Here is a 115343-nt window from a genome sequence, read left to right as displayed (position 1 = left end):
TGCATCCTGTGCGAGTGCAACTGCGGCATCGTGGTCCAGACCGAAGGACGCACACTGGCCCGCATCCGGGGCGACAAGGCGCATCCTGCGTCGCAGGGATACACCTGCAACAAGGCGCTGCGGCTGGATCGCTATCAGAACGGCCGCGGCCGGCTGACCGCACCGCTGCGCCGGCGCGCCGACGGTACCTACCAGGAAATCGACTGGGACACCGCGATTGTCGAGATCGCCGAGGGCTTCAAGCGCGTCCGCGACACGTACGGGGGCGACAAGATCTTCTACTACGGCGGTGGCGGACAGGGCAACCATCTCGGTGGCGCCTACAGCGGCGCGTTCCTCAAGGCGCTGGGCTCCAAATACCGCTCGAATGCGTTGGCGCAGGAGAAGACCGGCGAGGCGTGGGTCGACGCGCAACTCTACGGTGGTCACACCCGCGGCGAATTCGAGCATGCCGAGGTATCGGTGTTCGTCGGCAAGAACCCATGGATGTCACAGAGTTTCCCCCGGGCGAGGGTGGTGCTCAACGAGATCGCCAAGGACCCGCTGCGCTCGATGATCGTGATCGATCCCGTCGTCACCGATACGGCCAAGATGGCCGACTTCCATCTGAGGGTGCGTCCCGGGACCGACGCCTGGTGCCTGGCGGCGCTGGCCGCTGTGCTGGTGCAGGAAAACCTCTGCGACGAAGCGTTTCTCGCCGAACATTTGCAGGGTGTGGATGCGGTTCGTGCGGTGCTGGGTGAGGTCCCGGTCGCCGAGTACGCGGGGCGGTGCGGAGTGGACGAGGAGTTGCTGCGCGCCGCGGCGCGGCGTATCGGGACCGCGGGCAGTGTCGCGTTGTTCGAGGACCTCGGCGTGCAGCAGGCGCCGAACAGCACGGTGTGCTCTTACCTGGACAAAATGCTGTGGATCCTTACCGGCAACTTCGCGAAAAAGGGTGCCCAACATCTACATTCGTCGTTCGCGCCGCTGTTCAGCACCGTCTCCGGGCGCACGCCGGTCACTGGCGCACCCATCATCGCCGGGTTGGTGCCGGGCAACGTGGTGCCCGAGGAGATCCTCACCGATCACCCGGACCGGTTCCGGGCGATGATCGTCGAGAGCAGCAATCCGGCACACTCACTGGCCGATTCGGCCGCGTGCCGCGCGGCTTTCTCGTCGCTGGAGCTGCTGGTGGTCGTCGACATCGCCATGACCGAAACAGCCCGCCTGGCGCACTACGTGCTGCCCGCGGCGTCGCAGTTCGAGAAGCCGGAGTGCACATTCTTCAATTTGGAATTCCCGCGCAACGCAATGCAGCTGCGCCATCCGCTGTTCCCGCCGTTGCCCGGGACGCTCCCCGAGCCCGAGATCTGGGCGCGACTGGTGCGGGCGCTGGGTGTCGTCTCGGATGAGGACCTGCGGCCGTTGCACGAAGCGGCGGCGCGCGGTCGCCAGGCCTACACTGAGGCGTTTTTCGCTGCGGTGGCGGGCAATCCGTCGTTGGCGCGGGTGCTGCCCTATGTGCTTTACGAGACTCTGGGCCCGACGTTGCCCGAAGGTCTGGCCGGCGCGGCCGCGCTGTGGGGGCAGGCGCAGAAGACGGCGATGACCTACCCCGACGCGGTCCGGCGCGCCGGGCACGCTGACGGCAACGCGCTTTTCGACGCCATCCTGCAGGGGCGCTCCGGGATTACGTTCACCGTGCACAACTACCAGGACGACTTCGCGCTGATCGGTCACAGCGATCACAAGATCGCTCTGGAAATACCCGAAATGCTCAGTGAGATAAGGGCTTTGGCGAACGAGCCGGAGCGGCTGACCAGCGACGAGCTGCCGATCGTGCTGTCGGTGGGGGAGCGGCGCGCCTACACCGCCAACGACATCTTCCGCGACCCGTCCTGGCGTAAACGCGACGCTGACGGGGCGCTGCGGGTCAGTGTCGAAGACGCCCAGGCACTCGGCCTGCACGACGGTGGCCGGGCGCGCATCACCACCTCGGCCGGCAGCGCGGAAGCCACCGTCGAGATCACCGAGACCATGCTGCCCGGGCATGCCGCGCTGCCCAACGGTTTCGGGTTGGACTACGTCGACGAGAACGGTCGTACCGTCATCCCCGGCGTTGCTCCCAACGCCCTGACGTCCACCAAGTGGCGCGACCCCTATGCCGGCACGCCGTGGCACAAGCACGTGCCGGCCCGGATCGAAGCCTGCGCCACCCCTTGACGAACAGACGCGAAATCGCACGTTTAGCAATGGATTTATGCGAGTTGATGTCTGCTCGCGGCGAAGGGTGACGGGCCGCCTAGTTCCAGATCCTGACCCGGCGCTGCGGGTCCAGGAACAGCTCGTCGGACTCCGACACGTCGAACGCTTCGTAGAACGCGTCCACGTTGCGGATGACGCCGTTGCAGCGGAATTCCGGCGGCGAGTGCGGGTCCACCGCGAGTCGCCGGATCGCTTCGGCGTGACGCGATTTCGTGCGCCACACTTGGGCCCACCCGAAGAACACCCGCTGCACGCCGGTCAGTCCGTCGATCACCGGCGCGGGCTCACCATTGAGCGACAGTTGGTAGGCCAGCAACGCGATCGACAGACCACCCAGGTCGCCGATGTTCTCGCCGACGGTGAAGGCGCCGTTCACATGGTGATCGCCGTCCAGGGAGCGCGGCGTGTAGGCCTCGTACTGTTCGATCAGCGCCTCGGTGCGGGTCGCGAACTCGGTGCGGTCGTCGTCGGTCCACCAGTCGACCAGATTGCCGTCGCCGTCGTACTTGGCGCCCTGGTCGTCGAAGCCGTGCCCGATCTCGTGCCCGATCACCGCCCCGATACCGCCGTAGTTGGCCGCGTCGTCGGCGTCGGCATCGAAGAAAGGCGGCTGCAATATGGCTGCGGGAAAAACAATTTCGTTCATACCCGGGTTGTAGTAGGCGTTGACGGTCTGCGGCGTCATGAACCACTCGTCGCGGTCGACTGGTCCGCCGAGCTTGGCCAATTCCCGGTCATGATTGACGGCGTAGCCGCGCTGGAAGTTGCCGTACAGGTCCTCGCGGTCGATGACCAGCGCGGAGTAATCCCGCCACTTGACCGGATAGCCGACCTTGGCGGTGAACTTCTCCAGCTTGGTCAGCGCGCGTTCCCGGGTCTGCGGCGTCATCCAGTCCAGGTCGCTGATGCTGATCCGGTACGCCTCCCGCAGGTTGGCCACCAACTCGTCGATGCGGGCCTTGGCGCCCGGCGGGAAATGCTTTGCCACGTAGAGCTTTCCGACGGCATCACCCATCAGCGTCTCGACCAGCGCGACCGCGCGCTTCCAGCGGTCCCGAATCTGTTCGGTACCGGTGAGCAGACGGCCGTAGAACTCGAAGTCCGCCTCGACCACCTCGCGCGTCAGCCAGGGGGAACGGGCGCGAATCAATCGCCACCGGGCCCAACTCTTCCAGTCCTCGAAGTCTTCGCTGCTCCAGAGTCCGGCGAAGGCGGCGAGGTAATCGGGCTGGCGCACAACCAGTTCCGACACCGCCTCGGGTGTGGTGCCCAGCCCGGTGACCCAGCCGGCCCAGTCGAAGCCCGATGTGTCCTGCACGTCGGTGAACGTGCGCAGGTTGTAGGTGAGCTCGGCGTCGCGACGCTTGACCACGTCCCAATGCGCGGCGGCGAGTTTACGTTCCAATTCCACGATCCGGGCCGCGGTGTCGGCATGCTCGTCCGCGCCGCCACCGAACACCAGGCCGAACATAGTGGCGATGTGGCCGGGGTAGGCGGCGAGCACGGCGGCATGCTGTTCGTTGCGGAAGTAGGACTCGTCGGGCAATCCGATACCGGACTGGGCCAAATGCACCAGGTAACGGCTGGAGTTCTTGGAGTCGGTGTCGACGTAGAGCCCGACGCCGCCACCTACCCCGGTGCGTTGCAGTGCCCCGATGACAGCGGACAGCGCGTCCCGATCGGCGGCACCGTCGATGACGGTCAGTTCGGCGTGCAGCGGTTGCAGGCCGCGCTGTTGCACGGTGTCCTCATCCAGGAAACTGGCGTACAGATCTCCGATGCGCTGTTCGTCGGTGCCCGTCGCCGCCCGGCTCCGGCTGGCTTCGGCGATCAGGTCGCGGACCTGCTCTTCGGCCCGGTCGAACAGTGTCCGGAAGGCGCCATCGGTGGCACGGTCGGCGGGGATGTCGTACTCGGTCAACCACCGCCCGTTCACGTGACCGAAAAGATCGTCCTGGGGGCGGGCGGTTGGGTCGAGATAGCTCAGGTCGATTCCCGAGCGGATGGCCTCTACTGTCACCCCGCCATCCTTCCATCTCTTTTCGGGTGCGACGATCGGGCCATGCCTGACCAGGACACAGAAGACACCGAGGACCCGCAGGACACCGATGACGAGGACGCCTCCGAATCCGGAATGTTTTCCGCCTACGGCATCGCCTCCGGCGTGCTGGGTCTGGTTTCGGTCGCGGCGCTGGTGCTGGGCGCGCTGATCTGGTTCGGGCATCGCGACGACTCCGGCGAGCGGATCTATCTGTCCCGGGTGATGGCTGCCGCGGCCGACTGGACGGAAATCCTGATCAACATGAACGTCGGCAACATCGACGCCAGCCTGCAGCGGCTGCATGACGGCACGGTCGGCCAGCTCAACACCGACTTCGAGGCCGCCATCATGGACTACCGCAAAGTCGTGGAAAAGCTGCAGGCCAAGAGTGCGGGCCAGATCGAAGCGGTGGCGATCGACACCGTGCATCGCGACCTGGACACCGTCCCCGGCTCCCCGCGACCGGTGGTGACGACGAAGCTGCCGCCGTTCGCCACCCGAACCGACTCGGTGATGGTGGTCGCGACCTCGATCAGCGAGAACGCCGGCGCCAAGCCACAGGTGGTGCACTGGAACCTGCGCCTGGACGTATCCAACGTCGACAACAAGATGATGATCTCCAAGCTGGAGTCGATCCGATGAGAAACGCGTGGCGGCTGGCGGTGTTCGACGTGCTGGCGCCGCTGGCCGCGCTGGTCGCGTTGTTCGGGATCGGCGCGGTGCTGGCCTGGCCGCGGTGGTGGGTGGCGGTGGCCGCGGCCTTGGCGCTGCTGGTCGTCGAGGCTGTGGCGATCAACTTCTGGCTGTTGCGCCGGGACTCGGTCACCGTCGGAACCGACGACGACGCACCGGGACTGCGTCTGGCGGTTGCCTTTCTTGCAGCAGCCGCCCTGTGCGCCGCGGTGCTGACCGGATACACCCACTGGACGACCAAGGACGACGACTTCAAACGGGACTCGGTCACGGTGGTCCAGGTCGCCACCGGAGTCGCCGAGGCGGTCGCGTCGTTCTCGCCGACGGCGCCGGGAGCCTCCATCGACCGGGCCGCGTCGATGATGGTTCCGGACAAGGCGGGCAAATTCAAAGAGGAATACACCAAGACCAGCGCGGACCTGCTGCAGCGCAAGGTTACCGCGCAGGCCTCCACCCTGGCGGCCGGCGTCGAAGCGATCGGTCCCTCGGCGGCCAGCGTCGCGGTGATCATGCGGGTCACCCAGAACGCGCCCGGTCAGCCCACCAGTCAGGCCGCCCCGGCGGTCCGGGTCACGTTGACCAAGAAGGGTAACGACTGGCTGGTGCAGGACATCGTCCCGATCAACTCGCGCTGAGTGTCAGTCGGAGTCGGCCGCCCGCTCGTTCTTGACCCGGACGAAACGGTCGGACAACCGGCGCATCCGGATCATCAACGAGGCCGACGGGCTGACGCTGCCGTCCAGGTAAGAGGCGAGGTCTTCGACGGCCACCCCGATGCGCGAGGCGAACTCCTGTTGCACCAGGCCGGACCGGTCCATCAGGAGCTTCACGTGGCGCGCCACTTCGGCTCGTTCGTTGGCCTCCAGGTGGGTGCGGGCCCGGTCGAGCACCTCATGCAGCGCTTTGGCGATGCCGACCGGACGCGACCCGCGCAGAATCTCTTCGACCTGGCGGGCGGTGCGGCCGAAGGGGTCGCGCTTGAGGGCAGCCGCGATCCGCTTCCAGACGGCGATGTCGCCGCTCTGCAGCGCGGAGTGGATGGCGGCGGTAGACCAGAACTCCACCGGTTGATCGTGGTCGGGCCGCCGCACAGGCCGAGTCGGCGCAGGATTCCGCTGGTCGGCAGCCAACGTCACCTCGCCTCCTCCAGCATTGCCACGGCTACGGACAGGCATCGCTGCTTGACCGCCTCCCAGTCTGCCCGCGCATTGGAATCAGGCCAATCGTCGTCGAGGTCGGACGGGTCAGGATCCGCGAGCCGGCGAACCAACTGGGTGGCCATCCACTGCGATCGTGACGACGAGCCGGGAGGTTGACAACAGTAATACCTGTCCATGCTCGCCAGCACCACCGCGACGGTCTCCGGGTCCATTGCGTCGACCATGTCAGCAAAATCGGCGTAATCGCGCCTGCTGTTACGGCTCATGATCAGGTAGCACTTGAGCCGCAGTGTTTCGGCCCCGGTCGGGATCAGCAGCCGGTCACCGGTTGGTAGCTGGACGTTGGTGGTCTCCACGGGACTGCTCCGGCGGTAACCGTTCTTCGTACCCCTGCGCTCCAGCGCGTCGAGCGCGACGGCGAGGCGTCCGCGCCACAAGGTGACCGGGTGGATCGGGCGATCCGCCCATGACATGGCCCTGGCGATGCCGGAGCGGTACGCGAGGTTGACCTTTCCGACGGGGCCGGTGGCCAGCGCGACCGTGTCGGCGTCCGCCGAGTCCGGCTCGTCTCGCCGTGCACACCCGGTGAACGCCAGCGGATCAGCCACGCGAACGGCATCGGGCGCAAGGTGTTTGAGTCTGGCCGCGGACTTGATCACCATCCGAAGGTCCGCGCTGGGGGCGATCGCTGAAGTGATGTCCTCGGGGATGACGACGACGCCGGCCAGGTCGACGTCGGGCAGTGGCCGGTCGAAGTCGACCGAGGGCAGGATCCGGCCCAGCCAGCCCGGCAGCCACCAATTCCACTTGGCGAACATCGCCATCAGGGCCGGCACCAGGACCAGCCGCACCACCGTGGCGTCCACGGCGATCGCGACAGCGCACGCCACGCCGATCTCGGCGACCAACGGCATGCCCGCGAAGGCGAATCCGCAGAACACCGCGATCATGATCAGCGCCGCGCTGGTGATGGTGCGGGCGCTGGTGCTCACGCCGTAGGCGACCGCATCGCGGGTGTGCCCGGTCTGCAGGAAACGTTCGCGGATGCGGGTGAGCAGGAAGATCTCGTAGTCCATGGACAACCCGAACGTCATCGCCAGCACCAGCGGCGGCACTGTGCTGTCGATGGACGTCAGCTGCGGGAAGCCCAGTTTTTCCCCCCAGCCCCACTGGAACACCATCACCAGGCTGCCGTAGGCGGCGGCCACCGACAGCAGCGTCATCAGCACGCCCTTGAGCGCGAGCAGTACCGAGTGCACCGAGAGCAGCAGCATGATGAAGGCGATCAGGGCGACGAAGCCCAGCACCGCGGGCTGGGTTTGCGCGACCCGGTCGTCGAAGTCCTTGATCAGCGCTGTCGAGCCGCCGACCGCCACGTGCGCGTCCCCCCCGATCCTTGGCAGCTGGCTGCGCATCCAGTCGACGGTGTGCCGCGCGCGCAGGTCCTCGGGGTCGACCGTCAGCACCGCGCTGAGCACGGCGCTCTTGTTGTCGTCGGCGAATCGCGGCGGCCCCACCGAGGCGACATTCGGCGCCAGCGCCATTTCCCGGCGCAGTGCGTCGGCCTTCTGGGCGTGGACGGGAATGGCGTCTTGTCCCTGTGGCCAGTCGGGGAAGGTCACCAGGACCTGTACGGGTCCCAGTGCTCCGGGGCCGAGCGCCTGCGACGCCGCGGCCACCCCGGCCCGGGCTTCGTGGGAGGAGTCGAACTGTCGCAGCAGGCTGTTGCCGAGCACCATCGACAGCGCCGGAGTGGCCATCAGCAGGAGCAGGGCAGCGGCCGCCAGCGCGGAGATCCACGGACGGCGCATCACCCAGCTGACCCAGCGCGTCCAGAACCGCGACACCGTGCTTTCCGGCCGGCGCGACCAGTGCAGCAGCGGCGACCGCTTGGCCGCCGCCCGGGAGAACGTCGCCAGCAACGCCGGCGTCAGGGTCGCCGAGGTCAGCATGGCGACCGCGACGGCCAGGATGGCTCCGGTGGCCATCGATCGCAGCGCCGGGGTGTTGATCAGGTAGATGCCGGTGAGTGAAGCGATGACGGTCATCCCGGACAGCACCACCGCGAGTCCGGAGGTGGCCATCGCGGCGTCCACGGCGTCCTGTGGCTGACGGCCGGTGCGCAGTTCCTCGCGGAACCGCATCAGGATGAACAGCGAATAGTCCACGGCCAGCGCAATGCCGAACATGGACACCGTCGAGGTGACGAACACCGACATGGGCGTGTGCATGGACAGCGCGTAGACCAGGCCCATGGTCACCACGACCGTGCAGACGCCCAGCGCAAGCGGTATGGCAGCGGCGGCCAGCGAACCGAACACTGCGAGCAGCACCATGAGAATGATGGGCAGGTTCCATTCCTCGGCCTTGGCGATGTCGTGCTTGGTGTTCGCCGCAGCGGCGGCGCTCAGTGCGCCCTGACCGATCACGTAGAGCCGGACCCGACCATTGGCGGTCTGCCCGGACTGGTCATCCTTGACGCCGACCCGTTCCCGCAGCTTCTTGGCGACATCGCTGGTGCCGGGGTTGCGGGCGTCCAGACGCAATGTCACCACGTATGGCCGGTCGGGTTGGGGCGGGCGCTGGGTGGGGTTGGGCGCTTCGGTGACCCCGGGCAGCTCGCCCGCGATCCGTCGGAGTTCGGCGACGGCATCGTCGATGTCCTGGTAGGTGGCGTCGGCGCGGGGCGCTGCCACCAGCGCCAACGGCGAGGCGCCCAGGTCGGGGTATTGCGCGACCAGCTGGTCGTGGACAGCCAGCGACTGGGAACCGGCAACCTCGAACCCGCCGCCGGTGAGGTTGCCCGACTGCGTCATCGCCAGATATACCGCCGGTACCAGTGCGAGCAACCAGCCGGCGAAGACGAACCAGCGGAATCTGCGCAGGTTACGGCTGAGCCGCATCATGAACTGCTGGATTTCTCTAACTCCCCGTGTTTCTTGCGCAGCACGTGCCCGCGAGCCTACCCGAGAGCTCTGGGTCCAGACTTTGCTTATCGGTTCCTGAGCTGCGGCGACACCGATTCGGCGGGATCGTTGTTAAGTCGTGATCGGCGGTGGCGACGGGTGCGTGAATTGGCCGCGGCGCCCGGCGGGATGGCAGGATGTTCCAAGGCCGCCGGTCGGGGGACTTCGGGCGGCGAAGCGTGAGGAGTTCTCCATGATGCCAAGTAAGCCGTTGCTGCGCCGCGGGCTTTTCGCCGTCGTGGCCGCGAGCGGATTGTCCTGTGCCGGTAGCGCCTTCATCGCGGCCCCGGCGGCGACGGGTTCGACGGACCCCTGCGCGGCCAGCGAGGTGGCGCGCACCATCGGATCGGTAGCCAAGTCGACGGGCGATTACCTGGACTCGCACCCGGAGACCAACCAGGTGATGACCAGCGCCCTGCAGCAGCAGGCCGGTCCGCAGTCGATGGGTTCGATCAAGACCTATTTCGAGGCGAATCCCAAGGTGGCGCTCGATATGCAGGGCCTTGCCAACCCGCTGAACAAGCTGGGCACGCAGTGCAAGCTGCCGATCTCCCTGCCGCAGGCGCTCTCCATGGTCCAGGCGGCCCAGGGCGGCGGCGTCCCCGGTCTGCCGGGTCCCGCACCGGCGGGCCGCACGCCTCCGGTGCCGGGCGCACCCGCCGTCGCGTCGCCGACCAGTGCGGTGAAGCCCTCGCCCGCACCGAAGCCGGGCGGCTAGGTAGGCGGGTCCACCGGCGGCAACGGTCCCTGTAGGGCCGAGTCCGCCGGATCACCGAACGCCTGCAGATTCGGCATCCGCAGTTCGGGATCGGTGGGCGGGTCGTCGTCGGTGTCCGCGGCGAGCTTCTCGGTGCGGAACATGAAGAAGAACACCACCCAGCCGACCGCGGCGATGAACAGCCAACTTATCAGCCGATAGATCAGCATCGCCGAGATCGCGTTGGGCAGACCCATGCCGCTGGAGACCAGGCCGGGGACCAGCACGGCCTCCACGACCAGCAGGCCCCCCGGCATCAGCGGAATCGTCCCGACGGCGCGGGCCGCCGCGTAGGCGACCGTCAACCCCGCAACCGAGGCATGGTCGCCGGCGGCGTAGGCCGCGAAGCCAAGGCACGCGACGTCGGCGATCCAGTTGAACAGCGACCAGCTGAACGCCACCCCCAGCTCGCGTCGGGTCAGGCTGACCGACTCGAGCTGCATCAGGATTTCGCGCCACTTTTCCAAACCGCTGTCGACGGGTTTGCCACGGATCGAATTGACCCAGGACAAGACCTTGCTGCCGATTCCTTCGATCAGCTCCGGGCGCGACGCCACCGCCTGCGCCAGCAGCAGCAGCGCGATGAAGCCACCCAGGGTGAACAGCAGCGAGAACGGATTGTTCTTGGCGCCCAGGAAGAATGCACCGCCCAGCCCGAGTACGGCCAGCCCCACCGCCTGTAGCGCACCCGACATCACCAGCTGCCAGGACGCGACCACCGTCGAGGCGCCCCAGATGCGCTGCTGACGCAACAGGAACGTCGCCGAGATCACCGGACCGCCGGGCAGCGTGGTGCTCAGCGAGTTGGCCGCGTAGAAGGCCGCTTCCGAGCGCAGTTGTCTGACGTGCACGCCGGCCGAACGCAACAGTGTGCGCTGAATCTGGGCGAAGCTGTGCATCGACGCCGCGGCGGCCGCCATCGCGGCGACCAGCCACCACCAGTTGGCTTCGAACAAACTCGTCCACGCCTTGGCGAGCTGGTCGCGCACCAGAATCACCTCCACGCCGAGCACGATCGCGACGACGGACAACACCGCCCAGCGCAGCCACCAGTGCTTGCCGCGCGCCGCCTTCTCGCCTCGGTTGAGACGTACGCCCGCAAACTTGCGGGCGCCGGCGCTGGACGACATCGCATTAGGGTAGCCGTGCCGGTGGCCGGCGCATCGTTGCACGTCGCTGACGTGTCGGCGTTGTTCCAGGGTCGTAACCGGATCGTGGCGACGGGGTTTGCGGGAGATCCCGGCTAGGCTGGCCGAATGTCGGCAGGAGTGGACGACGAGGCGGTAAGCCCACTGGTTCGCAAGACCGCGGCGTGGTCGTGGCGGCTACTTGTGATCCTTGCTGCCGGCGTCGCATTGCTGTGGGTGGTCGCCAAGCTCGAGATCATTGTCGTTCCGGTATTGCTGGCGCTGATGATCAGCGCTTTGCTGGTGCCCGCCGTCGACTGGCTGGATGAGCACGGGTTGCCGCGCGCCGCGGCGGTGACAGTGGTGCTGTTGAGTGGGTTCGCGATTCTGGGTGGCATCCTGGCCTTCGTCATCAGCCAGTTCATCGAGGGTGTGCCCGACCTCGTCAAACAGGTGGAGCACAGCATCGACAGCAGCCGCAGATGGCTGATCGAGGGGCCGGCACATGTGCGCCGCGAGCAGATCGACAACGCGGGCAACGCCGCCATCGAGGCTCTGCGAAACAATCAGGCGAAGCTGACCAGCGGGGCGCTGTCGACCGCGGCGACCATCACCGAACTGGTCACCGCGGCCGTGCTGGTGCTGTTCACGCTGATCTTCTTCCTATACGGCGGCCGCAACATCTGGCGGTACGTGCAGAAGATCTTCCCGGCCCACGTCCGCGACCGCGTGCACGCGGCCGGTCATGCCGGCTACGGCGCCCTGACCGGATATATCCGGGCCACCTTCCTGGTCGCGTTGACCGACGCGGTCGGGGTCGGGGCGGGGCTGGCGGTCATGGGTGTGCCGCTTGCGCTGCCACTGGCGTCCATCGTCTTCCTGGGTGCCTTCGTGCCGCTGATCGGTGCCCTGGTGTCGGGCCTGCTGGCCGTGGTGGTGGCATTGCTGGCCAAAGGAATGCTCTACGCGCTGCTCACGCTGGGTTTGCTGATCGTGGTGAACCAGCTCGAGGCGCACGTGCTGCAACCGCTGGTGATGGGCCGTGCGGTGTCGATTCACCCGCTGGCGGTGGTGCTGGCAATCTCGACCGGCGGGGTGCTGGCCGGCATCGTGGGGGCGCTGCTGGCCATCCCGACTGTCGCCTTCTTGAACAACGCGATGCAGGTGCTGCTGGCCAGCGATCCCGAGGCCGAAGCCGAGAGTCAGAAGGACGACGACGAGGTCTCGGCGATCGTGCGGGCGAAACCGGACCGGCCGGACGACTAAGGCACGAGATCCCATCCCTGTTCGACTCCGGCGCCGCAGTAGCGGGTGGAGACCCACGTGCCGGGATTCGGACCGCCCAGGACGGTGAGGCAGTAGCCGAAACCGCCCGTGATATGGCCGTCGGGCTGGGCGGTCCAGCCCTGAAAACAGGGCCCGAGATGCACCGTCGCCCTGTCGTCGCCCGGCATAGCCAAGCAGTTGCCGGGAAAGGCCACGCTTTCTAACTGCTGGCCGGGGGTGAAATTCCAGCGCTGGAAGTCCGTCCCATTACAGGGGTTGACTACCACGATGGTCATCCAACTTCCGCTCGGGGCGTCCAGACACACATCGCCGAGTCGGCTCTTTACTTGAACCGGGCCATCGGCGCTCGCTGTGCCGGCGCTCAGGGCCGCGACGCTCACTGCCGTGCCGACCGTCGCGAGTGCCCAGCGCACGCCAGTGATCCACCGCAAGCTATGCATGACCGTGGATTCTGGCCCAGCCACCGGCAAAGCGCCAGACTGCGCGTCGCCGTCACGCTGCGGTGGGCGCTCGACCGGCTGGCACGCGGGTTACCACGGCTGTGCTCCTGCGCGGTATTGGTGGCCGATGTTGACCCTGATGCCGCGCTGATCTGTGCTTGGCGGTGGAAGGAGGTATCGGTGGCTCCGACCTTGAAAGTTGACCTGCCGAATGTACGAGCGGGTGCGAACAAGATCGATGACGCGAAGGTCGATGTGGGACAAATCTCCGTGCCCGCACCGGGCGCTGCGGCGGTCGGGTTGTCCGGATTTGCGACCGCAGGGGCTTTGTTTGCCGCCTCCGACGCGATCGCGAAGTCGCTCAAGGTGGTGGCGGGCCGCTACGAAGAGATGGCGCAAGTGATTCGCCACGCTGCCGACGCTCATGAGCGGGCGGACAACGCCACCGCGGCTAGCCCGTCACTGAGTACGGTTTCACGATCAATAGATCTTCAGGGTTCAGGCCCCAACTACACCCGAATCGTGAAGAGCTGGTGTGCGCGTGGTTGTGTGGCGCTGGTGCTGCTGGCGGCGGGCTGTGGGCATACAGCTCCACCGGGTGCGAGCACCAACACGCCTTCAACGGCGTCGGGGTATGAATTGCCCGCCACTATCCACTACTCCAATCACTGGATCGGGACTCCGGCGGTGGATCTGATGAGCGCTGACGGCACCTTTATCCGCGCCTTCGCCGAGGGCATCGATGTCCGTCTGTTCAACATCAATGCCGGCGAAGGCTCTTATCCGGGCTTCGTCCACGCCAACCAAACGCACCGGAGCAACTTCGGCAGTAAGCGCGATGCAACCGGGTATGTCAGCCGCTGGGTGTTGTCTTTCGCCGTTCAACCCGATGATTCTGTGGTCGCAGACGTGTGTAACTCTGGGTCGATCACGCTGGACGGTAGCGACGCTCCCGACGTTGCTCTCGCCGAATTGAGGTATGTGCGGGTCGGGAAAGCGCCGCCGGTGAATCAGCAGGGGCCTGCCCCGGCGCCGGCGGTGTCGGTGTTCGGTGACTGGTATGCGACCTTCTACCTATACCCGGGGGATCGGTATGACCCGAGCCCGTGTTTTCCGAGCCAGCCTCCGCTGGATAAGAGTCCGGTGTCCACCCCTGGCTGGCCGTCGAAGGAAAGTCTGTAGTTGTGGCCGACATCTCCCATTTGGGTCCTGAGGTGGTTCGTGCCCTGCGGACGGGAGAGTTGCCGCCAGGGGCGAAGCGGCTGGTAGAGCAGGCCAACGACACCGCCTCGGAACCCGACGATGCGCATTTCGACGATGAAGAGCGGTTTCGCGCCTTGTACCGCCAGATGGTGGAGGAGCGGGTCGCTGACTGGTACGACACCCATCCGTCTTACCTCCACGGTCTGCCGCCAAGCGAGCTGCAACGAATCAGGTCCGATTGTGAGAACTACGTCCAGCGCCGATGGGCTGCACATCTGAACAGGTTCCGCAATCGCGAGGACGAGCACGAGCACTTCTGAGCGCGCCCGATGGGCGCGCGTGTAGGCCCCGCAGTCCCGTACTCAGGCGGCGCCTATTAAGGTCGGTGACCATCCCCGCCGAAGCTCGCGCTCTTGAGCTTCAACCCGCGAGGGCGCGCAAATGTACGCCTGACGCGGCGTGTCGCAGTGCAAACGCGCGCGCTCGCCAGCCGAAATCTCGATGCGTCCCGGGCCATCGGCGCTCGCCGTGCCGGCGCTCAGGGCCGCGACGCTCACTGCCGTGCCGACCGTCACGAGTGCCTAGCGCACGCCGGTGATCCACCGCAAGCTATGCATGACCGTGGATTCTGGCCCAGCCACCGGCAAAGCGCCAGGGTGCGGGTCGCCGTCGCCCGCGAGAGCGCGCAAATGCACGCCTGATGCGGCGTGTCGCCGTACAAACGCGCGCGCTCGCCGGGACGAACTCTACAGCCGACCCTCGCGGCGCAGCAGGTCCTGCGCGGAAACTCCGCCGCCGCCGGTGCGGCGCCGCCGTCCGGTGTCCACCGTGCTGTCTTCCTGGATGTCGCGGGCGTTCAACTTCTCGGTGGCCGTCTCGGAGTCGTCGCCCTCGGCCCGCTGGACCGGCAAGGCAGTAGTCTTCTCGGCCGGGTCAGGTTCGGGTGCCGGTTCCGCCCGGTTGCCTGCGACGGGCATCTTGTTGGTCTCCCCGGCCGACGGCGGCGGCGCGGCTTTCTTGGGCGCGGGCCCTCGGCTTGGCGGGCTTGGGACTGGGCCGTTGCGAGTGGCGCCGGGCGCCGACAGACGGGCCGTGGGCGGCTCGCTGGCCGGACCGTTGCGCACCGGAACCTGCGGCGCAGCAGGCCCATTCTGCGCAGGACTCAGCTCTGGGCGCGTCGCCCGCGTCATAGCGGCCGGATGGGTCGGGTCGTGCGGCTTGCGTGGGGCTCCGCCGGTGCTGGTGGCGACCAGGCCGGCCGTCACCGGCGGACGAACCTTGCCGGCCGGCCGCTTGCGCTCGTCGGGCAGCTGGATCTCGCCGAGTCCGATGCGGGTCTGCAGGCGCCGCATCCAGCGCGGTGCCCACCAGCAGTCGTCGCCCAGCAACTTCATCACCGAGGGCACCAGGAACATCCGGACCACGGTCGCGTCCAGCAGCAACGCCGCCATCAGGCCGAAGGCCAGGTACTTCATCATCACCAGGTCGGAGAACACGAACGATCCCGCGACCACGGCCAGGACCAGCGCGGCCGCCGTGATGAGGCGTCCGGTAGTCGCCGTACCAATCCGGATGGCTTCCTGGGTGGACATTCCGTTTTCCCGCGCCTCCACCATGCGGGAAACCAGGAACACCTCATAGTCGGTGGCCAGGCCGTAGCCGACCGCCACCACCAGTGCGATGACCGGCGCGGTCAGTGGCGTCGCGGTGAAGTTCAGCACTCCCGAGCCGTGTCCGTCGACGAATATCCAGGTCAGGATGCCCATGGTGGATCCAAGCGTCAGCGCGCTCATCACCGCCGCCTTGATCGGCAACACCACCGACCCGAAGGCCAGGAACATCAGCAGCGTGGTCGTGGTCAGCAGGATCACCAGCATCGCCGGCATGTTGTCGAACAGGCTGTGAATCGAGTCCTGTTCCAGGGCGGGCGTGCCGCCCACGTATATCTCGATGCCCTTGGGCGGGGTGATGGCACGCAGCTCTTCCAGCTTCTTCGACGAGTCACCGGGATTGATCAGCCCGTTCTGCAACACCCGGACCGACGGGTCCTTCGAGGCTCCCGGGGCTTGCGCGCGTTCCTGCCACATGTCGCTGGGATTGTTTTCGGGAACGATGAACCCGGTGATCGCCATCGCCTTGCTGCGAACGTCGGCGACCTGCTGGTCGGTGAGGGGCTGATGGTTGGTCGACTGGATCACCAGCGTCAACGGGTTGGTGCGGTAGCCGGGGAAGAGCTTGTCGAAGTGCTCCTGGGACTGGCGCACCGCGTTGTTCGGCGGCAGATACTTCTCACTCATGCCGCCCAGCGACAGGTTGAACAACGGCAGCACCAGTGCGAACATGCCGACGACGATCGGAATGGCGAACAGCAGCGGGCGCTTCATCACGAAGTTGGTGAGCTTGCCCCAGAACCCGGCCTCGACCTCTTCGCGGGTTTTGGTCTTCTGCAGCCGGTCGGCCAGCCAGTTCAGGTAGGCGCGCGACACCTTCCAGTTCCGCAGGAACGGCACCCGGAACGCGGTGCGGACACCGAGCGCGTCGACGTGCTTGCCGAGAACCGCCAGGCAGGCCGGTAGCAGGGTGATGGACAGGATCGCTGCCAGACCGACCGCGGCGAGCAGCGCGTAGGTCAGTGATTTCACGAAGCCCTGGGGCAACATCAGCAGGCTGGCGCCGGAGGCCATGATCAGCACCGCGGAGAAGGCGACCGTGCGCCCGGCCGTCATCACGGTGCGTCGCACCGCCGTCTCGGTGTCGTATCCCTCGGCGATCTCTTCGCGGAACCGGCTCACCACGAACAGCCCGTAGTCCACCGCGATACCCAGACCGATCAACGAGACGACGGGCTGGGCGAAGAAGTGCACCGGCCCGAATACGGCGATCAGCCGCAGGATGCCCAGGGCGCCGGCGATACTCAGGCCGCCGACCATGACCGGGAGGCAGGCCGCGACCGCGCCGCCGAACACCAGGAACAGCACCACGGCAACCAGCGGTAGTGCCAGTACCTCCATGCGGCGCTGGTCGGTGGCGATGGTGCCGGTCAGCGCGCTGGCGACCGGTTGCAGGCCGGCGAGCTGGACGGTGCCGCCGTCCAGCTTCTGCAGCGCAGGTTCGATGTTCTTGTAGTTGGTCAGGATGGTGTCGTCGTCATCGCCCTTGAGGGGGATCGACACGAACGTGTACTTCTTGTCGTCGGTGGCCATGCCCTTGATCACCGGGCTGGTGCTGTCGGGGGCCCGCAGGTAGCCGGCCCAGCCGAGCACCTCTTTGGGATGGTCGGCGACGAACTGGTTCAGCTCGTCGTTGATCTTCTTGGACCAGGCCGGATCGGTGACGGTCTTGCCGTCGGGTGCTTTGAAGATGGCCACGATGTGGCCGGTGCGGTCGCGACCGTAGACCTGGTCGCCGAGGATCGACGCCTTGACCGACTGGCTGCCCTCGTCGTAGAAACCGCTCTGCGTGACGTGCTTGCCGAGGCTGAGACCGAAGATGCCGCCAACCAGACACAGAGCAACTGTGACCCCGATTACGATGTACCGAAGTCGGTACACAGTTCGACCCCACCAGGCGAACACGTAAGCTCCTTACTGGATCTTCAAGACCTTTTAAAGACCCGCGTCTTGGTTTTAGGTTGTTACACGCGAGGTCAACAGCGAGGACAGCGGCCGGAACGGCTGCAGCCACGCCCCCTGCTCAGGTAGCGAATCGAGGCCGATTCGCGGCAGTGGCTCCCGGAAAACACCTGCAATGTCTTCCAGGTCGACGAACTCCAAGGTATCCGACGCTAGCGCCCAACTGGCGTGTTCACGAAATCCGAGCACCTGAACTGGGATTCCCGCGCCTGCAACCGCCTCCAGGGGCAGCCGGAATGCCTGACCGTCGGCGGATGCCACCACCAGTCCCGCCAGACCCTGATGTAAGCGTTGGTCGATGTGCTCGAGCATGTCCCGGTCGACGTCGCTGTCCTCGTCGATCTTCGGTTTGGCGAAGACGGCGAAGCCCACGTTGCGCAACGCGTCGACCCAGGGCCGGACCACTTCGGCGCTGCCCGGCGCGATATTGGTGAATACGGTGGCCTCGGGCTCGATCCGCACGTCCTGGGTTCCCGGCGTCCCCGCCGCGACCTCGGCGGTACGTGCCAGCAGCCAGCGGCCCAACGCGTCGAACCGCGGTCGTTCCACCCCCGTCGGTCGCCGGCCAAGGATCGAGCCCAGCCCCATGTCGAGGTTCGGTGCGTCCCATACCAGCAGGAAACGCTTGACGGGTTTGGCCAGGCCGGCCAGTCCGTCCTTCGGCAGCTCCGGGGCCGGCCCCAGGGATTCGGGCGCTTCGGTGGCCACTTCTTCGGTGATGCTCATGTGCTCAAATCCGCTTCCATACGAACTCGCAGACGCTGCTGCCCGCTTCTTGAGCCTTCGTCTCGTACTTGGTGGTGGGACGACTGACGGAGATCGGTAGTGATTCGGAGGCGGGGTCGGCGCGGACGAGTCGCGGCTCGGCATCGCCCACTGCGGAGATGTGCTCGGCGTAGCCGGGATGGTCGGTCGCGGCATGCAGCACACCCCCGGGAAGTAGCCGATCGGCGATCAGGCAAACCGAGCCCGGTTGCAGCAACCGGCGCTTGTGGTGGCGCGCCTTGGGCCAGGGATCGGGGAAGAAGACCCGAACACCGGTCAGCGACTGCGGGGCGATCAGGTCCTTGAGCACATCGACGCCGTTGCCCCGGATCAGCCGGATGTTGTTCACCTGCGCGGCGTCCACGGCGCACAGCAGTTGCGCCAGACCCCGGCGGTAGATCTCGACCGCGATCACGTCGATGCCGGGCTCGGCCTGCGCCATCGCCAGCGTGGAGGTTCCGCTGCCGCAACCGATCTCCAGCACCAGCGGGGCGCTGCGGCCGAACCAGGCGCGGGTATCGAGATGCGGGTCCCCGGGCGGGGCGTCAACCTGCCGGCCGAGGGCGGGCCACAGCCGCTCCCAGGTCTGCTGCTGTTTGCCGGACAGCGCAGAGTGGCGCGACCGGAAGCTGGTGGCAGGCAGATAGCCCCAGGGTGCGTCGGGCCGTAACCCCACCCCGGGTTGCGCATGCATCCGTCCATGGTGGCCCATGAAGGCCGGGTGTAGCCGCCTCTGGTCCAGATTGATACCCAACAGTTGCCTTCGGCTGGTAGCGGGTGAGCACCTGGCTCGCGCGACGCCGATACAGATGCCACCATTCGGTGCGAGTTGATATCGAAGGAACGGGGGCAGCGGATTTTCGTCGATGAGCTGATGCGATTCGCTCAGCGCGCCGCTGACCAGCGGTTTGTGGGCATTGCCGAGCGTGCCTGCGCGCCGCTGCGGGTCTCGGTCCACGGACGGCCGGGGGTGGGTCGCGGCACGGTAGCGCGCGTACTGCGCCGCTGGTTCTGCGTGGTCGAAAGCGGGGCGGACCTCGATGTTCATGTCCTGGCGGAAGTCGTCAAACCCGAGGATGCCGGGGCCTCGGGTGCAGCGGTGGTGGTCCTGAACAAGTCAGACCTCACAACAATGCGCGGCGAGGGCCCGATGGCCGCCGCAGGCACCCGCTGTTCAGAGTTCTCCGAGCTCCTCGGTGTGCCCGTGCTGCCGATGAGCGGGTTGCTCGCGGTGGCCGCGCTCGACGGCCTCGAGCCGGCGTCCTGGGCGATGTTGCGTGCGCTGGCCGCTGAGCCGGCGCCCGCGGCGATACCGCGGGAGCTGTTGGCCGGCGTGGATCTGTTCGGTATCGCCCTGGCGATCACCGCGCTGCGGCAGGGTGATGGTCCCGCGCGGGTCCGGGCGCTGTGGCGTCGCGTAAGTGGCGTCGACGAGGTGGTCGGCCGGCTCGTCGCGGCCGGCGCACCGGCACGTTATCGCCAGGTGCTCGACGCCGTGGCCGAACTCGAAGCTCTGGCGGTGTCGGACCCGTCGGTCGCCGCCTTCCTGGTGTCCGACGACACCGTCATCGCCAGGATGACGGCGGCGCTGGACGCGGTGCGGGCCTGCGGGCTGCAACCCGGGCCCAGCGCCCCGCTGCGGCGGGCGCAGCACTGGCAGCGCTACCGCCGCTCGGCGTCGAGCAGCCTGCACCGAGCCTGTGGTGCGGACATCGCGCGGGGAGCGTTGCGTCTGTGGTCCGCGGGACAGGTGCCCAGATGAGCCGCGAGGACCCGGTCGCCAAGGTGGACGCCATGGTCGCGGCCCTCGGGCCGAACCTGGGCCCGCCGGCCATCACTCGGCGCGATGTGGTGTTGGTGACGGGGCCGTGGCTGGCCGGCGTCAGCAGCGTGGCCGCCGCGTTGCGGCAACGGCTTCCGCAGCGCAGGTTCGTGGAGTCGGGAGAGCTGGGTGCCGGCGATGCCCCGACGGGCGTGGTGTTCGTGGTGTCGGCGGCGACGCCGATGACCGAGTCGGACTGCGTGCTGCTGGACGCCGCCGCGGAGAACACCGACGTCGTGGTCGCCGTGGTGGCCAAGATCGATGTGCATCTGAGCTGGCGGGACGTGCTCAGCGTCAACCGCGACAAGCTGGCCGGGCACGCTCCGCGCTACGCCAAGGTCCCGTGGGTGGGCGTGGCCGCCGCGCCGGAGGTGGGCGCCGCGCGAGTCGAGGACCTGATCACCACCGTTGAGGTGCAGCTCGCCGATTCCGATCTCGTTCGCCGCAACCGGCTGCGCGCCTGGGATTCGCGCCTGCAGACGATGGCGCAGCGGTTCGAGCGGGAGGCTGACGGTGCCGGCCGGCGGGCCCGGGTGGACGCCCTGCGCGACGAGCGCGGCGCGGCCCTGCGGCAACGGCGGCAATCGCGGTCGGAGCGCACCATCACCCTGCGCGGTCAGGTTCAGCAGTCACGGGTCCAGTTGTCCTACGCCGCGCGCAGTCGCGCCGCCGCGCTGCGCAACGAGCTGCAGGAGGAGATCGCGGCACTGTCCCGGCGGGGGGTGCCCGGGTTCGCGGTGTCCGCCCAGAACCGGTTCGGCGAGGTGGCCGCGGAGATCGCCACCACCACCGACGCCCATCTGACCGAAATCGCACAGGCCATGGGAGCGCCGCTGGATCTGCCGGCGCTGCGCACGCCGGAACTTCCGTCGTCGCTGCCCCCGCTCAAATCCCGCCGGCTCGAGATGCGACTCATGATGGTGTTCGGCGCGGTGTTCGGGCTCGGCGTGGCGCTCACGCTGAGCCGGTTGATCGCCGGTTTGACTCCGGGCCTGCACCCGGGACTGTCCGCGGGCGCAATCGCGGTGTGCGTGGCATTGGGGTTGGCGACGACGGCATGGGTGGTCTCCGTCCGCAGTCTGCTCAGCGACCGGGCCGTGCTGGAGCGCTGGGCGGGCGAGGCGACATCGTCGCTGGCTTCGGCTGCGGAGCAGATGGTGGCCGGCCGGGTGCTGGCCGCCGGATCGCTGCTGAGCACCGCGGTTGCGGCGCACGACGAAGCCGAGAACGTCCGGGTCACCCAACAGGTCAGCGCGATCGATGCGGAACTGCGCGAGCATGCCCTCGCGGCGGCGCGGGCCGCGGCCGTGCGTGATCGGGAGATGCCGACGATCGAGGCCGCGCTCGAGGTGGTACGTGCAGAACTCGGCGAACCGGGTATATCCACCCCCGACCAGGGAATCGTGCGGACCAGGACCTCGGGGGTTTACGAAAACAATGCTTTCTGAATCGGTCTTGTGAGCAGGCTTATACCCTCCTGGGACTTACGCGACAAGTTAAGCGCGATAATCTGTATAAGAAAGCGTTAAGTGTGCTGAACACGCATCCCACTGGAACCGACGATTACCCGAGCAGCAGAATTCAGGAGAGTTCGATGACCTCAGCGACCATCCCCGGGCTGGACACCGCACCCACCAACCATCAGGGGCTGCTGTCCTGGGTGCAGGAGGTCGCCGAACTCACCCAGCCCGAGCGGGTGGTCTTCACCGATGGCTCCGAGGAAGAGTTCCAGCGGCTGGCCGACCAGCTCGTCGAGGCCGGCACGTTCAAGCGGCTCAACCCGGAGAAGCACCACAACTCCTACCTCGCGCTGTCCGACCCGTCCGACGTCGCCCGCGTGGAGTCCCGCACCTTCATCTGCTCCGAGCGCGAGATCGACGCCGGTCCGACCAACAACTGGAAAGACCCGGCCGAGATGCGCTCGTTGATGACCGAGCTGTACCGCGGTTGCATGCGCGGCCGAACCATGTACGTGGTGCCGTTCTGCATGGGCCCGCTGGGCGCCGAGGACCCCAAGCTCGGCGTCGAGATCACCGATTCGGAGTACGTCGTGGTCTCGATGCGCACCATGACCCGGATGGGCAAGGCGGCGCTGGAGAAGATCGGTGACGACGGGTTCTTCGTGAAGGCGCTGCACTCGGTCGGCGCCCCCCTGGAGGACGAATCGGGCCTTAAAAAAGAAGACGTCCCCTGGCCGTGCAACGACACCAAGTACATCACCCACTTCCCGGAGACCCGCGAGATCTGGAGCTACGGGTCCGGCTACGGCGGCAACGCGCTGCTGGGCAAGAAGTGCTACTCGCTGCGGATCGCCTCGGCGATGGCCCACGATGAGGGCTGGCTGGCCGAGCACATGCTGATCCTCAAACTGATCTCGCCGGAGAACAAGGCGTACTACTTCGCGGCGGCGTTCCCCTCGGCCTGCGGCAAGACCAACCTGGCGATGCTGCAGCCCACCATCCCGGGCTGGCGCGCCGAAACCCTGGGCGACGACATCGCCTGGATGCGGTTCGGCAAGGACGGCCGCCTCTATGCAGTCAACCCAGAGTTCGGCTTCTTCGGCGTGGCGCCGGGCACCAACTGGAAGTCCAACCCGAACGCCATGCGCACCATCGCCGGCGGCAACACCGTGTTCACCAACGTCGCGCTGACCGATGACGGCGACGTGTGGTGGGAGGGCCTGGAAGGCGACCCGCAGCACCTGATCGACTGGAAGGGCAACGACTGGTACTTCCGCGAGACGGAGACCAACGCCGCACACCCCAACTCCCGCTACTGCACCCCGATGTCGCAGTGCCCGATCCTGGCTCCCGAGTGGGACGACCCGCAGGGTGTGCCGATCTCCGGCATCCTGTTCGGCGGTCGCCGCAAGACCACGGTTCCGCTGGTCACCGAGGCCCGCGACTGGCAGCACGGTGTGTTCATCGGCGCCACTCTGGGCAGCGAGCAGACCGCGGCCGCCGAGGGCAAGGTCGGCAATGTGCGCCGCGACCCGATGGCCATGCTTCCGTTCCTGGGCTACAACGTGGGCGACTATTTCCAGCACTGGATCAATCTGGGTAAGAACGCCGACGAGTCCAAGCTGCCGAAGGTGTTCTTCGTCAACTGGTTCCGCCGCGGCCACGACGGCCACTTCCTGTGGCCCGGATTCGGCGAGAACAGCCGGGTGCTCAAGTGGATAGTCGACCGCATCGAGCATAAGGCCGGCGGCGTGACCACCCCGATCGGCACCGTTCCCGCCGTCGAGGATCTGGACCTGGATGGCTTGGATGTCGACGCGGCCGACGTGGCCGAGGCGCTGAAAGTCAACACCGAAGAGTGGCGCGCGGAACTGCCGCTGATCGAGGAGTGGCTCGAATTCGTCGGCGAGAAGCTGCCGACCGGCATCCGGGACGAGTTCGACGCGCTCAAAGAACGGTTGCGCGACGCCGAATAGCGCGGCCAAATTAGCGGGCTATGTGTTGCCGGCGCAGCGATTTCGGTAGATAAACCGCTCCCGGTCCGGCGACCGCTGCCGAGTCGCCCGGATTGGAAATGGCGCACCGCTGCAACGACAGGCACCCGCAGCCGATGCACGAGTCCAGGCTGTCGCGTAGTGCCACGAGTCCGGCAATCTGGTCGTCGAGCCGGGCCCGCCAGTCCTTGGACAGCTTGGTCCAGTCGGCCCGGGTGGGATTGCGGCCGTGAGGCAGTTTGGCCAGCGCGGCCGCGACCTCGTCCAGGCTCAGTCCGACGTTGCGGGCGGCCCGGATGAAGGCCAATCGGCGCAGCATCTGCCGTTCGAAGCGGCGCTGCCCGCCGGACGTCCGGGATGCGTGGATGAGACCAGTGCTCTCGTAGAACCTGATCGCAGACGGCGCAAAGCCACTGCGCCGGGCCAATTCGCCGACGGTGAACAGATCATTCATGGTGAACCTCAGACCGGAGTTGACTTAAAGTTGACTTCAACTACCAGTATGGCGGTATGACGCTCATCGAAAATCCTGTTGCCATCGTGACCGGCGCCTCACGCGGGTTTGGCCGTGCGCTTACCGCGGGTCTGCTTGGCCGCGGCTGGACGGTCGTCGGCGACGCCCGGCGCGGCACGGAACTGGAATCCACTGCGCGAGAGCTTAATTCAGCGCGATTTAGCACAGTGGTCGGCGACGTGAACGACGCGTCGCATCGGGCGGCGCTGGTGGCCGCCGCGACCCGAGCAGGGCCGCTTCGCCTACTGGTCAACAACGCCAGCCGGCTCGGGCCCAGTCCGCAACCCGTACTGGCCGACTATCCGGCGAGCGAGCTGCGCGCCGTCTATGACACCAATGTGCTTGCCCCGCTCGCCCTGATCCAGGCGGCGCTGCCCGCGTTGACCGGCAACGCGGGAATGATCATCAACCTCAGCTCCGACGCCGCCGTAGAGCCGTACCACGGCTGGGGCGGGTATGGCTCCTCGAAGGCGGCGCTGGACCAGCTGTCCGCGATCCTGGCGGCCGAGCTGACCACCGTGCCGGTATACGCCTTCGATCCGGGCGACATGCGCACCGAGATGCATCAGGCCGCATTCCCCGGACAGGACATCTCCGATCGCGCCGATCCGGAATCCGTCGTACCGGCGCTGCTGCGCCTCCTGGACACCAGACCGGTCGCCGGTCGGTACCGGGCAACGGAGCTGGCGGGGGTGCCGTCGTGATCGGCGCGCTCACCCGCTTCCGGCGGCCGCCCGACTCCGATGCGGCCGAACCACCGGAAGCCCGCGGCGTCGCGCGCGAGCGGGTCAAGCTGCTGGTCGCGCGCCCGTCCGGGGTCAGCCACGTCCGATTTGCCGACGTTGGCGACCACCTGCACCCCGGTGACCTGCTGGTGGTCAACAACTCCGCGACGCTGCCGGCCGCGATCGACGGCCGCCGCGACGGCCACCCGATCACCGTTCACTTCGCCACGGCGCGGGCCCGCAAACTGTGGGTGGTCGAGCTGCGCCCGGCCGGCAATGCGACCGGATACCTGACCGACATCCGGGTGGGTGAACGCATCGAGATGCCGGGCGGCGCCGCGATCGTCACCACGTCGTCATATCCGGAACGCGGCGGCGAGGGCGGCCGGCTGTGGTTAACGCGGGTAGTGGTCGAAGGTGACGTGACTTCCTATCTGGCCAGGTACGGCCGACCGATCCGCTACGCCTACGTGCCGCGGCAATGGCCGCTGACGTACTACCAAACAGTATTCGCGCGATTGTCGGGCAGTGCCGAAATGCCAAGCGCTGCACGTCCGTTCAGCGCGGAGCTGGTATCCGCGCTGGTGGCCGACGGCATTGCGATCGCCCCGGTGACCCTGCACGCCGGGGTGTCGTCGGCGGAGGCCGGGGAGGCGCCGGCGCCCGAGCCGTTCGCCGTGCCGCCCGCCACCGCGCGGCTGGTGAACGTTACCCGCGCGGCCGGGGGACGGGTGGTGGCCGTGGGGACCACGGTGACGCGGGCGCTGGAGTCGGCCGCCGGCGTCGACGGCGTCGTACACCCGGTTGTCGGCTGGACGGATCTGGTGCTCGGTCCCGATCGTGGGTGCCGGGTGGTCGACGGGCTGATCACCGGATGGCACGACGCCGGCGCCTCCCACCTGCTGCTGTTGGAGGCCGTCGCCGGCCCCGAGCTGGTCGCCCTGGCATATCGGGAAGCCGTCGCACACGGATACCTGTGGCACGAGTTCGGCGACAGCGCCCTGTTGCTGCCGGAAGGGGCCGATCGCTGACGAATGGGGTTTGCCGAATCCATTTATTCGTACGTGCGAAACTATATTTCCAGGGCATTGAGCGGCAACTATCGGTTGCGGACACTTCGAAACTCGTAGCTTCGCTAAGTTGCCAGACGTCGCGAAGCGGGTTAGCCTCGCGGTAGCGAAGGGGAGTAGTTCCAGATCGTCCGGCTCTGCGCCGGCGACTGCGGGTGATCGACATGCTGGCGATTTCGGTCGCCCGGTCATCCACCGGGGAGATTCCGGCGAGCGAGACCTTCGGCCGACAGACAGTCGGTCCGAAGTCTCGCCGTCACCGACGGGGCCCGGATCGCAGGAACCGAAGGACGCCAGATGGCCGTGATCGCCGAACGCCGTCGGACCCGGACCCCCGCGGACGCGCTGCTGCGCTCGCTGCTCACCACTCTGGTCTTCATCGCACCCGCGCTGGTCATTCGTTGCGCGGGTCTGCACCCCACACCGGTGCTCTCGCTGGTGGCATACGGCGCGGCCGTCGTGGCGGCGAGCTTTCTGCTCGCCTGGGCGGCGGAGGCGGCACAACTCGACGTGTCCGGCGGTCTGGCGATCGCTATTCTCGCCCTGATCGCGGTGCTGCCGGAATACGCCGTCGACCTCTACTACGCCTACCGGTCCGGTTCCCACGCCGAGTACACCCAATACGCCGCGGCGAACATGACCGGCTCCAACCGGTTGTTGATGGGCCTGGGCTGGCCGGTGGTGGTGCTGGTGGCGCTATGGGTGGCCCGCAAGACCGGCGGCCGTACGGCTGCGCTGAAGCTCGAGCGCGGCAACCGGGTGGAGCTGGGGTTCCTGCTGATCGCGGGGTGTGTCGCCGTTGTGGTGCCGGTGACGGGACGCATCCACCTGACCCTGGGCGTCGCGTTGCTGGCATGGTTCGGCTGCTACCTGTACAAACTCAGCCGCGGCGGTGTTGAGGAGCCGGAGTTGACAGGTACCGCCGCGGTGCTGGGCTCGCTGCCGGTCCGTGCCCGTCGCGCTGCCGTCATCGCGCTGTTCACCGCCGCCGCCGTGGTGGTGCTGGCCTGCGCAAAACCTTTCGCCGAGAGTTTGATCGGCGCCGGCACCGAGTTGGATGTCGATCGGTTCCTGCTGGTCCAGTGGCTGGCACCGCTGGCATCCGAAGCTCCCGAGTTCGTGATCGCGATCATCTTCGCCAGCAGGGGCAAAGGCACCGCTGCCATCGCGACGCTGATCTCGTCGAAGGTCAACCAGTGGACCCTGCTCATGGGGTCGCTGCCGGTCGCCCACCTGGCCGGCGGTGGCGGAACTCAGCTGATGCTGGATGGCAGGCAGATCGAGGAGATGCTGCTGACCGCCACGCAGACCCTGATGGGGGTGGCGCTGATTCTGGCGCTGCGCTTCCACCGCGCCACGGCGTGGGCGCTGCTGGTGCTGTTTCTGGTGCAGTTCCCGATCGCCTCGACGCACGCCCGCTTGGTGCTCAGCGCGGTCTATGCCGTGATGGCCGCCGGCGCGCTGATGGTGAACCGCCGGCATGTGCTGGCGACGCTGCGCGCGCCGTTCGTTGACTGACGGCGCGGAGTTAGCGCCGGGACGTCCCGGTTGACCCCGGGTACCGCGGCGACGATGGTCAAGTCATCGACTCCGGCACGATGCGCCGGCCGGCACCCTGCCCGCCGTTGCAGCGGCTCGGCCGGCAAGGACATCGCCCCACTCACCGAGCCGCGAGAGCAGATGCGACTCAGCCTCGTCGAAGGTCGGGCGCACCGGTCCGTCGATATGGGCCACGGTCTCGGCGTATGTGCGCGTGGCCTCCGGATCGACGAATTCCCATTCACCGAGCGGCCACTCCGAGGTCAGATATCCCGCCGCCGAATACTCTTCGTACAAAGGCGTTCCCGGGTACGGAACGATCCGGCTCATCAACTTACGTGCGAGTCCGTATTTCGTCACGCGAAGCAGGCGTGCCGTCTCGCGCAGCTCGTCGGGCTGCACCGTCGGGTGGAACATGATGGACCCGGGGATGATCTCGATTCCGACGTCCTGCAGGGCGCCCATGGTTTCCACCGGATCCGCTCCGCGGGTCATGGTCTGCTTGCGGTAAGCGCGCAACTGTTCGTAGGAGCCCGTCTCCAAGCCGATGAACACGCGCCGCAGGCCTGCCCGGTGCAGGTGCTTGAACAATCCGAGGTCGACGACCGAGTCCAGCCGGGCGTCGAGCATGAAATCGATCTTGATGCCACGAGCGAGGATCGCGCTGGCGAAATCCGCCGCACGTTGCTGCGAACCGGGGTGCTTGGTCACGAACAGGTCGTCGGTGATGCACACGAAACCGATGCCGAAATCCGACACCAGATATTCGATCTCGTCGACAACAGAGTCGATCGACTTGGTCCGGTAGCTGTCCTTGCCGAACATCGCCGACACCGCCCCGGTTCCACAGAACGAACAGCGATACGGACAGCCGCGCGTCGTGAAGACCGCGGCGGCGAATCCGTTTCCGAGCACGGTAGGCAACGAGTCGCGGGCCGGCCAAGGCAACGTGTCGAGGTCGACCAGGCGGGAGGGCGAGTACACGATCCTTCCCGTGTCGTCGCGGCGTGCCAGCCCGGGTATGTCACCGACAGCAGCATCATTGGCTACCGCCATCGCCAAATCGGTGAAGGCTACTTCACCGTCGCCGACGATGACGAAGTCGAAGCAGTCGTGCTGGCGCAGGATGCGCTCGTGGTTCAGTGTCGCCATCACGTTGCCGATGACGACCGGTACACCCGCCCAGGCTTGCTTCGCGCGCTGCGCCAGCCACAGCACCTCACCGAAGTTATCGATGCACGAGAAACCGACCAGCTGCGGTCTACCCGACGACGCGACGGAACGCTGCATGGCCAGCCAGGTCTCTTCCTGCGACGAGTGGCCGTCGGCCAAACCGTCGACAGTGGTGATGTGAAGCCCCTGTGCCGCGGCGTGAGCCTTGATCGACATGATTCCCAGGTGCTCCATGGGCAGGGAGCAGTATTGCCGCGGGTCTCCGAGCTTTACGGCATTGACGAACGACCGTCCTCCTTGACGGGCGCCGGGAGGGTTGACAAGAAGAGTCGTCACGTCAGAACTCCGCGAAAAATGTTCAGGTTTCGATGATCAGGTTTGCTATCGGTCTCCACGGCTCGAAACCAGGAAACGGACAGGGGCTATGTTAGCGTGCCGAACGTCCGTAACAGCGATTATCAGCTACATCCCAGCAAACTTTGCTGAGCGGGCAGGATCGAGCGCCGGCCGCCGCGGTTCTGGCGACGATCCCCGCCGCAGTCGGGGCGGGCCCGCGACGTACAGTCGGCCCATGCAGATTCGCCCGCACGCGCAGGCCCACCCCGACAAGCCCGCCGTGATCCTCTACCCGTCCGGCACCGTGGTGACTTTCGGTGAACTCGAGGCGCGCGCCAACAGGCTGGCGCACTACTTCCGGCAGGCCGGCCTGCGGGAGGCTGACGTCGTCGCCATCCTGATGGAGAACAACGAGCACATGCACGCCGTCATGTGGGCGGGGCGGCGCAGCGGGCTGTACTACGTGCCGATCAACAGCCATCTGACAGCGGCCGAGGCGGCTTACATCATCGACAACAGCAACGCCAAGGCCATCGTCGGCTCGGGGGCGCTGCGTGAGGTCTGCGCGGCGCTCGGCGAGCAGCTGCCCAACGGTTTGCCGGATGTTCTGCTTCTCGCCGACGGTGATCTCGAGGGCTGGCAGCGCTACCCGGAATGTGTTGCGGATCAGCCGGATACCCCGATTCCCGATGAGATCGAGGGTGACCTGCTGCAGTATTCGTCGGGTACCACCGGCCGGCCCAAGGGCATCAAACGCGAATTGCCGCATGTGCCACCGGAAGAGGCGCCGGGCATGATGTCGGGGCTGGTCGGGTTCTGGATGGATCCCGACACCGTGTACCTGAGCCCGGCGCCGTTGTATCACACCGCGCCGTCGGTGTGGTCGTTGACGGTGCAGGCCGCAGGTCTGACGACCGTGGTCATGGAGAAGTTCGATCCGGAGGGGACGTTGGACGCGATCCAGCGCTACCGGGTGACGCACGGCCAGTTCGTCCCGGCAATGTTCGTTCGGATGCTGAAACTTCCTGAGAACGTGCGCAATTCGTATGACCTATCCAGCCTCAAACGCGTGATGCACGCAGCCGCGCCGTGTCCGGTTTTGATCAAGAAGCAGATGATGGAGTGGTGGGGACCGATCGTCGACGAGTATTACGCGTCCTCGGAGGCGATCGGTTCGACGCTGATCACCGCCGAGGAGTGGCTGACGCATCCGGGTTCGGTGGGCAAACCGATGATGGGCGCGGTACACATCCTGGATCAGCACGGCAATGAGTTGCCGCCAGGACACCCCGGCGAGATCTACTTCGAAGGGGGGTATTCGTTCGAATACCTCAACGACCCGTCGAAGACCGCCGCCTCCCGCGACACGCACGGCTGGATGACGGTCGGGGACATCGGCTTTCTCGACGACGAGGGCTACCTGTATCTGACCGACCGTCGCCACCACATGATCATCTCCGGCGGGGTGAACATCTACCCGCAGGAGACCGAGAACCTGCTCGTGACCCACCCGAAGGTGTTGGATGCGGCCGTCTTCGGTGTCCCCGACGACGAGATGGGCCAGCGGGTGATGGCCGCCGTGCAGACCGTCGACCCGGCCGACGCCACCGAGGCGTTCGCCGGGGAGTTGTCGGGGTGGCTGCGAGAACGACTGTCGCACTTCAAGTGTCCGCGTGCGATCGTGTTCGAGGCGCAGTTGCCGCGCACCGACACCGGCAAGCTGTACAAGAACGAGCTGATCGAGAAGTATTCGGTGTGACCCTGCGGACGGTCGATTTGTCCAGCGCGCCGGAGCCCGCTGCGGCGGCGCCGCCCGGCGTGATCGTCGCATATGGGTCGCCGCGCAGCGAATACTGGCTGGAGATCGCGACTTTCACGTTGTCCGAGCAACCTTCCGACGATCGGCGGGTGGTCGCGGTGGATTCGGTGCCGCGGGTGTTGGCCGAGCTGCAGCGGCGTTGCGAACACTGGCCGATCGCCAGTGCGGTCTGTGACGACGTGTTGCGTTGCTTTGATCCCTCCGGTGCCACCTCGGCCGGCGTGATCACCGAGTCGCTGGCCTATTCGACTCTGCAGGCCGGCCCGGAATTCGCCCGCTGGCTGGCGCAGCGCGGACCCGCCCGGATGCCCGACAGCGCCGATCCCGTTGCCGTGCAACGCGACGGCGATATCCTGCGGGTCAGGTTCAACCGGCCCGGACGGCACAACGCGTTCTGCACCGGTACCCGCGCGGCGTTGCTGGAGGCGCTGGCGGTGGCCCAACTGGATCCGTCCGTGCGCGGAATCGTGTTGGGCGGCAACGGCCCTTCCTTCTGCAGTGGTGGAGACCTGGCCGAATTCGGCACCTTCGCCGACCCGGCCAGCGCTCACCTGGCCCGCACCCGGCACAGCCCGGCCCTGGTGCTCGACGAACTCACCGCGCGGCTCGGCCAGGCCTGCCGCGCGCAGGTGCACGGCCAGGTGCTGGGCAGCGGACTGGAGATGGCCGCGTTCTGCGGCTGGGTGGAGACGGCTGAGGACGCCGTGTTCGGCCTCCCCGAACTGGGCCTGGGGCTTATCCCGGGCGCGGGCGGCACCGTCAGTGTCACGCGGCGCATCGGCCGCTGGCGTACCGCCTACCTCGTGCTGTCCGGTCACACCGTCGATGCCCGGACGGCGCTGGCCTGGGGACTGGTGGACGCGATCGGGTTTGCTCAGTAGCCGGAATAGGTGGTGTACGTGGTGGACGGCGTGTTCGAGACGGCCACCGCGATCACGATGATGTAGAGAATGATCGACACCACGATCACCACGGCGCCCACGATGGCGCTGATGATGGCCCACTTCTTCGCGTTGCGCGAAGCCTGCTGCGCCTCGCCGTAGCGCCCCTGCGCCCACAGTCCGGACACCTTGGTGGAGTAGACGATCGACACGATTCCCGCCGGCAGACAGCAGAGCACCGTGCTCAGGATCGCCCACACCAGGTAGTTGTCCGGCTCCGGCCCGGCCCCGTAGGCGGGCGGTCCTCCGTAGCCGGGTGGCGGCTGGCCCTGCCAGCCCGGGTTGGCGCCGTAGGGGTCCGACGGATAACTCATGGCCGCTGCCTTCCCTTGGGTCGCCACTTTGCTGGCGGCAGGACAAGTCAGGCAAATATACAGCAACCAAGCTCGCGCGGGCAGCGCGAATCGGGCCGCGCCGTCATATCCCCCCGCGGGACACCAGTTGCGCGGCGATGACGTTGCGCTGGATCTCGTTGGTGCCTTCGCCGACGATCATCAGTGGTGCGTCCCGGAAGTAGCGTTCGACGTCGTATTCGGTGGAGTAACCGTAGCCGCCGTGAATCCGCACCGCGTTCAACGCGATCTCCATGGCCACCTCGGATGCGAACAGCTTGGCCATGCCCGCTTCCATGTCGCACCGCTCGCCGCTGTCATATCGTTGCGCGGCGTAGCGGGTGAGTTGGCGGGCGGCGGTGAGTTTTGTTGCCATATCGGCCAAGTAGTTCCCGACCGCCTGGTGCTTCCAGATCGGCTTGCCGAAACTCTCGCGCTGCCGGGCATAGTCCAGCGCATCCTCCAACGCGGCGGTGGCCACCCCCAGTGCTCGCGCGGCGACCTGGATCCGGCCAGTCTCCAGGCCCTTCATCATCTGCGAAAAGCCTTGCCCCATCACGCCGCCCAGCACCGCGGACATCGGAACCCGGAAGTCGTCGAAGGAAAGCTCGCACGACTCGACACCTTTGTAGCCCAGCTTGGGCAGGTCGCGGGACACCGTCAGGCCCGGCCCGTGCTCGACCAGCAGCACCGAAATACCCCGGTGTCGTGGTCTGGCATTCGGGTCGGTCTTGACCAGCAGCGCGATCAGCCCGGAGCGCCGCGCGTTGCTGATCCAGGTCTTGGAACCGTTGACCACCAACATATCCGGGCCATCGCGCAGTGCCGTGGTGGTGATGCTCTGCAAGTCGGAGCCACCGCCCGCTTCGGTCAGTGCCATGGTGGCGCGCAGTTCACCAGTGGCCATGAGCGGCAGATACTTTCGCTTCTGCTCCGCGGTGCCGAACAACGTCAGCAGCTTGGCGACCACGGTGTGCCCGCCCATCGCGCCGGCCAGGCTCATCCAGCCGCGCGCGAGTTCCTGGGTCACCTGGACATAGCACGGCATCGACACCGGCGAACCCCCGTACTCCTCCTCGATGGCCAGCCCATAGATGCCGATGCGCTTCATCTGCTCGATCCACGCTTCGGGGTAGGCGTTGGCGTGCTCGACCTCGCGCACGGTAGGCCGCACGTCGCGGTCGATGAACGCCCGGACCGTCGCGACCAGCATTGCTTCGTCGTCGTCGAGTTCAGTGCTCATCCTCAGCGCCTCCCTGTTGACCCCCGGTGCACCAGCCTTTCAGAGCCTGCCAGCATTGGCGTGGTGACTCACGGCTATCGGGACGTTCGTGCCGGCGGTCCCTACTTCGACGACCTCGCCGTGGGCCAGGTGTTCGACTGGGCGCCGGCGGCCACATTGTCGACGGGCCTGGCCGCCGCCCACCAGGCGATCATCGGCGACCGGCTGCGCCTGGCGCTGGATGCCGATCTGTGCACCGCAGTGACGGGCGCGCCTGCCGCCCTGGCGCACCCGGGGCTGGTCTGCGACGTGGCGATCGGGCAGTCGACGCCGGCGACACAGCGGGTCAAGGCCAACCTGTTCTACCGCGGACTGACGTTCCACCGGTTCCCGGTGATCGGCGACACACTCTGCACCCGAACCGAAGTCGTGGGCCTGCGCGCCAACGAGGCCAGGCCGGGCCGCGCGCCTACCGGCATGGCGGCGCTGCGCATGACGACCATCGACCAGGCCGATCGGTTGGTGCTGGACTTCTATCGCTGCGCGATGCTGCCGGCCGGCCCGGACTGGGCGCCGGGATCCGATCGCGGCGACGATTTGTCCGCCGTCGGAGCCGACGCGGCACCGGCCGCCGTGGATCCGTGGCGCGGGTGGGACGCCGAGGCGTTCCGCCGCAAGGTGCCGGGTCCGCACTTCGACGCCGGCCTGGCCGGTGCGGTGCTGCACAGCACCGGCGATGTGGTCAGCAGTGCGCCCGAACTCGCTCGCCTCACCCTGAATATCGCTGCGACTCATCATGATTCGCGCGTGGGCGGGCAGCGGCTGGTGTACGGAGGGCACACCATCGGGCTGGCGTTCGCGCAGGCAAACCGGCTGCTGCCGAATTTGGTCACCGTGCTGGGCTGGGAGTCCTGCGATCACACCGGTCCGGTGCACGAGGGCGACACCGTCTACAGCGAGCTGCATATCGAGTCGGCTGACGCGGGAGTCCTGGGGCTGCGTTCGCTGGTCTACGCGGTGGGCGATGACCCGGGCGGGCCGGACCGGCAGGTGCTGGACTGGCGCTTCCGCGCGCTGCTGTTCTGACCTGCCGGGCCGGCGCCGTTCAGCTGCCGGCTTTGCCGGTGACTCCGGGCGCGCCGGCGAGGCCATTGCTGCCGGTGCCTTGGCCCAGGCCGCCGGCACCACCGTCACCCTTGCTGCCGCCGCTGCCACCCGCACCGGCGATACCGTTGCTGCCGCCGGAGCCGCCGGAGCCGGCCGCACCGCCGGTACCCGGAGCGCCGCCGTCGCCGCCGTCGCCGCCGCTGGGGCCCTTGCCGCCGTTGCCGCCGTTGCCGTTGCTGCCGGCGAACGCGTTACCGCCGACACCACCGGTTTGCAGCGCGAGGGCGCTGCCGCCGTCGCCGCCCTTGCCGCCGTTGCTGCCGTTGCCGCCGTTGCCGCCGGTGCCACCGTTGCCGCCCGAGCCGCCGGCGCCGCCGTTGCCGCCCTTGCCGCCGGTGCCGCTGTCACCGCCTGCGCCGCCGTCGGGGTGGACGGCCGTGCCGGGTGCTCCGTTGCCGCCGGTGCCGGGCGCTCCGCCGGTGCCGCCGTTGCCCGCGGTGCCTGCCGATCCACCGCTGCCGGCACCCAGGGCGTTGCCGCCGGAGCCCGCGGCGCCACCGGAGCCTCCGGCCGCCCCGTCGCCGCCCTTACCACCGGCACCCAGGTTAATGACGGGGTCGCCGGCCGCACCCTTGCCGCCGGCGCCACCGACGCCACCCTGGCCCCCGTTGCCGCCGTTGCCGCCGTTGCCGGAGGTCGCCCCGCCGAGGCCACCACTACCGCCCTTGCCGCCATTGCTGCCGGCCGTGCCGATGCTCCCGTCGTCGCCGGGGTTCAGGCCGTTCTTCCCCGCGGTGCCGTTCATGCCGTTGCCGCCGTTACCGCCGTTACCGCCGTTGCCGATCGCGCCGCCGTTACCGCCGTTGCCGCCGTCACCGCCGCCGATGCCGACCGTGGTGGAGCTCCAGCCGTTGCCGCCGTTGCCGCCGTTGCCGGCGGGAGCGAGAACGGCGAGACCGTCAGCACCCTTGGTGCCGGTCCCCGGGCCGCCGGTGCCCGCTGGACCGCCCAGGCCCGCGGTGCCGGCGTTTCCGCCGTTACCGCCGTTGCCGCCGTTGGGGTTGGCAATGCTGGTGGCGTCCGCCCCCTTCCCGCCATTGCCGGGTGTTCCGGCGTTGCCGCCGTTGCCGCCCGACCCGCCGGCGCCGTCGACTCCCTTGGTACCGCTGCTCACCGAGCCTGCGACTCCGCCGTTGCCGCCGGCCCCGCCGGCCGCACCGTTGCCGCCGGACCCGCCGTCCTGGGCGTTGTTGTTGCCGGTGCCCCACGGGTTGCTGTTGGTGACGCCGTTGCCGCCGTCCACGCCGTTGCCACCCCGGCCACCGTTGCCGCCCTTGCCGCCGGCGCCGCCGCTGCCGCTGTCGCCGGAGCTGGTGCCGCCGTTGCCGCCCGTGCCGCCGGCGCCACCCTTACCGCCGGGTGTGCCGCTGCTGCCCGAGGCGCCGGAGCCCTTGCCGTCGGTGCCGTCGGTGCCGTTGGCGCCGTTGCCACCGGCGCCGCCATCGCCGCCCTTGCCGTAGGTGCCGCCGCTACCGCCGCTGCCGCCGGCGCCGCCGTCGGCGCCCGCGACGGTGCCGGTGGACGCGTCGTAGCCGGCGCCGCCCTTGCCGCCGTTGCCCACCGTGCCCAGGGGTGCGCCGTTGTTGCCGGCCGCGCCGTTGGGGGCGGGGTTGGCGCCATTGCCGTCGAGGCCGCCCGTGCCGAACGCGCCGGCCTTGCCGATGTAAGCCGTGCCGCCGTTGCCGCCGTTGCCGCCGTCGGGGTTCTTCACGGTGCCGTTGGCGCCGTTGCCGCCGTTTCCGGGTGTGCCGCCGTTGCCGCCGTTTCCGGCGTTGCCGCCCTTGCCGCCGGCGCCGACGGTGCCGTTCGGTGACGCGCCGCCCGCGCCGCCGTTGCCGCCGCTGCCGCCGTCGCCGCCGGCGCCGCCGTTGCCGCCGTTCTGGCCGCTGCCGATGCCGGTGCCGTAGGGGTTGGCATCGGTGACGCCGTCCTTGCCGCTCACGCCGTTGCCGCCGTTGGTGCCGTTGCCGCCGTTGCCGCCGGCGCCGCCGGCCCCGCCGTCACCGGAGACCGATCCACCCGAGCCGCCGGCGCCGCCGCTGCCACCCGAGCCGCCGGAGCGGCCGTCGGTGCCGGAGTCGCCGGCGCCGGTGCCGTTCGTGCCGTTGATGACGGCCGAGACGCCGTTGCCGCCGGCCCCGCCGTTGCCGCCGTTGCCGATCTTGCCGCCGTTGCCGCCGTTGCCGCCGTTGCCGCCGCTGGCGCCCGCGGCGAGGGCGTTGTAACCGGCCCCGCCCTGGCCGCCGTTGCCGGCCGGCCCGGTGACGTCGGTCCCGTTGACGCCGGGGGCGCCGCTCGTCGATCCGAGGCCCTTGGCTCCGGCGATGCCCGCGGTTCCGGGATCGCCGCCGTTGCCGCCGTTGCCGCCGTCCCGGAACAGGGCGGTGCCGGCCGCGCCTGCGCCGCCGTTACCCGGTGCGCCCGCGTTGCCGCCGTTGCCGGCGTTACCGCCGGCGCCCTGCGTGCCGGCCTTGCCCGAGCCGTTCTGCAGCACACCCGCCGCGCCGCCGTTGCCGCCGTTGCCGCCGCCGCCACCATTGCCGCCGTTGCCGCCGGCCTGGCCGCCGCCGGGCCCGTTGCCGTACGGGTTGGCACCCGCGGTGCCGTACTTGCCGATGACACCCTTGCCGCCGTTGCCGCCGTCGGCGCCGTTGCCGCCGTTGCCGCCGCTGCCGGCGCTGCCGGCGCTGGTGCCGCTGTTGCCGCCGGCACCGCCCTTGCCGCCGCTGCCGCCGGCCTGACCCGGGTCGCCGCTGGCCCCGAAGGTGGTGCCGTTGGCGCCGGACTTGCCGGCCACGCCGTTGCCGCCGTTGCCGCCGTTGCCACCGTTGCCGTACTGCCCGCCGGCGCCGCCGTTGCCGCCGTCTCCGCCGCTGTCGCCGGCCGCGGTGGCGGTGAAACCGTTGCCGCCGTTGCCGCCGTTGCCCGACACCGTGGTGGGCAGACTGCCGTTGGCGCCCTTGCTGCCGCCGCCGGTGCCGATAGCGCCGCCGTTACCGCCGGGGCCGACCGTGCCGGGGTTGCCGCCGCTGCCGCCGTTGCCGCCGTTGTGGTGGGCCGTGGTACCGGCAGCGCCGTCACCGCCGTTGCCGCCGAGGCCGGCGTTGCCACCGGCGCCGCCGTTGCCCTTGAGGCCCAGGGTGCCGGCGCCGCCGACCGCTCCGGCGTTGCCGCCGGTGCCGCCGGTGCCGCCGCCCCCGCCGTTGCCGCCGTTGCCGCCGTCGAAGTGGGTGGTGTCACCGGCCGCGCCGTCGCCGCCGACCCCGCCGTTGCCGCCCTTGCCGCCGACACCGCCGGCGCCGCTGGTACCGGCCGCCGAGCCGCCCTGACCGCCGGTGCCACCCTGTCCGCCGGTGCCGCCAATGCCGCCGGTGCCGCCGTCGTAGCTGGGGGCCGCCCCCTTGGTGCCGGCTTTGCCGGTCGCACCATCGCCGCCGGCGCCGCCGGCGCCGCCGTCGCCGTACTTGCCGCCGGTGCCGCCGGTACCGCCGGTGCCCCCGCCGGCGCCCGGGTCGGTGACGGCGTCGGGGCTGTAGCCCTTGCCGCCGGCGCCGCCGTGGCCGGCGTTGGTGGTGGAGATGACGCCGTCGATCCCCTTGGCGCCGGGAAGGGAACCGGTGCCACCCGCGCTGCCCTTGCCCGGGGTGGTGCCCGGGTCTCCGCCGTTACCGCCCTTGCCGCCGGTGGGGTTGGCCTTGGTGCCCTCCGCGCCGGCGCCGCCGTTGCCGCCGACACCGGTGTTGCCGCCGTCGCCACCCTGGCCGCCGACGCCCTTGGCGCCCGACGTGACGTTTCCGGCGTTGCCCGCTACGCCGCCGTCGCCGCCCGCACCGCCGTTGCCGCCGTTGCCGCCGTCGACGTGGCCGGGCCCGCCGACCGCACCGGTGCCGCCGGTGCCGCCCTGGCCGCCCCTGCCGGCGTTGCCGCCGTTGCCGGAGTTGCCCTTGATGGTGCCGCCGTTGCCGCCGTTTCCGCCGCTGCCGCCCTGTCCGCCCTTGCCGCCGGTACCGCCGTTACCGCCGAACGGGGTTCCGTCGGTGCCGGTGACGCCCTGGCCGCCGGTGAAGCCGTTGCCGCCGTTGCCGCCGTTGCCGTACTCGCCGGCGTTGCCGCCGTTGCCGCCGCTGTATCCGGTCTGGCCGGCGCCCGGGACGCCGAAGGCGTTGCCGCCGTTGCCCCCGTTTCCGGTAGCGGTGGTCGGCTTGAGACCCGGCGTGCCGTTGTTTCCGATGAGCTTGCCGGCGCCGCCGACGCCGTTGGAACCGCCGGCTCCGTTATTGCCGCCCTTGCCGCCGTTGCCGCCGCCGAGGAAGCCGTCGCCGCCGGCGCCGCCCTTGCCGGCGACACCGCCGTTGCCGCCGTTGCCGCCGTTGCCGCCCTTGCCCGTGGGGTTGGCGGCGCCGTTGCCGCCGTTTCCGCCGGCCGCGCCATTACCTGCGTCGCCGCCCTTGCCGCCGAGGCCGTTGAACTGGCCGCTCTTGCCGCCGGCCCCGCCGTCGCCGCCGTTGCCGCCGGTCAGTCCATTGGTCCCGTTGGCGCCTGGGCTGGCTCCGTTAACGCCGTTCTGGCCGGCGGCGCCGTTGCCGCCGCGGCCGGCGTCGCCGCCGTTGCCGTACAGGCCGCCGTTACCGCCGGCGCCACCCTTTCCGCCGTTGGTGCCGGGCACGGTGGCGTCATAGCCGTCGCCGCCACGGCCACCGTTACCGGCGACCCCGGTGGGTGTGCTGCCGCCGACACCGTTGGCGCCCTTGGTGCCGTTGACCGAACCCGTGCCACCGGCGCCGCCGACGCCGCCGGCTTTGCCGAGGCCGGGGTTGCCGCCCTTGCCGCCGTCACCGCCGTTGGGGTTGTTCAGCGTGCCGGCCGCACCGTTGCCGCCTTCGCCCGGGAGGCCGCCGTTGCCGCCCTTGCCGCCGCGACCGCCGTCGCCGCCTGCGCCGACGATGCCCTTGGTGACCGTCCCACCGTTGCCGCCCGCACCACCGGCACCGCCCTGGCCGGCATCGCCGCCGTTGCCGCCGTTCTGGGCACCGTTGATCTGTCCGGTCTGATACGGGTCGGCGTTCTGGACACCGTTGCCGCCGGTCACGCCCTTGCCGCCATTGCCGCCGTCGCCGCCGAAGCCGCCCTTGCCGCCCTTGCCGCCGTTGCCGGAAGTCGAGCCGCCGGCACCGCCGTCGCCGCCCTTGCCGCCCTTGCCGCCCGCCTGGCCGGGATCACCGTTTCCGCCGGTGCCGACGCCGTCATTGCCGGACTTGCCGTTGGCGCCGTTGCCGCCGTCGCCACCGTCACCGCCGTTGCCGATCGCACCACCGGCACCGCCCCTGCCGCCGTCGCCACCGTCGGCACCGGTGGTGGTGGCGGTGTAGCCGGCACCACCCTTACCGCCGTTTCCGGCGGGACCGGCCAGCGCCGCGCCCTTGGTGCCGTTGGCGCCGTCGCTGCCGTCGATGAAGCCGGAGCCGTGCTTGCCGCCGGTGCCGCCGATGCCGACGTTGCCGGGGTCGCCGCCCTTGCCGCCGGCGCCACCGTTGATGCTGCCGGAGATGCCGGCCGCGCCGTTGCCGCCGTTGCCAGGTGTTCCAGCGCCGCCGCCGTTACCGGCCTTGCCGCCGTCGCCGCCGTTACCGTCCTTGCCGTAGATCCCGGCGGTTCCGCCGTCGCCGCCGGCGCCACCGTTGCCACCCTTGCCGCCGTCGCCGCCCTTGCCGCCGTTCTGAGCGCCGCCGACACCGTTGTTGTAGGCGTCGGAGCCGGACACGCCGTCGTTGCCGTTACGGCCGGCCCCGCCCGTGCCGCCATCGGCCCCCGCGCCGCCCTTACCGCCGGCGCCGCCGTCGCCCGACGTCGAACCGCCGGCCCCGCCTTTACCGCCCTTGCCGCCGGAACCGCCGTCCTGACCCTTGATACCCGGGTCACCGGGGTTGGTGCCCGGATCGCCGTTGGCGCCGGCCACGCCGTTGCCGCCGTCGCCGCCCCGGCCGCCATTGCCGACCGCGCCGCCGGCGCCACCCTGGCCGCCGTCGCCTCCGTTGGCACCCGGCGCGGTGGAGGTGAACCCGACTCCGCCGTTGCCGCCGTTACCGCCGCTGGTGACCGATTGACCGTCCTTGCCGGGGGCGCCGTTGCCGTTGCCTGTGCCGAAGGAGCCGGCGGCTCCCGCGGTGCCGGGGTCACCACCCTTGCCACCGGCACCGCCGGTGGTGTGGGTGGCGGTGCCTGCCGCCCCCGCGCCGCCGTTGGCCGGTGTGCCGGCATCGCCGCCGTTGCCGGCGTTGCCGCCGGCGCCGCTGACACCCTTGGTGCCGTGGAAGGACAGGCCGCCGGTACCGCCGTTGCCGCCGTTGCCGCCGCTGGCGCCGTTGCCGCCCTTGCCGCCGTTCTGGCCGCCACCGAAGCCGTTGTTGTAAGCGTCCTGATCGGCGAGGCCGTCGTGGCCGTCGACACCGGCGCCGCCCTTGCCGCCGTTGCCACCGCTGCCGCCCTTGCCGCCGGCACCGCCGTTGCCGGAGTCGGTGCCGCCACGACCACCGTCGCCGCCGCGACCGCCGCTGCCGCCCGGATTGCCGTTGCCGCCGTTCTGTCCGGGGTTGACACCGTCGGTGCCGTCGGTCCCGGCCATGCCGTTGCCGCCGTCGCCGCCTCTGCCGCCGTTGCCGATGTTGCCGCCGTTACCGCCGGCTCCGCCGTCACCGCCGGCGCCGCCGTCGAGGGTGGCGGAGTAGCCGCGTCCGCCGTTACCACCGTTTCCGGCCGGTCCGGTGACCGAGAGTCCCTTGCTGCCGCTGGTGCCGGGGGTGGCGCCGGAGCCGGCGGTGCCGCCGGTCCCGCCCGCGCCGGCGATGCCGGCGTCGCCGCCGTTGCCGCCCTTGCCGCCGTTGATGTTTGCGGAGGTGCCGTCGGCGCCGTTTCCGCCGTCGCCCGGACGTCCGGCGTCGCCGCCGTTGCTGGCGTTGCCGCCGTTGCCGTTGGCGCCGTTGCTGGCGACGTTGCTGCCGTTGGTTCCGGCGGCTCCGCCCGTACCACCGTTGCCGCCGTTGCCGCCGGTGCCGCCGTTGCCGCCCCTGCCGCCGTCATACCCCGCGCCGTTGTTGGTGTTGGAGTTGCCGTCGTGCCCGATGGCGCCGGCCCCGCCGTTACCCGCGGTTCCCGCGTTGCCGCCGTTGCCGGCCGCGCCGCCGTTGCCGGCGAGGCCCTTGGTGGCGCCGCCGGTGACACCGCCCGCGTTGCCGCCGGTGCCGCCGTTGCCGCCCTTACCGCCGTTGCCTGCGTTGCCGCCATTCTGTCCGGGGTTACCCGCGCCGGTGGTTTCGGTTCCGTTGTCGCCGTTGAGGCCGGACCCGCCGGCGCCGCCGTCGCCGCCCCTGCCGCCGGTGCCGCCGTTGCCGGCCAGTGAACCCACACCGCGGCCTATGCCGCCGCTGCCGCCGTTGCCGCCTCGACCGCCGTCGGTGCCGTTCTTGCCGCTGTCGCCGAGGTTGACACCGTCCTTGCCGGGCGTGCCGGCGGCACCGTTGCCGCCGTTGCCGCCGTTGCCGGCGTTGGCCACCGCGCCGCTGGCACCCTTGCTGGCGCCGGTCCCACCGCTGCCGGCATTTCCGGCGTTGCCGCCGTTGCCGCCGTTGCCGCCGTCGGGGTTGTTGGTGGTGCCGCCGGCGCCGTCCCCGCCGCTGCCGCCCGCGCCGGCGTTGCCGCCCTTGCCGCCGATGCCTGCCGTGGCGCCGGCGCCGTTGGTACCCGTGCCGGCTGTGCCGCCGGTGCCCTTGCCGCCTGCGGTGCCTGCGGCGCCGCCGGCGCCGCCGGTACCGCCGTCCCCGCCGTCCCCGCCGTTCTGTCCGCCGCCGAAGCCGGTGCCGTACTTGTTGGCGTCGGCGACGCCGTTGGCACCGGTGATGCCGATGCCACCATGACCGCCGGCACCGCCGGTGCCGCCGTTGCTGGCGTGACCGCCGTTGCCGTTGGCGCCCGTGCCACCGCCGCTGCCGCCGATGCCCGAGGCTCCGCCGCCGCCGCCGTTGCCGCCGTTGCCGCCCTTGCCGCCGCTGCCGCCGGTGCCGCCGGCGTAGCCCGCGCCGTTGTTGGTGCCGGAGATGCCGTCGTGGCCGTTGCCGCCGGCTCCGCCGTTGCCGGCCGTACCGGCGTTGCCGCCGTTGCCGCCGGTGCCGCCGGTGCCGTTGGTGCCCGCGGTTGCGCCGTCGGTCGCCCCGCCGGCGTTGCCGCCCTTGCCTCCGGCGCCGCCGTTGCCGCCGCTGCCCGCGTTACCACCGTTCTGCCCGTTGCCGCCGGCGCCGGAACCCGTCGTGCCCACGGCACCCGTCACACCGTTGCCGCCGTCGCCACCGTTGCCACCGATACCGCCGTTACCGCCGGCGCCGCCCTTGAAGGTGGCTCCGCGCCCGATACCGCCGCCGCCGCCGTCACCACCTACACCACCGGGCGAGCCGTTCAGCCCGTTGTCGCCGAGGTTGGTGCCGCTCTTGCCGCTCGTACCCAGGGCGCCGTTACCGCCGTCGCCGCCCCTGCCGCCGTTGGCCCCGGTGCCGCTGCCGGCGGTCCCGATGCCGTTGCCGTTGGCGCCGCCGGCACCGATGTTGCCGGCGTTGCCGCCGGCGCCGCCCTTGCCGCCGTCGATGAAGGAGGTGCCGCTGATGCCGTCGGCGCCGCGGCCGCCGTCACCGGCTGCACCCGCGTTGCCGCCTACACCGCCGGCTCCGCCGGAGCCGTTGGTGCCCGCCTTGGCGGTGCCACCGAACACCTGACCGCCGGTGCCACCCGTGCCGCCGGCGCCGCCCTTGCCGCCGTCGCCGCCGTTGCCGCCGTTCTGACCGCCACCGGTCCCGTTGCCGTACTGACTGGATCCGGTCACCCCGTTGGCGCCGTTGACCCCGGCGCCACCGGCGCCGGCGGCGCCGCCCGCTCCGCCGCTGCTGGCGTTGCCGCCGTTGCCGTAGGACCCGGTGCTGCCGCCGCTGCCGGTGCCCGGCGCGCCGCCGACGCCGCCGTTACCGCCGTTGGCGCCATTGCCGCCGTTGCCGCCGTTGCCGCCGTTCTGGCCGCCACCGACGCCGGTGCTGTAGGCGTTGGCCCCGGGCGTACCGGGTGCGCCGTTGGCGCCGAGCCCGCCCTTGCCGGCCTTGCCCGCGTCGCCGCCGTTGCCGGCGTTGCCGCCGTTGCCGGCGTTGCCGGCGACGCCACCACCGGTGCCGCCACTGCCGGCGTCACCGCCGCGGCCGCCGTCGCCACCGGCGCCGCCGGCGCCGGCGTTGCCGCCGTTCTGTCCACTGCCGCCCGGACCGCTGATCGCCGCGCCGTTGGCGCCGTCGAGCCCGCTGCCACCCCTGCCGCCTACGCCGCCCTTGCCGCCCGTGCCGCCGTTACCACCGTGCGTCGCGACCCCGGCAGGAGTCTTGCTGCCACTGGCCGCGCCGCCGGCGCCGCCGGCGCCGCCTTTACCGCCGGGACTGCCCGGAGTGCCGCTGTCGCCGGGGTTGACGCCGTCGGTTCCGGCCACGCCGTCCGCGCCGTTGCCACCGCCGCCGCCGTTCCCGCCGTTGGCGCCGAAACCATCAGCGCCCTTGGTTCCGGTGCCGCCCGGACCGGTGCCACCGTTGCCGCCGGTGCCGACCGCGCCGGCGTTACCGCCGTTGCCGCCCTTGCCGCCATCGATGGATCCGGTGCTGGCATTGGTGCCGCCGGCGCCGAAGCCCCCATCGCCGCCGTTGCCGGCGTTGCCGCCGTTGCCGCCCGCCCCGCCGGAGCCCTGGATCGCGCCGTCGGTGCCGCCGCCACCGACGGTGGTGCCTGCCAGTCCGCGGGTGCCGCCGTCGCCACCTTTGCCGCCCGTGCCGCCGCTGCCGCCGTTGCCGCCGTCCTGGGCACCGCCGATGCCGGTGCCGTACGGGTCGGATCCGGCCACCCCGTTGCCGCCGTTGGCCGCGGCGCCACCGTTACCGCCGGCCCCACCGGCGCCGCCGTTGCTGGCGTTGCCGCCGTTTCCGTTGGCGCCGACGGTCGGCGTGTTGGTGCCGCCGGTCCCGGCGAGCCCGCCGTTGCCGCCGTTGCCGCCGTTGGCACCGGTGCCGCCGGAGCCGCCGTTGCCGCCGTTCTGCCCGCCACCCACGCCGGTGCCGTAGGCGTTCTGACCGGCCACTCCTGGTGCTCCGTTGAGACCGGCGCCGCCGTTGCCGGCGGTGCCCGCGTTGCCACCGCTGCCGGCTGCGCCGCCGTTGCCGGAGGTGCCGGCGAGGCCGCCGCCGGTGCCGCCGCTGCCGGCATCACCGCCACGGCCGCCGTCACCGCCGCGACCGCCGGCCCCGGCGTTGCCGCCGTTTTGGCCGTTGCCCTTCCCGTTGCCGTAGTCGACGTTGGCCGAGCCATTTTTGCCGTCGAGTCCGCTGCCGCCCTGGCCGCCGGCCCCGCCCTTGCCGCCGGTGCCGCCGGCGCCGCCGTGGGTCGGTACACCGGCCGGAGTCTTCGACCCGCTGGCGGTGCCGCCGGCCCCGCCGGCGCCGCCCTTGCCGCCGTCGCCGCCCTGTTTGCCGTTGTCTCCGAGGTTGAGGCCGTCCTTGCCGGCAGTGCCGGCCAGACCGTTGCCGCCGCCCCCGCCGTTACCGCCGTTGGCGCCGAACCCGTCGGTGCCTTTGGCGCCGTTACCGCCGGGGCCGGTGCCCCCAGCGCCACCGGCGCCGACCGCCCCGGCGTTACCGCCGGCACCGCCCTTGCCGCCATCGATGGCGTCCGCGACACCGTTTGCGCCCTGGCCACCATCACCGGCGCCACCGGCGTTGCCGCCCGCCCCACCGGCGCCGCCTTTGCCGTTGGTGGCGGTGGTCAGGCCGTTGCCGTCCTTGCCGGCCACCCCGCCGTTGCCGCCCTTGCCGCCCGTACCGCCGGCGCCGCCGTTGCCGCCGTCTTGGCCGCCGCCCACCCCGGTGTTGTACCTGTCGTGTCCGGCGAGGCCGTCAGCGCCGTTGGCACCGGCCCCACCGGCCCCACCAGCCCCACCGGCGGCGCCGTCGCTGGCATTACCACCCTTGCCGAAAGCACCCGTGCTGCCGCCGCTGCCCGACCCGGGCGCGCCGCCGACACCACCATCACCGCCGTTGGCGCCGGCCCCACCATTACCGCCGTTGCCGCCGTTTTGTCCGCCACCGAAGCCGGTGGTGTAGGTGTTTTGTCCGGCCACCCCGGGTGCTCCGGTCAGACCGGCGCCGCCTTTGCCGGCGGTGCCGGCGTTGCCGCCGTTCCCGGCTGCGCCGCCGCTGCCGGAGGTGCCGGCGAGGCCGCCGCCGGTGCCGCCGCTGCCGGCGTCACCGCCACGGCCGCCGTCACCGCCGCGACCGCCGGCTCCGGCGTTGCCGCCGTCCTGACCGGCGCCGACACCGTTGCCGTAGTTGGTGTTGGCCGAGCCGTTGTTGCCGTCGAGCCCGCTGCCGCCCTGGCCGCCGGCCCCGCCCCTGCCGCCGGTGCCGCCGGCGCCGCCGTGGGTCTGCACACCGGCGGGGGTCTTGGCGCCGCTGGCGGTGCCGCCGGCGCCGCCGGCGCCGCCCTTACCGCCGTCGCCGCCCTGCTTGCCGCTGTCACCGAGGTTGAGGCCGTCCTTGCCGGGAGTGCCGTCTGCGCCGTTGCCGCCGCCGCCGCCGTCGCCGCCGTTGGCGCCGAACCCGTCAGCACCCTTGGCGCCGTTACCGCCGGGGCCGGTGCCCCCGGCGCCACCGGCACCAACCGCCCCGGCGTTACCGCCGGCGCCGCCCTTGCCGCCATCGATGGAACCGGTGCTGGCGTTGGTGCCGTCAGCGCCCCGGCCGCCATCGCCGGCCGTACCGGCGTTGCCGCCGGCGCCGCCGGCCCCGCCCTGGCCGTTGGTGGCGGTGGTCAGGCCATTGCCGTCCTTGCCGGCGACCCCGCCGTTGCCGCCCTTGCCGCCCGTGCCGCCGTTGCCGCCGTTGCCGCCGTCTTGACCGCCGCCCATCCCGGTGCCGTACTGGTCGGCGCCGGCCACCCCGTTGGCGCCGTGAACCCCGGCCCCACCAGAGCCGGCCGCTCCACCGGCCCCGCCATCACTGGCGTTACCGCCCTTACCGAAAGCACCGGTGCCGCCGTCTTTACCGGTGCCCGGCGCGCCCCCGAGCCCGCCGCTACCGCCGTTGGCCCCGGCGCCGCCGTTGCCGCCGTTGCCGCCGTTCTGCCCGCCACCGACGCCGGTGCCGTAGGCGTTCTGCCCAGCCACTCCGGCAGCGCCGCTGACCCCGACGCCGCCGTCGCCCGCGGTGCCGGCGCTGCCGCCATTGCCGGCATCTCCACCGGAACCGGCCTTGCCGTTGGTGGCGCCGGTCCCGGCGTCACCGCCCTGGCCACCATCACCGCCGCGGCCACCGGCCCCGGCGTTGCCGCCGTCCTGGCCGCCGCCGTCACCGTTGTTGTAGGCGTTGACCCCGACCACACCGTTGTTGCCGTCGCGGCCGCTGCCGCCCTGGCCACCGGCCCCACCTTTACCGCCGGTGCCGCCATCCCCGCCGATCCCGGCGCCGCTGGCAATGCCGCCGGCACCGCCCTTACCGCCCTTGCCGCCGTCGCCGCCCGCTTTACCCGAGTCACCGGGGTCGAGGCCGTCCATGCCGGTCTCACCGGCTAGACCGTTACCACCGTCGCCGCCGCGCCCACCGTTGGCGCCCACACCATCAGCACCCTTGCCGCCGGCACCACCAGGACCGTTGCCACCGTCACCACCGGCACCGACCGCCCCGGCGTTACCGCCCTTGCCGCCGGCACCACCATCGACAGCGCCCTTGACACCGTCAGCACCCCGGCCGCCATCACCGGCCGCACCGGCGTTGCCGCCGGCGCCGCCGGCCCCGCCCTGGCCGTCGGCGCCCGGGATGGTGCCGGTACCACGGACACCGCCGTCACCGCCCTGGCCGCCCGTACCGCCGGCGCCGCCGCGACCGCCGTCCTGACCGCCGCCCACCCCGGTGCCGTACTTGTCGAGCCCGGCGACCCCGTTCGCGCCGCTGAGGGCGTTGCCGCCGGCACCTGCCGCTCCGCCGGCACCGCCGTTGCTCGCGTTGCCGCCGTTGCCGGTAGCGCCCTTGGTCGCAGGTGTGAGACCGCCCGTTCCCGCCGCGCCGCCCAGGCCGCCGTTGCCGCCGTTGCCGCCCTTGCCGCCGTCGCCGCCCTTGCCGCCGTCATAGCCGTCCAGGTGGCTGGCGATCCCGTCATGGCCGGCCGCGCCGGTGCCGCCGGCACCCGCGGTTCCCGCATCGCCGCCCTTGCCGCCGGCACCGCCGTTACCGGCGTTGCCAACTGTGCCGCCCTTCCCGGTGCCGCCAGCGTCGCCACCCGTACCGCCCTCGCCGCCGGCCCCGCCGCTTCCGGCGTTGCCGCCGGTCTTGCCGTCGCCGCCGGCGCCGTTGGTGAGACTGCCGTTGGAACCGTCGACGCCGCTGCCGCCCTTGCCGCCGTCACCGCCCTTGCCGCCGGCACCACCGTCACCACCATGGGTGCCTACGCCGCCGGCCGCACCGCCGGCCCCACCTTGACCACCCTTGCCGCCCTTGAAACCGTCGTGGCCACCGTCACCCTTGTTGAGCCCATCGGCGCCGTTGCCGCCGGCCGCGCCGTTACCGCCGGCGCCACCCTTACCGCCATTGCCGATGTTGCCGCCGTCGCCGCCCGCGCCACCATTACCGCCGTCTGCGCCCGCCGCGCCGGCGACCGGGCTGGGGCTGTAGCCCGCACCGCCGGCACCCCCGTTGCCGGCGGGGCCGACGACGGCCGCGCCCTGCTGGCCGTCGGCTCCGCGACCCGAACCGCTGCCGTTCGCGCCGCCCGTGCCGCCGGCGCCCGCGGTGCCGGCGTTGCCGCCGTCGCCGCCGCGGCCACCGTCGACGTGGTTGACACCGCCGTCGGCTCCCGTGCCCCCGTCGCCCGGCCGCCCGGCTGCGCCGCCGTCGCCGCCGCTGCCGCCGGCGCCCGCGGCGGCAGCGTTGCCGATGCCCTTGACGGTGCCGGCCGCTCCACCGGCACCACCGTGGCCGCCGCTCGCACCGTTGCCGCCGTTGCCGCCGGCCCCGCCTGCCTGGCCGGCGGCCACGCCGTCTCGGCCGTCCACGCCGTCGCCACCGGCGCCACCCGTGCCACCGGCGCCGCCCGCCCCGCCGGCCCCCGCGTTCCCCCGGATCGAACCGCCGTCACCGCCGTAGCCGCCCGCCCCGCCCGCCCCGCCGGCGGTGCCGTCGGTGCCGCTTTGACCCGGGTTGACGCCGTTGGTGCCCGCTTTGCCTGCCGCGCCGTTTCCGCCGGCCCCGCCGGCGCCACCGTCGCCGTAGTTGCCGCCGTTTCCGCCGTGGCCGCCGCTGCCGCCATTGGCGCCGGAAACGGCGCCCAGGGATGCGTCATAGCCGTTGCCGCCGTTGCCGCCGTTGCCGCCGGTGGTGGTCACGGTGGTGCCGGCCTGGCCGTGCGCACCGATTACCGAACCGTAGCCGCCGGTGCCGCCGGCCGCCCCGACGCCGTTGTTGCCGCCGTTGCCGCCGTTTCCGCCGTTCGGGCTGGCTGCGTTGCCGGCCGCACCGTTGCCGCCATTGCCGCCGATGCCACCGGTACCGCCATCGCCGCCGGCACCGCCGCGGCCGAGGATGCCCGATTCGCCGAACAGCAGGCCACCCCGACCGCCCGCACCGCCATTGCCGCCGTTGCCGCCGATTGCGCCGGTGCCGCCGTCGCCGCCGTTGGCACCGTTTCCGCTCGGATAAGTCCCGTCAGCGCCGTTGGCGCCCTGGGTACCGGTACCGCCCTTGCCGCCGACGCCACCGTTGCCGCCGTTGCCGCCATCGCTGAACAGCAGGCCGCCCCGGCCGCCCGTGCCACCGTTGCCGCCGTTGCCGCCGGCGACGGCGGTGGTTCCGGCGCCACCGCCCGAGCCGTTACCGCCGACCCCGCCGTTTCCGTATAGCCATCCGCCGTTGCCGCCCGCGCCGCCGTCACCACCGTTGTAGCCGGCGCCGCTGGAACCGCCGCTGCCGCCGGTGCCGCCGGTCCCGAACAGGAGTCCGGCGTTGCCGCCGAGCCCTCCGGTGCCGCCGGCAGCCGCACCGGCGCCGCCGGTGCCGCCAGCCCCACCAGGGCCGTAGAGTCCGCCGGTGCCGCCGGCCCCGCCCAGGCCGCCGTCGCCGGTGCGACCGATCCCGCCGGCGCCGCCGGCTCCGCCGGAAGCGCCGGACAGCCAGCCCGCATCGCCGCCGGTCCCGCCGCCGCCGCCGGTTGAGCCCGAGCCTCCGGCGCCACCGGCCCCACCAGCGCCGGCGAGCAGACCGCCGTGGCCGCCGTGACCGCCGAATCCGGCCTGGCCGCCGACTGTCGGTCCGGCGCCGCCGGCGCCGCCGGCGCCGCCCGCGCTGAGCAGCCAGGCGTCACCGCCGCGCCCGCCGCCCCCGCCGATACCGGTAGGACTGGTGTTCGCGCCTCCGGCACCGCCGGTACCGCCGTCGCCATACAGCCATCCGCCGCTGCCGCCGGCCGCACCGGCCCCGCCGTTGGCGCCGGCACCACCGGCACCACCGATGCCGCCCGCACCGATCAGCCAGGCCCTTCCCCCGGCCCCGCCCGCGCCCCCGGTTCCCAGGCCGTTGAGATTGGCACCACCGGCGCCGCCGACGCCACCGCTGCCGTACAGCCACCCGCCGGCCCCGCCGGCGCCGCCGGCCGCGCCATTGCCGGTCGCCGAAGCTCCGCCGGCGCCGCCGGCGCCGCCGGTACCGATCAGCCCGGCGCTGCCGCCGGTGCCACCGGCCTGTCCGGTCGCACCCGCCGCGCCGGCGCCGCCGTTGCCGTACAGGAGCCCGCCTGCGCCGCCGGCCGCGCCGGGAGTGCTGCCGTTTGCCCCGTCTCCGATCAGTGGACGTCCGAGCAAGGCTTGGGTGGGAGCGTTGATGGCGCCGAGCACCGCATCCCCGAGGCCGGCCAGTGGCGCGGCGTTGGCGGCCTCGGCCAGGGCGTACGTGCCCGCGCCGGACGACAAGGCCTGCATGAACCGTGTGTGGAAGGCCGCCGCCTGTGCACTGATGCTCTGATACGCCTGCCCGTGGTTGCCGAACAGGGCAGCGATCGCGGTCGACACCTCGTCCTGGGCCGCCGCCACCAGGGCTGTGGTGGAGGCCGCCGCGCTGACGTTGGCCCGCTCCAAAGTGGTGCCCAGACCGGCCAGATCCGACGCCGCGGCCGTCAGCACGTCCGGCGATGCAATGAAGTACGACATGGGAACCGCCCGCTAGCTAGGTCACGACCTCAGAGGTCGTGGATGTGTCCCCCGGTCATGCTGATCGGCTAAGCCGATACGAACGATAGCTCTAAAATGCTCAAAGCAAACTAGATTTGCGTCAAATAGCGCCTAACTCATCCGAATAGTTTTCGAGTAGGGGCCTAGACCACAGTGTGACTGACTAACCACGCCCCGGGTCGAGCGCAGGAATGCTTACCGGCTGTATCCGTGTCCGGTGGTACTGACCAGCTGTTTCGCTAACTGGCTGCTGCTGTCGTTCGCTGGCTCACCGGTTGGTCAGCCCGGGTTCCCCGGCTGGCCGAAGATGCCGCCTCGGCCGCCCCCGCCGCCGGTTCCCGTGGTCCCGGGCGGGGTGCCATTGCCGCCCGCGCCCCCGCCGCCGCCGTTGCCGCCGTTGCCGATGAAGGTGGAGTTGCCGCCGGTGCCGCCATTGCCGCCCGGGCCGCCGGGATGGGAGCTGAGGTTGTCGCCGCCGGCACCGCCGACGCCGCCGGCGCCGCCGCTGCCGAAAATGAATCCGCTGTTGCCCGCGGTGCCGCCCTGACCGCCGGCCGCACCCGCACCGGTGGTGTTGGTGCCGGCGCCGGCGGCACCGCCCGCACCGCCGCCCCCGCCGTTGCCCAGCAGGAACGTCGACGCTCCGGCACCGCCGTTGCCGCCGGCCCCGCCGGTAGCCCCGGCGACGCCGATGCCGCCGGCCCCGCCGGCGCCGCCGGACGCCCCGTCGCCATAGATGAAGCCGCTACCGCCGGCGTTGCCACCCTGGCCGCCCGCCCCGGCCGCCTTGCCGCCTCCATTGCCGCCGGAGCCACCGGAACCGCCGGCGCCGCCGTTACCGCCGCTGCCGAGGATCCGCGCGGTGCCGCCGTTGCCGCCCGCGCCGCCGTGGCCGGCCGTCGCGATCACGGTGTCGTGCCCGCCGGCGCCACCCATGCCGCCGTCTCCGCCGATGCCCCAGATCCATCCGGCATCACCACCGGCGCCGCCGGCGCCGCCGTTGCCGGATCCGGGCACCGTCACCAGCCCGGTGCCGCCAGTGCCGCCGTTGCCGCCGAAACCGAACAGCAGTCCGGCGCTGCCTCCGCTGCCACCGGCGAAGGCGTTGCCCTCGGCGACGGTCGCAATACCGTTGCTGGCCGCGCCGCCATGACCGCCACTGCCGAGCAGCCAGGACCGGCCCCCGGCGCCGCCGGCGGAGGGAATCTCGACGCCGCCGTTGCCGCCATTGCCGCCGTCGCCGAACAACACACCCCCGTTGGCCCCGGGGCGACCGGTGCCGCCGTCGCCGCCATTGCCGATCAGCAGGCCGGCCCGGCCCGCGGTTCCGCCAATGACGCCGTTGCCGCCGTCACCGCCGTTGCCGAGCAGATACGCATTCCCGCCGCCGCCGCCGATGCCGTCACCTGAGCCGCCCGTACCGCCGCCACCGCCAGCGTTACCACTGCCGAACAGGAAACCGCCGTTGCCGCCGGTGCCGCCGTTGCCGCCGATCCCGGTGGTGCTGCTCCCGCCGCTCCCGCCGACGCCACCCCGGCCGAGCAGCCAGGCGTTACCTGCCGTGCCGCCGTTGCCGGCCGTGCCGGTCAGGAAAGTGGTCGAGCCGCCGTGGCCACCGGACCCGCCGATACCGAGCAGGAACCCGGCATTGGCGCCGGCGCCGCCCGCCCCGCCGACTCCGCCCGCGCTGTTGCCGCCCGATCCGCCGGAGCCACCCTTGCCCACCAGCCAGGCATTGCCGCCGGCACCGCCGGCACCGCCGGCGCCGCTGCCGCCGAGATTGGCGCCGCCGTTACCGCCGAGCCCGCCGTTGCCGAGCAATAGGCCGCCGGCGGCTCCCGCGCCCCCGGCACCGCCGAAGCCGGTGAGGCTGCTCCCGCCGGCTCCACCGTCGCCACCCAGGCCGATCAGCACGGCCGCGCCGCCGGCCCCACCGGCTCCTGCGTCGGCGCCCGAGCTGACTCCGCCGGCGCCGCCGTGACCACCCAGGCCCAGCACCCAGGCATTGCCGCCGATTCCGCCGGCGCCAGCGGCTCCCGTGCCGAGGGCGTCGCCGCCCGCGCCGCCCGATCCTGCGATACCCAGTACGGCGTTGCCGCCCGCGCCGCCCGCGCCGCCCGCGCCGTTCATGCTGCCCTGACCGCCCGCTCCACCGGATCCGGCATTGCCTATCAACCCGGCGTTGGCCCCAGCGCCGCCGCCACCGCCGGCCCCGCTGCCCGTGGCGTTGCCGCCGGCCCCGCCGGACCCGCCCTGGCCGTACAGCAGGCCACCGCCGCCGCCGGCCGCGCCGATCCCGCCGTCGCCGCCGCTGCTGGCTCCGCCCGCTCCGCCGGCCCCTCCGTTGCCGATCAACCGGGCGACGCCGCCCGTCCCGCCGAGGCCTCCGGCACCCGCGCCGCCGGTGCTGCTCCCGCCTGCCCCGCCGGCACCGCCGTTGCCGTAGAGCCAGCCGCCGTTGCCGCCGGCCCCACCGGCACCACCGGTGCCCGTTGCCGAGATCCCGCCGGCCCCGCCGGCGCCGCCATGACCTATCAGCCCGGCCGACCCGCCGGCCCCGCCGGCGGAACCGAGCGCGCCTGAGCCCCCTCTGCCGCCATTGCCGTACAGATAGCCGCCGGGTTGACCTGCGGCGCCGGTGCCGTCGATCCCGGCGGCGCCGTCGCCGATCAACGGGCGTCCAAACAAGGTCTCGGTGGGGAGGTTGATCAGGTCGATCAGCGGCTGCAGCGGGGACGCGGCCGCGGCCTCGGCCGCACCGTAGGCGTTGGCGCCGGACGCCAGAGCCTGCATGAACCGTGCGTGGAAGTCTGCCGCCTGGGCGCTGACCAACTGGTAGGCCCGGCCGTGAGTGCCGAACAGGCCGGCGATCGCGGCCGACACCTCGTCCTGGGCCGCGGCCACCAGGGCGGTGGTGGAGGTCGCCGCGCTCGCGTTGGCCCGTTCCAACGTGGCGCCCAGACCGGCCAGATCCGACGCCGCGCCCGACAGCACATCCGGCGATGCAACTAAGTACGACATGGGAACCGCCCGCTAGCTAGGTCACGACCTCAGAGGTCGTGGATGTGTCCCCCGGTCATGTTGATCGGCTAAGCCGATACGAACGATAGCGGGCTTTGGTCCAAAACAAACTATATTTACGTCAAATAGCGCCTAAGGCATTCGAATAGTCTTCGGCGGCCGCTCCCAACCGCACGGTGATGCGCTCTCGTGCCGGTTGACGTGATGCCGGTCCGGGACGGTCGCAATACTTCTGACCACCGGTACCACACCATGACTACGCTGCGCGGATGGCGCCTTCGCAGGACGGATCGCAGGCCCCCCATGACCGTCCGGCGGCGACTGCGAGCAACCATGGTGGGGTGAGTTCGGTACCGGTTTCCTGCGCCAGCACCTGCGCGCGCGAGTGGGCGAGCAGCGGGCTGGCTTACCTGACCGGTGTGCCCGACGGTCCGCCCGACTTCTCCCGCGCCAATCTGCTCGGACCCGCCCGGCGGATCGCGCCGGACGCGGCGAGCCTGCTGACCGGGCGGGCCGGGTTGCTCGGCCTGACCCGCGCCGGCCGGGTGTCAGCCGGTGGTGCCAGCCGGCTGCTGGCGACACGCGACGGGTGGTGTGCGGTCACACTTTCCCGCGCCGACGACGTCGACGCGGTTCCCGCGCTGGTGTCCGCGGACGCGACCACCGACCCGTGGCTCGCGCTGCAGCGCTGGACGGCGAGCCGCCGCTCGGCAGAGGTCACCGAGCGCGCGGCGCTGCTCGACATTCCCGCGGCGGCCCTCGGGGAGACCACCGCCGCACCGCCGCGGATCCTTCGGAGCGCACCGCGCAGACCGCCACGGGGTCCCGCCGGGTTGCTGGTGGCCGACCTGTCCGCAATGTGGGCGGGCCCGCTGTGCGGGTCATTACTGGCCCGCGCCGGGGCCACCGTGGTGAAGGTGGAGAGTCCCGCCCGGCCCGACGGCACCCGTGCCGGCAACCGGGCGTACTTCGATTGGATCAATGGCGGCAAGCTGTCCTGCTGCTTCGATTTCGAGCGGCAGTCCGACGAATTGCGTGATTTGCTGGCGGTTGCCGACATCGTGATCGAGGGCTCCCGGCCCGAGGCGCTGGCGCGCCGACGGCTGGGACCTGACGATATCGGCGCGCGGCCGGGCCGGGTGTGGTTGCGGATCACCGGTCATGGCGGGCACTCCCGGCGGCCGGCGTTCGGTGACGACGCCGCAGTGGCCGGGGGGCTGGTCGGTGCCGGTCCGGTGTTCTGCGGGGATGCCATCGCCGACCCGCTGGCCGGGCTGCAGGCCTACCGGGCGGTGCTGGATTCGCTGGCGCGCGGCGGCGGAGAGGTCATCGAGGTCGCCATGGCCGCGGTCGCCGCGACCTACGCCGCGCTGCCGACCGGTCCGGTGCAGTGCGACCAGGCGGCGCTGCCGCCGACCGCGCCCCACGCGGCCCACCCGGCCGCTGCGCTCGGCGCCGACAACGCGAGAGTACGCCACCTGATTACCGAAAGACATTGCCGGTCATGCTGATTCAGCGGGCCACCCTGCTGGACGGGACCAGCACCGACATCCGCGTCGGGGCGCGGATCGAAGAAGTGCGACCGGGCCTGACCCCGCGGCGCGGCGAGGGTGTGCTCGACGCGGGGGGCGGCACCGTGCTGCCGGGTTTGCACGACCACCACGTGCACCTGCATTCGGCGGCGTCGGCGCTGGATTCGTTGTCCGTCGGCCCTCCCGCCGTGCGAACGAAAGATCAACTGGCACAGGCACTGTCAACCGCAGTGCCGGGCCCTGACGGCTGGATCCGCGCCGTCGGCTACCACGAATCGGTTGCCGGCGAGCTCAACCGGACCAACTTGGATGAGGTCCTTGCCCATGTTCCCGTCCGGGTCCAGCACCGTTCCGGGGTGTTGTGGATGCTCAATTCGGCGGCGTTGGGACGCGTCGGTCTCGCCGGTCACCCCGACGGCCGCCTGCGCAGCGCCGATCCCTGGTCGCAGGCGCTGGCGCGGCGGGAAACCGATCTGGCCGAACTGAGCCGGCGCATCACCGCCAACGGTGTCACCGGCGTTACCGACGCCACTCCCGACCTGGACGTCGAAGGCCTGGTGTCGTTGATGATGGCGCATCGCGGCGGCGAATTCCGGCCTGGTGTGCGGGTGCTGGTGCCGGGCAAGAAGATCCTGCACGACGACCGTCTGGACCTCGAGGCCCTGACGCAGTGGATCGGCGACCGCCACCGCCTCGGTCAGCCGGTCGCCGTGCACTGCGTGACGGCGGCCCAGCTGCTGGTGACCATCGCCGCGCTGCGGGCGGCCGGCAGCCATCCGTTCGACCGCATCGAACACGCCGCGGTGGTGGCAGATGACGACCTTGTCGACCTTGCCGAACTGGGCGTCACCGTGGTGACGCAGCCCAACTTCATCGCCGAGCGCGGTGATCAGTACCTCGATGAGGTGTCCGCCGATGAACGTCACCAGTTGTGGCGGGTCGCCTCGCTGCTGGCTGCGAACATCCCGGTAGCCCTGTCCACCGATATGCCATTCGGTGACGGCGACCCGTGGGCGGCGATGCGCGCCGCGGTATCCCGTACCACGCCCAGCGGTGCGGTGCTCAACAGCAGCGAATGTGTTTCGCCGCGAACGGCTTTGACCATGTTCCTGGGCTGGTCGGATAGGCCGGACCGACCGCGCACGGTAGAGATCGGCGAGCCCGGGGATCTGTGTGTGCTGTCGGAGCCGCCCGCCGTGGTGCTGGCCGAGCTGGATGCGGCGCTGGTCGCGGCCACACTGATCAAAGGCGAACTCGTCTACTTCGCCATGTGACTCGTCAGCGCCGTCCGCAACACGTCGCACTGCAAGCCGAAAAAGCGTTGTGACACCGGGGCTTTCGCCGCCACCAGGTCAAAGCCGTGGAACGCCCCCGCAATCACGTCCAATCGACACGGCACGCCGGCCTCGATCAGCCGCCGGGCGTATTCGACATCCTCGTCATGGAACAGGTCGTGAGTGCCGACGCCGATCCACGCCGGCGGCAGGCCGGTCAGGTCGGTGCGGCGGGCCGGCACCGCCACCGCCGGATCGGCACCGCCCAGATAGGACCTCCAGCCGAACTCGTTGGCACGCGGATCCCACAACCGGTGGTTGGGGTCGGGCGGCGCGGCGGCACTGCGGTCGTCGAGCATGGGATAGGTCAGCAGCTGAAAGGCCGGCCGCACGTCACCCCGGTCGCGCGCCAGCAGCGCCAGGGCGGCGGCAAGGCCGCCGCCGGCACTGGCCCCGCCGATCGCCACGCGGGCCGAATCAACCGCCGGCAGCGCGGTCAGCCAGGTCAGCGCCGCATAGCAATCCTCCAGCGGGGCCGGATAGGGATGCTCGGGCGCCAATCGGTAGTCCACCGAGGCGACCGTGATGCCGAGCGCCTTGCTGAATCTGCGGCACAGCGCGTCGTCCTGTTTGGCCGAACCGATCACGTATCCGCCACCGTGCATCCACAACAGCGCGGGTCCGGGTCCGTCGACGCCGGTGGGCCGGTACAGCCGTACCCCGGTGCCCGACGTCAGGGTGAGCACCTCGACGTCACGCGGCGTCCGGCGCAGCGTCGTCAGCGCGCTCAGCCGGCGTATCAGCGGCAGGGCGCGGGGATCGACGAGGCGGCGCGGCGCAAGGCGCGCGATCCGGCGCAGATCGGGATGGACATCGTGGTTCGCGTCGACCGGCACGCACCCAGTATGTAATCCGGTCCCATCCCCCCGCCGCTCGGCATCGAATGTTTGAGGGTGAACCTTTTCGTGGACGCCGAGCGTAACTCTTGACAGCACTGGTGTAGTGGACACGGGATCGGGGTACCGATGGAACGGTAGTTGGGCGCGGTTTTGCCAGCGGCCGCTGCGCGTTCGCGCAACGTGGTCGATCACGATGCGAGGAGCGTGGAGATGCTGGGCCATCTGTATGAGCGGGCGCTCGTGGGCGAGCGGTGCTGGATCCGTCACGACGACGGCGAGGTGCGTCCGCTGCCGGCCCATCGCTGGCTGAACGGCGCAGATCGCGTTGCCGGGGAGAATTCCGGAGAACGGGCTCGCGACGAAGCGTTCGATGAGGCCGTGGCCCAGATGTGCAGCGGTCCGACCATCGAGTTGGGCTGCGGACCGGCGCGACTGGTGGCGCGGCTGGTGCGGCGGGGCATACCAGCGCTGGGCATCGACCGCTCGGCGACCGCGATCCAACTGGCCAGCCGCGGTGGTGCTCCGGCGCTGCTGGGTGACGTTTTCGAACCGCTGCCCGGTACGGGCAGCTGGCGGACGGTACTGCTGGTCGACGGCAACGTCGGCCTCGGTGGTGATCCCCGGCGCATCCTGGGCAGGGCCGCTGAGTTGCTGGGCCGGGGCGGATGTTGCCTGGCCGAGTTCGACAACCGCGCGATCGGCGTCCAGGGCAGGTGGGTTCGGCTGGAGTCCGGCCACGAGGTGGGACCCTGGTTCCGCTGGGCGTCGGTGGGTGTGGACAGCGCCGCCTCGCTTGCCGCGCAAGTTGGCCTAACGCTTACCGGCGTGCGAATGATCGGCGGGAGGGTGATCGCAACGCTGGCCGCGTTGTGAAAGCCGCGGCATCTCGTTTCAGCAGCCCACTACGCGGCCCGTGGCTGACGTCGGTGTTCGGGCTGGTGCTGCTGGTTTCCCTGCCCGTCGTCATCGTCACCGGCCTGCTGTCCTACATCGCGTACGCGCCCCAGTTCGGTCAGGCCATCCCTGCCGACGTCGGCTGGCTGAGGCTGCCGCTGTTCACCCTGTCCACCCGGCTGACCAGGGGCTGCGCGTGGGTCTGAGCCTGCTGATCATCCCGGTGGTGCTGGCCAAGCTGTGGTCGGTGATCCCGAAGCTGTTCGCCTGGCCGCCGGCGCGCTCGGTCGCTCAGCTGGCCGAGCGAGTGTCTTTGCTCATGCTGGTCGGTGGCGTGCTGTTCGAAATCGTCACGGGTGTACTCAACATCCAGTACGACTACATCTTCGGGTTCAGCTTCTACGACGATCTTCGGAGCCTGGGTGTTCATCACCGGCTTTTTGATGCACATCGCGCTCAAGATTCCGCTGATGATCACCGGTCTGCGCTCATTGTCCCTGCGAGAAGTGTTGCGCACCAATACAACCGACACTCGCCCACGCCGCGTGACGACACCGGGCTGGTGGCCGCCGAGCCCGCCGCGCCAACGATGAGCCGGCGCGGGGCGCTGGGATTGGTCGGCAGCGGCGTGTTGCTGCTCGCGGTGCTGACCGTGGGCCAGACCCTCGGCGGGCCCGCGCGCGGCATCGCGTTGCTGCTGCCCAGAGGGAGGGCCGCGACTTTCCGGTCAACGACGCGGTCATCTCGCGGGTGCTGGGGCGCCAGTCGCGGTCCGGCAAGCCAAAAGTGCCGCTGCGCAACTACATTCGCGTCCCGGCCCTGGCCGCCGGGCTGACCCTGGTGATCTTTCTGCCCGGCATCATCGAGCAGGGCGCCGACACATATCACGCCGCGACCGGCCAGACGCAGCAACCGTTTTTCGGGCGATGGCTGTTGCTGGTCGCCGCGCTGTTCGCCGGCCGTTCCGTCGCCTATGCCGGCCGCCTCGTTCTGATGTGCCGGCGGATCCCGCAACCAGAGAAAGAAACCGGATAATGCTGGGTTACCACCGGCCGGCACGGGTACGCTCCCCTGCATGACGGCGACCGGACAGTCCAAATCCTGCGTCGAACGGATGCTGCGGGCCGGTCCTGCCGATTACCTGCTGGCGCTCAGCCGTGCCGGAGCCTCCCTGCCGCTGGTGGGCAAGCGGCTGGAACCGCTGGGGACGGTCGCCGCGATGAGCGTGTGGGGCATGCGCTTCGCCCCCGAACTGGTGTCCGCCTCGGCCCGCGGCCGCTTCGCTCCGGGCAGCGGTGAACTGCGACGCCGCGAGCGCGACAGCACCAACGAAGTGTCCATCGCAGCGCTGCGAGGCACCGTCTCGCCGGAGGAACTGGACGCCGAGTGGCCCGCGGCCAACTCCACGCCGCCGTTCTGGGAGGCGCTGCGCCGCAGCAAGTACCTGCACCGCCGTGGCGTGCACTACGGGGACAAACCGGTCCAGACGCTCGATGTCTGGCGCCGCAGGGACCTGCCCGCCGAACCCGCCCCGGTGCTGATCTTCGTGCCCGGCGGAGCCTGGGTGCACGGCAGCACCCAGATGCAGGGCACCGCGCTGATGTCACGGCTGGCCGAGCAGGGCTGGGTGTGCCTGGCGATCAACTACCGGGTGTCGCCGCAGCACCGGTGGCCGCGGCACATCACCGACGTCAAGACCGCCATCGCGTGGGCCCGCGCCAATGTCGACAGGTTCGGCGGCGACCGGAACTTCGTTGCGGTCGCCGGTTGTTCGGCCGGCGGACACCTGGCGGCGCTGGCCGGGCTGACCGACGACGACCCGAACTATCATGCGACGCTGCCCGAGGGGGCGGACAGCTCGGTGGATGCGGTGGTCGGCATCTACGGCCGCTACTGCTGGGAGGACCGGTCCACGCCCGAGCGGGAACGGTTCGTCCAGTTCCTCGAGCGCATTGTGGTCCAGCGGTCCATCACGCGGCACCCCGAGGTCTTCCGCGACGCGTCGCCGATCGCCCGGGTGCACCGAAATGCCCCGCCGTTCTTGGTGATTCACGGCAGTCGGGACAGCGTGATCCCGGTGGCGCAGGCGCGCAGCTTCGTCGAGCGGCTTCGCTCGGTCTCGGCGTCGCTGGTCGGTTATGTGGAGCTGCCAGGCGCGGGCCACGGCTTCGACATGCTCGACGGGCCACGGGCGGGTGCGATGGCCCACGCCACCGCGTTGTTCCTCAACCAGGTGCACCGCACCCGGACACAGTTCGCCAAAGAGGTCATCTGAGCGCGACCCGCTTGTAAGGTCGCGCTATGGGTAGGGGAGTGCGGTGAAGCGGCTCAGCGGCTGGGATGCGGTGCTGCTGTACAGCGAGGCGCCGAACGTGCACATGCACACCATCAAGGCGGCCGTCATCGAATTGGACCCGGAGCGACGGGGTTTCACCATCGATGCGTTCCGTCAGGTCATCGCGGGGCGGATGGACAAGCTCGTCCCACTGGGCTACCAACTGGTCAACGTCCCGTACAAGTTCCACCACCCGATGTGGCGGGAGAACTGTGAGGTCGACTTCGACTATCACATCAGGCCCTGGCGCCTGCCCGCCCCGGGCGGGCGCCGTGAACTCGACGAGGCGATCGGTGAGATCGCCAGCACGCCGCTCGATCGCGCCCACCCGCTGTGGGAGATGTATTTCGTCGAGGGGCTGGCCAACGACCGCATCGCGGTGGTGCTCAAGATCCACCACGCGCTGGCGGACGGCGTCGCCTCGGCGAACCTGATGGCGCACGGCATGGACCTGGTGCCGACAGCGCAGCAAGCGTCCTACACACCCGATCCGGCCCCCACCCGTCGGGAGCTGATGACCACCGCGTTCGTCGACCACCTGCGTCATATCAAGCGCATTCCGGGCACGATCGCGTATACGGCGCAAGGCATTCGGCGGGTGCGGCGCAGCTCCCGCAAGCTCTCACCTGAGCTGACGATGCCATTCACTCCGCCGCCGACCTTCATGAACCACATGCTCACCCCGCAGCGCCGGTTCGCCACCGCCACGCTGGCGCTGGCCGACGTGAAGGAAACCGGCAAGAAGCTCGGCGCGACGATCAACGACATGGTGCTGGCCATGTCCAGCGGCGCGTTGCGCAGCCTGCTGTTGCGCTACGACGGCAGGGCGGTTCCGCTGCTGGCGTCGGTGCCCGTCAGTTTCAACTTCGACCCGCAACGGATCTCGGGTAATTACTTCAGCGGGATGATGGTGGCGCTGCCGTGCGACCTGGATGACCCGCTGGACAGGGTGCGCGCCGCGCACGACAACGCGGCCCTGGCCAAGGAAAGCCATCAACTGCTCGGACCCGAGCTGATCAGCCGCTGGGCCGCTTACTGGCCGCCGTCGGGGACCGAAGCCATGTTCCGCTACCTGGCCGGGCGCGACGGGCAGAACAAAGTCCTCAACCTGAACATCTCCAACGTCCCCGGTCCCAGAGAACGCGGCCGGGTCGGCGGTGCGCTGGTCACCGAGATCTACTCGGTGGGTCCGCTGACCGCGGGCAGCGGCCTGAACATCACCGTGTGGAGCTACGTCGATCAACTCAACATCTCGGTGCTGACCGACGGCGCCACCCTCGACGACCCGCACGAGGTGACCGAGGCGATGATCGCTGAGTTCGTCGAAATACGCAGGGCTGCGGGGTTATCCGAAAAGCTGGCCGTCGTCTCGGAGGCGATGGCTCAGGCCTGACGCAAGGCCGGAAAACGGGGCCGTACGATCGGCACTGTGAGCGACGAAGCTAACGCCGAACCCGAGGTCCTGGTCGAAAAGCGGGACCGGATCCTGGTCATCACCATCAACCGCCCCAAAGCCAAGAACGCGATCAACGCCGCGGCCAGTCAGGGCCTGGCCGACGCCATGGATCGTCTCGACGACGACGCCGATCTCTCGGTGGCGATCCTGACCGGCGCCGGCGGCTCCTTCTGTGCAGGCATGGACCTCAAGGCTTTCGCCCGGGGGGAGAACGTCGCGATCGCCGGGCGGGGTTTGGGCTTCACCGAACGCCCGCCCGCCAAGCCGCTGATCGCCGCGGTGGAGGGCTACGCGCTGGCCGGCGGTACCGAATTGGCGCTGGCCACGGATCTGATTGTGGCGGCGAAGAATTCGGCGTTCGGCATTCCGGAGGTCAGGCGCGGTCTGGTGGCCGGTGGTGGTGGGTTGCTGCGGCTTCCCGAGCGCATCCCCTACGCGATAGCCATGGAGCTGGCCCTGACCGGTGACCAGCTGTCCGCCGAGCGCGCACACGAGCTGGGCCTGGTCAATGTGCTGGCCGAACCCGGCGGGGCCCTGGACGCCGCGATCGAGCTGGCCGAGAAGATCACCGCCAACGGTCCGCTGGCGGTGGCCGCCACCAAGCGGATCATCACCGAATCCCGGGGCTGGACATTGGAAGAGCGGTTTGCCAAGCAGATCGAGATCCTGGCGCCGATCTTCATGTCCAACGACGCCAAGGAGGGCGCGATCGCCTTCGCCGAGAAGCGCCCGCCGCGCTGGACGGGCACCTGAGCGGTCAGGCCGACCCGATCGACCATGGGTTACACTGGGGCCAGTTTTTGTAAAGGCCGGGGATCCTAGAGGGATCGAGTAATGAGCGTTTCGCTGCTGCTGGAGATGGCCGCGTCGGGCAACCCCGCGCGCACGGCCGTTGTTTCGGGTGACCTGCGGTTGACGACGCAGCAGCTCAGCGATCTGGCCGACGGCGGCGCGGGCGTGCTGGCGACCTCAGGTGCCCGCCATGTCGTGTACGTCGGCGCCGGCGGCGTGCTGCTGCCGCTGCTGATCTTCGCCTCGGCGCGGGCCGGGCTGCCGTTCACCCCGATCAACTACCGGCTCTCGGCCGACGGCATCCAGGCATTGATTCACCGGTTGCCCGACCCGCTGGTGGTCGCCGACGACCGGTACCGGGACGTGATCGGCGACCCGCGCGCCCTGAGTTCCGGGGAGTTCCTCGCGCTCGCTCAGACCGCCGAAACCGCAGGGGAGTTCGCCGATCCGGACTCGGTGGCGGTGACGCTGTTCACCTCCGGCACCACGTCGGCGCCCAAGGCGGTCGAACTCACCCACCACAACCTGACCAGCTACATCACCGAAACCGTCGAATTCGACTCGGCGGCACCGGATGACGCCGCGCTGATCTGTGTGCCGCCCTATCACATCGCCGGGGTGGGCGCCGCGCTGTCCAACCTGTACGCCGGCCGAAAGATGGTGTATCTGCCCAACTTCGATCCCCACGAATGGGTGCGGCTGGCCAATGATGAGCGGGTCACCACCGCGACCGTGGTGCCGACCATGCTGGACCGCATCGTCAGTGTGCTGGAGACCGGCGAGCACAAGCTGACCGCGCTGCGCAACCTCGCCTATGGCGGCTCCAAAGTGGGCCTGCCGCTGGTCCGCCGGGCGCTGGAACTGTTGCCGGACGTCGGCTTCGTCAACGCCTACGGCCTCACCGAAACCAGCTCGACCATCGCCGTGCTGACACCCGACGACCACCGCGCCGCGCACTCGGCCCCCGATGCCGCGGTTGCCAGGCGGCTGGGCTCCGTCGGCCGGCCGGTGCCGGGCATCGAGCTGGAGATCCGCGGCCAGGACGGCACCGTGCGGGGTCCGGGGGAGACGGGCGAACTGTTCGTGCGCGGCCAGCAGGTGTCCGGCCGCTACGCCGGGATCGGCTCGGTTCTCGACGAAAACGGTTGGTTCGCAACCAAAGACATCGCCATGATCGACGAGGACGGCTACCTGTTCATCGGCGGCCGCAGCGACGACACCATCATCCGCGGCGGTGAGAACATCGCTCCCGCCGAGCTGGAGGAGGTGCTCATCGAGCATCCGCAGGTGCGCGACGTCGCCGTGGTCGGGGTCGAGGATCCGCAGTGGGGCCAGGCGATTGTCGCCGTGGTGGTACCGATGCGCGGCGTCGACCCCGACCCCGACGAACTGCGGGAGTATGTGCGGCGGAGTTTGCGAGGGTCACGCACGCCGGACCGAGTAGTGTTTCGCGACGAGCTGCCGACCACCGCCACCGGCAAGGTACTTCGCCGGGAGATCATCGAGAACCTAGCAGGGGCGCAATCATGATTAAGAACGGAACTCGCCTGGCCAGCCAGGTGTGTGACACCCAAGTCATCGTCGTCCGTAGTGCCGATAGCCTCGACGACCTGCGCTGCGGGGGCGCACCGATGGTGGAGATCGGCGCGCCGCGTTCCGGCGAGCTGGACCCTGCGTTCGCCGACGGCAGCGTGATGGGTAAGCGTTACGTGGACGAGAGCGGCGCTGAAGTCCTGGTGACCAAGCCGGGTGCGGGCAGCCTGAGCGTCGGTGCGACGAAGCTGGCGCTCAAAGAGGTCAAGCCGCTGCCGGCCAGCGACTGATCCGCCGGCGCCGATGCCCCCAAGCACCCCCGTCGGCATCCTGTAGTCAGGAAGACACCAATTCTGGCTTTTGCGGATAAATCCGCACAGCCTAGGATTCGGTCAGTGCCAGGAGGTGCGTCTATGTCGTCTGTGCTCGCAGCCCCGCAATCGCTTGCCACGGCGGCGTCGGATCTGGCCAATCTCAGGGCAACGATCGAGGCGGCCGACGCCGCGGCGGCGGGTGCGACGACGAGGGTGGCCTCGGCCGCCGCGGATGAGGTGTCGGGGGCCATTGCCGCGCTGTTCGCTCAGCACGGTCAGGCCTACCAGGCGCTGGGCCTACAGGCCGGGGCGTTCCATGACCGGTTCGTGCACGCGTTGGGTGCGGCCGCAGGGGTGTATGCGAGCGCGGAGACCTTCAATGTGGAGCAGTTGTTGCTGGGTGTGATCAATGCACCCACCCAGGCGCTGTTGGGTCGGCCGTTGATCGGTGATGGGGCCAGTGGTGGGCCGGGTCAGCCGGGCGGGGCGGGAGGGCTGTTGTTCGGTAGTGGCGGCCGGGGTGGGGACGGCACGGCCGCCGGGGTGGCCGGTGGAGCGGGTGGTGCCGCCGGGTTGATCGGCAACGGCGGGGCCGGCGGGGCCGGCGGGCCGGGCGCGGCCGGTGGGGCCGGTGGGGCCGGCGGCTGGTTGTACGGCAATGGCGGGGTCGGTGGGGCCGGCGGGCCGGGCGCGGCGGCCGGGTTCGCAGGTGGAACGGGTGGGGTCGGCGGCAGCAATGGCTGGTTAGGTGGTGCCAGTGGGGCCGGGGGCGTGGGCGGCGTCGGTGGCGTCGCCAGTACCGGCGGTGTGGGCGGGGTCGGTGGCGTGGGTGGGGCTGGCGGGGTGAATCGGGCGCTGTTGGGGTGGGCCGGTGGGCCCGGTGGGGCGGGTGGGGCGGGTGGGGCCGGATTTGTCGGGGCCGCGGGGATCGACGGTGGTGGCCCTGCTGGTGGGGGCGGTGGCCCCGGCGGTCTCGGGGGCGTCGGGGGTCCCGGTGGAGCCGGCGGGGTCAACCAGGCGCTGCTGTTCGGCGCCGGCGGTTTGGGCGGGCCCGGCGGTCAGGGCGGGTCCGGGGGGAGCGGTGGCACCGGCGGTAGTGGGCTCGGCTTCGGGGTGGCCGGCGGCGGCGGGGGGCACGGCGGAACCGGGGGCGCGGGCGGGCTGGCGGGTGCCGGTGGCGCCTCCGGGGTGTTCGGCACCGCGGGTCACGCGGGCGCGGGCGGCACCGGCGGGACCGGAGGTGGCGGTGGCGCGGGTGGGGCCGGCGATGTCGGCAAAGCCGGCGGGACGGGTCTTGCTGGCGGGGTGGGCGGCACCGGCGGGCTCGGCGGGGCCGGGGGCGGCGGTATCGCCGGCGGTGCCAACGGCGTCGGTGGGGTCGGCGGTAGCGGGGGCACCGGTGGCGCGGGTGGGAACGGCGCGGCCGGAGTAAGCGGAATCGGCGGTAACGGCGGTATCGGTGGGGCCGGCGGGCAGGCCGGCGCAGGCGGGGCCGCGGGCACCGGCGGGATCGGCGGCGTCGCGGGCAGCGCCGGGGTGGGCGGCACCGGCGGTAACGGCGGTGGCGGCGGTCAGGGCGCCGCGGGCGGCTCCGGAAACGGCTTTAGCGGCGGAACCGGCGGCAACGGTGGAGCCGGTGGTGCCGGTGTCGGCGGAGTCAACGGCGGCGACGGCGGCGTCGGCGGCACCGGCGGACAAGGCGGCAACGGCGCGCCGGGGAGCAACATCGGTATTGACGGCGGTAACGGGGGTAACGGCGGCAACGGCGGCATCGGCGGAGCCGCCGTCGACGGTGGCAACGCCGGCAACGGTGGTAGTGGTGGCAACGCCGGCAACGGCGGCAAAGGCGGCGACGGCCGTCCTGGCGGGGCCGCCGGCAGCGGCGGCGCCGGTGGCAACGGCGGCGGCGGTGGTGCCGCATCCGGCGGCGGTAACGGCGGCAACGGTGGTAATGGCGGCGACGCCGGCAAAGGCGGCAACGGCGGTTTGAGCGTCAACGGCAACGGCGCTGCCGGCGGCACCGGCGGGAACGGCGGCACCGGCGGCAGTGCGACCGGCGGCGGCGATGGCGGCACTGGCGGCATGGGCGGCACCGGCGGTAGCGGCGGCAACGGCGGCAACGGCAACGGTGCAAGCGGCGGCAACGCCGGCGCCGGCGGGAAGGGCGGCGCCGGCGGCAGTGCCACCGGCGGCGGCGATGGCGGCACCGGCGGTAACGGGGGGACCGGAGGCGGCAATGGCGGCAATGGCGGCACCGGCTTCTCAGATGCTGCTGGTAACGGCGGACCCGGCGGAACCGGCGGCAACGCCGGCAACGGCGGCGCCGGCGGCCAGGGCGGCGCCGCCATCGGCGGCGGCAACGCCGGCGCGGGCGGCAATGGCGGCAACGCCGCGGTCAACGGCCAAGGCGGCAGCGGGGGTAACGGCGGCACCGGTGCCGCCGGCGGCACCGGCGGCACCGGTGGCGCGGGCGGCACCGGCGGTAACGGGGGCAACGCCACCCCAGGCGTCGGCGGCACTGTCGGCGCCGGCGGCAACGGCGGTGCCGGTGGCAGCGGCAACGCCGGCGGCAAGGGCGGCAATGGCACTATCGGTTCCCGTGGCCCCCTCCCCCCCGGCGGCGCCGGCGGCGCCGGCGGCGCCGGCGGGGATGGCGGGAACGGCGGCACCGGCTCGCCCGTCGGCATCGGCGGTGCGGGCGGCACCGGTGCCGGGGGCGGTCCCGGCGGTACGCCCGACGGTGCCCCAGGCGGCACCGGCGGCAACGGAAAAGCAGGCCAAAACGGGTGAACCGGCGGCAACGCCCGCAGGCTGATCACGATCCGCGCGCACGGCCATCAACCCGGCCCAGCGGACTGTCAGCCTGCTGCCGAGCTCAGCCGTTCGGCCCGGGCGGGCCGCCCTTACCGAACGGTCCGGCCGTGCCACCCTTCCCGCCGGTACCGCCCGTGGCGCCGGCGTTGTTACCGGTGCCCGGTGCGCCGCCGCCACCGCCGGGCCCGCCGTTGCCGATGAAGATGGCGTTGCCGCCGTTGCCGCCGCCGCCGCCGTTCCCGCCGCTGCCGGCCAAGGAGATGTTGTCACCGCCGGCGCCGCCGTAGCCGCCCCAGCCGCCACCGCCGAACAGCAGACCGCCGTTACCGGCGTTGCCGCCCTGACCGCCGGATGCACCGGCACCAGCGTTGAAGCCTTGGCCGCCGGCGCCGCCGAACCCGCCGTCCCCGCCCTGACCGATCAGCAGGCTGTCTGCGCCGCGACCGCCATGGCCGCCCATGCCACCAATAGCTGTGGCGCCGCCGTCGCCCCCGGCGCCGCCGTTGCCGCCGGCACCGTTGCGGATGGACAGGACCCCGCTGCCGCCGGCGTTGCCACCGTTGCCGCCGGCACCGGCACTACCGGTGCCGCCGGCGGCACCGCCGTCGCCGCCTCGGCCGCCGGTACCGCCGCTGCCGATCAGCCTGGCGGCGCCGCCGTTGCCCCCGTTACCGCCGTGGCCGGCGGGCACAGAAAAACTGCCGGGACCTCCGTTCCCACCGGGTCCACCCCAGCCGCCGTTGCCGTAGAGCCAGCCTCCGTTGCCGCCCGCGCCGCCGTCGCCGCCGTTGCCGGGCAGTCCGCCGACGTTGGAGCCCCCGAAACCGCCGTTGCCGCCAAAGCCGATCAGTCCGGCGTTACCGCCGCGGCCACCGAAACCGGCGTCACCGTTGATGCTGTCCAAGGCGCTGCCGCCGTTACCGCCGTTACCGTAGAGGAATCCGGCGTCAGCGCCGGGTTGCCCCACGTTTCCGATGCCGCCGCTGCCACCGCTGCCGATCAGCAACCCGGCCCTTCCGGCGAGGCCGCCGATACCTTCGGTGAATCCGGTCCCGCCGTTACCGCCGCTGCCGGCGAGCAGCCCGGCGCTGCCCCCGTTTCCGCCAAAGCCGTTGGTGGCGCCGATCCCGCTGTCGCCGCCGTTGCCGCCGTTGCCGATCACGAAGGCATTGCCGCCGTTGCCGCCGGCGCCCGGGGCGGCACCGGAGCCGGGCGCGGGTGCGCTGCCGCCGGCACCGCCGGCGCCGCCGTCGCCGAACAGGAATCCGCCGGATGCGCCGGTCCCACCGCCCCCGGCGGTCCCTATCAGGCCCGTGACGTCGCCGCCTGCGCCGCCGGCGCCGCCGTTGCCCAGGAGCCACGCGCGACCGCCATTGCCGCCGCCGGCCGCGGCTCCTTGAACGATGGATCCGCCGGCGCCGCCGGCGCCGCCGTTGCCGTACAGCCAGCCGCCGGCGCCGCCGGCTCCGCCCGCACCGGCGGGTACGGCCGGCACACCCGCGTTGCCGGACCCGCCACGGCCACCGTTTCCGACCAACCCGGCGTCCCCGCCTCTACCGCCACCGCCGTCGTATCCATTGCCGCCGTTGCCGTAGAGCAATCCGCCGGCACCGCCGTTCGGGTTGAGGGCCGTTCCGTTGGCGCCGTTGCCGATCAACGGGCGACCCAACACCGCCTGCGTCGGAGCGTTGATCGCATCGAGCAACGGTTGCAGGGGGCCGACGTTCGCGACCTCTGCACTCGCGTAGGCGTTCGCCCCGGCACTCATCGCCTGCACGAACTGCTGATGAAAGGTGGCAGCTTGCGCGCTCAGCGCCTGGTATCCCTGCGCGTGGACACCGAAGAGGGCCGCCACCGCCGCCGAAATTTCGTCGGCACCCGCCGCCAGCACGGATGTGGTCGGCACTGCGGCCAGCGCATTCGCTTGCGAGATCACCGAACCGATATTCGCCAGATCGCCAGCCGCAGAATTCAGGAATTCCGTCGATGCGAATACGTACGACATCCGTTTACCTCCCGAACGGCAATCTCGGTCGGGGCCGAGCCTAACGCGAGAACGCAACTCACGATGGTTTTCGGGAAAATACGGGCGAAACGAATAGGCGCGCTATCGCGGGCGCTTGTCGTCCAGTCCATGGTGCCGAACGAATTCCCTTGCCTTGACCAGGAATTCGAGTTGATCGCCGACCTGGCGAAGGGGAGTGACGCTGCGGGTGGAGCGGCAGAGCACGATCGCGCCTTCCAGCGCGGAAATCGACATCACCGCCAATGACGCGGCGTCCGCGTCGTCGAATCCGTCGGTGACGAATGCCCGGCTCAGCGCGGTGCACCAGCGGCCCAGGATCACCCCGGCCTCGGTGGACAGTTCGAACTCTTCGTCAGCCGAACCTATTGCCGCGGCCACCACCGGACACCCGGCGGTGAACTCGCACTCGGTCAGCAGACGTTCCCAGAACTCCACGAATTCGCGCAGCAACGCCTTGGCGCCGCGGTCGACGGCTTTGTCGATGTTGGCCGTGATCGAATCGCCGGCGTAGCGCAGCGCCTCGGTCAGAATCTGATTGCGGCCCTCGGGGAAGTGGTGGTACACCGAACCGCGGGGGGCGCCGCTGCGTGCCAGCACGGAATCGATGGTCACTCCCGCGGCACCGCGTTCCCGCATCACGTGGGCGGCGCTGATCAGCATCTTGTCCCGGGTGCTCACGCGCTTCGTGGGTGTCATGCGGCGTGCGACCGCTCGTGGGGATGGCGCAGGGCCGGCCAGTGCAGATGACGGGCGCTGAATCGGAACGGCCGACGGCGCAGGTCAGGCATCTCGCGGGTGAAGGTATGGCCGGCGATGTTGAGCTCGATGATCCACATGGCTGCTCCCCGCGGGTGTTGCGCTCATGCGCCGGGGACCGGCCCATGAATATGCTAAAAAGCATATAGGACAGCGGTTTAGCAAGCAACCACTCTCTAGAAACCTGCACTCCGAGGCTGCAGCGGGGTATGTACTATTGCATAGTTCATATTTCTGGGCTTTACTCACCCCATGACCAACACCGTGTCCCTGGAGCGGGACGATCACGTACTGCTCATCGGCCTCAACCGGCCGCACAAGCGCAACGCCTTCGACCGGGAGATGCTGGCCGATCTGGCGCGGGCCTACGCGTTACTGGAATCCGATCCCGAGGTGCGGGCCGGGGTCCTGTTCGCCCACGGCGACCACTTCACCGCCGGCCTGGACCTGGTGGACGTCGGTCCCGGCATCGCCGCCGGCGAATCGCCGATGCCCGAGGATGGCCGCGACCCCTGGCGTCTGGACGGGGCGTGGACGACGCCGCTGGTGGCTGTCGCGCACGGTTGGTGCATGACGCTGGGAATCGAACTGCTGCTGGCCGCCGACATCCGGATCGCCGCGGCCGCAACCCGATTCACCCAGCTGGAAGTGCAGCGCGGCATCTACCCGTTCGGGGGCGCGACCATCCGGTTACCGCGCGAGGCGGGCTGGGGCAATGCGATGCGCTGGCTGCTGACCGGCGACGAATTCGACGCCGCGGAGGCACACCGGATCGGTCTGGTGCAGGAGGTCGCCGACGACGCGGACGCGGCACTGACCCGGGCGCGCGAGATCGCGCAGACCATCGCCGAGCGCGCCGCACCGCTGGGCGTGCGGGCCACGCTGGAGTCTGCACATCTGGCCCGTGGACAGGGCGAGGCAGCCGCGATCGAGCGGTTACGTCCGGCAGTGACCGAGCTGTTCGCGACCGCTGACGCCGCCGAGGGTGTGCAGTCGTTCATCGAGCGACGGCAGGCGCGGTTCTCGGGCCGCTAGGATCGCCGAGCGTGAAGCCAGCTTCACGCTCGGCGGCGGTAGGGGAGGGCTAGCTCTCGACGGTGTAGCCCATCGGCATCAGCACGCTCTTTTGCTGGGTGAAGTGCTCGACACCTTCGGGCCCGTTCTCCCGCCCGATCCCGGAGTTCTTGTAGCCACCGAACGGACAGCACGGGTCGAACGCGTACCAGTTGATTGCGTAGGTACCGGTGCGGATCTTCTCGGAAATCTTGATGCCGCGCGGGATATCGCTGGTCCACACGCTGCCGGCCAACCCGTACACCGAGTCGTTGGCAAGCTTGATGGCGTCCTCTTCGGTGTCGTAGGGGATGATGCTCAACACCGGGCCGAAGATCTCCTCCTGCGCGATGGTCATCTTGTTGTCGACGTCGGCGAACACCGTGGGCTGCACGAAGAACCCGCTGTCCAGGCCTTCGGGGCGGCCGCCGCCGCACACCAGCCGGGCGCCCTCCTCCTTGCCCTTGGCGATGTAGCCCTCGACCCGGGCGCGCTGCTTCTCCGAGATCAGCGAACCGATCTGCGCGTTCGGGTCCGACGGCGGCCCCACCGGCAGCGCCTGCACGAAAGCGCTTACCGCTTGCACGATTTCGTCGTACCGCGAGCGCGGCGCGAGGATGCGGGTCTGTCCCACGCAGGCCTGCCCGGTGTTCATGATCCCGGAGAACACCATCATCGGAACCGCAGAGGCCAGGTCGACATCCTCGAGGACGATCGCGGCCGACTTCCCGCCCAGTTCCAGCGTGCACGGCTTGAGCATCTCGGCGGCGCGCTTGCCGATCTCCTTGCCGACGGCAGAGCTGCCGGTGAAGGTGAACAGGTCGACGTCGGTGTTGGAGGTCAGCGCCTGCCCGGTCTCGATGCCGCCGGGCACCACCGACAGCACCCCTTCGGGCAGGCCCGCGTCGGTGAATACCTCAGCCAGAGCATTTGCCGTCAAAGGCGTTTCAGCCGCGGGTTTGAGCACCACGGTGCAGCCCGCCAGCAGCGCGGGGCCCAGCTTGTTGATCGCCAGGAACAGCGGCACATTCCACGCCACGATCGCGCCTACCACCCCGATCGGTTCACGGTGGACGATCGTCTGGCCGTAGGAGCCGTTGCGGATCTCGCGCCACTTGACCTGGTCGACCGCCGGGCCGGCGAAGAAACTCATCGCCCCCATCGAGCCCATCCAGTGCATGGTCTCGATCGTCAGCGGCGGCTGCCCGGTCTCGTCGGCGAGCAGCTTGGTGAAGAGTTCCTTGCGTTCTTCGAGCAGTTGCTGGGCCTTGCCGATGACGGCCGCGCGCTCCTTGGGCGGGGTCGACGGCCACGGCCCGGAGTCGAACGCGGCGCGCGCCGCCGCGACCGCGGCGTCGACGTCGGCCGCCGTGGCCAGCGGCACCTTGCCGACGTATTCGCCGGTGGCCGGGCAGTGCACCTCGATGACCTCAGAGGTCGCCGGTTCCGTCCACTTGCCGCCGATGAAAAGTTTGTCGTACTCGGTCGTGTCGCTCTTGGTCATAATTCGCCGCTCCTCCTCATGGCGCCACCCTACCCAAACCGGCGCAAAACGAGAACATGTTCCATTATCGGGGCGAGAGGACCAGAACCAGATTGCTCACCGCGAACTCCCGCAGCACCGGCACCGTCGTCAACCACCAGGCCCATCGCGGGTGGTAACGAGGGAAAGTCGCGATGTCGCACCCGGTGGCGCGGGCCCAGTCCAAGCCCTCCGCGGCAGACACCGCGAACAACGACGACCCGTAGTTGTTCTTGGCCGCCCGGCCGTGTTTGCGGGCATACCGCGCGGCCGCGCGGGCGCCGCCAAGGTAGTGGGTCAGGCCCATCTCGTGTCCACCGAACGGGCCCAGCCAGACCGTGTAGGACAGCACCACCAGGCCGCCGGGTCGGGTCACCCGCAACATCTCATTGCCCAGCTGCCAGGGTCGGGGTACGTGTTCGGCGACATTGGACGACAGGCAGATGTCGACGCACTCGTCGGCGAACGGCAGCGCCATGCCCGACGCGCGCACGAAGGTGCCGCAGCCGGCGACAACGGGACCGGCGGCGTGCATCTCGGCAGGATCGGGTTCCACGCCGAGGTAGCGGACCCCGGCTGCGCCGAACTCCGAGGCGAAATAGCCAGGGCCGCCGCCGACGTCGAGCAGGGTGCGACCGGCGGGATATTCACCGCTCGACGCCCGCCACAGATCGCTCACCATCGCAACGGTGTCGGCGGCCAGAGCGCCGTAAAACCGGGCCGGGTCGGGCTGTTCGTAGCGGAACTCCGCCAGCAGTCGCACCGACCGGCGCAGCGTGGCCCGGCGCGCGAAGAGGTCGGTCGGCTGCAGAGGACGGGCCACGCGGCACACCCTACGGCCGTTAGGCTGGTCACCAATGTCTGACCTGCGATCCGTCCTGCTGCTGTGCTGGCGCGATACCGGGCACCCCCAGGGCGGCGGCAGCGAGACCTATCTGCAGCGCATCGGCACACACCTGGCCGCCTCGGGCGTACACGTCACGCTGCGAACCGCGCGGTATCCCGGCGCTCCCCGGCGTGAGATTCTCGACGGTGTCCAGATCAGCCGGGCCGGTGGACGCTACACGGTCTACATCTGGGCGATGCTGGCCATGGCCGCAGCCAGGCTCGGATTGGGCCCACTGCGCAGGGTGAAACCCGACGTCGTCGTGGACACCCAGAACGGACTGCCATTTCTGGCCCGGCTGGTCTACGGCCGGCGAACGGTGGTGCTGGTACATCATTGCCACCGCGAACAGTGGCCGGTCGCCGGCAGGGTGCTGTCGCGGGTGGGCTGGTTCGTGGAATCGGCGTTGTCCCCGCGGGTGCACCGGGGCAATCAGTACGTGACCGTCTCGCTGCCCTCGGCGCGGGATCTGGTGGCGCTCGGGGTGGACGATGAGCGGATCGCCGTCGTGCGCAACGGTCTTGACGAAGCGCCGGCCGACACGTTGTCCGGGCCGCGCTCAGCCGCGCCGCGCGTGGTGGTGTTGTCCCGTCTGGTGCCGCACAAGCAGATCGAGGACGCATTGCGGGCGATCGCCGAATTGCGTTGCGCGATAACGGGTTTGCACCTCGACGTCGTCGGTGGCGGGTGGTGGCGGGAGCGGCTGGTCGAGCACGTGCACCAGCTTGGCATCTCCGATGCGGTGACCTTCCACGGTCATGTCGACGACGTGACCAAACACCATGTGCTGCAATGCTCGTGGGTGCAACTACTGCCGTCGCGCAAAGAGGGCTGGGGACTTGCGGTAGTCGAGGCCGGCCAGCATGGCGTGCCCACCATCGGTTACCGGTCCTCCGGTGGTCTGTCCGACTCGATCATCGACGGAGTCACCGGCGTCCTGGTCGACAACCGCGCCGATCTGGTGGACCGGCTGCAGCAGCTGCTGTCCGACGAGGTGCTGCGCGAGCAGCTGGGGGCCAAGGCGCAGGTGCGCAGCGCCGAGTTCTCCTGGCAGCAAAGTGCCGAAGCGCTGCGCACCGTCCTGGAATCGGTACAAGCCGGACGCGACGTCAGCGGCGTGGTCTGAGACCGTCACGCGCTCACGGCGACGGCTTCCTGGATGCGTGCGGTCGATCGCAGCGCCGGCAAACGGGTCGTGGCAGTGCGCCGGCGCCGCGCATTGGCTGCCGCCAGGGCCGCGCAGAGCGCCGCCGGGACCGCAAGGGCGTAGCCGCCGAGCCACGTTCCGATCAGAAGGCCGGCGGCGCCGCCGGCAAGGAAGAGCAGCAGGGTGAGCGCAAGTATCGCGGCTTTCCACTTGTCGAATCCCTGCCTGCGGGCCCGGCCGATCATCAATCCGAGGTCGGTCACCGTGCCGGTGAAGTGCGTGGTACGAACCGCCATCCCGCGGAAGCTCGACGTGAGCCCGTTCTGCATTCCGAGGGCCGCCGCGGCGAAGAACGCCTGCGCCACGGGTTGCTCGATTCCGAGGGCCTCGATGCCGGCCTTCACCTGCGTTTCCTCCACTCCGAGCGCGGCCAGCACCAGCAGAACCGCCTCCGTGGCCAGCAGTGCCGCATGGTGTGGACCCCGTCGGTGCACGCTGTTGCCCAGGATGGCGCCCGCGGCGACCGCGCCGCCCCAGAACCCGATCAGGATCGCCGCCAGCACGTGTTCCTCGTACAGCCACGGGTTGGCAGTGGTCATGCCGAGCTGGGTGGTCACTCCGGTGAGATTGCCGACCGGGAACGCGAGCAGGAGCAGGGCAACGGCGTTGACGAAGCCGGCGATGAAGGCCAGCGAACCGCTGTAAGCGAGCAACGCGCCCTGCGGCCCGAGTTGACCGCGCGACGGGCGGGGTCGACTGGCGCGGTCGAGGATCATACGGTTTCCCTTCACGGCATGGAACGGTCGTGGTCGCATCGAGAAGAAGCCTATGTACCGAAAATTACTTCATCAATAAAGGTTCGTATGAATTTGGCAAGAATCGGCCGCCGAGTCTGAGCGGCCGATCGAATCGCGCTGTCGCCGAGCATGTTCGGTTGCAGCCGGCAAAATCCACTGCGCGAAATTACCGAAAAAATTTACGCGAAACAATTTGTAGTAGAATCGCCGTCGTGAACGCTGCCGAAGCCGTATCGAGCGCATCGCCCGGAGGGGAACGCGGCTGGACGTTCCTGACCAACCATGGACATGTGCTGCTCTGCGTATCGGCCGGCGAGCCGTTGACCGCCCGCGAGCTGTCGCTGCGTATCGGGATCACCGAGCGATCGGTTCAGGCCATCCTGGCAGATCTGACCGACGAAGGGTATTTGATCAAGTCCAAGGTCGGCCGGCGCAACGTTTACGCACTCAACCCGAACGGAAGGCTGCGCCACCCGCTGGAAGCCGGTCACACCGTCGGCGAACTCGTCCGGGCGTTGGCCTGATCGCCGGTCAGAATCACCAAGGTCCGCGCCGAGCGCGGGTCGCCCGGCGGTAGGCGCACCCTCCCGCGCCGACGACCAGCAGACCCAGCCACGCCACATGGGCGAGCAGCACCGTCCGGCGCGTGGACGCGGTCGCACCAGCGGTATGGCCACCGACCCGGAACGCGGCGATGTCGCGGTCCCGGTAGGCCGGAGTGAGGGAGGCGAGGGTGCGGGCACTCGCGCCCGTATCGCCCGCGGTGCCGGATTCCACCACCACCCAGGCCACCCCTGCGGATGCCAGGGCTGACAACTGCGGGCCGGACAGCAGCAACTGCTGGACGGCCCGGGCACGCGTGCCCTCGCCCGGCACGGTCACTCCGGATATCACCAGGTCGCCCGGTGTCAAGACATCGGCGCGGACCCAGCGGGGCAGGGGATCAAGCACCGGAGCCGGTCCCGACCAGGGAAAGCGTCGCATCGCCCCGGCCGGCAAGACGGCGACGACGCCGGGTTCACGGTTGATGGTTGCCGCGGCCGCAGCCCAGCCGGCCGGATAACGTACCGGCGCGACCTCACCCCGCACTCCCCAGGCCAGATCGGGCAACACCAGCACCAGCGCCAGGCAGCACAGCACCGCGGCGCCGGCTGACGGCAGGCGCCGGCGCAGCACCACCACCGCACCCGCACCGGCGAGCGCGTAGCCGGGCACCGCCAGCGCCACCCATTTCTGCCCGTCGCGCACCATGCCCAGGCCCGGCAGCGCATCGACCATCGCGGTCAGCACGTGCAGCCCGGGGCCGGTGGCCAGCGCCGCGGGCACCGCAACCGCGGCGGCAGACAGCGCCAGCAACGGCACGGCGGCCGGCCGGCGCGTCACTACCGGCAATCCGGCAGCCACCACACCCAGCAGCACTACCGCCGACACCACCGCGAAAAGCGTTGTCCGCGAGGCAGGTACGGCATCGCCGTTCCAGATTCCACCCAGACTGGCCAGGGTGAACAGGGTGCCCAGACCGGGCTCGGCGCGCGCGGCGAAGGTGTGCACACCGGGTCCGCCGTCGACCGTCAGCGAGGAACCGAGCAGTGCCGCCGTAAGCCACGGCAGTGCACCCACCGCGGAGAAACCCAGCGCGGCCGCCGCTGCGGGCCACCGGGGCCGTCCGGCACCCGGAGCGGCCACGCACACCAGCGATACCGTCGCGGCCAGGATCAGACCCGTCGGTGTCAGCCCCGCCAGCGCGATCCAGAAGGCCAACCCGAAAAAACTACCCCCGCCCCCGGTCCGCAACCCCAGCGTCGACGTCGCCACCCAGGGGAGGCAGCCGTACCCGACCAGCAGGCTCCAGTGGCCCTGCAGTAGCCGCTCTGCGACATAGGGATTCCAGATCGCCAGGGTGATCGCCACGAACTCGCCACCGGCTCCGGCCTCGGGCAACACCGCGGCCACCAACCGCGCCGCACCCCAGCCCGCCAGCCACAACCCCAGCACCAGCAGAATCTTCACCACAATGCCGCCGTCGAGGACGTGGGACGCCAGCGCCACCGCGAAATCCTGTGGGGTCGCGCGCGGCGCGGCGGTCAACCCCAGCGCGGTGTCCGACACATAGGACCGCGGTGTGGACACCGCGTCGCGCAGCAGCAGATAACCCGGCGCCACTAGGGGTGCCACGATGAGCAGCGCCAACGTCAGGGCGTACGCCGGCCGGGCCATGCGGGCCCGCACTGGCGGGCTAGGTCCGTTCGGTCGGCGGAGGCTCGGCGGACTCCGGCGCATCCTTGGGCGAATCGGAACCGGCTGGACTCGGATCGTCCTCCCGAGGCTCCGGCCGCTGCGCAGGGATCTTCTCCGTCTCGGCCTCCGCGCCGGGCACCGGTGGTTCCAACCCACTGCGCCGCAGGAAGTCGGTGTCGTCACGATCCAGGCTGGGATCGGTCAACGCGCTTTCGGTGCGCAAGCTGAACGAGGCCAGTACCCCGCCGCCTATCAGCGCGATCAGGCCGATCGCGGTGAACGTGATCGGCAGCACCCGCGACCACAGCGCCACCCGGTCGCGCTCGTCACGGGCGGAGTTGACCTGCGACTCCACCGTCTCCTGCGTGGAGGTGAGCTTGTAGTCCACCAGAGTGACCTCGGGCTTGAGCGCGTCGCGGGCGTAGTAGTGGTGGGCCTGTTCGGTTTCCTTGACGATCGTGCCGGACACCGGGTCGACCCAGAAGGTGCGCTTGGCTGTGTAATAACGGGTCATGGTGATCTGTTCGTTCGGCTCGCCGGGCACCCCCCACATCGCCGCGCTCGTGGTGATCTTGCCGTCCTCGTTGCCGCCGTACAGCGACGGATAGGTGATCGGCGCGACCAGCTTGCCCTCGCTGTTGACGCCGACGTTCTGGGTGAACCGATAGGTGCTCAGCCCGTTGACGTCGTCTTCGCCCTCGTAGTTGGCGTCGAACGGCTTCTGCGCGATCGGGTCGAAGTACGGGTACGTCTTGCGCTCGGTGTTGAACGGGAAGCGGTAGGCCAGACCTTCGTGGCGCAACGGCATCGCGGTCGGCGGGTTCTCGTCGCCGATCCCGCGCGGCTTCTGCACGTAGCCGCCCGGGCGCGAGTCATCCGACACCGCCATCGCCGTCTTGCGGTTGATGGTGACGGTGTCGACGATGGCCAGCAGCAACCCGCCGTCCTTCTGCTTGTCGCTGCGGCGGACCGAGGATCCCACCTGCAGGGTCACCACATCGGCGTTCGCCGGCGCCTCGACGCTGATCTGCTGCTGGGACACCAACGGGACGTTCTGGTTGACGACGACCCGGTCGCTGGACAGCGAGGCCGCGTCGAGCGCAGTGCCGTTGCCCTCACTGACCAGTGTCGCGTCCAGGTTGAGCGGGATCTTGGCGATCCTGCTGGTGGTATAGGTGGACAACAACAACGCGGCGATCAGCAGTGCGGCTCCGAGTCCAATAGTTCCGCATGCGGCGATGCGCAACATGACTGCTCGGTTCACGTTGCTGTGACCTCCTTCTGGTCCATTGAGTTCGTCCGGGACACACCGGTCGCGACCGCTTCGACCTGACCAAGCAGCGAGGCAAACCCGTTTGACCCTAACAGCAGAATCCAGTGCCCCTCCGTATGAACCTCGGTACGAACCCAGGCCCCAATGTACGGACCGGGCCCGGCGCGGGGTGTACCCGCTTTGGCCCGCGACACGCACAGGCAGACTGTGATCGTGACCGACGGCCGGCAGGTGGGTGGTACCCGCAGCTTTCTGCCTGCCGTGGAGGGGATGCGGGCCTGCGCGGCCGTCGGTGTGGTCATCACCCACGTGGCGTTCCAGACCGGTCACACCAGCGGTGCCGACGGCCGCCTGTTCGGCCGCTTCGACCTGGCCGTCGCGGTCTTCTTCGCGCTGTCGGGATTCCTGTTGTGGCGCGGGCACGCAGCGGCCGAACGCGATCTCAAGGCTCGCCCGCGCACCGGCCACTATCTGCGCTCGCGGGTGGTGCGGATCATGCCGGCCTACCTGGTCGCGGTGGTGGTGATCTTGACTTTGCTGCCCGACTCCCGCCACCCCAGCCCGACGGTCTGGCTGGCCAACCTCACGCTCACGCAAATCTATGTCCCGCTGACCCTCACCGATGGGCTCACCCAGATGTGGAGCCTGTCTGTCGAGGTGGCCTTCTACCTGGCACTGCCCGTCCTCGCGTTCGGGGCGCGCCGGCTCCCGGTGGCCGCGCGGCTGCCGGTGATCGCCGTGCTGGGCGTGCTCAGCTTGGCCTGGGGCTGGTTGCCGCTGGCGGTGCTGGGCGGCGGCCCCGGTGCCAATCCGGTGAACTGGCCGCCGGCTTACTTCTCCTGGTTCGCCGCGGGGATGCTGCTGGCCGAGCTGGTGTTCAGCCCGCCAGGGTGGGTTCATCGGTTGGCGCGGCGCCGAGTCGTGATGGCGGCCATCGCGGTCGCAGCCTATCTGGTCGCGGCCTCACCGCTGGCCGGTCCGGCCGGACTGGTGCCCAGCAGCGCCGTGCAGTTCTCGGTGAAGACCGCGATGGGTTCGGTGGTGGCGTTCGCACTGCTGGCGCCGTTGGTGCTGGACCGGCCGGACACCGCGCACCGGCTGCTGGGCAGCGCGTTCATGGTGACCCTCGGCCGCTGGTCCTACGGTCTGTTCATCTGGCACCTGGCCGCGCTGGACATGGTGTTCCCGGTGCTCGGCATTTTCGCTTTCAACGGTCACATGCCGGCAGTCCTGGCCGTGACGCTGCTGTTCGGGATTGCGATCGCCGCGGTCAGTTATGCGCTGGTCGAGTCGCCGTGCCGGGAAGCGCTGCGGCGCTGGGAGAAACGCGAGACTCGTGCCGCCACAGCCGACACCGACACCGACGCCGAGGCGGACGCGATCGCACCGTGAAGGCTCAGCGGTTCAGGTCGGGGTTCACCGCGGTGCTGTGCTACCTGCTCGGGGCGCTCGTGCTGACCCTGGGCGCGTGGAGCGATCCGACCTCCGGCTGGGCCGGTGGCTGCTGCGACCAGGAGCAGACGATCTGGTACCTCGGCTGGACGCCGCACGCGCTGGCCGTCGGGCGCAATCCCTTCTTCACCACGCAGATCGGTGCACCCGCCGGTGTGAACCTGATGTGGAACACCCCGATGACGCTGCTCGGACTCCTCGGCTGGCTACCGGCGAAGATCGGCGGCCCGATCTTCGGATTCAACGTCCTGATGATCTGCGGCATCGCCCTGAGCGGTGTCACCGCCTGGCTGGCGATACGGCGCTGGACCGGCGACGGCCCCGGCCCGATCGTCGGGGGCGCGGTGTACGCCTTCTCCCCGTACGTCGCCTCTCACGCGGCCCTGCACCTCAACCTCGCCACGGCCTGGGTCCCGCCGCTGTTTCTGATCGCCCTCGACGAGCTGCTGGTGGTCCGACGTCGAGCGCCCTGGCGCGTCGGGGTGGCGCTCGGCGTGCTGAGCTGCTGCCAGCTGCTGATCAGCGCGGAGGTGCTTGCCACCAGCGCCGTGGCCGCCTTCGTGCTGGTCTGCGTTATGGCCGTGGCGCGGCACGACGGGCGGGCCCGGACCCGGTGCCTCGACGCACTGTCCCGGCTGGCCCCCGCGCTGGCGGTCGCCACGACGACGTTTCTGGTGCTCTCGGCATGGCCGCTGATCACGCAGTTCTTCGGCCGACAGCGGATCAGCGGGCGGGTGCAGGATCCCAACACCTTCTCGACCGACCTGCTGAACCTCGTCATTCCGACGCCCTACCAGTTGATCGCCCCGAAGGTCGCCACCCGGGTGTCGCACGAGTTCAGCGGCATGTATCACGAGGCCACCGCCTACCTGGGCCTGCCGTTGCTGGCTCTGCTCGTCCTCGCGGCCGTTCGCCACTGGAACGACGTGCGCATCCGGGTGGCGAGTGTCACCGGTGCGCTGCTTCTGCTGCTGTCGCTCGGGCCGTGGCTGCACGTCGGAAAAGCTGCACCGCACCTGCCGCTGCCGTGGCTGGCCTTCGCGAACCTGCCGCTGCTCAAGCACGTCCTGCCGGGCCGGTTCACGCTCTTCTGCTGGCTGGCGGTCGCCGTGATCGTCTCGATCACCATCGCGCGGGCGACTCGCCTTGCCCCGCGGGCGGCCGCGCGCCGGCTGCTCGCCATCGGTGTGGCGCTCGCGATGATCGTTCCCGCTCCGCTGCACCGGATGTCCTTCTATACACCGGCCTATTTCCGCCACTGGGCCGATCACCACATCGGGCCGGACGAGACCGTCCTGGTCGCGCCGTATTTCATCGACAACGACGGGCGCGCCGCACCGATGCTGTGGGCCGCGGAGGCAGGGTACGGCCTCAGGATGCCGGAGGCCTACGCGTACATGCCCCAGCCCGACGGCGGGACACGCACCGGACCACCGGCAACGCTGCTGTTCTCGATCATGCTGACGATCCAGGGCGGCACCCGGCTGCTGGCGCGCGGCGCGGTCCGTGACCGGGTCGACGCCGATCTGCGGGCCGCGGGGGTGCGCCACGTGATTGTGGGACCGATGCAGGAGTGGCAGGCGATGCTCGCGTTCTTCAGCGACTTGTTCGGCCGATCGCCGCAGCGGGTCGATGAGATCGCGATCTGGCGGGACGTCGACGTCGCCGGGGTCGTCGAGTCGCCACCTGACGGGCACGGCTGACCAAGTGGGCGACATCAGCGATGACGTTGAGCGGTGCGCGGCTTGCCCCGGCCGGGTTACCTGCCTGGATCCAATGTGCCTGTGCGGGTGCCGAATTGGCGGGCCGTGCCATCAAGTACGCGGTTGGGCCGCTTGCCGCTGCACTCCCGCCAACAGAAGCTTGCAACGATGTGGCACAGACCCAGCCGGAGAGACCCACGCCGGGACTCGGCGCTGGTTGTCCCGGCAACCTAGAACTGGCTTCGGTCCCATGGTGAACTGATTGTGAATTGTGGCTGTAGTTCAAGGGTGTTTCCGCTCAATTCGGGCGGGTGGTGCGGGGAGCTGTTAGGTTCAGCCCAACTGTGAGCGCAGGCTCGTATCCCTAATTCTGCATTGGGTGGAACTCGTGTCACTGCTCAGCGTAACAACGGATTTGGTTTCAGGCGCGGCCGGGGAACTGGCCGAGATCGGTTCGCGAGTCAGCGCGGCTGATGCTGCGGCGGCGGTGCCCACGGCGGGATTGGTCCCCGCGGCCGAAGATGAGGTGTCGGCGGCAATCGCGGCGCTTTTCGCCCGACAAGCCCGCTGCTACCAAGCCCTCAGCGTTCAAGCTGCCGCCTGCCACGCCAACCTCGTGGACACGCTGACTGCCGCCGCGAACTCCTATTCCCACGCCGAGGCCGCCAACGCGTCAGTGTTGGTGGCCGCCGAACAACAACTCGTGGGGACGCTCAACGCGCCGTTTCGCATGTTGCTGGGGCGTCCTCTGATCGGCAACGGCGCCAATGGCACCGCAGCCAGCCCCAACGGGGGGCCGGGTGGCCTGCTGTACGGCAACGGCGGCAACGGCTACGCACAGACCACAGCGGGGATTGCCGGCGGGGCTGGTGGCGTCGCGGGGTTGTGGGGTAACGGTGGGAGCGGCGGCGCCGGGGGTGCTGGTGCGGTGGGCGGCGCCGGCGGTGCCGCGGGCTGGCTGTATGGCACCGGTGGGGCCGGTGGCACCGGGGGCGCCGGTGCGGCTGGTGGTACCGGCGGTGCGGGTGCTTGGTTGTGGGGCAATGGCGGCAACGGCGGTGCGGGAGGGGCATCGGCCGCGGTCGGCGGTACCGGCGGGCCCGGCGGTATCGGGGGTAACGCGGGGCTGTTCGGTGTGGGCGGCGACGGCGGGACCGGCGGGGCCGGCGGAACCGGCGTTGCCGGCGTTCCCGGTGTTGCAGCCGGTCAGTCAGGTGGTACCGGAGGTGGTGGGGGTAACGGCGGCGCCGGCGGAAGTGGCGGCGCCGGCGGCTTGTTGGTCGGTGCCGGTGGGGCGGGTGGTCTGGGCGGGACCGGTGGCATCGGGGGAACCGGCGGGTCGGGTGCGCTGGGAGCCTTGGGGGGCAGTGTGACCGGGGGCGGTCCCGATGGCGGGTTGGGTGGCAGCGGCGGTGCTGGTGGGGTTGGTGGTAGCGGTGGAGTGGGGGGGGCCGGCGGACGGGGCGGCTGGCTATACAGCTTCGCCGGTGACCAGGGTGCCGGCGGTGCCGGCGGTGCCGGCGGTGCCGGCGGCGTGGCCGGCGATGGCGGAGCCGGCGCTGCGGGTAGCTGGGCGGTGAACAACGGCGCCGGCGGCAACGGCGGGACGGGCGGCAACCCGGGGGCCGGTGGAGCCGGTGGCTCGGGAGGCACCGGCTCGGTCACCGGCGCCACCGGGGCGACCGGCTCGAGTCCGACCAGCGGTGGTAACGGCGGCGACGGCGGTGACGGTGCCGTGGCCACCACACCCGGGGCCGGCGGCGGGGCCGGCGGCAACGGTGGCGACGGCGGCGCGGCGGGCAATGGTGGCGACGGCGGCAATGGCGGCAATGGTGCCGCCGCTGTCAGCGCTACGACTCCCGGCCAAGCCGGTATGGCCGGTGGTAACGGCGGGAACGGCGGTGGTGGCGGAAAGGGCGGCAGCATCGCGGGCGACGGCGGCAGCGGCGGCAACGGCGGAGATGGGGCCACCGGCGGTAACGGCGGCAGCTTCGCGAACACCGGCACCGGCCAGCAGGGCGGCCAGGGCGGCCAGGGCGGTGACGGTGGCCGGGGTGGCCAGGGCGGTAGCGCCGTGGCCGGCATCGGTGGAGCCGGCGGTGACGGCGGGGCCGCCGGGGCCGCTGGTGATGGCGGCACCGGCGACACCGGCACCTGGTCCGCCAACAATGGTGCAGGCGGCAACGGCGGGGATGGCGCTAACCCCGGCACCCCGGGACTTGGCGGCAGTGGCGGCCAAGGCGCCGGTTCGACCATGGGCGCTACCGGCCTCGACGGCAGCAGCCCCACCAGTGGTGGTAACGGCGGTAACGGCGGCAACGGCGCTGACGCCGACGCATCGTCGGGTTCGAGCACAACTGGCGGCACCGGCGGGGACGGCGGCAGCGGCGGCATGCTCGGCAACGGCGGCGACGGTGGCACCGGTGGTGCCGGCGCGACAGGAACCACCGGGCCGAACGGCCCGCTGCCGGGCGATGACGGCGTTGACGGTGGCGCCGGTGGCACCGGCGGATCCGGCGGCAACGGCGGCGCCGGCGGAACCCAGGCCGGCAACGGCGGTACCGGCGGATCCGGCGGCACCGGCGGCACCGGCGGCACCGGCGGCAACGGTGCCTCCGGCAATAACGGCGATCCCGATGGTCCCGACACAGTTGCCAGTTCCGGTCAGGCCGGCGGGACCGGCGGCAACGGCGGCCCAGGTGGCACCGGCGGAGGCGGTGGTAGCGGCGGCACCGCGGTTGCGGGTCGCCTCGGTGTCGGCGGGACCGGCGGCAACGGTGGCGCCGGCGGCACTCCTGGTGATGGTGGGAACGGCGGCAACGGCGAAAAGGCGCATTTCTTCCACGATGCCGGCGCCGGCGGCGACGGCGGCGACGGCGGCAATGCGGGGGCTGGTGGCACCGGTGGCACCGGTGGCGCCGGCGGTGGCTCAGGGCAAACGGGCACCACCCCCGACGGCGGCAACGGCGGTGACGGTGGCAACGGCGGTGAAGGAAACATCAACGGCTCCAGCGGGATCGGTGGCCAGGGCGGCGCCGGCGGCACCGGCAACGTCGGCGGCACCGGCGGCAACGGTGGAGACGGGGGCAGTGCCGCGGACGGTTCGAGCAGAAATGGGGGTGACGCCGGCAGCGGAGGCGCCGGCGGCAACGGCGTGACCGGCGGTAACGGTGGTGACGGCGGTAACGGCGGCTATGCCAGCGCCTACGCTACGCACGCGGGCAACGGCGGGAACGGCGGCGACGGCGGGGCAGGTACTACCGGCAGCGGGGGCAACGGCGGCAACGGCGGCGCGGCGGGCGGTTACGGTGAAAATGGTGACGCCGGCGCCGGCGGGGATGGGGGCGATGGAGCAACCGGCGGCAATGGCGGCACCGGTGGCGCCGGACGTGCCGGAGCCGGCACCATACCCGGCGGTCCCGGCGGTAACGGCGGCAGCGGCGGTAACAGCGCCCCGGGACCCGGCGGCAACGGCGGCAGCGGCGGCCCCGGTGGCAACGCAGCCGTCGATAGTGGCGTCGCCGGCGGCAATGGCGGTACCGGCGGTGACGGCGGTACCGGCGGTTCCGGCTCAGCCGGCGGAAATGGTCAGAATGGACAGGCACCCTCCGGTTATCAAGGTGGCGCCGGCGGGGCGGGCGGCCAGGGCAGCCCAGGCGTATAGGACTAGCTCATTTCGCCACGTGACTCACTGGTGGATTGGGGAGGGCGTCACTCGCCGGATATGTCCACCACGAGCGCGGTGACATTGTCCGGAGCGCCCGCGCCCCGGGCCGCCGCGATCAGGGCGGCGCACACTTGGCCGGGATCGTCATGTTTGCCCAGAATCCCCGTCATCGTCGCCTCCTTGACGACGCCGTGCAGACCGTCGGTGCACAACAGAATCCGGTCGCCGGCGGCCAGGTCCTGTGCTCCGGAGTCGGCTTTGGCGGGCGGCTTCATGCCCATATAACGGGTCACCACGTTGCGGACCCGAAGGTTGCCGGCATCCTCGGCCTGCACCTGCTGTGCGTCGACCAGCGACTGCACCAGGGTGTGATCGCGAGTCAGCTGGGTCAGCTGCCCCTCGCGGAGCAGGTACGCGCGGCTGTCGCCGAGGTGGGCGACCAGCGCACGGGACCCGCTGATGACGACGGTGACCAGGGTGCTGTTGGCGCCCGCGTACCGGGGGTCTTTCTGTGCCTTGGCGTGCAGGTCATCGGAGAGTTCGGAGACGGCGCGCCCCAGTCGTTCCGGTGCGTCAGGCGCGTCGCGCCGATCGGGTGGCAGGTGATGGGCAACGTAGCGGGGCAGGACATCGACCATGGTCTGGGCGGCCAGCGCGCCGTCGCGGCTACCGCCCACGCCGTCGGCCACGATGAACAGACGCTGCTCCGCGTCGGCGCCCCAGCGGTCCTGGTTGTCCGAACGTTCGCAACCCACGTCGCTCAACGCCGAATACCGGGTGGCATCCATCACGGCCCCCCAACTTGCGATTGCCCGACGACGGCGTCGCGTACCGCCGCGACGAATTCAACGATACGGGGAACCTTGTATGCCGCCAGTCGTTCGCCCACGAACCGCCGTATGCCCACCGCATCCAGGGACGCACCCGCCAACGTGTGCACCAGCGCGTACGGCAGCTGTCCCATGTCGACGTCCGGAACGCCAACGACCAAGCAGGACAACACTTCCGGATGAGCGGACAGCGCGTTCTCGATCTCGGCGGGGTAGACGTTGCGGCCGCCGACGGTGAACATGTCGACCCGGCGGTCCGACAGGTACAGAAACCCGCCGGAAATCTGGGTACCGATCGTCGCAACCGTCACTGATAGGCGCCCTGCCGATCGAATATCTTGCGCGGGTTCTCCACGAGCATGGTGTGGATCTGCTCGTCGGTGACGCCGCGTTGCTTGAGCGCGGGAATGACGTCGTTGTGGATGTGCAGGTAGTGCCAGTTCGGCGCGGCAACCGGCAGCAGTTCCTCCGGCAGGGCGTCGAAGTAGCAGTTGGCGTCGTGGGAAAGCACCATCTTGTCGGCGTGGCCGCGTTCGCACATGGTGGCCACGATGTTGACCCGTTCCTCGAACGGCAGGATCACGTCGATACCGAACCGGTCCATCCCCAGATACGAGCCGGCCGAGATCAGCTCTTCGAGGTAGCCGACGTCGGTGCTGTCGCCGGAGTGGCCGATGATCACCCGGCTCAGGTCGACTCCCTCTTCTTCGAAGATGCGCTGCTGTTCCAGCCCGCGTCGCAGGCCGGCGTGGGTGTGGGTGGAGATCGGTACCCCGGTGCGCTTGTGGGCCTGGGCAACCGCGCGCAGCACCCGCTCGACACCCGGTGTGATCCCGGGTTCGTCGGTGGCGCACTTGAGGATGCCTGCCTTGATGCAAGTGTCGGCGATGCCCTGCTCAATGTCGCGGACAAACATGTCGGTCATGATTTCCGGGCCGCCCAGCTGTGCGCCGGGCCCCATGTAGTGGAAGCAGAACGGAACGTCGTTGTAGGTGTAAAGACCGGTCGCGACAACGATGTTCAGCTCGGTGGCGGCCGCCACCCGAGCGATGCGCGGAATATAGCGACCCAGTCCGATCACGGTCAGGTCGACGATGGTGTCCACGCCGCGGGATTTCAACTCATCGAGCCGGGCGACAGCATCGGCCACCCGCTGCTCCTCGTCTCCCCAGGCTTCGGGATAGTTCAGCGCGATCTCGGTGGTCATGATGAACACGTGTTCGTGCATCAGAGTGACACCGAGATTCGCGGTATCGATGGGTCCCCGGGCGGTATTAAGTTCTGACACGTCCTTGATGCTAGGTCGCCGCGGCGGTAAATCAACAGGGTCAGCGCGGTGACTCGTGCGCAGCCCCGGCGTCGTCGATCACGGCATAGGTTTACTCGATCGGTCGCCAGTGGCGTACCGTCTACGCCGTCCTTTCCTCAGTCGCTTTCCCGGGAGCCAACGTCATGCTGCTCAACCCCAACAAACTACAACGCAAATACCCCGATGCCCGGTCGGGGGAGATCATGCAGGCCACGGTCGATTTCTTCGAGAACCGGGGTAAGGCGAAGCTCAAGCACGACGACCACGAACGCGTCTGGTACTCCGACTTCCTCAACCACATCGCCGAGCACCGGATCTTCGCCTCGCTGATGACGCCGGCCGAGTACGGTGCGGCCGACTGCCGCTGGGACACCTACCGGATCAGCGAATTCGCCGAGATCATCGGCTTCTACGGGCTGAGCTACTGGTACCCGTTCCAGGTGACCGCCCTGGGCCTGGGCCCGATCTGGATGAGCGACAACGAGGACGCCAAGCGCAAGGCCGCCGCTCAGCTGGAACAGGGCGAGGTGTTCGCCTTCGGCCTGTCCGAGCAGACCCACGGCGCCGACGTCTATCAGACCGACCTGATCCTCACCCCGTCCGAACACGGCTGGGTGGCCAATGGCGAGAAGTACTACATCGGCAATGCCAACGTGGCGCGGATGGTCTCCACCTTCGGCAAGATCGATGGGGCCTCGGGGAACGAGGCAAATGATTACGTCTTCTTCGCCGCCGACTCCCAGCACGACCGGTACGAGTGCAAGAAGAACGTCGTCAACTCGCAGAACTACGTGGCGAACTACGCCCTGCACGATTACCCGGTCACCGAGGCCGACCTGCTGCACCGCGGGATGGGCGCCTTCCACGCGGCGCTCAACACGGTCAATGTCTGCAAGTACAACCTGGGCTGGGGCGCGGTGGGCATGTGCACCCACGCCTTCTACGAATCCATCACCCACGCCGCCAACCGCCACCTCTACGGCACCGTCGTCACCGACTTCAGCCACGTCCGCCGCCTGCTCACCGACGCCTACGCCCGACTCGTCGCCATGCGCCTGGTGTGCACGCGGGCCTCGGACTACATGCGCAGCGCCTCGGCGCAGGACCGCCGCTACCTGCTGTACAGCCCGCTGACCAAGGCCAAGGTGACCAGCGAGGGTGAGCGGGTGATCACCGCGCTGTGGGACGTCATCGCCGCCAAAGGCGTGGAGAAGGACACGTTCTTCGAGACGGTTGCGCGGGAGATCGGCCTCCTGCCGCGGCTGGAGGGCACCGTCCACATCAACATCGGGCTGCTGGCCAAGTTCATGCCCAACTTCCTGTTCGCTCCCGACGAAGCGCTGCCGCTGATCGGCCGCCGCGACGACGCCGCCGACGACAGCTTCCTGTTCAACCAGGGGCCGACCGGCGGCCTGGGCAAGGTCCGCTTCCATGACTGGCGGGCACCGTTCGACAGCTACGGACATGTGCCGAATGTCGCCCTGCTGCGTCAGCAGATCGACGTGCTCGCCGAGATGCTGGCCGGCGCCACCCCGGATGCCGCGCAGCAGAAGGACATCGACTTCGCGTTCGGCGTGGGCCAGATCTTCGCCCTGGTGCCGTACGCACAGCTGATCCTGGAGGAGGCGCCGCTGTCCGGGGTCGACGAGGCGCTGCTCGACGAGATCTTCGGCCTGCTGGTCCGCGACTTCAACAGCTACGCCGTGGAACTGCACGACAAGGCCGCCACCACCGACGAGCAGGGCCGGTTCGCGCTGCGCATGATCCGTCGCCCGGCCAGCGACCCGGCCCGCTACGACAGGGTGTGGAAGGAATTCGTGCTGCCGCTGAACGGCGCATACGAGATGCGCCCGTAGCGGTCATTTCGATAGTCCCGCAGCCTGCACTCGGCAGGCAACGGCGGCGTCCGTGGCAGCGGCGGCATGTCGGCGCCTCGGCGCCGCGGGCCGGTCATCCGGCAAGGCGTGGGTGTGCTTCGAGAATCGCTCGGGTTGCCGCGCGGCCGGCTTCCAGCGCCGCGTCAATCTTGTTGAAGTCCAGCAGGCCGATCGCTGACACGTCCGGCTCGATCACGGCTGCGACTCGGGGAAGCCCGCGCAAGTTCCCCGTTGTGGCGGCGAGGTCGACGGTGCGAAGCAGAGTTTCCTGCAACGGTGGCAGTACCAGGTCGGTGCCGGTGAGCAGCCGCCGAAGGGCCCGGGGCGGTTGAACGATCGACGGCAGCATGCCGAAACCTCTTGACGGCAAGAATTTGCTGCGGAGATCGACGCAGATGACCTCGCCGTCCGGGTCGGCACACATCACGTCGGCCGGCAGGTTGTTCAGTAGCCCGCCGTCGACGAGCACCTGCTCGCCATGTCGTACCGGGGGCATGAGGCCGGGAATCGACATCGATGCGCGCACCGCCACCGACAGCCGGCCTCGTCGGAGGATGACCTGATCGCCGGTGATCAGATCCGCGGACACTGAGAAGAATCCGTGGGGCAGGTGCTCGATCAAGGTGTCGCCGAAGTAGCGTTTCGCCACCGCGTCGACACGCCCGCCACGCGTGAAGGCAACCGCGGGGATCGTGTAATCCCCGAGGGGGTTGGTCCGTCCGAACAGATCCCGCGCGGCGGCGGTCGACTCCTGCGGTGACATTCCCATCGCGGACAGGGCGGCAGCGATGGCGCCGGCGCTGGTTCCGCCGAAACGGTCGATGACGACGCCTGCGCGCAGGAGTTCCTCGTAGACACCGAAGTGCGCGAGTCCACGCGCGCCGCCGCCGGCCAGCACGAGACCGAGGGATCGTCCGGCGATCCGGCGGGCCAGAGCAGCGATACCAGCGGCGTCGGCGCGGTGCTGCGAAACGGGCCGCAGCAGCTCCCACCATCGCGGATGCGGTTCCGCCGGGCGCGTGATCAGGTGTATTGGGCGGGATTCGCTCACCAGTGAGCCGACCCCTTCGGGTGGACGTCGGCGCGTCACGATGATGACGAGTCGGTCGCTCTGCGTGGCCACGTAGCGTCGCCAGAGCTCGCCGCAGCCGCGCTCGGCCGCCATCAGGACCCAGTCGTGGGTGTGCTCCGCCCGATCGAGGGTCTCGGTGAACTCCTCGACGATCACGCCGTAATCACGAACATCTGCCGTTGCCGTGATCGGTGGAGCAATGACTGCGGCCCGGCCATGGGTGTTCAGTCGGGCAGCGATCGCGTCGACGATCGGCGCCACGGCAGCGTCCCCTGACGACAGCAGGCCGATCACCCGGCGGCGTCGTGTGCCGTTCACCGGTCGTGACTGCCGAAGCATCGTGGCCATGGTCCGCAACATCGCTGTTTGCAGTGCGGGCGTGGCGGCGAGCACCTCGGTGAACGTGTCAGCGGCGATCTTCCAGACGACGCTGTCGCGCATAGCCCGGACCCCGGCTGAGCGGGCAGCGCGGGCAATGACGCCGAGGTCTCCGATCGAATCGCCGGTTGCCATTTCGGCGATCAGCTGTCCGTCTGCGCCAACGGCCGCGAACCGGCCGGAGTCGACGATGTAGATGGAGTCCGACGGTTCTCCCTCGTGGAAGAGCCACTCGCCGGCATGGAGGTGCTGGCGATCGACGACGTTCGCGAGCTGCTCGAGCTGTGCTTCATCAACCGCGGCGAATATCGGCACCGTGCGCAGCGCGGTCAGTTGATCGGTGGTGTTCCGTCGGATTCGTGGCCGTGCGCTACTCACACGTGCACCATCAGGACCGCGATGCCGGCGCGGCGCGGACAGTGCGTGTCATTCGGACCTCGTGCCACGTGGATCGTTGGTTTTGCAACACAATATATAACGTATACAGTTTCTCTATGCAACATAATGTTGTTGCGAAGGCGCATCTCGCGGTGGCGGAACCGGCACTCGGCGACACCAGAGACTGCTACCTCTGGCATGACGAGCCGGCCGGCGCACGGCCGGCCGGCCCAGCGTCTTCGATCGCGGCCGATCGCCTCAAGGCCGCGCGTCGGTGGTCGGCGAGATACGCGTTAGGCCTCGCGCTGACCCACCTCGTGGCTGTCGGCGACGCTGCCGCAATCTTGATGCCGCTACGGCCGCACACCCAGATCCTCGCCCAGGGCATCTACTCGAACAAGAACATCATCACCATGGCGCTGATGGCGCTCGCGGGAACCGTCGCGATCGCCTTCGGCGGAGTCAGGATCCTGGCGCCGACGTTGCGCTGGTTCGTCGCCGGGGACCAACCCGATGCGCTGCAACGCCGAGCCGCCTTTCAACTGACCGGCCGCCAGTCGGCGATATTCGCAGCGACCTGGCTCATCGGCGGCGCGGGCTTCATCCTGCTGAATCTTGACAGTCACCTGGCGGTCCTGGTGCCCGTCATGTCTGCTGTGGTGCTCGGCGGAGTAGCGGCGTCGGTAAGCACCGGTCTGCTTCTCGCGCAACGCTTTCTGCGCCCCATCCTGGCCGCGGCGAGCCGGGGCGTGGACGTAGGCTTCGCTACACCCGGCGTGTTTTCCCGGCTGCTGCTCGCGTGGTTTCTGTGCAGCGTCTTGCCGATCGGTGTGATTTCCATTCTCGTGTGTATGCGGTCGTACGGCTGGATCATTCACAAGACGGGGTCAGTGGCCATTCCGGTGCTGACAGTCGCGTTCGTTACGGTGGCGCTGGGATTGCCGGCAATGATCATGACGGCACGGTCCATCTCCGATCCGGTCGGTGAAGTCGTCGAAGCGATGGCTCAGGTCGAACGTGGACGAACCGAAGCGTTCGTCGCCATCTACGAGCGTTCTCAACTGGGGCGGTTGCAGCGCGGATTCAACCGGATGGTCGCCGGACTCGTCGAACGCGAACGGGTACGCGATCTGTTCGGGCGGCACGTCGGTGCACATGTGGCCCGCAACGCCATCGCCAAGGGAGTGTCGCTGTCGGGGGATGTGATGGAGGTTGCAGTCCTGTTCATCGACATCGTCGGATCCACCCGGCTGGCGGCCAGCCGCCCACCGCAAGAGGTCGCCACCCTGCTCAACGACTTCTTCCGCATAGTCGTGGACGCGGTCGACGAGCACTACGGGCTGGTCAACAAATTCGCCGGCGACGCGGCACTGGCGATCTTCGGGGCACCGCTGCCCACCTATGAACCGGCATCGGCGGCGCTGGCGACCGCGCGTGTATTGCGCGCTCAACTCCGCGATTTGCCCGCCATCGACTTCGGTATCGGCGTCTCGGCGGGCCAGGTGTTCGCGGGCAATGTCGGCGCCGAGAATCGCTACGAGTACACCGTGATCGGCGACGCCGTCAACGAGGCGGCTCGACTGGCCGATCTTGCCAAGACCTCCGACGGCCGCCTGTTGTGCTCCGCGGCGGCAGTTGACAGCGCGGACTCCACGGAGCGGGCCAGGTGGACCCAGTGCTTCTCCACCGTGCTGCGCGGTCGCTCGGAAGCCACGCGCGTGTTGGCTCCGACGGACGCGGACTGAGCACGGCCCGGCAGCCATCTCCGGGCCGTGCACGCTCGCCGGTGTTAGTGTTTTAGCAAGTGCCACAATAGATTTCGTGTCTTGTTGGGGGACGCCGACGTGGCGGTCGGCCGATCGGGAACCGGATCGAGAAAATGCCGGGATTTTCACAGAAGAGGCCGGTTGCACGAGGGGGTAACCGCTTGTGAGCGCGATGCCGGCGACGGGCGATGGGAGCCGTCGAGGGCACCGTGTTTCCCGCGGGCCGAAGCTGGCATGCGGCGGTTGCGAGTTTGCCGATGAAAGTTCGATCCGGCGTTGATGGGAATCATAACGTGAGCGTTCCAGACGAATTAGTCATGTCCGTGACTGTTCGCGCGAGCTGCGTGAAAACGTTCAGCTGAGGCCGAATTTCGAAAGTGCACAGTGCGGTTGCGGAAACAGCAATCAAGATCCTGAGTGACGGCAGAAGCGCTCGCGCACAGCGTATTTAGTGTCCATCACGGAGACGTCAAAAGGCGGACTTTTTGGTGCGGAGCCCCCTTTTGTGCTGAAGTAGAGTCAAACCTTCGGTGGCGACGATGCCACTTGAACACGTCATAAGAATCCAGCGGTATTGCCCCACTGTTTCTAAATACACTGCATCCGATTTCAGGTGTATTGAGGAGTAACCATGTCGTATGTGATCGCGATGCCGGCAGCGTTGTCGGACGCCGCCGGGGATCTGGTCAGTATCGGTTCGGCGCTGCAGGCGGCCAGTTTGGCGTCGGCCGCGCCGACCACGGGGCTGTTGGCTGCCGGTGCTGACGAGGTGTCGGCGGCGATTGCGGTTCTGTTCAATTCACATGCGCAGGCCTACCAGGAGATCAGCGCTCAGGTGGCGGCGTTTCACGACCAGTTCGTCGCCAGCTTGTCCGCGGGAGCGAGTTCCTACGCCGGCGCCGAGGCGGCCAACGTGTCCCCGTTGCAGACGCTGGCGGGAGATTTGGTCGGCCTGGCCAATGCCCCCAGCCAGGCGGTGTTGGGACGGCCGCTGATCGGTGACGGCGCCAACGCCACCACGCCAGGTGGCAACGGCGGTGACGGTGGGTTGCTTTACGGCAACGGCGGGTCTGGCGCGGCCGGGTCACCGGGTCAACTCGGCGGTAAGGGCGGCAGCGCCGGCCTCTGGGGTGATGGCGGTGGCGGCGGTGCCGGTGGTTCCGGTCAAGCCGGCGGCGCCGGCGGCAGGGGTGGCTGGCTGTACGGCAACGGTGGCAACGGCGGTGCCGGCGGTGCCGCCGCGACACCCGGCGGCCGCGGCGGGGCAGGTGGCGCCGGCGGCAACGCGGGCCTCTGGGGTGCCGGCGGACAAGGCGGCGCCGGTGGCGCGGGTGCGGCCGGGGCTGACGCAGTCAATCCCCAAGGGCCCGTTTTTCAGCGGGAGGGTGTTCACGGACCGGACGGAATCGATCGCACCCCCTGGGATCCCGGCAACGGCACCGACGGTGGCCCCGGCAGCCCGGGGAGCCTGCCCGATACCAGCGGCGGCCAGGGTGGAACCGGCGGTTACGGCATGAATGACCACACGGGCACGGTGACCGGCGGCCACGGCGGAACCGGTGGCGCCGGCGCTCCTGGCGCGGCCGGTGGTGGCGGCACGGCCGGTGGTACCGGCGGCACGGGAGGTAACGCCACCAACAACCAGGGCGACGCCCGCGGCGGCGGTGGCGGCGTCGGTGGCGACGGCGGTGCCGGCTCCGCGGGCGGTACCGGCGGCAAGGGTGGCAGTGGAAGTCCCGGGTCCGGCCCCGGTCAGGGCTTCGGCGGCAGCGGCGGTGACGGGGGTATCGGCGGCGTCGGTGCCCGCGGCGGTGACGGTGGCGCTGGCGGTACCGGCTATGGAACCTCGGGCATCGGCGGTGTCGGCGGCGGAGGTGGCTCCGGGGGGGTCGGAGCCGCCGGTGGTGCCGGTGGCAGCGGTGGTGCCGGCGGCGCCGGAGGTCACGGCGGCTGGCTGGTCGGCAACGGAGGCAAGGGGGGCGCCGGTGGACTCGGGGCGGTCGGAGGTCTGGGAGCCGCGGCGGGCGACGGCGGTGTCGGCGGCAGTGGTGGCGATCTGAGCGCATACGGCAGCACCGGAGGTCACGGAGGTGCCGGTGGTACCGGTGGCGGCGGCGGTGACGGTGGCGCCGGTGGTGCCGGCGGGACCGGTGGCGGCAGCGGCTGGTTGGCGGGCGACGGCGGTGCGGGTGGTCTCGGTGGCGGCGGAGCCGCCGGTGGCCGCGGTGGGACCGGTGGCAACGGCGGCTTGGGCGGCGTGGGTGGCGCCGCGAACTATGCCGGCGGTGACGGCGGCACCGGCGGTGTCGGAGGCGCCGGCGGTGTCGGGGGCAACGGCGGTGACGGCGGAGACGGCGGAGCGGCCGGCTCCGGCAGCTTGCTCGGCCACGCCGGAACCGTCGGCGGCGGCGGCACCGGAGGCGCTGGGGTTGGTGGCGGCACCGGCGGCCACGGGGCGCTCGGCGGTGCGGGAGGCGACAGCAACTTCAAGATCGGCCGTCAGGGCGGTCCGGGTGGCGACGGGACGGTCGGCGGGACCGGCCACGACGGCAGAGCCGGCCGCTAGGCCTCACCTGGGCGCTCTCCGGATCGCTATGAACTGCTCATTTTTCGAAACGCCGGTAGTGCGGCGTGCAACAGCCAAACCGTCATGTTTGGGCGACTGAGGGGAATTGTCATGTCTTTCGTTTTCGTGTCATCTGAAGCGGTGGCCGCGGCGGCTGCGGACCTCGCCGATATCGGTTCGACGCTGCGCGGGGCCAATATGGCCTCGGCGGCACCGACGACGAGAATGTCGGCCGCCGGTGCCGACGAGGTATCGGCGGTGATCGCGGAGTTCTTCGGCTCGCACGGGCAGGCCTATCAGGAGGTCAGTGCCCGGGTGGCGGCGTTCCATGATCGATTCGTCCAGACGCTGACCGCAGGGGCGGGTGCGTATGCCAGTGCCGAGGCGGCCAATGCCACGCCGTTGCAGACGCTGGAGCGGGATGTGCTGGGGGTGATCAACGCACCTACCCAGGCGGTGCTGGGTCGTCCGCTGATCGGAGACGGGGCCAACGCCACGACCCCCGGTGGCAACGGCGGCGACGGTGGACTGCTGTATGGCAACGGCGGATCGGGTGCGGCCGGTGGCGCGGGCCAAACGGGTGGTCATGGTGGTAACGCCGGCCTATGGGGTAACGGGGGTAATGGCGCGGCCGGTGGTGCCGGTCAGGCCGGCGGGGCCGGCGGGACTGGCGGCTGGCTGTATGGCAATGGCGGCAACGGTGGCGGCGGGGGGAACGCGGTGCTCGCGGGTGGACACGGCGGTACCGGCGGTGCGGGCGGCGGTGCCGGCCTTATCGGTGCCGGTGGCCGCGGCGGAGACGGTGGTGCCGGAGCGGACGGCACGGCCGGCGTCAACCCCCACTTCAACCAGTTCGCCGGTGACGGGCCGGGCGGCACCGACGGCGCGAGTTACAACCAGCGCTTTCCCGGTACGGGAGCCGACGGTGGCACCGGTGGTGTCGGCAGCCAGCCCAACACCCGGGGTGGTACCGGCGGTACCGGGGGCAACAGCTACACCAACAACATGCCGGCGGTGCACGGCGGCAACGGTGGAGCCGGCGGCGACGGTGCCGCTGGGGTCGGCGACGGGCCCGGTACGCCAGGCGGAACGGGCGGTAACGGTGGCTCGGCCACCAATGGCCTTGGCCGCGCGAGCAGCAGCATCGGGGGCACCGGCGGGACCGGCGGAAACGGTGGCGCCGGCGCGGCGGGCGGAAATGGTGGTACGGGCGGGGACGCGTCGTCCGTCACCAACAACAACAACAGCCATGTGGTAGGTGGAGCCGGCGGGGCGGGCGGCCACGGGGGTGCCGGTGCCGCCGGCGGCGGCGGCGGCACGGGGGGTAACGCCGTGCGCGGCACTGGCGGCGTGGGTGGTGTCGGTGGCACCGGGGGTACCGGTACCGCCGCAGGTGACGCCGGCACCGGCGGAGCGGGCGGTGCGGGTGGCCACGGTGGCTGGTTGATCGGTAACGGCGGCGCGGGCGGCGTCGGCGGCCTGGGCGGGGCCGGCGGCAGTGCGGTACTGGCGCACGGCGGTTTCGGTGGCGACGGTGGCAACGGTGGAGGCGTCAACAGTCTCAACGGTGGCGGAGGCGGTCAGGGCGGCGCCGGCGGGGTCGGGGGCGCAGGCGGTGCCGGGGCGGCCGGTGGCGCCGGCGGCGCGGGCGGCGCCAGCGGTTGGCTGATCGGCGATGGCGGCGCGGGCGGTGCCGGGGGACTGGGGGGCGACGGTGGTGCCGCCGGCATTGGCGGTAACGGCGGCTCCGGCGGCACTGGAGCCGGCGCGGTGAGTACCGGTGGCAATGGTGGCTTCGGCGGAATCGGTGGTGATGGCGGTGCCGGCGGCAATGCGGGCGACGGTGGTGACGGTGGTACGGGTGGAGCGGGCGGTCTGTTCGGTCACGCCGGCAACATCGGCGCAGGTGGGGGCGGCGGCATCGGCGGCAGCGGCGGCGGTTTCGGTGACGGCGGTTCCGGTGGCGCCGGTGGGACCGGCAACGTGTCCGATGGCTCCACCGGTGGAACCGCCAGCCACGGCGCGGCCGGCGTGCGGGGCCTCGACGGCCGTACCGGGAAAGCCGGATGACGTCGCCTTGACTGTGAACTACCTCACAGTAGAATGACCGCTGGTCATTGACGCTAGGAGGCGCGTATGCCGACCGTTACGTGGGCCCGCGTCGATCCGGCTCGCCGCGCAGCCGTCATCGAAGCCGCGGAGGCCGAGTTCGGCGCCCACGGCTTTTCCAATGGCAGCCTCAACGTCATCGCCCGGCGCGCCGGCGTCGCCAAGGGCAGCCTGTTCCAGTATTTCGCGGACAAGCGCGACCTCTATGCCTACATCGCAGACGTCGCCAGCCAACGGGTGCGGGCGTATGTCGAAGGCATCATCCGCGAACTCGATCCGACTAGGCCGTTCTTCGAGTTCCTCACCGACCTGCTGGACGCCTGGGTCGCCTACTACGCCGAGCATCCCCGGGAACGCGCGCTGCATGCCGCGGCGACGCTGGAGGTCGATACCGACGCCCGCATCAGCGTGCGCAACGTCATCCACCGGCATTACCTGGAGGTGTTGCGCCCGTTGGTGACCGAGGCGTTGCGGCGCGGAGATCTGCGTGCCGACTCCGACACCGACGTGCTGATGTCGCTGCTGCTGATGATCTTTCCGCATCTGGCGCTGGCGCCCTACATGCGCGGTCTGGATCCGATCCTCGGCCTCGACGAGCCCACGCCGGAGCAGCCCGCGCTCGCCGTGCGCAGGCTCGTCGCGGTGCTTTCGGATGCGTTCGTCGCCCCGAGGCCGGCCGTCAGCCCAGCACGATCGAAGGAGTTCACATAACACGCACACATTCCGGCTCGATGGTCGCGGGCGGCCTCAACTGGAGCAGCCTGCCCCTGAAGCTGTTCGCCGGCGGCAACGCCAAATTCTGGAACCCGGCCGACATCGACTTTTCCCGCGACCGGGAGGACTGGGAGAAGCTGTCGGATGCCGAGCGGGATTACGTCATTCGGCTGTGCGCCCAGTTCATCGCCGGGGAAGAAGCGGTGACCGAGGACATCCAGCCGTTCATGGCCGCGATGCGCGCGGAGGGGCGGCTGGGTGACGAGATGTACCTGACGCAGTTCGCATTCGAGGAAGCCAAACACGTCCAGGTGTTCCGGCTGTGGCTTGACGCGGTAGGCGTGACAGCCGATTTGCACGGTTACCTCGATCCGCTGCCCACCTATCGGGAGATCTTCTATGACGAGTTGCCGGACTGCCTCAACGCGCTGACCGGCGATCCGTCGCCGGCGGCCCAGGTGCGGGCATCGGTCACCTACAACCACATCGTCGAAGGCATGCTGGCGCTCACCGGCTACTACGCCTGGAACAAGATCTGCGTCGAGCGAAAGATCCTGCCCGGCATGCAGGAGCTGGTGCGCCGCATCGGTGACGACGAACGGCGTCACATGGCCTGGGGCACCTTCACCTGCCGGCGCCACGTCGCTGCCGACGACGCCAACTGGACCGTCTTCGAGAACCGCATGAACGAGCTCATCCCGATGGCGCTGCGTCTCACCGCAGAAGGATTCGAGTTCTACGGCGATCACCCGCCGTTCGGCCTGCAGTCCGACGAGATGCTGCGATACTCCACCGACAAGGGCATGCGGCGGTTCGGCACCATCAGCAGTGCCCGCGGTCGCCCGGTGGGTGAGATCGACCTGGACTACTCACCGGTGCAACTCGAGGACGACTTCGCCGACGAAGATCGGCGCGCGCTCGCCGCCGTGAGTTAGCGCGAGCAGCATAGGTGCGCGAGCAGACACAAAATCGCCCAAAACAACGGCGTTTTGGGCGATTTTGTGTCTGCTCGGCGGCGGGGGTTATCCCACCCAGACGGTCTTGGCGTTGCAGAACTCCTTGATGCCCGCGCCCGCCAGTTCGCGTCCGTAGCCCGAACGCTTGACACCGCCGAACGGGAGCTCGGGATAAGACACCGTCATCCCGTTGATGAACACCTGGCCGGCTTCGATGTCGTCGATGAATCGCTGCTGCTCCGCGTCGTCCTGCGTCCAGGCGTTGGACCCCAACCCGAAGGTGGTGGCGTTGGCGATCTCGATCGCTTCGTCGATGTCGGCCGCCCGGTACACCGAGGCCACCGGCCCGAACACCTCTTCGGTGTAGAGCGCCATGTCCTTGGTGATGTCGGTGATCACCGTCGGTGGGTAGAACCAGCCCGGACCGTCCGGGGTCTTGCCGCCGCAGCGGACCTTCGCACCCGCAGCGACCGCGGCGTCCACCTGGCCGGCGATCTCGTCTCGCCCGCTCTGGGTGGCCAACGGTCCGACCTGGGTGTCCGGGTCGGTCGGATCGCCGACTTTCAGTGCCGACATCTGTTCGACGAACTTGTCCACAAACGCGTCGTAGATATCGGCGTGCACGATGAAACGCTTTGCGGCGATACAGGATTGGCCGTTGTTCTGCACTCGTCCGGTGACGGCGGTGCTGACCGCCTTGTCCAGGTCGGCCGAGGGCATCACGATGAACGGGTCGCTGCCGCCGAGTTCGAGCACGGTGGGCTTGATCTCGTCACCGGCGATGGCGCCCACCGACTGGCCGGCGGGTTCGCTTCCGGTGAGGGTGGCGGCCGCAACGCGGGGGTCGCGCAGGATCCGTTCGACGGTGCCGGACGAGACCAGCAGGGTCTGGAAGCACCCGTCCGGGAACCCGCCGCGGGCAATGACATCGGCGAGATACAACGCGCACTGCGGGACGTTGGACGCGTGCTTGAGCAGTCCGACGTTGCCGGCCATCAGCGCCGGCGCGGCGAACCTTACCGCCTGCCACAACGGGAAATTCCACGGCATGACCGCCAGCACCACCCCCAGGGGCTGGTAGCGCGAGTACGCCTTGGCGGCGTTCACCTTGCCGGCATCGGCGGGCTCGTCGGCCAGCAGCGCCTCCGCGTTCTCCGCGTAGTAGCGAAAACCTTTGGCGCACTTGATCACTTCCGCCTTGGCGCTGGCCAGCGTCTTGCCCATTTCCAGCGTCATGATGGCGGCGGTGTCGTCCGCCTCGGCTTCGAGCAGGTCGGCGGTGGCGTTTGCCCACTGGGCACGCTGGGCATAGGTGGTGTTGCGGCGGTAGTCCTGGAACCGCGCGTAGGCGCGCGCTATGGCCGCCTCGACTTCGTCGTCGGTTGCGGGCGTGAAGGTTTTGACTGTCTCGCCGGTGGCCGGGTTGATGGTGGCGATGGGCACGTCGGCCCTCCTGTCAGGGTTGTCGTGAACCGTCCGACAGCTAGCCTGCCACTATTGAGGAAACAGAGAGGTGGCGGATGTCTACAGCGGCTGAGCTGATCGTCAAGTGCCTGGAGAACGAGGGCGTATCCGTCGTGTTCGGTATCCCGGGGGAGGAGAACATCCGGCTCATCAAGGCGCTGGCGGCCTCGGACATCCGCTACGTCCTCACCCGGCACGAACAGGGTGCGGCCTTCATGGCCGAGATGTACGGCCGGGTCACCGGACGCGCTGCCGTGGTCTCGGCGACGCTCGGCCCGGGTGCCATCAACCTGCAGCTCGGCGTCGCCGACGCCACCACCAACAGCACCCCGATGGTCGCCATCTCCGCGCAGGTCGGCCAGGACCGCGAGTACAAAGAGTCACACCAGTACGTCGACCTGGTGTCGATGTTTGCCCCCATCACCCAGTGGTCGGCCGGTATCCCCACCGCACATGCCATACCGGAGATGATCCGCAAGGCATTCAAGGTCGCCGAGACCGAACGACCGGCGGCGGTGTATCTCGCGGTGCCCGAACAACTGGACGCAGATACCGCCGACTACCCGGAGCTGGCACCGTTACCACGAAACGTGGTCCGGGCTGACGCGCCGGCGGCTCGCCAGGTGGCGCGCGCGGCCGACATCCTGCGCGCGGCGCAGCGGCCGGTAGTGCTCGCCGGGCACGGCGCCGCCCGCAGCAACGCGACCGAGGCCTTGATCCGGTTCGCCGAGGAACTCGGCATCAAGGTCGCCAACAGCTTTCACGGCAAAGGTGTCATGCCGGACGATCATCCCAACGGCATCGGGACGCTGGGATTCATGCGACACGACTACGTCAACTTCGGGTTCGACAACGCCGATGTCGTTATCGCGGTCGGTTACGAGTTGCAGGAATTCGACCCGGTTCGCATCAACCCCCAGGCCGACAAGAAGATCATCCACATCCACCGCTTCCCGGCCGAGGTCGACGCGCATTACTCGGTGGACGTCGGCATCATCGGGGACATCAGCGACTCGCTGAATCAGCTGACCGAGGCGCTGGACGGACGCCGCTTCGATGACGTCGAAGTGCCCGGGTCGGGTCTGCTGGACGAGGAATTTGCTCGGGGACAACAAGATTCGCGATATCCACTGGCGCCGCAGCGGGTGGTGGCCGATACGCGGGAGGCGCTGGGGCGCAACGACGTGGTGCTGGTCGACACCGGTGCCACCAAGATGTGGATGGCCCGGCTTTACCCGACCTATCAGCGCAACACCTGCTTGATCTCGAACGGACTGTCCACCATGGGTTTTGCGCTGCCCGGAGCGCTGGGGGTGAAGCTGGCGCAGCCGGACGAGAAGGTGCTGGCTGTGATGGGCGACGGTGCCTTTCTGATGAACTCCCAGGAGATCGAGACCGCGGTGCGGGAGAAAATTCCGCTGGTGGTCCTGATCTGGGAGGACGGCGGATACGGCCTGATCGAGTGGAAGATGGACCTCGAACTCGGCGAGCACCACTTTGTGTCGTTCGGTAATCCGGATGTGGTGAAGTACGCGGAAAGTTTTGGCGCCAAGGGATATCGGATCAACAGCGCCGAGGAGCTGTTGCCGACGTTGCGGGCTGCACTGGACGGTGACGGCGTGTCGATCATCGCGTGCCCGGTCGACTACTCGGAGAACTTGCGGCTCACCGACCGGCTGGGCAAGTTGGACGAGACGCTGTAGTCAGCCGGGAGTACGTCGCAGTGGCGTCATTGGTCGATGCGCGTCAGGGTGAATCTGTCACTGTGGTCGGCCAGACCGCACGGCGCGGCCTCATTGAAGAAGTCCACCTCGCCGGCGAGCGTGACCGGATCCCACGACTGTGTGACGGTCACCGGATGATCGCTGGCAGGGATCCATCGGCCGAAGTCCCCTGCGGTATGACCGGGACAGGTCAAGCCCCCCGGGATAGTCCGCGTGTTGACATAACGTCCACCGACCAGCGGTGCATCGAACCCTCGCCCGGAAGAGGTCGTGACATGGGCGACGCAGTCAGGTGTGCAGGTAGTCGTGATAAACCACGTTCCGGTGTCGCCGTCTTCGTCTGCGTAGAGGTAAACACCACCCGATGTGGGCGCCTCGGCTTGTGCTGGTGGGGGTGTGGCGCTGAGTCCCAGGACGGTGGCGAGCGCCGCCGCCGCGGTAAGTGTTCTCGGCCTCATTGTGACCTCCTTCATCGACATAATGCGAACGATATGTCACGAAATTAACGTCGTTAATAGTTCGTGAGGTATGACTTCGCTATGAGGACGGCGGGCCCCGGAGGCGCGGCGGCCGACCGCAGTGCCGCGGGTCGGGGTGGTCCTGGGTCAGATTGCGACAAAGCATTTCTTTGCAACATGTTTCGCCGCCAGCGCCGCTTCTCGGCGCGTTCAGATCAGTCCGAGCAACTTCAAGTCGGTGGCGTATTTGACGATGATCGGCGCCGTGATCCGCGGGATGTCTTTGTCCGGGCCGATTTTCGCGTGCTGGACCGCGGCGCGGAACCGCTCGTTCGGCGCGATTGATCCGCGGGTGGGCGGTGGGGCGCCCGGCTGATCCTGCATCAGCAACAACAGCGGCAGCAGTGAGCGCTCGCGCTGGTGTTCTGGCAGGTTGCGCAGGCCGGCCTCGAGTTGCTTTGTCCAGTCGCGGTAGTCCGCGATACGCCGGATCGGGTGACCGGCGTCGATCAGCCAGTCGATGAACGTGTCGAGTCCGACGCCGTCGTCGTGCGGGTTCATCACGTGGTAGGTCTGGAACCCGTCGGTCACCGCCACGCCCAGTGTGCTGATCGATTCGGCGACGAATCCGACTGGTAGGCCGTCGTAGTGCGCACGTTGACGGTTCCCGTTCTCGTCGAGCTGGTAGAACGAGCCGGGCGCGACGCCCGTGGCGATCACGCTCATCATGAGCCGGGTGAAGTTGTCCGGCACGTTCAGTTGTCCTGCGTAGCCGGTGTCGGCCGTGATGTCGGCGCAGCGGAACACCGCGACCGGCAGGCCGCAGTCATCATGGGCCTCCCGCAGCAGCACCTCGCCGGCCCATTTGCTGTTCGCATAGCCGTTGCGATAGCTGTGGTTGTTGGAGCGAGTGGGGCTGAGCATCCGAATGTCGGCGTCCTCGGTGAATGCCGACCGGTCTAGCGGCTCGCCCACCGCCGCGGTCGACACGTACAGGTAGGGCTTGAGCCGGGTGGTCAGCGCAAGGCGGATCAGCTCGGCGGTGCCCAGCGTGTTGGGGCCGAACAGCTGGCTGTAGGGCAGTAGGTGGTGGACCCTGGCCGCGGGGTCGACGATAAGTTCGACCGTGTCTGCCAGCCGCTGCCAGGTTCGTGGGTCTAGACTCAAGTGCGGGCGGCTCTTGTCGCCGGCGATCACTTCGAGATGGTCGGCGGCCAGCTGCTGGTAGTGAGCGAACAGCTTGGGATCGGTGTCGAACGTGCTGTCGAGCCGGCGTCGTGCGTGTTGGTCGGATTCCGCACGCACCACGCAGATCACCGTGCCGCCTACCCGCTCCATCCGCTGCAGCCATTCCAGCGCGAGGTACCGCCCGAGAAATCCGGTGGCGCCGGTCAGCAGTACCGTTTTCGCCTCGGCGCGGCAACGGGGCAGCGAGGGCGCCGTCGCCAGCGTCGGGGCGTCGATGAACTTGTCGAGGGTCAGGTCGCGGGCGTGCACCTCGGCGCAGTCGTGGCCGTGCACGGACGCGAAGCCGGTCGGCGCCGGATCGAGCGGGGCGGGTTTTGCCGGGTTGTCGCGCACGTGGGTGCAGATGCCGGTGAGCGCCTCGAACCACAGCTCGCCCAACCGGGTGATCTGGTGCTCGTCGAATGCCGGCGGCACCCACGTCCAGCCGGCCTGCAGCCGGGGACCCGTGTCGCCGTCGACGGTGACCGCGTTGAGTGCCACGCTGTGCGTCGACGGCTGCCATGTCTCATTGCCGGCCGCGGCGGCCTGCAGCAGTTCCGAGGTGGTGATCTGCCAACTTCCGGCATCGGGCGGTGCCTGCCCCGCCGAAACGCCGAAGCGGCCGAAATAGTTGAACGCTATGGGCGGGTCGGCTCCGGCAAGCTCGGTGTCGGGGTTGAGGTAGCGCAGCAAGCCGTAGGTCAGGCCGTCGGGGGCGGCGCGCAGCTGTTGTACGGCGTCCTTGAGCACCGCATTCAAGGCAGCGTCCCCGGACGCGATCTGCGTCCAGTGCAGCCCCTGCACCGTCAACGCCACGGGGTATTTGGTGGTGAACCAACCGATCGTGCGGGACAGGTCGGTGCCGGGGGCTATTTCTTCCTGGCGTCCATGACCTTCGACGTCGATGACGATCGGGGTGTCCGGGTGACCCAGAAACTCCGTCCATGCCAGGGCGTAGGCGATCAACAGAATTTCGTGGACGCCGGTGTCGAACGCGGCCGGTACCGCTCCGAGCAGCATGCGTGTGGCATCGGTACTCAGCCGGGCCGACCAATGCCGGGGGCCGGCGGCGGAATTGAGCGCAGGCAGCGCCGGCGGGATCCTCGCGATCTGTTGCCAAGCCGGCAGTTGACTTGTCACGGCCGCGCTGCGCGCGTACTCGGCCAGCGTCGCGGCCCAGGTGCGAAACGACGTGCCATGAGTGGGCAGCACCGCACGTCGCCCGCGGCGGTGTTGGTCCCAAGCGGTGTTGAGGTCGTCTTGGATGATGCGCCATGACACCCCATCGACGCCCAGATGGTGAATGGCCAACAACAGCTGTGCTGTCGAGGAGATCCAGATCGCGCTGATCATCGCTCCGCCGGTGGGTTCCAGCCGCGACCAGGCCATGGTCAGGGTTTCCGGTGTGAGCTCGTAGTCCTGCAGTAGGAAATCGCCGGCGTCCAGCGAGCCGGGTTCGGGCACCGACAGTGACCAGCCGTCGGCGGCGTCGGATTCGACGCGCAGCCGCAGCATCCCGTGGCGGTCCAGCAGAGCCTGCAGCACGATGGCGACCTCGGGTTCGGTGACTTCGCGCGGGGCTTGTATCAGGAATGTCTGGTTGAACTGCTCGTCGAGGTCGTCGATGCTCTGTAGCCAGCGCATGATCGGCGTCGGGGTCACGTCGCCGACCCCGTCATCCACCTCGGTGTCGTCCGGTTCGACCAGCCGCGCGAACTGGGCCACTCCGGCAACGCTCTGCGCGGTGAAGACATCCCGGGGCCGGCAGCTGACCCCGGCGGCCTGCGCCCGGGCGGCGACCTGAATCGCCAGGATGCTGTCGCCGCCCAGATCGAAGAAGGAGTCGTCGATTCCGACCCGATCGAGGCCGAGCACCTGGGCGTAGATGGTGGCCAGAATGCTTTCGACCGTCGTGCTGGGGGCGCGGTAGGAGTCGGTGTCGCCGTACTGGGGAGCCGGCAGAGCCTGGGTGTCGAGTTTGCCGTTGATGGTCAACGGCAACGTCTCCAGCGCGACGACGGCGGAGGGCACCATGTACGGCGGCAGCCTCTTGGCCAGCGCGGGGCGGATGTCAGCCGGGTTGGCGGTTCCGGTGAGGTAGGCCACCAGGCGTTTGTCACCCGGTGGGTCCTGACGCGCGATCACCACCGCCTGGTCGACGCCGTCGAGTTCGGCCAGAACGGTGGCTACGCCGGCGGGTTCGATGCGGTGGCCCCGGATCTTGACTTGTTCGTCGGCGCGGCCGACATACTGCAGCTGACCGTCGCTGCCCCAGCGCACCAGGTCCCCGGTCTGATACATCCGGGTGCCGGCACCCCCGAACGGGCAGGCCACGAACCGGGTGGCGGTCAACTTCGCACGGCGCCAGTACCCGCACGCCACCCCGGACCCGCCCACGTACAACTCGCCGACCACGCCGGCCGGCACCGGCCGCAACCAGCGATCCAGCACGAACAACGCCGCACCCGCTACCGGGTGGCCGATCGGCGGCGTCCCCGAGCCCGGTTTCAACGGTTCGCTCATCGACACGTACATCGTGGTCTCGGTCGGACCGTACTGATTGACCATCACCCGCCCGCCGGCCCACCGGTCCACGACCTCGGAGGGGCAGGCCTCGCCACCGACGACCAATGCCGCCGATTCCAATCCGTCGGGCGGCAAAACGGTTACCGCAGAAGGGGTTTGGACCAGCATGTCGACTTTCTCGGAGACCAGCAAGGCGTGAAAGTCGCTGGGGGAGCGCGTGATCGATTCGGGAATCACCACCAGCCGTGCACCGTGCAGGAGTGCGGCCCACACCTCGAACACCGAAAGGTCGAAGGCGTAGGAATGGCACTGGGTCGTCGTGTGCCCCGCGGCCGGCGTGAACGAGGTTGGCGCTGCGATGAGTTGGGCGATGTTGCGGTGGGTGATGGCGACGCCCTTGGGGCGTCCGGTGGTGCCGGAGGTGTAGAGGATGTAAGCGAGGTTGTCGGCGTCGTGGTGCGGCAGCCCGGTGCTGGGATGAGTGGCGATGGCGGGGTCGTCGACGTCGATGACGGGCAGGTCGTGGCGGTCCAGGCCGGCTGCCAGTTCGCTGGTGGTCAGTAGCGCGGCGGGGGCTGCGTCGCCGAGCATGAACGCGATCCGCGCCGGGGGGTGAGTGGGATCGATGGGGAGATAGGTGGCCCCGGTTTTCCACACGGCCAGCATCGAGACGATCGCCTGGACCGAGCGGCTGAACAGCAGAGCGACCGTGTCGCCCGGACCGATCGGGTGGCCGCTGAGGCGGTGGGCCAATCGATTCGCGGCGGCGTCGAGTTCCCGGTAGGTCAAAACGGTGTCCCCGCAGACCAGGGCTGTGGCGTCGGGGGTGCGGGCGACCTGGGCGCTGAACAGCTGGGCGACCGACGCCGCGTCGACCGGCCGTTGGCGCAGGGCCGCGAGGTTACCCCACTCGAACAGGCCGGCGCGCTCGGCGTCGTCGACCAGGTCCACCCCGGACAACGGCCGGTCGGGATGGCTGGTCGTCACCCGCAGCAGCCGTTGCAGCCGGCTCAGCAGCGCTTCGATGGTGGCGGCGTCGTAGACGTCGGTTCGGTATTCGAGACTGCCGATGATGCCGGCGGGCTCCCCGGCATGGGTGAAACGCTCCGAAAGCGAAAAAGCCAGGTCCATGCGAGCGGTGTGGGTATCGACCGGTACCGGGGTGACGTCGAGCTCGCCGAGGGCGACCGCGGTCGCGGGGTCGTGGTTCTCGGGCAGGTTCTGCCAGGCCATCAGCACCTGGATGAGGGGGTGGTGGGCCATCGACCGGGCCGGGTTCAGCCGATCGACGAGCACTTCGAAGGGCACGTCTTGGTGGTCGAAGGCTTCCAGGCTGCGGGTGCGGACCTGGGTCAGCAGTTGGCTGAACGTGGGATCACCGGACAGGTCGACGCGCAGCACGAGGGTGTTGACGAACATCCCGACGAGGTGGTCGAGCGCGGGGTGGGTGCGGCCGGCGGTGGGGATCCCGATGGCCACATCGGTGCCGGCGCTGAGCTGAGCCAGCAGGGCTGTCAGGCCGGCGTGGATCACCATGAAACTGGTGGCGTGGTGTTCGCGGGCCACCCGGGCTATCTCGCGTTGCAGCGTTGCGGGCCAGTGGATGTCGATGTGGGCGCCACGGTGATCGGCCACCCGTGGGTAGGGCCGGTCGGTGGGCAACTCGAGGCGCTCCGGCATCCCGGCCAGTGTGTCCTCCCAGTATCGCAGCTGGGTGCTGATAGCACTGTCGGCGTCGGTGAGCTCGCCGAGGTTGGCGCGCTGCCACAGGGTGTAGTCGAGGTAGCACACCGGCAGATCGGCCCACTGCGGGCTGCGACCGGCGATGCGGTCCAGGTAGGCGGTGTTCAGGTCATCGGTCAGCGGCGCGAGGGACCAACCGTCGGCGGCGATGTGGTGCACGGTGACCACTAGCACGTGTTCGTCGTTGCTCAGCGTGAAAAGCCTTGCGCGCAGCGGTATTTCGGTCGTCAGTTCGAACCTGTGGCGAACCGCGGTGTCGATGGCGTGCTGCAGCCTGTCGGGCACCCAGGCGGTCGCGTCGACGACATCCCAGGGCAGGCCGGCCTGGTCGGTGGGTATGACCACCTGCCGGGGAACCCCGTCGGTCGAGGGGAACACGGTCCGCAGTGTGTGGTGTCGCTCGATGAGGTCGGCCAGTGCGTGGGCCAGCGCATCGATATCAAGGTGTCCGCACAATCGCAGCGCCCACGCCATGTTGTAAACCGGTGAGGGGCCCTGAAGTTGGTCGAGGAACCACAGCCCCTCCTGGGCAAACGACAGCGGGACCACCGCCGGAAGTGCGCCGGCCGTCAACGGTGTCGGCCGCGGTGCGCCCGCACCCATGCACTGGGCAAGGGCGGTGATGGTGGGTGCGTCGAACAGCGTGCGGACGCTGAGGCCGGCGTCCAGGGTGGTGTTGATGGCCGCGATGACGCGCATCGCCGAGAGCGAATCTCCGCCGAGATCGAAGAAGGAGTCGTCGACCCCGACCCGGTCGAGGCCGAGCACCTGGGCGTAGATGGTGGCCAGGATGTCTTCGATGGTCGTCGTGGGCGGGCGGTAGGAGTCGGTGTGGCCGTATTGGGGAGCCGGCAGGGCCCGGGTGTCGAGTTTGCCGTTGACGGTCAGCGGCAGTGCTTCCAGGGCGACGACGGCGGCGGGCACCATGTACGGCGGGAGTTTCCCGGCCGACTCGGCCCGGATGTCGCCCGGGTCGGCGGTACCGGTGATGTAGGCAACCAGGCGCTTGTCGCCGGGCTGGTCCTCGCGGGCGATCACCACGGCTTGCTCGACGCCGTCGAATTCGGTGATTAAGGTGGCGATCTCGGCGGGTTCGATGCGGTGGCCGCGGATCTTGACTTGTTCGTCGGCGCGGCCGATGTAGTGCAGTTCGCCGTCGGCGGCCCAGCGCACCAGGTCTCCGCTGCGGTACATCCGGGTCCCGGCCCCGCCGAAGGGGCAGGCCACGAATCGGGCGGCGGTCAACGCCGATCGGCGCCAGTACCCGTAACCCACGCCCGCCCCCGCCACGTACAACTCTCCGACCACGCCGGCCGGCACCGGCCGCAGCCACCGGTCCAGCACGAAGAACGCTGCGCCGGGCAACGGGACACCGATCGGGCTGGTCGCGCCGGTCGCGTCCGGCTCGAGGATCCGCCGGTAGGAGGCATGCACGGTGGTTTCGGTGATGCCGTACATGTTGATCAGCCGCGGGGCCTGCGGATGGTTGCTCAACCACGTCCGGATGCGTTGTGGCTCAAGGGCTTCGCCGCCGAACACCACGGTTTCCAGCTGCAGTTGTCGGCTCAGGTCGGGCTGTGCCGCCTCGGCGGCCTGCAGCGCGTAGAACGCTGAGGGGGTTTGGCTCAGCATGGTCACCCGCTCGGCGACCAGCAGGGCCAGCAGATCCGACGGCGAGCGGGTGATCGGCTCGGGCACCACGACCAGCCGCCCACCGTGCAGCAACGCGCCCCAGATCTCCCACACCGAGAAATCGAACGCATAGGAATGGCACTGGCTCCACACCTGCCGTGGCTTCGGTGTCAGATCCGCAGTCAGCGAGCCGAATAACCGGGTGATGCAGCTGTCCGGAATCGCTACGCCTTTGGGAACGCCGGTGGTGCCTGAGGTGTAGATGATGTGGGCGATGTTGTCGGCAGTCGGTAGCGGCAGGGCGTCCGGGGGATAGGAGATACTGATGGTGGGGTCATCGACATCGATGATCACCGGGCCTGGTCGGTCAAGCCGGCTTGCCAGCCCGGTCTTCGTGATCACCGCGGCCGGCGTGGCGTCGCCGATGATGAATTCGACGCGGGCGTCGGGGTGGTTCGGGTCGATCGGCAGGTAAGCGGCTCCGCTCTTGAGCACCGCCAGGATCGCGACGATGGCCTCAGGGCAGCGCTGCAGAAAGACACCCACCGCATCACCGGGACCGATGCCCCGGTCGCGCAACAGGTGGGCAAGGCGGTTGGAAGCCTCGTCGATCTCGCGGTAGGAGAGCGAGTGTCCGTCGAAGCTCAGCGCGACGGCATCGGGTAGGCGACTGACCTGGGCGGCAAACAACGCCGGTATCGATGCCCGCTCCCGGTCGGCGGGGTAGGTGAGAACCGTGCGATTGCTCCACCGCGCCAGGCGTGCGTCGGCGGCGTCATCGAGCAGGACGATCGACGACAGCCGCCGTTGCGGATCGGCGGTCAGTGTGGTCAGGACGTGCAGGTAGTAGTCGACGATGGTGCTGATGGTGTCGCGGTCGAAGATGTCGGTGGCGTATTCGATGCTGGCCGCAAGGGGCTGCGGGCACCGCTCGGACGGCTGTTGCGGGGCGATGATTTCGATTTGCAGATCGAATTTGGCGCCATGCGGACGGGTGGGTATTGGTCGGGCCCAAAGCCCGGGGAATTTCATCGTCGGCGATGGCGTGTTCTGCAAAAGGAAAGCCACTTGAAAGAGTGGGTGGTGCGCCCCTGAGCGAGTCGGGTTGAGCCGCTGTACCACCCGCTCGAATGGAACGTCCTGATGGTTGTAGGCCGCCAGCGCTTTTTGTCTCACCTGGGAAAGAATCTCGGTGAAACTGGGATTGCCCGCCGTCTGGACGCGCAGCACCCAGGTGTTGACGAAAAACCCGACCAGATCGGAGAGAGCGGCATCGGTACGCCCGCTCATCAGCCCGCCGATCGTCACGTCGTCACCGGCGCCAAGTTTGTGCAACAGCACCGCGACCGCGGCCTGATACACCATCGACGCCGTTGCCTCGCAGCGTTGAGCTACCTGTTTCACCTGCTCTTGCAGGCGCGTGTCGACAACGAAATGGACGACGTCACCGGCGAAGGACTGTCGGGCGGGGCGGGGCCGGTCAAACGGTAGCGCCGTTTCTTCGGGCGCCCCTTCGAGCTCGGAATACCAATAGGCCAACTGACGTGACAGCACACTGGCCGGGTCGTCATCGCTGCCCAGGAATTTCTGCTGCCACAGCGTGTAGTCGCCGTATTGCAGCGGCAGCGGCGACCAGGTGGGTTGGTGGCCTTCGCTGCGGGCGGTGTAGGCGCGCACGAGATCGGAGAAGAAAGCGATCATCGACACGCCGTCGGCGGCGATGTGATGGATCACCACCACCAACACGTGTTCGACAGCGGAAAGCTTCAGCAGCTCGGCGCGGATCGGGATCTCTGTTGCCAGATCGAAGAGCCGGCCTGCGGCGTCGTTTATCCGGCAACCGACCTCCTGCTCGTCGGCGACGTCGATGACTGCAAAAGCCGGTTCGTACTCGCCGGCTTTCACTATCTGCTGATAAGGGGTTCCCTGTTCACAGATGAAGCGGGTGCGCAGGCTTTCGTGGCGTTCGATGACATCGCCGATGGCCGTACGAAGTGCCGCCGCGTCGAGGTCTCCGGTCAGTCTCAGCGCCATGGGGATGTTGTAGATCGGTGTCGCGTCGGCGGTCTGTTCGATGAACCACAGCCGGCGTTGGGCAAACGACAACGGCAAGCGCTGCGGGCGCAGCTGCGGGCCCAGCACCAGATCCAGTCCCGCTGCGGTGGCATCGGTGGTGGCGGTGAGTAGCCCGGCCAGATGCTGGGCTGTCGCGGCGGGGGTGGGGTGGTCGAAGGCCAGGGTCGCCGGCAGGGGTAGGCCGGTGTGACGGGTCAGTGTGTTGCGGAATTCCAGTGCGCTCAGCGAGTCCATGCCGAGGTCTCTGAACGGCAGGTCGGGATCGAGTGCGGTCGGGTCGGGGTGAGCCAACACGGCGGCCGTGGTCGTCGCGACGAGGGCATTGAGGGTCGCGAGTTGTTGCTGTGGCGTCTGGCGGGCCAGTTGTCTGATCAGTGTGTCGGCCGGGGCAATGGTGCTGGCGTGCCGCCGGGCGGTCGTCAGAGCCGACAAGATGACCGGCAAGGCGCCGTGGCGTGCTTGGCGCGCCAGTGCGCGGGTGTTGAACGGGGTCGGGATCAGGTTGGGTTGCCGGGATGCCAGCGCGGCATCGAACAGCGCCAGACCGTGCTCGATGGTGATCGGCGTCAGATTGTTACGGGTGAACCTCGCCTGGTCCACCGCGTCGAGATGAGCGGTCATGGCGCTGGCGGTCTCCCAGTATCCCCAGGCCAAACTGGTCGCCGGCAAGCCGTCGCAATGGCGTTTTCGGGCCAGCGCATCCAAGACGGCGTTGGCCGCCGCGTAGTTGGCCTGCCCGAGGGCCCCGAGAACCCCCGCCGCCGAGGAGAACATCACAAACGCGTCCAGCTCAACGTCAGCGGTCAACCGATGCAGGTGCCAGGCGGCGTCGGCTTTGCCGCCCAGCACGGTGGCGAGTTGCTCGCCGGTCAGTTCACTGACCACCGCGTCGTCGAGAACTCCCGCGGCGTGGATCACGCCACGCAACCGATGTCGGGCTGGGATGGCGGCCAGCACCGCAGCCAGTTGCTCGCCGTCGCTGCTGTCGCATGCCGCGATGCTGACCTGGGCGCCCAGCCGCGTTAACCGCTCGCAGAGATCAGCAGCTCCGGCAGCGTCCATACCGCTGCGAGACACCAACAGCAGATGCCGGACACCGTATCTGGTGACCAGATGCTCTGCGAAAACCGCACCCAGCGTCCCGGTCCCCCCGGTGATCAACACCGTGCCGTCGGGATCGAACGCGACGGGGTGTGCGGGTGCCCGGGTCGGGGCGAGTCGGGGGGTGTGGACCACACCGTCGCGCACGGCGACCTGGGGCTCCACGGCGGTTCGCCGGGCCGGGTCCGCGAGCGCGCCGACGACCTTGACCAGGGTGCGCTCTGTGGCCGGCGTGGTGTCGATGTCGACCACCGTGATCCGGCCCGGGTGCTCGTTCTGGGCGCTGTGGATCAGGGCCCACACGGCGGCTTGAGCCAGGTCGGGGGCCGGCTCGCGGGGGCCTGTGCTGACCGCTTGCCGGGTCACGATCATCAGATGAGCGTCGACATCGGCAGCGCGGGCCAGCCAGGTTTGCAATCCGGCCAATGTGCGAAGGGCCGAGACGTGGACCTGTTGCAGCGGGTCGGGTTCCTCGTCGCCGGGCTGCTCGTCGCCGGGCTGCGATGTCACGTCCCACACCGCAAGTGCCGGCAACGAATCCATGGCGGCTACATCTGATTGAACATGGCGTTCACCCGAACCGGCGGGAAATAGCGCAGGGTGCTCACTGATCAGTGTCCACGCCGGCAACACCGTCGGGCTGGGTAACACGTCAGCCGGCAACGGCGGCCAGGCCAACTCAAACAAGCCCTCCCGGGAATCCTCGTGTCCGGGTCGGAGGCTGTCCGGGGTCGGCAGTGCCTGCAGGGCCACGGTGTCGATGGTGATCACCGGCGCGCCCGCGGGGTCGGTGGCGTGCAGGGTGAAGCTGTCGGCGCCGGTGCGGGTGAGGTGGACGTGCAGGCGGCTCGCTTCGATCGCGTGCAAGGTGACGCCGGTGAAGGCGAACGGATGCCGCGGGTCTGGGGCATCACTGTCGGACAACGCTGCGGACAATGGATGCAACGCGGCATCCAGTAGGGCGGGGTGAATGCCATAGCCGGCGGTGTCGACGTCATCGGGCAACGCCACGGCGGCGTGAATGGTGTCCGGGTGTGCCGGGTCCTTGCCCATCGTCTGCAATGAGCGGAACGCGCCGCTGCACTTCAATCCATGCTGGGCGAGTCGCGCATAGAAACCGTCGGGCAGGGCAGCGAGCGCTGCCCCATCCGACGGTGGCGGCAGCGGGAAGGACGGCGGGGGGCGGTTGCTCAGCGTGCCGGTGGCATGCGCGGTCCAGGTGGCGCGGCGGTGCGGTTGATCACCGGTGCGCGCGTGCACGGTGAAGGGTCGGCGTCCCTGCTCGTCGGGCGGGTGCACGCTGATCTGCAGATCAGTCGCGGCGTCGGGGTCAAGGGCCAGAGGC

Annotated in this window: 68 protein-coding genes and 3 pseudogenes (1 of these 71 running past the window's edge); 41 read left to right on the top strand and 30 right to left on the bottom strand. The window is 69.8% G+C overall.

The genetic code is table 11. From position 1 onward, the window contains the following. A protein-coding gene (locus ACX9NE_RS20435) for a molybdopterin-dependent oxidoreductase (protein ID WP_459362714.1) crosses the window boundary here: on the top strand, positions 1-2205 show its 3' portion. 24 nt of this gene lie to the left of the window's left edge; the window shows 2205 of its 2229 coding nt (coding positions 25-2229); its start codon lies beyond the left edge, outside the window; it ends in the stop codon at positions 2203-2205. 79 nt (positions 2206-2284) lie between these two features. On the opposite strand, the gene ACX9NE_RS20430 is transcribed toward ACX9NE_RS20435, so the two are convergent. Beyond that, a complete protein-coding gene (locus ACX9NE_RS20430; protein ID WP_459362715.1) occupies positions 2285-4267 on the bottom strand; it encodes a M13 family metallopeptidase in 1983 nt (660 codons plus the stop codon). A 42-nt stretch (positions 4268-4309) separates the two neighbouring features. Between ACX9NE_RS20430 and ACX9NE_RS20425 the strand changes: the two genes are divergently transcribed. Next, positions 4310-4930 (top strand): hypothetical protein, encoded by a 621-nt coding sequence (locus ACX9NE_RS20425; protein WP_459362716.1) that lies wholly within the window; start codon positions 4310-4312, stop codon positions 4928-4930. Then, positions 4927-5616 carry a hypothetical protein gene (locus ACX9NE_RS20420; RefSeq protein ID WP_459362717.1) on the top strand — a complete coding sequence of 230 codons (690 nt, stop codon included), beginning with the start codon at positions 4927-4929 and terminating at the stop codon, positions 5614-5616. The genes ACX9NE_RS20425 and ACX9NE_RS20420 overlap by 4 nt, the downstream gene beginning before the upstream one ends. Positions 5617-5619: 3 nt before the next feature. Here the strand turns inward: ACX9NE_RS20420 and ACX9NE_RS20415 are convergent, their stop codons facing one another. Both ACX9NE_RS20415 and ACX9NE_RS20410 read right to left on the bottom strand, forming a co-directional pair. Beyond that, the gene (locus ACX9NE_RS20415) at positions 5620-6117 is read right to left on the bottom strand and encodes an XRE family transcriptional regulator (RefSeq protein ID WP_459362718.1); all 498 of its coding nucleotides are present in this window, start codon (positions 6115-6117) and stop codon (positions 5620-5622) included. Beyond that, complete coding sequence (locus ACX9NE_RS20410) at positions 6114-9047, bottom strand: MMPL family transporter (RefSeq protein WP_459362719.1); 2934 nt, start codon at positions 9045-9047, stop codon at positions 6114-6116. Before ACX9NE_RS20410 ends, ACX9NE_RS20415 begins: the two co-directional genes overlap by 4 nt. A gap of 253 nt (positions 9048-9300) precedes the next feature. On the opposite strand from ACX9NE_RS20410, the gene ACX9NE_RS20405 reads away from it, so the two are divergent. Next, complete coding sequence (locus ACX9NE_RS20405; protein WP_459362720.1) at positions 9301-9825, top strand: hemophore; 525 nt, start codon at positions 9301-9303, stop codon at positions 9823-9825. On the opposite strand, the gene ACX9NE_RS20400 is transcribed toward ACX9NE_RS20405, so the two are convergent. Next, on the bottom strand, positions 9822-10994 hold the full coding sequence (locus tag ACX9NE_RS20400; RefSeq protein WP_459362721.1) for a lysylphosphatidylglycerol synthase transmembrane domain-containing protein: 1173 nt from the start codon (positions 10992-10994) through the stop codon (positions 9822-9824). The two genes, ACX9NE_RS20405 and ACX9NE_RS20400, sit on opposite strands and share 4 nt — an antisense overlap. Before the next feature lie 126 nt (positions 10995-11120). Here ACX9NE_RS20400 and ACX9NE_RS20395 point away from each other — a divergent pair, with 126 nt between their 5' ends. Continuing rightward, positions 11121-12257 (top strand): AI-2E family transporter, encoded by a 1137-nt coding sequence (locus ACX9NE_RS20395; protein ID WP_459362722.1) that lies wholly within the window; start codon positions 11121-11123, stop codon positions 12255-12257. On the opposite strand, the gene ACX9NE_RS20390 is transcribed toward ACX9NE_RS20395, so the two are convergent. Next, positions 12254-12718: an Rv1419 family lectin gene (locus tag ACX9NE_RS20390; protein WP_459362723.1), complete on the bottom strand. Its 465-nt coding sequence runs from the start codon at positions 12716-12718 to the stop codon at positions 12254-12256. The two genes, ACX9NE_RS20395 and ACX9NE_RS20390, sit on opposite strands and share 4 nt — an antisense overlap. A 180-nt stretch (positions 12719-12898) precedes the next feature. Here ACX9NE_RS20390 and ACX9NE_RS20385 point away from each other — a divergent pair, with 180 nt between their 5' ends. Next, positions 12899-13900 (top strand): hypothetical protein, encoded by a 1002-nt coding sequence (locus tag ACX9NE_RS20385; RefSeq protein ID WP_459362724.1) that lies wholly within the window; start codon positions 12899-12901, stop codon positions 13898-13900. A 2-nt stretch (positions 13901-13902) separates the two neighbouring features. Next, positions 13903-14241, top strand: coding sequence for a hypothetical protein (locus ACX9NE_RS20380; protein ID WP_459362725.1), 339 nt, complete (start codon positions 13903-13905; stop codon positions 14239-14241). A 426-nt stretch (positions 14242-14667) separates the two neighbouring features. On the opposite strand, the gene mmpL3 is transcribed toward ACX9NE_RS20380, so the two are convergent. From mmpL3 to trmB, 3 genes are read right to left on the bottom strand one after another with little or no spacing between them, the layout of a single operon-like run. Beyond that, a complete protein-coding gene (gene mmpL3 / locus ACX9NE_RS20375; protein WP_459362726.1) occupies positions 14668-17496 on the bottom strand; it encodes a trehalose monomycolate exporter MmpL3 in 2829 nt (942 codons plus the stop codon). A gap of 51 nt (positions 17497-17547) precedes the next feature. After that, entirely contained in the window at positions 17548-18279 is a 732-nt protein-coding gene (locus tag ACX9NE_RS20370) for an NYN domain-containing protein (protein ID WP_459362727.1), read from the bottom strand. A 4-nt stretch (positions 18280-18283) separates the two neighbouring features. Beyond that, a complete protein-coding gene (gene trmB / locus ACX9NE_RS20365; RefSeq protein ID WP_459362728.1) occupies positions 18284-19030 on the bottom strand; it encodes a tRNA (guanosine(46)-N7)-methyltransferase TrmB in 747 nt (248 codons plus the stop codon). Positions 19031-19192: 162 nt separating this feature from the next. On the opposite strand from trmB, the gene ACX9NE_RS20360 reads away from it, so the two are divergent. From ACX9NE_RS20360 to ACX9NE_RS20350, 3 genes are all read left to right on the top strand, one after another. After that, on the top strand, positions 19193-20080 hold the full coding sequence (locus tag ACX9NE_RS20360; RefSeq protein ID WP_459362729.1) for a hypothetical protein: 888 nt from the start codon (positions 19193-19195) through the stop codon (positions 20078-20080). Then, entirely contained in the window at positions 20077-21588 is a 1512-nt protein-coding gene (locus ACX9NE_RS20355) for a hypothetical protein (protein ID WP_459362730.1), read from the top strand. The genes ACX9NE_RS20360 and ACX9NE_RS20355 overlap by 4 nt, the downstream gene beginning before the upstream one ends. A gap of 146 nt (positions 21589-21734) precedes the next feature. Beyond that, positions 21735-23576, top strand: coding sequence for a phosphoenolpyruvate carboxykinase (GTP) (locus ACX9NE_RS20350; protein ID WP_459362731.1), 1842 nt, complete (start codon positions 21735-21737; stop codon positions 23574-23576). Between the two features lie 10 nt (positions 23577-23586). Here ACX9NE_RS20350 and soxR read toward each other — a convergent pair whose 3' ends face one another. After that, positions 23587-24048: a redox-sensitive transcriptional activator SoxR gene (gene soxR, locus ACX9NE_RS20345; protein WP_459362732.1), complete on the bottom strand. Its 462-nt coding sequence runs from the start codon at positions 24046-24048 to the stop codon at positions 23587-23589. 56 nt (positions 24049-24104) lie between these two features. Here soxR and ACX9NE_RS20340 point away from each other — a divergent pair, with 56 nt between their 5' ends. From ACX9NE_RS20340 to ACX9NE_RS20330, 3 genes are all read left to right on the top strand, one after another. Then, positions 24105-24812: an SDR family NAD(P)-dependent oxidoreductase gene (locus tag ACX9NE_RS20340; RefSeq protein ID WP_459362733.1), complete on the top strand. Its 708-nt coding sequence runs from the start codon at positions 24105-24107 to the stop codon at positions 24810-24812. Further along, on the top strand, positions 24809-25864 hold the full coding sequence (locus tag ACX9NE_RS20335; RefSeq protein WP_459362734.1) for an S-adenosylmethionine:tRNA ribosyltransferase-isomerase: 1056 nt from the start codon (positions 24809-24811) through the stop codon (positions 25862-25864). The genes ACX9NE_RS20340 and ACX9NE_RS20335 overlap by 4 nt, the downstream gene beginning before the upstream one ends. A 336-nt stretch (positions 25865-26200) precedes the next feature. Further along, positions 26201-27421: a sodium:proton exchanger gene (locus ACX9NE_RS20330; protein ID WP_459362735.1), complete on the top strand. Its 1221-nt coding sequence runs from the start codon at positions 26201-26203 to the stop codon at positions 27419-27421. Between the two features lie 63 nt (positions 27422-27484). Here ACX9NE_RS20330 and ACX9NE_RS20325 read toward each other — a convergent pair whose 3' ends face one another. Beyond that, entirely contained in the window at positions 27485-28951 is a 1467-nt protein-coding gene (locus ACX9NE_RS20325) for a B12-binding domain-containing radical SAM protein (protein WP_459362736.1), read from the bottom strand. 235 nt (positions 28952-29186) lie between these two features. Here ACX9NE_RS20325 and fadD4 point away from each other — a divergent pair, with 235 nt between their 5' ends. Beyond that, positions 29187-30710: a fatty-acid--CoA ligase FadD4 gene (fadD4, locus tag ACX9NE_RS20320; protein WP_459362737.1), complete on the top strand. Its 1524-nt coding sequence runs from the start codon at positions 29187-29189 to the stop codon at positions 30708-30710. A gap of 2 nt (positions 30711-30712) precedes the next feature. Beyond that, positions 30713-31651, top strand: a complete 939-nt coding sequence (locus ACX9NE_RS20315; protein WP_459362777.1) for an enoyl-CoA hydratase/isomerase family protein — start codon at positions 30713-30715, stop codon at positions 31649-31651. Here ACX9NE_RS20315 and ACX9NE_RS20310 read toward each other — a convergent pair. Further along, entirely contained in the window at positions 31645-32025 is a 381-nt protein-coding gene (locus tag ACX9NE_RS20310; RefSeq protein ID WP_459362738.1) for a CD225/dispanin family protein, read from the bottom strand. The two genes, ACX9NE_RS20315 and ACX9NE_RS20310, sit on opposite strands and share 7 nt — an antisense overlap. Before the next feature lie 103 nt (positions 32026-32128). Continuing rightward, a complete protein-coding gene (locus ACX9NE_RS20305; RefSeq protein ID WP_459362739.1) occupies positions 32129-33286 on the bottom strand; it encodes an acyl-CoA dehydrogenase family protein in 1158 nt (385 codons plus the stop codon). A 63-nt stretch (positions 33287-33349) separates the two neighbouring features. Here ACX9NE_RS20305 and ACX9NE_RS20300 point away from each other — a divergent pair, with 63 nt between their 5' ends. Further along, complete coding sequence (locus ACX9NE_RS20300; protein ID WP_459362740.1) at positions 33350-34351, top strand: MaoC family dehydratase; 1002 nt, start codon at positions 33350-33352, stop codon at positions 34349-34351. 19 nt (positions 34352-34370) lie between these two features. Here ACX9NE_RS20300 and ACX9NE_RS20295 read toward each other — a convergent pair whose 3' ends face one another. Together ACX9NE_RS20295 and ACX9NE_RS20290 are read right to left on the bottom strand one after the other, a co-directional pair. Then, on the bottom strand, positions 34371-50687 hold the full coding sequence (locus ACX9NE_RS20295) for a PE family protein (protein WP_459362783.1): 16317 nt from the start codon (positions 50685-50687) through the stop codon (positions 34371-34373). 300 nt (positions 50688-50987) lie between these two features. Continuing rightward, positions 50988-53729 (bottom strand): PE family protein, encoded by a 2742-nt coding sequence (locus ACX9NE_RS20290; RefSeq protein ID WP_459362741.1) that lies wholly within the window; start codon positions 53727-53729, stop codon positions 50988-50990. Between the two features lie 341 nt (positions 53730-54070). Here ACX9NE_RS20290 and ACX9NE_RS20285 point away from each other — a divergent pair, with 341 nt between their 5' ends. Then, positions 54071-55240: a CoA transferase gene (locus tag ACX9NE_RS20285; protein WP_459362742.1), complete on the top strand. Its 1170-nt coding sequence runs from the start codon at positions 54071-54073 to the stop codon at positions 55238-55240. After that, a complete protein-coding gene (locus tag ACX9NE_RS20280) occupies positions 55234-56535 on the top strand; it encodes an amidohydrolase family protein (protein WP_459362743.1) in 1302 nt (433 codons plus the stop codon). Before ACX9NE_RS20285 ends, ACX9NE_RS20280 begins: the two co-directional genes overlap by 7 nt. Here the strand turns inward: ACX9NE_RS20280 and ACX9NE_RS20275 are convergent. Beyond that, complete coding sequence (locus ACX9NE_RS20275) at positions 56520-57431, bottom strand: alpha/beta hydrolase (protein WP_459362744.1); 912 nt, start codon at positions 57429-57431, stop codon at positions 56520-56522. The genes ACX9NE_RS20280 and ACX9NE_RS20275 overlap by 16 nt on opposite strands. A 213-nt stretch (positions 57432-57644) precedes the next feature. Between ACX9NE_RS20275 and ACX9NE_RS20270 the strand changes: the two genes are divergently transcribed. The 9 genes and pseudogenes from ACX9NE_RS20270 (at position 57645) to ACX9NE_RS20230 (ending at position 67548) form a co-directional block, all read left to right on the top strand. After that, a complete protein-coding gene (locus ACX9NE_RS20270) occupies positions 57645-58307 on the top strand; it encodes a class I SAM-dependent methyltransferase (RefSeq protein WP_459362745.1) in 663 nt (220 codons plus the stop codon). Further along, a pseudogene (locus tag ACX9NE_RS20265) lies at positions 58304-59049 on the top strand (molybdopterin-dependent oxidoreductase); the annotation flags it as partial. The gene ACX9NE_RS20270 and the pseudogene ACX9NE_RS20265, both read left to right, overlap by 4 nt. 65 nt (positions 59050-59114) lie before the next feature. Continuing rightward, a pseudogene (locus ACX9NE_RS20260) lies at positions 59115-59363 on the top strand (hypothetical protein); the annotation flags it as partial. A 40-nt stretch (positions 59364-59403) separates the two neighbouring features. Then, complete coding sequence (locus tag ACX9NE_RS20255) at positions 59404-60603, top strand: alpha/beta hydrolase fold domain-containing protein (protein WP_459362746.1); 1200 nt, start codon at positions 59404-59406, stop codon at positions 60601-60603. A 43-nt stretch (positions 60604-60646) separates the two neighbouring features. Continuing rightward, complete coding sequence (locus ACX9NE_RS20250; RefSeq protein WP_459362747.1) at positions 60647-62056, top strand: WS/DGAT/MGAT family O-acyltransferase; 1410 nt, start codon at positions 60647-60649, stop codon at positions 62054-62056. A gap of 36 nt (positions 62057-62092) precedes the next feature. Continuing rightward, positions 62093-62872 carry a crotonase/enoyl-CoA hydratase family protein gene (locus tag ACX9NE_RS20245; RefSeq protein ID WP_459362748.1) on the top strand — a complete coding sequence of 260 codons (780 nt, stop codon included), beginning with the start codon at positions 62093-62095 and terminating at the stop codon, positions 62870-62872. A gap of 81 nt (positions 62873-62953) precedes the next feature. Continuing rightward, positions 62954-64441: a class I adenylate-forming enzyme family protein gene (locus ACX9NE_RS20240; RefSeq protein ID WP_459362749.1), complete on the top strand. Its 1488-nt coding sequence runs from the start codon at positions 62954-62956 to the stop codon at positions 64439-64441. Then, entirely contained in the window at positions 64438-64734 is a 297-nt protein-coding gene (locus ACX9NE_RS20235; RefSeq protein ID WP_459362750.1) for a hypothetical protein, read from the top strand. The genes ACX9NE_RS20240 and ACX9NE_RS20235 overlap by 4 nt, the downstream gene beginning before the upstream one ends. 123 nt (positions 64735-64857) lie before the next feature. Then, positions 64858-67548 (top strand): PE family protein, encoded by a 2691-nt coding sequence (locus tag ACX9NE_RS20230; RefSeq protein WP_459362751.1) that lies wholly within the window; start codon positions 64858-64860, stop codon positions 67546-67548. Between the two features lie 85 nt (positions 67549-67633). On the opposite strand, the gene ACX9NE_RS20225 is transcribed toward ACX9NE_RS20230, so the two are convergent. The 3 genes from ACX9NE_RS20225 to ACX9NE_RS20215 all read right to left on the bottom strand — a co-directional run bounded on the left by ACX9NE_RS20225 (position 67634) and on the right by ACX9NE_RS20215 (position 70434). Next, on the bottom strand, positions 67634-69577 hold the full coding sequence (locus ACX9NE_RS20225) for a PE family protein (protein WP_459362752.1): 1944 nt from the start codon (positions 69575-69577) through the stop codon (positions 67634-67636). A gap of 102 nt (positions 69578-69679) precedes the next feature. Next, entirely contained in the window at positions 69680-70294 is a 615-nt protein-coding gene (locus ACX9NE_RS20220) for a TetR/AcrR family transcriptional regulator (RefSeq protein WP_459362753.1), read from the bottom strand. Beyond that, the gene (locus ACX9NE_RS20215; RefSeq protein WP_459362754.1) at positions 70291-70434 is read right to left on the bottom strand and encodes a hypothetical protein; all 144 of its coding nucleotides are present in this window, start codon (positions 70432-70434) and stop codon (positions 70291-70293) included. The genes ACX9NE_RS20220 and ACX9NE_RS20215 overlap by 4 nt, the downstream gene beginning before the upstream one ends. A gap of 172 nt (positions 70435-70606) precedes the next feature. On the opposite strand from ACX9NE_RS20215, the gene ACX9NE_RS20210 reads away from it, so the two are divergent. Next, positions 70607-71389: a crotonase/enoyl-CoA hydratase family protein gene (locus ACX9NE_RS20210; protein ID WP_459362755.1), complete on the top strand. Its 783-nt coding sequence runs from the start codon at positions 70607-70609 to the stop codon at positions 71387-71389. A gap of 49 nt (positions 71390-71438) precedes the next feature. Here the strand turns inward: ACX9NE_RS20210 and ACX9NE_RS20205 are convergent, their stop codons facing one another. Both ACX9NE_RS20205 and ACX9NE_RS20200 read right to left on the bottom strand, forming a co-directional pair. Continuing rightward, positions 71439-72911 (bottom strand): aldehyde dehydrogenase, encoded by a 1473-nt coding sequence (locus ACX9NE_RS20205; protein ID WP_459362756.1) that lies wholly within the window; start codon positions 72909-72911, stop codon positions 71439-71441. Positions 72912-72975: 64 nt separating this feature from the next. Next, a complete protein-coding gene (locus ACX9NE_RS20200) occupies positions 72976-73740 on the bottom strand; it encodes a class I SAM-dependent methyltransferase (protein ID WP_459362778.1) in 765 nt (254 codons plus the stop codon). A gap of 46 nt (positions 73741-73786) precedes the next feature. Between ACX9NE_RS20200 and ACX9NE_RS20195 the strand changes: the two genes are divergently transcribed. After that, positions 73787-74941 (top strand): glycosyltransferase family 4 protein, encoded by a 1155-nt coding sequence (locus ACX9NE_RS20195; RefSeq protein WP_459362757.1) that lies wholly within the window; start codon positions 73787-73789, stop codon positions 74939-74941. Positions 74942-74946: 5 nt separating this feature from the next. On the opposite strand, the gene ACX9NE_RS20190 is transcribed toward ACX9NE_RS20195, so the two are convergent. After that, on the bottom strand, positions 74947-75738 hold the full coding sequence (locus tag ACX9NE_RS20190; protein ID WP_459362758.1) for a YoaK family protein: 792 nt from the start codon (positions 75736-75738) through the stop codon (positions 74947-74949). Between the two features lie 233 nt (positions 75739-75971). On the opposite strand from ACX9NE_RS20190, the gene ACX9NE_RS20185 reads away from it, so the two are divergent. Next, positions 75972-76283: a helix-turn-helix transcriptional regulator gene (locus ACX9NE_RS20185; RefSeq protein ID WP_459362759.1), complete on the top strand. Its 312-nt coding sequence runs from the start codon at positions 75972-75974 to the stop codon at positions 76281-76283. Between the two features lie 13 nt (positions 76284-76296). On the opposite strand, the gene ACX9NE_RS20180 is transcribed toward ACX9NE_RS20185, so the two are convergent. Beyond that, entirely contained in the window at positions 76297-78039 is a 1743-nt protein-coding gene (locus ACX9NE_RS20180; RefSeq protein ID WP_459362760.1) for a hypothetical protein, read from the bottom strand. Continuing rightward, positions 77996-79261 (bottom strand): DUF3068 domain-containing protein, encoded by a 1266-nt coding sequence (locus ACX9NE_RS20175; protein ID WP_459362761.1) that lies wholly within the window; start codon positions 79259-79261, stop codon positions 77996-77998. Before ACX9NE_RS20175 ends, ACX9NE_RS20180 begins: the two co-directional genes overlap by 44 nt. 153 nt (positions 79262-79414) lie before the next feature. Here ACX9NE_RS20175 and ACX9NE_RS20170 point away from each other — a divergent pair, with 153 nt between their 5' ends. The 3 genes from ACX9NE_RS20170 to ACX9NE_RS20160 all read left to right on the top strand — a co-directional run bounded on the left by ACX9NE_RS20170 (position 79415) and on the right by ACX9NE_RS20160 (position 86089). After that, positions 79415-80662, top strand: a complete 1248-nt coding sequence (locus ACX9NE_RS20170) for an acyltransferase family protein (protein ID WP_459362762.1) — start codon at positions 79415-79417, stop codon at positions 80660-80662. After that, positions 80659-82425, top strand: a complete 1767-nt coding sequence (locus ACX9NE_RS20165) for a hypothetical protein (RefSeq protein ID WP_459362763.1) — start codon at positions 80659-80661, stop codon at positions 82423-82425. The genes ACX9NE_RS20170 and ACX9NE_RS20165 overlap by 4 nt, the downstream gene beginning before the upstream one ends. Positions 82426-82813: 388 nt before the next feature. Next, the gene (locus ACX9NE_RS20160; RefSeq protein ID WP_459362779.1) at positions 82814-86089 is read left to right on the top strand and encodes a PE family protein; all 3276 of its coding nucleotides are present in this window, start codon (positions 82814-82816) and stop codon (positions 86087-86089) included. Between the two features lie 47 nt (positions 86090-86136). Here ACX9NE_RS20160 and ACX9NE_RS20155 read toward each other — a convergent pair whose 3' ends face one another. The 3 genes and pseudogenes from ACX9NE_RS20155 to ACX9NE_RS20145 form a co-directional block, all read right to left on the bottom strand. Next, positions 86137-86880, bottom strand: a complete 744-nt coding sequence (locus ACX9NE_RS20155) for a PP2C family protein-serine/threonine phosphatase (protein ID WP_459362764.1) — start codon at positions 86878-86880, stop codon at positions 86137-86139. After that, positions 86880-87197: pseudogene (locus ACX9NE_RS20150) on the bottom strand (AMP-binding enzyme); the annotation flags it as partial. The gene ACX9NE_RS20155 and the pseudogene ACX9NE_RS20150, both read right to left, overlap by 1 nt. 32 nt (positions 87198-87229) lie before the next feature. After that, positions 87230-88210 (bottom strand): phosphotriesterase family protein, encoded by a 981-nt coding sequence (locus ACX9NE_RS20145; RefSeq protein ID WP_459362765.1) that lies wholly within the window; start codon positions 88208-88210, stop codon positions 87230-87232. A gap of 164 nt (positions 88211-88374) precedes the next feature. Between ACX9NE_RS20145 and ACX9NE_RS20140 the strand changes: the two genes are divergently transcribed. Next, on the top strand, positions 88375-90087 hold the full coding sequence (locus tag ACX9NE_RS20140) for an acyl-CoA dehydrogenase (RefSeq protein WP_459362766.1): 1713 nt from the start codon (positions 88375-88377) through the stop codon (positions 90085-90087). A 94-nt stretch (positions 90088-90181) separates the two neighbouring features. Here ACX9NE_RS20140 and ACX9NE_RS20135 read toward each other — a convergent pair whose 3' ends face one another. Beyond that, complete coding sequence (locus tag ACX9NE_RS20135) at positions 90182-91936, bottom strand: patatin-like phospholipase family protein (RefSeq protein WP_459362767.1); 1755 nt, start codon at positions 91934-91936, stop codon at positions 90182-90184. 347 nt (positions 91937-92283) lie between these two features. On the opposite strand from ACX9NE_RS20135, the gene ACX9NE_RS20130 reads away from it, so the two are divergent. From ACX9NE_RS20130 to ACX9NE_RS20110, 5 genes are all read left to right on the top strand, one after another. Continuing rightward, complete coding sequence (locus tag ACX9NE_RS20130) at positions 92284-93681, top strand: adenylate/guanylate cyclase domain-containing protein (protein ID WP_459362780.1); 1398 nt, start codon at positions 92284-92286, stop codon at positions 93679-93681. 652 nt (positions 93682-94333) lie between these two features. Further along, on the top strand, positions 94334-96268 hold the full coding sequence (locus tag ACX9NE_RS20125; RefSeq protein ID WP_459362768.1) for a PE family protein: 1935 nt from the start codon (positions 94334-94336) through the stop codon (positions 96266-96268). 111 nt (positions 96269-96379) lie between these two features. Continuing rightward, entirely contained in the window at positions 96380-98338 is a 1959-nt protein-coding gene (locus tag ACX9NE_RS20120; RefSeq protein ID WP_459362769.1) for a PE family protein, read from the top strand. Between the two features lie 66 nt (positions 98339-98404). Beyond that, positions 98405-99088, top strand: coding sequence for a TetR/AcrR family transcriptional regulator (locus ACX9NE_RS20115; RefSeq protein ID WP_459362770.1), 684 nt, complete (start codon positions 98405-98407; stop codon positions 99086-99088). Further along, on the top strand, positions 99085-100026 hold the full coding sequence (locus ACX9NE_RS20110; protein WP_459362781.1) for a R2-like ligand-binding oxidase: 942 nt from the start codon (positions 99085-99087) through the stop codon (positions 100024-100026). Before ACX9NE_RS20115 ends, ACX9NE_RS20110 begins: the two co-directional genes overlap by 4 nt. 87 nt (positions 100027-100113) lie before the next feature. Here ACX9NE_RS20110 and ACX9NE_RS20105 read toward each other — a convergent pair whose 3' ends face one another. Further along, positions 100114-101490, bottom strand: a complete 1377-nt coding sequence (locus tag ACX9NE_RS20105) for an NADP-dependent succinic semialdehyde dehydrogenase (protein ID WP_459362771.1) — start codon at positions 101488-101490, stop codon at positions 100114-100116. A 77-nt stretch (positions 101491-101567) separates the two neighbouring features. Here ACX9NE_RS20105 and ACX9NE_RS20100 point away from each other — a divergent pair, with 77 nt between their 5' ends. Then, positions 101568-103214, top strand: a complete 1647-nt coding sequence (locus ACX9NE_RS20100; RefSeq protein ID WP_459362772.1) for an acetolactate synthase large subunit — start codon at positions 101568-101570, stop codon at positions 103212-103214. Between the two features lie 26 nt (positions 103215-103240). Here ACX9NE_RS20100 and ACX9NE_RS20095 read toward each other — a convergent pair whose 3' ends face one another. Next, on the bottom strand, positions 103241-103693 hold the full coding sequence (locus tag ACX9NE_RS20095) for a hypothetical protein (RefSeq protein ID WP_459362773.1): 453 nt from the start codon (positions 103691-103693) through the stop codon (positions 103241-103243). Positions 103694-103903: 210 nt separating this feature from the next. Further along, positions 103904-115126, bottom strand: a complete 11223-nt coding sequence (locus ACX9NE_RS20090; protein ID WP_459370754.1) for an amino acid adenylation domain-containing protein — start codon at positions 115124-115126, stop codon at positions 103904-103906. Here ACX9NE_RS20090 and ACX9NE_RS20085 point away from each other — a divergent pair. Beyond that, positions 115091-115343: hypothetical protein (locus tag ACX9NE_RS20085; RefSeq protein WP_459362784.1), on the top strand; the 253-nt coding region annotated here is incomplete at its 3' end. The two genes, ACX9NE_RS20090 and ACX9NE_RS20085, sit on opposite strands and share 36 nt — an antisense overlap.

The sequence above is a fragment of the Mycobacterium sp. ML4 genome (assembly GCF_054515735.1).
Note: the sequence above shows the minus strand (reverse complement) of the source record. Positions and strands in the feature narration are given on the sequence as shown.

Bases quoted from the DNA above. Each gene is read 5' to 3' on its own strand.
- ACX9NE_RS20425 (WP_459362716.1), top strand. From the start codon at position 4,310: ATGCCTGACCAGGACACAGAAGACACCGAGGACCCGCAGGACACCGAT.
- ACX9NE_RS20420 (WP_459362717.1), top strand. From the start codon at position 4,927: ATGAGAAACGCGTGGCGGCTGGCGGTGTTCGACGTGCTGGCGCCGCTG.
- ACX9NE_RS20410 (WP_459362719.1), bottom strand. From the start codon at position 9,047: ATGATGCGGCTCAGCCGTAACCTGCGCAGATTCCGCTGGTTCGTCTTC.
- ACX9NE_RS20405 (WP_459362720.1), top strand. From the start codon at position 9,301: ATGATGCCAAGTAAGCCGTTGCTGCGCCGCGGGCTTTTCGCCGTCGTG.
- ACX9NE_RS20400 (WP_459362721.1), bottom strand. From the start codon at position 10,994: ATGTCGTCCAGCGCCGGCGCCCGCAAGTTTGCGGGCGTACGTCTCAAC.
- ACX9NE_RS20395 (WP_459362722.1), top strand. From the start codon at position 11,121: ATGTCGGCAGGAGTGGACGACGAGGCGGTAAGCCCACTGGTTCGCAAG.
- ACX9NE_RS20390 (WP_459362723.1), bottom strand. From the start codon at position 12,718: ATGCATAGCTTGCGGTGGATCACTGGCGTGCGCTGGGCACTCGCGACG.
- ACX9NE_RS20370 (WP_459362727.1), bottom strand. From the start codon at position 18,279: ATGAGCATCACCGAAGAAGTGGCCACCGAAGCGCCCGAATCCCTGGGG.
- trmB (WP_459362728.1), bottom strand. From the start codon at position 19,030: ATGGGCCACCATGGACGGATGCATGCGCAACCCGGGGTGGGGTTACGG.
- ACX9NE_RS20360 (WP_459362729.1), top strand. From the start codon at position 19,193: ATGCGATTCGCTCAGCGCGCCGCTGACCAGCGGTTTGTGGGCATTGCC.
- ACX9NE_RS20355 (WP_459362730.1), top strand. From the start codon at position 20,077: ATGAGCCGCGAGGACCCGGTCGCCAAGGTGGACGCCATGGTCGCGGCC.
- ACX9NE_RS20350 (WP_459362731.1), top strand. From the start codon at position 21,735: ATGACCTCAGCGACCATCCCCGGGCTGGACACCGCACCCACCAACCAT.
- soxR (WP_459362732.1), bottom strand. From the start codon at position 24,048: ATGAATGATCTGTTCACCGTCGGCGAATTGGCCCGGCGCAGTGGCTTT.
- ACX9NE_RS20340 (WP_459362733.1), top strand. From the start codon at position 24,105: ATGACGCTCATCGAAAATCCTGTTGCCATCGTGACCGGCGCCTCACGC.
- ACX9NE_RS20330 (WP_459362735.1), top strand. From the start codon at position 26,201: ATGGCCGTGATCGCCGAACGCCGTCGGACCCGGACCCCCGCGGACGCG.
- fadD4 (WP_459362737.1), top strand. From the start codon at position 29,187: ATGCAGATTCGCCCGCACGCGCAGGCCCACCCCGACAAGCCCGCCGTG.
- ACX9NE_RS20310 (WP_459362738.1), bottom strand. From the start codon at position 32,025: ATGAGTTATCCGTCGGACCCCTACGGCGCCAACCCGGGCTGGCAGGGC.
- ACX9NE_RS20305 (WP_459362739.1), bottom strand. From the start codon at position 33,286: ATGAGCACTGAACTCGACGACGACGAAGCAATGCTGGTCGCGACGGTC.
- ACX9NE_RS20295 (WP_459362783.1), bottom strand. From the start codon at position 50,687: ATGTCGTACTTCATTGCATCGCCGGACGTGCTGACGGCCGCGGCGTCG.
- ACX9NE_RS20290 (WP_459362741.1), bottom strand. From the start codon at position 53,729: ATGTCGTACTTAGTTGCATCGCCGGATGTGCTGTCGGGCGCGGCGTCG.
- ACX9NE_RS20280 (WP_459362743.1), top strand. From the start codon at position 55,234: ATGCTGATTCAGCGGGCCACCCTGCTGGACGGGACCAGCACCGACATC.
- ACX9NE_RS20270 (WP_459362745.1), top strand. From the start codon at position 57,645: ATGCTGGGCCATCTGTATGAGCGGGCGCTCGTGGGCGAGCGGTGCTGG.
- ACX9NE_RS20255 (WP_459362746.1), top strand. From the start codon at position 59,404: ATGACGGCGACCGGACAGTCCAAATCCTGCGTCGAACGGATGCTGCGG.
- ACX9NE_RS20240 (WP_459362749.1), top strand. From the start codon at position 62,954: ATGAGCGTTTCGCTGCTGCTGGAGATGGCCGCGTCGGGCAACCCCGCG.
- ACX9NE_RS20235 (WP_459362750.1), top strand. From the start codon at position 64,438: ATGATTAAGAACGGAACTCGCCTGGCCAGCCAGGTGTGTGACACCCAA.
- ACX9NE_RS20230 (WP_459362751.1), top strand. From the start codon at position 64,858: ATGTCGTCTGTGCTCGCAGCCCCGCAATCGCTTGCCACGGCGGCGTCG.
- ACX9NE_RS20225 (WP_459362752.1), bottom strand. From the start codon at position 69,577: ATGTCGTACGTATTCGCATCGACGGAATTCCTGAATTCTGCGGCTGGC.
- ACX9NE_RS20220 (WP_459362753.1), bottom strand. From the start codon at position 70,294: ATGACACCCACGAAGCGCGTGAGCACCCGGGACAAGATGCTGATCAGC.
- ACX9NE_RS20215 (WP_459362754.1), bottom strand. From the start codon at position 70,434: ATGTGGATCATCGAGCTCAACATCGCCGGCCATACCTTCACCCGCGAG.
- ACX9NE_RS20210 (WP_459362755.1), top strand. From the start codon at position 70,607: ATGACCAACACCGTGTCCCTGGAGCGGGACGATCACGTACTGCTCATC.
- ACX9NE_RS20205 (WP_459362756.1), bottom strand. From the start codon at position 72,911: ATGACCAAGAGCGACACGACCGAGTACGACAAACTTTTCATCGGCGGC.
- ACX9NE_RS20195 (WP_459362757.1), top strand. From the start codon at position 73,787: ATGTCTGACCTGCGATCCGTCCTGCTGCTGTGCTGGCGCGATACCGGG.
- ACX9NE_RS20190 (WP_459362758.1), bottom strand. From the start codon at position 75,738: ATGATCCTCGACCGCGCCAGTCGACCCCGCCCGTCGCGCGGTCAACTC.
- ACX9NE_RS20180 (WP_459362760.1), bottom strand. From the start codon at position 78,039: ATGCGCCGGAGTCCGCCGAGCCTCCGCCGACCGAACGGACCTAGCCCG.
- ACX9NE_RS20170 (WP_459362762.1), top strand. From the start codon at position 79,415: ATGTACGGACCGGGCCCGGCGCGGGGTGTACCCGCTTTGGCCCGCGAC.
- ACX9NE_RS20155 (WP_459362764.1), bottom strand. From the start codon at position 86,880: ATGGATGCCACCCGGTATTCGGCGTTGAGCGACGTGGGTTGCGAACGT.
- ACX9NE_RS20140 (WP_459362766.1), top strand. From the start codon at position 88,375: ATGCTGCTCAACCCCAACAAACTACAACGCAAATACCCCGATGCCCGG.
- ACX9NE_RS20130 (WP_459362780.1), top strand. From the start codon at position 92,284: ATGCCGCTACGGCCGCACACCCAGATCCTCGCCCAGGGCATCTACTCG.
- ACX9NE_RS20125 (WP_459362768.1), top strand. From the start codon at position 94,334: ATGTCGTATGTGATCGCGATGCCGGCAGCGTTGTCGGACGCCGCCGGG.
- ACX9NE_RS20120 (WP_459362769.1), top strand. From the start codon at position 96,380: ATGTCTTTCGTTTTCGTGTCATCTGAAGCGGTGGCCGCGGCGGCTGCG.
- ACX9NE_RS20115 (WP_459362770.1), top strand. From the start codon at position 98,405: ATGCCGACCGTTACGTGGGCCCGCGTCGATCCGGCTCGCCGCGCAGCC.
- ACX9NE_RS20100 (WP_459362772.1), top strand. From the start codon at position 101,568: ATGTCTACAGCGGCTGAGCTGATCGTCAAGTGCCTGGAGAACGAGGGC.
- ACX9NE_RS20095 (WP_459362773.1), bottom strand. From the start codon at position 103,693: ATGAGGCCGAGAACACTTACCGCGGCGGCGGCGCTCGCCACCGTCCTG.